Origin of the sequence: Bacillus sp. EKM206B (assembly GCF_011066015.1) — a bacterium.
Classification (GTDB): domain Bacteria; phylum Bacillota; class Bacilli; order Bacillales; family Bacillaceae; genus Bacillus; species Bacillus velezensis.
This window is the reverse complement of the sequence record NZ_JAAMNL010000002.1, coordinates 1-115,343: the sequence shown is the minus strand read 5'-3', so window position 1 is coordinate 115,343 and position 115,343 is coordinate 1. Positions and strand designations below refer to the sequence as shown.

Below are 115,343 nucleotides of genomic sequence, written 5' to 3'. Positions count from 1 at the left end.
GAATATTGTCTTTTCGTTCATATAATTGCTGAACATGATTGTCAATTTGCTCATCTCCGTAAAATACAGTAAATTGCGAAAAACCGGAGGACAATGCGACTGCAAGCGCTTCTTTACCTTCCTCTTTTTCTAAAGGATAAAAACCCGCCTTTTTCATTGTCTCTACCGTGCGCTCATCCACTTGCATGCCGACTTCTTTCCACAGCGGCCAGTTCAGAGAGAGAGAAATCGTATCAGAATCCTGGGCAGAACGCATATTCATGAAATGATCCATATAACTGTTTCCGAACGCGTAATCAGATTGCCCGACATTTCCCAACACTGCGGAAGTAGAGGAGAAGCAAATGAAAAAGTCAGGATTTTCTTTCTCAACAGCATCATTCAGCCACATCGTACCCAATACTTTCGGTCTGATTACCTGATCGAATTCCTCTCGTGACTTGTTAAGAAGGAATGAGTCACGGATGATTCCCGCGCCCTGAATGACCCCGTTTACTTTTCCATAAGAAGTTTTGGCTTTTTTGACTACATATTCGGCTTCTTCCTTATTGGTAATATCAGCCTGAACATAAACAGCTGAAGAACCGGCATCCTCTAATCGTCTCAGCTGTTTTCTTATATGATCTGAAAGCGGAGATCTCCCCGTTAAAACAAGGCAGCATTTTGTTTGAAAAGCCAAATATTCTGCAAAGGTAAATCCTAATCCGCCCGCGCCTCCTGCGATAATATATACTCCATTTTCTCTCAGCGGCACATCTCCGCTTCCGGAATTTTTTTCGGGTTCATACGTTTTGAGCTGTTTAACATAACGCTGCATGTCTTTATAACGTATCTCTACATCTGAAGGCTGGAAATCACTCAGCTCATTGCGTATGATATCAGCTGCGTGAACAGCTGCTATTGACTGCTCCATCTCAATGCTTTTTGCTGAGATTAACGGATTTTCCAGCTGCAATGTCCGTAAAAATCCGCTTGCCGCCGCGTAAAGAGGCTGTTCTCCAGAAAGATGCGAAAAATATCCATATAACAGTTTGATCGGTTTGCGGCAGTTATTTTTGAAGAGCGCCTGTTGTAATAAAAACAAAGAATAGACTCCGCTGTCGCATTGTTCACGAATCGCTCTCTCTGTCTTTTCAAACGGCATGTCTGACCACAAATGCACCGCTTCCCGTATATCTGACTTCTCTTCTTCTATAAGCCATCCTAACAGGTTTATGTAATCTCTTTCAGAGCGGGGGTCGATTTCAAATACACCGTCCCCGGTTTTTCGAAACTCTTTCCCCGGCTTAACCAAAATAACCCTTGTATCATGCAATGCAGCAAGTTCTTTACTCACATCTTCATTTTTATCAAATAATAAAAGGCTGCCCTCACGTCGGCCGCCTTTTACATGAATGCTGAGATCTGTCCGCTGCCAGACCGTCTGATAATATATCGCCTGTCCGTTATCCCCTGCGGAATGAGAACCAAGCTGCTGTATCCGCTTTACTCCTTCTTCCAAAGAAATGATGCCGCTTTCTATGTCAGAAAGTACTTTTTTTCTAATATGACGGGCTTCTTTCATAAAAATCTTCATCCCCTTTACAAATGGCGCTTCCGCAAAATGATAAACTAATCCTGCATACGCTCCAGCGCATAATCTGCTTCCTCCGCAGTCAGTTCGCCCGCTTTTAATTGTCTGAGGAGCTCTTTTACTCTCTCGTTCTTTCCATTGGAATCCGCTGTTGCACGAGTCTGTGCCTCCGCGGAAAACGTTTCTTTTTTACGAATGGTTACATCCTTCAAACCTGCAAGTCTTTCTCCTTGTTCATTAAGCAGCTGAATATCGTAAATAAGCTCGGATTGACCTTTTTGGCCTGTTTTACGCGCATAAGCCCAGCATTCTGCTGAAACTTTTTTCCGAATCGTAATCTCTCCTATTGAAAAAGGAACATAAACAGATGCCTCTTCTCTTCCGTCCGTAATTCCGAACAAAGATTGCAGAGCCCCATCAATTAAAGACGGATGCAATGTATAATGTTCAAGAGCATATGCGGCTTCTTTTGGCAGCAATAACTGTGCAACCGCTTCCGTTTTTCCGCCCCATAAACGTTGAATCGGCTGAAAAGCGCGCCCATACAGGAACCCGTTTTCCCGAAAATACTCGTAACATTCATCTTGTTCACGGACAAAAGCACTTCTGTTTATCATCTCTTGTCTGTCGATGTTCTCTATATCATCATCACTGTAATGATGATCATAATCTAATTCCCCCGTCACAAATCCAGTCCTTACAGCAGCATCCTCGTCAGGTGACATGTTAAATAATATGCTGCCGTCTTTTACGGAAATGTGAGTGTAAATGGTCAGACTCTCTTGCAAAAGCATGGCCGGTCTGGCAAATATCACGTTTTTTAAACGAGTGACCTTTTTCTTTCGATATGACCGCGTTCCCGCTGCGCATGCCATTTCAAGAAAAGCAGCTGCCGGGAGAATGCTCTTGTTTTTTACGATGTGGTCTTTTAACCAAATCTCTTTTTCTCTTAATGTCGTTTTAAAAAACTGCTGTTCCAGAGTAGATTCATTCGAATCCAGAAGCGGGTGCAGTGAAGACTGCCGCGGCAATATTTCCGGAAATGTTGCACTTTGGTTTCGAGGCACCCAGTAAGACTCCTCAGCAAATGGATATAAAGGAAGCTTGACCTTTTGCGGGGTATATTCTTCATATAACTCTCTCCAATGAATATCAGCTCCGAAAGACCATAATTTTGCAAGAAGATTCAAGTCCTTTGTCTCCATCATCACCTCGAGGAATTTATCTTTCATCTTTTGATCATGAAAGATAAAGACTTTATCAAAATCTTTCGTAACATTCCCTTTGTATACGCCCTCTCCAATTGTTCCTTCAGTACAGAAAGTTCTCAGCTTCTCCTTAAGTTCCGGCAAATCGGAAGCTACAACAGCAAGTCTGTCTTCCATCGGTTCCCTGCATGTCTGCAATGTAAAAGCGATATCAGCTGCCGAGGCCTTTGTCTCCCGCTCTGTGAATTGCAGAAGGCGCCGAGCGTATTCTTTCAGCCTGTCTTCATTTTTGGCAGAGAGAACTGCGGCAAACGGACCGCTTATTGTTTGTGTGTCCGCATGGTTTTGATATTCTTCCACAATGACATGGGCATTTGCTCCGCCCGCTCCGAACGAACTGATTGCTGCTCTCCTGCGGGAGGCGCCTGATTCTTTCCGCCACTCTTCTTCTTTCTGCTGAACGTAAAAAGGCGTCTTTTCAAATCGGATATTTTGGTTCAGCTGTTCCGAGTGAATGGATGGCGCCAATTTCTGATGCTTAAATTGTAAAAGAACTTTTGTAAGGGCTGCTATACCTGCGGCAGACTCCAGATGTCCGATATTAGACTTCACTGAACCTATGGCACAAAATTGTTTATCGTCCGTAAATTTCTCAAACGCTTTTGTCAATCCTGCGATCTCAATCGGATCTCCGAGCGAGGTCCCCGTTCCGTGTGCTTCCAAGTAGCTGACGGAACGCGGACTGATGCCCGATTTCTTGAAATTTTCAGCAATCAGCTCAGCTTGTGCATTCGGATTCGGAACCGTAAATCCATTGGTTTTTCCGCCATGATTTACAGATGTTCCTTTAATCACTCCGTATATATGATCCTGATCAGCAATTGCTTTTTCCAGAGGTTTCAACAGGACGGCTCCCGAACCTTCTCCCGGGACATAGCCGTCTCCGCCCTCTCCGAAACTTCTGCACAATCCTTCGGTGGAAACAAAATTACCTTGACTCAGCCAAAGGTATTTGCTGGGATGTATGGACACATTAACGCCGCCCGCAAGTGCAATTTCACTTTCCCCTCTTTTAATGCTCTCACATGCCAAGTGAATGGCCGTCAGCGATGATGAACACATCGTATCCAGTGCAATGCTCGGGCCGGAGAGATTAAAAAAGTATGAAACCCTGTTCGCAATAGATGAAAAGAAGGAACTGAGCGCAATCGGATTGCCCCGCGCAGTTTCTTCTGCGCCGAATAATTGATATTGTCCGTACATGGCTCCGACAAACACACCGGCTTTCATACCGTTAAGCTTCTCTTTTGTATATCCTGAATCTTCAAACGTATGCCAGGAGGTTTCGAGAAAAATTCGCTCCTGAGGGTCCATCAGCTCAGCTTCTTTATGAGAAATGTGGAAAAACAGCGGATCGAATTGATCAACACCGCTGATAAAACCGCCCCACTTACTGTTGATTTTCCCCTTCTCCATTCTGTCGGGACTGTAATTCGATCTGAAATCCCAACGTTCCTCGGGGATTTCAATAATACAGTTTTTCCCTCCGGCAATGTTTTCCCAGAACTCTTCAAGAGTATCGGAATTCGGATATCTTCCGCTCACACCGATAATGGCAATATCCTCACCCGGCTGAACCATGCTCGGTGCAGGTGTATCCTTCTGCTGCCGGTGCTGTTTTTTACTCGGATTTTCTCTTTTCTTCTGCACTCTTGTTACCGGAGCTGCTCCTGCGGCCTTAAGCACTTTTTCTTTAAAAGATGTTAGGAAGAAGTTTGAAAGCTCTTCAATGTTCTGATATTCAAAAAAGATTGTTTTCGGAAGATCCCCGAAAGTATCTTCAAGCTTTGAAATAAGTGACATGATCATAAGTGAGTTGATTCCGAACTTCTCAAAAGAGTCTTTCGCATTTATTTTATGAGCTTGGATTTTCAAGACACCGCTGATGATCTTGATTAAATAGTCATTGACTTTTTCTTTCGCAGCATATTCCTCTTCTTCATCGTATTCCGCCGTGAGTGTATCTTGATCTGCTGCAGCTGTATTTCTTTGAATCGAAAGCGCTTTTATCATTTTATCCCGCTCTCCTTCTGCAGGCATTAAGCTGGTAAATGAAGACCCCAGTATTTTCAGAAACGCTTCCAGAACAGAGGAAGTTCGCATCGGAGTCATTCCGTATTTTTCTTTTATTTGAATGATTCCATTGCTGTCGAGACTCATTCCGCCATCTTTCAATAACGGCCAATTGATTGATAGTGTTTTTCCGTTTCGGGAGAGCTGGGATCGAAGCATTGCAAAACTGTCCATAAAATGATTTGCGTACGCATAGTCACTTTGGCCGGCATTTCCGTAAGCGGCAAAAGAAGAAAAGAGAACAAAAAAATCAAGATCTTCGTCTTTTGTCAGCTCATCCAGCCAGATTGTCCCGTAAACTTTCGGTTTCAGTACGTCCGTAAAATCACTGAGACTTTTATTTACAAGAAATGAGTCACGAAGGATGCCGGCAGCATGGATGATCCCGTTTATGCTGCCGTACCGCTGTTTAACGCCGAAAATGAATCGCTCTGCCTCTGTTCGATCTGTTATGTCCGTCCGCTGATATTCAACAATAGAGCCGCTCTCATTAAGCTTACTGATCCGTTCTTTTTGATCAGCTGTTAAAAAAGAACGGCCTGTAAGTATAATCACGGCTTGGTTTTCATTAGCGATGTGTTCCGCAAACAGCAGCCCGAGTTTTCCGGCTCCTCCGGTAATGATATATATGCCGCCTTTTTGATACGTTACAGATCCGTGACCGTGTTCCGGAATATCAATAGGCTGCAGCCCTTTCACAAAACGGGTATGTGAGTCTATTAAAATCTCACATTCATCCGTTTGAATGCGCTGCATTTCACTGATTGCAGCATCCCACATCTCGGAAACCGGAGGATTTATGTCAGAATCCTCGTGGCGTATCTGTATGGTTTTCGCTTTAAGCTTGGAGCTTTCCATGTTTACCGTTTTCATGAACCCCCCGACAGCTTCATGAAACGGCTGATTCAGACCGCTTGTCCAATAAATATGCAATAACGTAACAGGTTCGTTTCTTCGCATTAAAGCTTTTGATAATAAAAAGAGCGAGTTTATCCCTCTGCGAAGAGTTTCATTAACGGATTCTTCAGTGAATTCTCTGATTTCTCCGTCCCATAAATAAAGCACGACATCAGGTGTAAATCCGTTTTCAGCCAAATCAGACAGCAGCATTTCGACATGATTTTCATCAGAAGGATTGATTGTGCATCTTTTCCGTTCAATTCTGTAATCAGAATCGGGCGTTACGAGAATGACACGGTTATGTTCTCCATTCATCATCTCGGCATGCTGAAAGAGACGGTTATCCTGATCAAAAATCAGCATATTCCCCGGTGCCTGTTGATTCGGCATATCAATGTGATTTGTCCTTACCCAATCGGTCTTAAAAAAAATGGTTGGGGACGGAGCTTGTGATTCCGGCTCCGCCTTTTTTTCCATTTGTTGTTTTCTGTAAGTACGAATTAGCTCCAGTCCTGCATCAGGAGACATTTGCTGTTCTTCAATTAAGGAAAGTATTTGTTTGATCTGCACTATTTTCCCTCCAGCAGCTGATAAACTTGGTCAGCAGAAAGTTCACCGTTTTTCAATTGTTCCAATAAGAAGAGAATTTCCTGATCTTCATTTTTATGACATGCGGTTAATTCTCCCCCGGTCACTTTTCTGACAGAAAAGTCTTTCATGCTCACGGCTATTTCGCCGCTCTCGTTAATAAAATCAATGTTATACGTATAAAAACCGGTTTCTCTCACCGAAACATGGCAACGGGCAGTAAGCGCCCTCTTAATGTGAAGCTCTCTAAGTGAATAAGGAACAAATAAGCCGTCTTTCTCATTTTCTCTTAACAAAAATGCCGCCGCTTGAAAACCGCCGTCAATTAATGAAGGATGGAGTGTAAAATGTGAAAACCCGTTCGCTAAATGATCCGGAAGCTCCAATTCTGCCATTAACTTCATATCACCGCGATATACGGCTTTCAACGTTTGAAAACCGCTCTGATATGTCAGGCCCATACGACTGAAGCGATGATAACACTCTTCCCGGCTTATGACCGTTTTACTGCTGCGTATGAACTTATCAATATCGACATACTCATGATTGCTGTTTATGTCTCCGAATACTGTTTCACATTGTGTGCAGATTTGCTGCACGCCATCCGGGCCCTCTTTACATATCGTTACGTTCAACTTATCTTGTTTCATTTTCAAGCCGGTATAAATGTGCAGCGTTTTTCCTTTATATAATATAGGTCTGTTCCACATCACGTCTTTTATTTTATATACTTTACTTTCTCCGCTTATTTCCGCACAAACAAGAGCCATTTCAAGCGAAGCGGCTCCCGGCAACACACAGTCTCCTGAAACAAGGTGATCAGTGACGAAAAATTCAGTTCCGGAAATAACAGTTTTAAATGCTTGTTTCTTTAATGTTGAAACATTCTCGCTGATTAATGGATGAAGACTTTTGCTATTAACCTCGCTTTTGTTCTTTTTCGGAGTAAACCAATAACTCTCTTTTGCAAACGGATAAGTCGGCAGCGGCACTCTATTCAATTTCTTATTGCCGATGGTCTTCCATTCAAACTCAGCTCCATTGGCCCAACATTGCGCGAGAAGCTCCTCTTTTCCGCTTTGAAGAGCCTCCTGAATCATATATTCAGAGACAGCTGCGCGCTCTACAGTGTTTTCGCTTATAAATACGCCATTTTGCACCTTGCTTTTATCAAGAAAGCTGACGTATTTATCTCTCAGCTCAGTCAGACTCACTGCACATACGGCAATTCTCTCGTTCATTGCTTCCCGGCCGTTTTGCAATGTAAATTCCATGTCACTGGCATTAACCGTCATGTCACCGGCAATCACGCGATCCAAGTACTGAACCATAAGCCGGATATACTCAAGTAATTGATCTTTGGTTTTCGCAGATAAAACAAAAATGTGTGTTTTACCGTTGTTTTCCGGTACTTCTTTTTGAGGTTCCCTATATTCCTCTAAAACAATATGCGCGTTCACACCGCCGAATCCGAATGAGCTGACACCTGCTCTCCTCGGCAGATCGTTGTTCTCTTCATCTTTTATCGGATTCCACTTTTGAGCGGTTTCTGTGATATAAAATGGCGTATTTTCCAGTTTAATGTATGGATTGAGTTCTGAAAAATGGGCGAGTCCCGGAAGTTTGCGATATTTAAAAGCCAGTAACACTTTCAGCACTCCGGCTATTCCGGCAGCGGTTTCGAGATGGCCGATGTTTGTTTTCACAGACCCGATTCCGCAGCTTTTCTGTTTCTCAAAAGGAATGTCCCATTCTTGATATAACGTTTTAAATGCCTTTATGATGCTGTTTACTTCAATCGGATCGCCAAGACTTGTCCCTGTGCCATGCGCTTCTATATATCCCGCAGTGGCGGGACTGGCCCCCGCCTTCCGCCAAGCTTCGGTTAATAAGTCCGCCTGTGCGTTCGGATTCGGAGCTGTCAAAGAATTGGCGCGGCCGCCGTGATTTACAGCTGACCCTTTAATCAAACCATAAATATGATCACCGTCTGCCTGTGCTTTGCTGAGCGGCTTAAGCAATACTGCAGCCGCCCCTTCACTCCTTACATAGCCGTCAGCGCTTTTATCAAACGTTTTGCACTTTCCGTCTTTAGAAAGCATACCTGCTTTATCAAAAGCTATAAACAGAGTAGGGCTTGTCATAATATGCACTCCGCCTGCAATCGCCATTTCAAAATCGCCTCTTTGAATCCCCTCAGCCGCACGATGGAGTGCAACTAACGAACTTGAACAGGCAGTATCAATCGGTTCACTCGGACCCGTCAGGTTCAGCTGGTAAGAAATACGATTAGCCAATATACAATGATTTAAACCGGTTGCGGTCTGCGCCTGAACAGAGACGCCATTTTCATTGAGACGTTCCGCATAGTCCGTTGTGGCGACCCCTGCAAACACCGCGGTTTTCGTCCCTGCCAAATCAGACGGCTTATAGCCCGCATCTTCTATTGTTTTCCATACAGTCTCCATAAAAATTCTTTGCTGGGGATCCATTAATTCTGCTTCGGCGGGAGAAATCCCGAAAAACAACGGATCAAAACTGTCCGCGCCTTTGATAAACCCGCCTTTTTTTATTTTTGTTCTATTGACGTCCCTGATCGGATCGCCGTCAAACTCTTTCCAGTCCCAACGGTCATCAGGAATGTCTGTAATCATATCCCGCCCTTTTTCAATTCCTTCCCAAAAGTCTTCCAGCGTATCTGTTTGGGGGAAACGGCCGCTTATTCCCACTATTGCAACCGGCTCATTCATATGTCTTTCCTCTTGCCTGGTTTTGTTTTCAGGCTCAGGGGAATGTTCATAGGATTCGGGCGGAGGCGTGCTGTACAATGTTTTTTCGTCTGCTGCAGAAAAAGGTTCTGTCTCAGCAAAAAGGATTTCTCCGTATTGCTCGATTACATAATCAGTCAGTTCAGCCAGTGAATTGCATTCAAAGAAAATGGACGGCAATAATTCCGTACCATATTGTTGATTGATTTCATTTCCGAGTCTGGTAAACGTAATAGAATCAAATCCGTACTCGCCGAATGAAGTCTCTTCTTCTATTTCCTTTCTGTCAATCTTTAAAATACTTGACATCATCTTTGCGATGCCCTCAATCAGATTTTCTCTTCTGTCTTTCGCCGCAGATTCATCTGAAGAAAAAGACCCGCAGAGATGAAGCTCTTCGGAATACTCACTCTTTAAAAACTCAAGAAGTTCATTAAAATCAGTAAGACCGAAAAAATCTGACGGCATCATTGATATTCCTAATGTTTCGTTTAATTCGTTGCCCAGCATTGTAAACATAATTGAATCAAATCCGTATTCACTTATCGGCAGTTCAAAATCAAATTCCCGTTCTTCAATTTTTAATACGCCGGTGATGATGCGCGTCAAAGTGCTTTTTAAAGATTCAGTTATTGACAGCTCTTTCGGTTCGTGATTTTCGTCGGCGATTGCCGGGTCACTTTTTCCGCTGTCAATCGTTATCATTCGTTCCAGCTTTAATTCATTACCGCTAAATACCATTATTTGATGTTCACACCCTGTCATTGCTTGATCAAATGCTGCAAGGCCTTCCCGTTTTTCCAGAGGCAGCATTCCGAAACGGTCATAAAGGAACTTCTCTGAATGAATGTCAATTTGCATACCGCCTTCTTTCCATAAAGGCCAATTAATCGAGACTGTTTTTCCAGGTTTATTTTCCGCCGCTCTCATTTCCGCAAAATAATCCATAAACCGGTTTGCATAAGCATAATCAGTTTGTCCGGCATTCCCGATTATTGCGCTGATAGATGAAAACATAACAAAAAAGTCCAGAGGTTCTCTGTCTGTATACCGGTCAAGCCATATCGTTCCGTAAACCTTGCTGGCCAGGACTGAATCGAGATCCTCTTCACGCTTATTGATGAGTAATGAATCTTTTATCACACCGGCGCTGTGAATAATTCCTTTAACAGGACCTAATTTGTTTTTGACGAGTTTTATCAGGTTGTTGACATTTTCCTTATCAGAAATATCGGTTCTTACATAAAAAACCTCTGATCCGTTTTTTTCGAGCTCTTTTACATTGCTTACGGCTTCCTCAGAAAGCTCTGACCTGCCGATAAGCACAAGTTTTATTCTCCCTTTTCGCACAAGATGTCTGGCGAAAATCAGGCCCAGACCGCCTGTTCCTCCTGTAATGAGGTAAACTCCCCCTTCTTTTACTTCCATCTTTTTGAGGGGCTCTGCACTTTCAATTTCTGCAGAGTGTTTCACCTGCCTGATTCCATCTCTGTATCTGATTTCTGAAGCATCATCGCTGATGACTGTTTCTTTCACAAGGTTTTTTAATTCAGGCAGACCGGTGTTCAGCTGTAACTGAATTTCATCGCTGTGTATTTCAATATTTTTACCGGACAACATTGGATGTTCTAAATGAAGCGACCTAAAAAAGCCGCTCATTGCCATTTGATAAGGTAAGATTTGATTGTTCCTTGTGAAAAATACATGTGATATCAGGATTTTATGTCTTGGGATTGTTGCTAACAGAGCTTTCGTTACATTGAAAACCGGCAAAACAGCCTTTTCCAGCTTTTCATGAATGTTATGCTCAATTCCCGTTTCAGGGCTCATCCCGATTAAAATGACGCGGTCAATTGTCACTTGTCTTTCTTTAAAAATCGCCAGCAATTTCTTATAGCCTTCAAGTTTGACGCTGTTCAATTCAAAGGAATCAGCTTCTTTTTCTTGAAAACTGCCGCCATGGCGGACAAAGATCATGTTCAGGCCGATATCTTTATATGCCTTGCGGATCAGCGGTTCTGATATATCCTGACGGAGTGAAATCACAAGGCAGCTGTTTAAACCGCTGGCTTCAGGCTGATGAAGCATAGGGGCCCGCTTCCACATATCAGTGTAATACTTAGCTGAATGCCGCTCATTTTGAGTCTGCGGTGCAGCCCTTAATGCCTTCAACGCTAAGTTTTTTATTTTAAGACTTACAGATCCGTTTTCATCCATAAATAGTATATGAAACCTTTTGACATCATCATGTTGTCTTTCATCTGCAGCAGTAATGTAAGCATAGCCGTTTGCTGAAGGTGGGTGAAGAATCTCCAGCTCACCTAATTCAAAAGGCAAATATGCGGTGTGATCGTCTTCCTGAGTAGACGTAAACCCGGTTGTGGATTGAAAAATGCCATCCAATAAACACGGTTCCAGCAGCGCGCCGGATTTTTTATGAATGCTCTCAGGAAGTGATATTCGTGCAAGAACAGCATTTTCATGGATAAACAGCTGTTTTATTACCTGAAAGCCGGCTCCATAGTCCAAACCGCTCTGCCGGAAGTTCCTATAACACTCAGCGCCGCTGATTAATCTTTTCTGTCCGGTTAACCAGCTGTCCAATTTAAAATGCTCTGTATGAGAGGCATCTTTATCTCCGCATGTGATAATGTTTCCTTGGCAATGAACTGCCGCTTCAGGCTGCATATCGGTTTTCACCACAAATCTGCCGTCTTTTTGATTCGGCAGCAGATCTATCATTATCGTCTTTTCTTTTTCAACGGTTATCGGAACCGCCCATACAACCTGACTCAGTTTTATGACTGATTTTCCGTACAGCCTCTCTCCCGCTTCTCTGGCCGCTTCGATGATTGCCGCTCCGGGCAGAACCATATTCCCATGCACAACATGGTCTTTTACATAATATTCAGAATCTGAAAGCGTTTTATAAAATCGGCACTCACCTGCAGAAAAATCAAATAAAGGAGCTGTACCGGCTGCTGATGTTGTTTGCGCCTTATTTGACACCCACAGTCTGTTTTTTAAGAAAGGGTAAGTCGGCAGCGCAATTTTTGCCGGTTTTCTGCCGGTGCGGAAATCTTCCCAGCTTAAATTCCCTCCCGATACCCAGAATTCAGCCATTTCGGCTAATGTGGTTCTGCCGGATTTGAGCGGAAGATCTGATTGCCGCTGTCCGCGTTTATGATTCGGTTTTTTCCCTCTGAATATTTCGTGATCGTCAATTCCATTATAAAAGTGATTTAATTTCAACATCAGATCATCGATATTATTTGAAATGACAGCAAGCCTTTCCGGCATGGCTTCACGCCCTTCAAGAAGGGTATACGCAATATCAGAAAGGTGAAGCGGCTTATTTGTTCCCGCCGGCTGTAAACACTCGCCCTGCTTATGACGAGCCTTTTGCAGATATTCCTCCAGCTGTTTTGCTGATTCCCGTAAACTCAGTGAATGCTTGGCTGAGAGTACGATAAGTTCCTCACTTTCCTCACAATCCGTTTGACAGTCAGCAGCAGACTCATACTCTTCCACAAGGATATGAGCATTTGCCCCGCCCGCTCCGAAAGAACTTAATCCCGCACGCCGCGGATATTTGCTGTCAGAATGTTTTTCATTCGCGGGTTTTATCCAGTCGGCGGTTTCCTGCTGGAGACAAAAAGGTGTCTCTTCCAGATAAAGATCCGGATGAACCCGTTCAGCATGCAGTGTTGCGGCTATTTTTTTATACTTCATTTGTAAAATAATCTTTGTCAGGCCGGCAATACCCGCGGCCGCTTCGAGATGACCGATGTTAGATTTAATCGATCCGAGAGAACAATATGAAACATCTTCGGTATAAGCTCTGAACGCCTTGGTCAGACCTCGGACTTCAATCGGGTCACCCAGCGGCGTTCCCGTGCCGTGGGCTTCAATAAAGCTGACACTTCTGGCGCTCCAACCGGCCGCTTTAAGAGCTCCTTGAATTAAATCCGCCTGTGCGGCAGGATTAGGCACCGTATAGCCATTCGTCTTTCCGCCATGGTTAATTGCCGTTCCTTTTATGACGGCGTACACAGTATCATTATCACGTATGGCATCTTTAAGCGGTTTAAGAATAACGGCCCCGACACCTTCCCCGGGCACGAAACCGTCGCCGCCTTCTGCAAAACTTCTGCATTTTCCCGATTTTGAAAGCATTCCCATCTGACACCGGTATAAATAGTCAGAAGGATGAAGATACAAATTTACTCCTCCCGCAACCGCAACCGAGCACTCACCTTTTTTTAAACTTTGGCAAGCCATGTGAATTGCCGTTAAGGATGAAGAGCAAGCCGTATCTACAGGGACACTGGGACCTGTAAAGTCAAATGTGTAAGACACTCTGTTCGCGAGAGACCATGGGAACGAATTTGGAAGTACATCGTTTTTGTCCGTCGGTATTCTTTCACCGAGCAGCTTGTAAGAATTGGTCGTCACTCCCGCAAATACACCGACATGTTTTTCGGTCTGCTTTCTCAACCCTTCAATGGTATATCCCGAATCTTCAAATGCTTTCCATACGGTTTCGAGAAATATTCGTTCCTGAGGATCCATCGCTTCTGCTTCTCTTGGCGATATTTGGAAAAACAAAGAATCAAATGATTCAGCATTCTTTAAAAATCCGCCCCATTTGCAATAAATTTTCCCCTCATGCGCTTTAGCGGGGTCTGGATCATAGTAGGTCTCATAATTCCAACGTTCTTTCGGAATTTCCGTGATTGCGGTTCTCTCTTTTGATAGAAGTTCCCACAATTCTTCGATATTTTCAGCCCCGGGATAACGGCCGCTGATACCGATTACCGCTATCCCGTCAAGATGTTCTTTTTCCTCCGCCGCAGGTGCAGTGATGTTTTGTTCCGGCCTGGCGGGGGTAATGCTCTGAATCTGTTTTCCTTTTTCCTCCCGTGAAAATAAACGCCCCAGCCGATCCGGATATTCCTTTACAAGATGATCTGCTAAATCTCTGATTGTATGAAATTCAAATAAAAGCGTTTTCGAAATTGCTCCCAGTGACTGCTCCAGCTTTGTGTTGCATTGATGAATCATAACCGAATCCATTCCATATTCAGCCAGATGCACATCTTGATCGATCTCTTCCCGTTCTGCACCGACCTCAGAGGAGATGATATTGGTTAAAAACAAAACTGTCTGATCCAAAATATCGCCTTGAGCCAAAGGGATGGCACTGCCTGTCTCTGTTTCGTCCGTCAAAAATCTCTGCCGCATAAATTGTTCAAAGCGCTCATGATCACCGCAGACTGCAATATTATGCAGCTGACCCGAAGTTACAATCCGCGAAAACCATTGCGTTCCGTCTTCAGCAGGAAGTTCTTCGAGCCCGGAACCATGAAAAAGAGACGTCCGCCCTTGACCTGACAGGTTCGCTCCCATTCCGATGTCTTTCCATAAAGGCCAATTGATTGTCAGCGTGCGGCCGCTGCGCAGAGAATTTTGCCGTTTCCATTCCCGATATTCGGCAAAATGATCTAAAAAACCGTTTGCATATGCATAATCACACTGGCCTTCGTTCCCTGCAATAGAGACGACTGAAGAAAAAACGGCGAAAAAATCCAATTCCAGCGACTTCGTTGCATGATCAAGATTCAATGCACCATGAACTTTTGGAGCAATCACCTCTGAAAGTTCCTGCTTTGTTTTTTGAAAAAGCAGCGAGTCTCTGATAACTCCTGCGCAATGAATGACGCCATGAAGACCTGCATGCTGATCGGTAATACCGTCAATCATTGTTTTTACCGCTTCTTTATCGGATATATTCGCCTGTATATAATAAACCTTGGCTTTAAAGCTGTTCAGGTATTCTAAATGTTTCTGCTTATCTCCGTTTAAAGCAGATCGCCCCGATAGAATAATGGTGGATCTTTCAGTTTTCGCGCAATATTCAGCGACTTTACTGCCAATCCCCCCAAATCCCCCTGTAATTAAATATACTTTATCTTTTTCAGGGTATTGAATGGCCTTTCTGTTTGTTTCTCCCTGCTTTTCTAACATCCGTGCATATCTTAAGCAGCCTCTGTAAGTGATATGAATATGCCGATCAGGTGCTGTGTTTATTTCTTTATAAAGAATGGCAGCCTTCTCTGAAAATGAAACGGCTGCAGAATCATGTTCAAAGCAAACCGTCTTACAATGCAGCTGCGGATATTCTTGTTTTACCGATTTTAAAAAACCGTTCACACCTTCAAAATACGGCAATTTTTCTTTTTGATCTGCGCTGAATGTATAAATGAACGTTACTTTGTTTATAAGGTTCTCGCTGATTAAAGCCTTAGTCAGATAAAACACGGAATAAATTCCTGATTCGAGTGTTTCTTCCAGTTCAGGCTGTTTTTCAGACCACGTATGCAAAATTGCATCGGGCGCTGCGCCTTTTTCCTTTAACAGACGAATGACACCTTGATAATCTTCGGGACGCTGCCTGTTGATCGTGAAAACACTGTCGCTTATCTGCTCTAAACGCTCACCGGGCATAATAAGATATGCGGACGTATTCTCTCTTTTTTTCAGCTCTTCAAAATAGTCTTTATTCCCGGAGAACAACAAAATAGTACAGGCTTGTCGGCTGCCCGCTTCATTCTCAAGTGCGGTTTCTTTCCATACCGGCGTATAAAGTGCCTGATTCTTCTTTTCTGAAAAAGCCGCGTCTGATTTTACCGGCTGAGGGTTTAAAGAAAATTGAGAGCGCTCAAACGGATAAGGCGGAAGCGGTGCTTTTCTTTTATGATCATCACCTAGTTTCGCCCATTCAATCTCTTCTCCTGAAAGCCACATTTGCATAAATGAATGATATAGAGCCTCATCGGCTGGTTTGTCCGCTTCAAAAGCAGCCGCTTTGTTAAGTTTTGCTGATGGAGGGAGCGATCCGAATTGAAAAACTGAAAAATCAGAAATATTCACATCCGGCTCCGTTCCCTTTTCTTCCGTGTGAAGCGGCATATGGTCAGCTATCTCCTGAGACACGGTATCCATTTGATTGTATTCTGTCATCAACGGAAAACGAGTTTTATCATAAAAACCTGCCGGCTGCTCATTAATACAAGCAACAGCCTGTTTAATTCCGTCTTGCTTTTTCAATAACATGCTCAGAAAAAGTTCTTTAGACAAGATTCCTTCATCCAGTAAATTTAATATTTCCAGAACATAATCATTATTAAAGAATCCATCATAATCTGTTAAATCCCATCTCTTATACAGTCTTCTCATAGAGGCAAGGATAGCCATGATCACCGCTTCCTCATCAGCCGGCAATGCGTTTCTTTTATCCGCCGTGCGATTCACAATATAAGATAAAATCTCGATTTCCTGAGTCTTTCCCGCTTTATCCCACTCTTCTAAAAACCCTTTAAACGTATATTGGTGCTCAAGAAGCAGCCGTGTTTTCCCGTACAGGCGGTCTGCAAAATCAGCCGGGAAGCTCAGACCGTTCAGCAGCATCCTTACATATTCTTCATTTAATCGAACCGGCGGGTACGTTTTTGAAGTGTACGGATTGACAAATGGAATGGACGGCGGCTCACAGGATATGTGCGAAAGTTTTTCAGCGCCTGTGATTACAGAAATGGCCTTTTCAATTTTGATGATATCCGCTGCTGCAAGAGCGACGTAATATCCGTCTCCGGCGCCTGTAATGAGGCTTGGCTTAAAACCGGATGCCAGGATACTTTTTATGATTTCCGTATTGATAACTAAAGAATACAAGCGGATTTTCTCAGGCGCCCATTTTCTTTTAAATGAACTGTGCAATGTTGGTATACCCTTCAGCACCGGCCTTACGTTCTTTTCTAAATCAGGGAACACCCGTTTCAAAACGGCAAATTGTTTATAACTTTCCCATTTGAAGTCACCGATGGCAAGCGCCCATTCAGAATCTTGTTTCCTCCGAAAACTCAATCCCTCTTTAAGCTGATTTTTAAATTCCTCCTTGCTGCCTGCCAATAAACCAGCCCTGTAATCAAACGATGTCCTTGTTAAAAGGGTGCTGCTGATCACTTCATTTGATATTTTGCAAAATTCCTCAGAATCGTCAGCAAAGGTTCTCCAATGATGTATCATTTGTTTCATGCTTTCTTCACTTTTAGCGGAAAAAAGGAAGGGTACCCTTCCTTTCCTGTCAGATTCGTCTTTTGTATGTATAAATTCTTCGATGATGACGTGAGAGTTGACACCCCCAAAACCGAAGGAGCTGATTCCCGCCCTGAGCGGAGCCCCGTCTGCCGCCTTCCAATCACTTGAATCAAGCGCCGGCCTAAACGGTGTTTTTTCAAACTGTATAATTGGGTTTACCGTATGTACATTCAGGCTTTTCGGCACCCTCCGGTGTTTCATCATCATTAGAACTTTTATCAATCCGGCCATTCCCGCCGCTGCTTCTGTATGACCGATATTTGTTTTCACACTTCCGATCCTGCAATATTGAGTATCCTCAGTATATTGCCGATACGCTTTTGTCAATGCTTCTATTTCTATCGGATCGCCCAGAGATGTACCTGTGCCATGTGCTTCTACATAAGAAACCGTCGCAGCATCGACAGCAGCGTTGTGTAAAGCTTCTGAGATGACCCGGCACTGCGCTTCCGCTCTGGGGGCGGTGATGGAACGGGATTTACCGCCATGATTAACAGCTGTCCCTTTTATGATCCCGTATATATGGTGACCGGCTTTTACTGCATCACCAAGGCGCTGCAGCAATACAACGCCTGCCCCTTCTCCGGGAACATACCCATTCGCTGCTGCGTCAAAGGTTTTACATTTGCCGTCAGGACTCAGCATTCTGGCTTTGGAAAAAGAAATATATTTTCCGGGTTGGAAATTCAAGTTTACTCCCGATGCGATTGCATAATCGCTTTCTTTTGTCCGCAATGACTTAACCGCTTCATGTAAAGCAACAAGCGATGATGCACAAGCGGCATTTACAGACATGCTTTTTCCGGTCAAACCGAATGTATATGAAAGCCGGTTGGAAAGCATAGCTTCGAAACTTCCTAAGCAGGCATAACTGTCGATTTCCGATTCAGCATGACCTGTCTGCCGGTAGTCAGAATTCATAATACCCGCAAAAACAGAAGTGGTTTTACGCTGGAGATCCTGCAAAGAAACCCCGGAATCTTCGATGCACCGCCAAGTTTCTTCTAAAAGGATTCTTTGCTCAGGATCCATGTTTTTCGCTTCCCGGGGAGAGATATTAAAAAACTTATGGTCGAAATGGTCAGCTTTATGAATAAAACCTCCCCACTTGCTGATTGTTTTGTTCGGTATACTGATATCAGCTGAATAATAAAGATCGGGATCCCACCGTTCAATCGGCACTTCCCGGATGGAATCTTTGCCGCTATTTATGTTTTCCCAGAATTCATGATAATGATCTGCATCGGGGAATCTGCAAGCAACCCCGATTATCGCGATATCCGCACTCTGTTTATTCAAATGAACCATTGGCCTCCACCCGCCCCTTCTTTAGTGTAGAAATAACGTATCCAATCTGTGCCTTATCAGACTTTCGGTCTCATTCATCAATTTTTCACCAATGTCATCGACATGTCTGTTTCTCCATGATTCCAAATCCGTGCCCTTTACCCAATGATTAAAAGCGCCTAAAGACGGGCCGCAATGAACTTGGAAATTCACCTTTTGTTCTTCCTGCCCTTCCAAAGCAAGCAGACATCCTCTCTGCAAATACCACTTAAATAGTAACAGCATCTTATATTTTTGATTGCGCTCAGCTTTTTGGGCCAGGTTCGGCTGTTTTTCTATTATGCTTTCGTAGATTTCTTCAAAAGTCTTGTTAAAATAATCATTTTCGAGCTGAATTTTTGTCTTTTCATCTATCTCACTCAAAGACTCATATTGTTGGTAGATTTGAAATAATTTATTTGCCCTGACCGGAAACAGCGTGCCCTTTTTCAGCACCTGAACCTTTGTTCCGAACTCAAACAGAGTCTCCGAAGGCGCATAAGCAGTATCGCATATTCCTGTCTCACTCAGCATTTCTTTAACAAAACCGCTTGTTTCGGCTTCAACTGTACATTGATTAATGGATCCCGTCATAATAAAATCAGCGCCCATTAAAAAAGCAGACGCGGCAGACTCGGGAGTCCCGATTCCTCCCGCAGCCCCGATCCTTATCTTCCTTGCGTATTTGTGTGTTTCCATCATTTCATCCCGCAGGTTAACAAAAAACGGCAGCATCGCTGTCAATGAGCCCTGCTCAGTATTACTTCCGCAATCTGCTTCAATAATGATATCGTCTGCTGCCGGAATACGGCTGAGCCACTCCGCCTGCTCTTCCGTCAGCATACCGTGCTGACACATTCTCTTTACGATACTTTGAGGAGGCGGACTCAGAAATGCGGCCGCAACTTCCGGCCGTGAAACTTTGGCAATGATCCGATTATGAGGTATGACCCTGCCGCTTTTGTCTATCTTCAACTGATGCGCTTTGTAATAAATTAATGGTGCGCTGACAGAAAGATACGAAGACGCTTCTATTACTCGTACGTCATGCTTGATATATAAATCTATCAATTCCTTTTCTCTATCTTGATGATCCGGCTCAAATCGCAGATTCATTCCGTAGGGCTGGCCATTTTTGAGTGTCTTCTTAATAGAAATAAGGGCCTGTTCAATTTCCCTTATAGGTAAACCCGCTGTGCCAAAGAACCCCAGCATTCCTTTCTTCCCGAGGCGGATCAGCATTTCAGCGGAAGAGATCCCCCTATGCATCGCACCTGCCAAATACGCGTATGTCAAACCGTAATCTTCTTTGAAAGATTGATCACCCAATCGGGACACCGGTGAAGCTGCACCGCTCTCTATATTTTCGGCCAAGAGGCTATGCTCTTTCCCGCTTTCCGAATTGTCCGTGTTCCCTTCAGGAAAAAAGAGACTGTCTTCCGGCGCGCTGATAGTAAGCGGTTCCTCATCTCTTTGTATGGTTTGAATTAATTTAGTCAGAATGTTTCCAGGACCGATCTCTTCAAACACAGTTACGCCTTGTCCCATTAGATACCTGATGCTTTCAGTCCATTTTACCGAGTTTGTTATTTGTTCAATTAAATTCCGTTTGATATCTTCTTGTTTATAAGGTCTTGCCGTATAGTTAGAAATGACCGGGAAATTCAATTCAGAAAAATGAAACTCCTCGATAAATTCCGCAAATTCACGCTGTGCACTTTCCATGAAACGAGAATGAAAAGCTCCGCCGACTTGCAATACGATATAAGCTTTCGCCCCTTCTTTTTCAAAAAAAGAGGCTGCCCGCTTTATCTCTTCTGAAGCCCCTGCTATCACAATTTGTGAAGATGTATTGTAATTGGCGATATCTATTTGGCCGAGTTCATACTTTTGAAGTATTTTTTTTATGTGATGCTCATCCAGTCCGATCACGGCAGCCATTCCGCCTTCGGAAGCCTCACTCATTAACTCGCCTCTTTTAGCAACCAGCCGGAGACCTGTTTCAAAATTAAAAACGCCGGCCGCAAAAAGCGCAGTATATTCACCAAGACTATGTCCTGCAACAGCATCAGGGCGGGTATGACCTTCTTTTAAACCCTTTAAATATTGCAGTGCGCTCACTGTATAAATTGCAGGCTGTGTATACTTCGTATCAGTCAGCCTCTCTTTTTCATCTGAAAGGCATAACTCCTTTATGGAGTATCCTAAAATATGATCTGCCTTTTTAATGAGCTCACTGAATTCATCGAATAAGTCTCTGCCCATTCCTTTAAACTGCGCTCCCTGTCCGGGAAAGACGTAAGCAAGCATTTGTTTTCCTCCTGTTCCGTATTTCTGCCGTTTCTTTTCGTTCCGATTTTGATTAACGTTTTTCACTTCAATTTTAAAAATTGTCGTTTACTCTCAGCACCCTTACTTAATAAGCATTACGAAGCAAAATAAAAAAACCTTTATGCCGGATAAAGGTTTAAAAGCAAAAAGCATGTACAAATATCATATCGCCGTAAATATAAATAGATAGAATTTTCTGATAATTAAAATCACATTTTCATTCTGTTTTATATATATCAATATAATAAAAACATTCCAACGTGCCGAAACAACGATTGGTTTTATGTGAATATTTCCCTAAATAAATACTATACCATGATTTACTTGTTGTCAATGGGAAACACACGTATATACCAATTCTTCAGCCGCCTTTTTACAGGCGGCTGAACTCGGTTGTTATCAGTTCATCAGCCCATGCCGATATGCCTTCACTATACTATTTGCGGAATAATAGTTCTTTCTCTTTGTTGTAGTCTTTAGTAAATTGATTGAACTCATCTGCTTGTTTATGCACCTTTTCGTAAACTGAGTTTACTTTGCTGATTTGCTCTTCCAGCTGCGCTAATGTGAGCTTTTTATCTTTAATCAGTTTATAAAGGTCCTTATCAAGTGAAATGGCTTTTTCGTACTTTTTGTACAAAAGATCATAAGATGCATACCTTTTCTCCATTAAAGCGACAGCATGCCCGGCTTTTTCTTTTACTTTCTTATCCTTTATTTCTTGAGAAGTTTTTTTTGCGGATTCAAACGCTTTTTTTGAATCATCAATACTGTCTTTTTCTGCTTTCAGATGTTTTTTTCGCTGATTTGCATTGCTCAGAGCCTGATCAGACAGTGTGACAATTTTCTGGTAATCATCCATATTCAGTTTAACCGCGCTGTCGTATAGCTTATGCTCTTTTTTCTCCAATTTTTCTAATGTTTTCTGCTCTTTTTGAAACGGTTTTTCCGCTTGAACGGCTTTTTCCATCGAGTCATGAAGCGATTCAACCGGATCTTTTCCCCCGCAGCCGGCAAGCAGCATACTTGCGACGCCGAGCGCTCCGATTCCTGCTAATACCTTTTTTTGAATCATATTCACTTAAAATCCCCCAATCTTGACAATTTCCACTATAGAAGCCCGAACGCTTTTTGACAATAGCTGAGCTGTAATTGGCATGACCGTGTAAAGACGCTTACGGTGCTTTCAAAGAATACTTGCGTAAAAAATTGAGAAAACAGGGCGGATGACCATACATCTTTTTGGCTTTTACATAGTTTATAGTAGACGCCGGCCCTGCTGACAGAGGGTCAGCGTAATTAAAAGAGGAGGTTTTTTTATGTACGGATATGGATTTGGCGGCGGATTTGGCGGCGGTTGTTGCGGCGGCGGATATGGTTATGGCGGCGGTTACGGTTACGGCTGCGGCGGCGGATACGGCCGCACATTCGCATTAATCGTCGTATTGTTTATCTTATTAATCATCGTCGGTGCCGCTTATTTAGGCTGCGGCTGCTGACATTATACACCATGAACATCGGCCGGCCTGCTATGGCCGGCCAATTGTTTCGTTGCGCCGCGATAAAGAAATTCGCTATAATTTACATATTAAGCTTTAGGAGTGAAGTTTCTTGATTACTATGGAAAATATTGTACGCGACGGACATCCCGCGCTCAGAGAGATCGCTGAAGAGGTTCAGCTTCCCGCTTCTGACGAAGAAAAACAGCATCTTGCTGATATGATTGAGTTTGTGAAAAACAGCCAAAATCCTGAATTAGCCGAGAAATACAAGCTTCGTCCGGGCGTCGGTCTTGCCGCTCCCCAAACAGACGTAAAAAAACGGATGATCGCCGTCCATGCAGAAGATGCGAAAGGCACTTTATACAGCTATGCTCTTTTTAACCCTAAGATCGTCAGCCACTCGGTGGAAAAAAGCTACTTGACGAGCGGAGAAGGCTGCCTGTCGGTAGACGAACCCATTCCCGGCTATGTGCCGCGCTACGCCCGCATCCGCGTAAAGGCGGTGACGCTTGAAGGAGAACAGATTGACATCCGCCTCAAAGGTTTTCCGGCCATCGTGTTTCAGCACGAAATCGATCATCTGAACGGCGTGATGTTTTACGACCATATTGATAAAGAAAATCCGTTCAAAGAACCTGAAAACGCCATTGCCATTGACCGTTAAAAATAACCGGCACTTCCCAAAGTGCCGGTTTTCTTTATTTCAAAAGGCCCAGTTCTTTGACGGCCCAGCTGATTCCTTCCTCATCCACCGGCTTTGTGACGAAATCAGCGGCAGCTTTTAATTCCGGAACCGCATTTCCCATCGCCACCCCGGTGCCGACAAAACGGATCATCTCAAGATCATTTAGTCCGTCGCCGAATGCATAAGTGTCACTTACGCCGTACGGAAGCCGCTCAAGCACTCTTTTAATGCCTTCCGCTTTTGAACCGCCTTTCGGGAGCACATCCGTTGACAATTCATGCCAGCGGACGTAATCAAACTCCGGAAAAGCGGCATATGCTTTTTCTTCATGTCCGCGGCAGAATAAAAGCAGCTGATAAATTTCTTTTCCTTTATAAAATGTTTCATCAACTTCGGGATAAGGCGCTTTCAGACTGCCGATTCCTTCCGAGACGTGCGGATGTCCGGGGACGGTCGTTTTCATCGTATCTTCCGCCATAAATACGACGGGGTGCTCCCCTTCTGCCGCCTGCTTTAATAAACGCGCAACCGCATCTTCAGGAAGCGGATTTTTATAAATGACCTTACCTTCAAATACGACATACTGGCCGTTGTATGAAATAAATGATTCAATCTCAAGCTCTTCCAGAATCGGTTTTACCATAAACGGGGACCTTCCGCTGGCGATAAAAACGTGATGGCCAGCCTCTTTAAGCGCCTTCACGGCGTTTCTTGCGCTATCGGGAATATGTTTATCATGGTCATAGATCGTGCCGTCAATATCAAAAAAGATCAATTTTGGTTTCATGTCAATTTCTCCTTTTTCCCGTTTATCAGTCGTGTCTTTTTCAATATCATCATACAGAAAGTTTTTCTTCCGGAAAACCGCCTTGATGAAATTCCAGTTTTACCCACGAAAACAAATTCATTTTTTCCGCATACTACTGCTATAAAGGGCTTTAAAGGAGGTATACGATGCTGCGCCGATTACGGAAGAAACTCAGAAGACAGTGGGGCGGAATGCTCCGAAAAAAAGTCATCGCGTAGAAGGGATCTTTCGGTTTTTGAAAGTCCCTTTTTTGCTCGAGACTTTCCTTATAATCCGTTTTCGAATATAATAGAATAAGCGAGTCTAACATACGGCATTTAAGGAGAGATTTGGATGATTTATAAGGTATTTTATCAAGAGAAGGCTGACGAAGTACCTGTTCGGGAAAAAACAGATTCACTTTACATTGAGGGCGTTTCAGAACGGGACGTCAGAACGAAACTGAAAGATCAGAAATACAACATTGAATTTGTTCAGCCTGTGGACGGTGCTTTTTTAGAATATGAGAAGCAGAGCGAAAATTTTAAAGTATTGGAGTTATGAGCGGAATGAAATTTGTAAAAAATGACCAGACTGCCGTTTTCGCCCTCGGCGGATTGGGCGAGATCGGGAAAAATACGTACGGGGTGCAGTTTCAGGATGAAATTGTACTGATTGATGCGGGAATCAAGTTCCCGGAAGATGAACTTCTCGGCATTGATTACGTAATCCCCGATTACACGTATTTAGTAAAAAATGAAGATAAAATTAAAGGTCTGTTTATCACCCACGGTCACGAAGACCATATCGGCGGTATTCCGTACCTGCTCAGACAAGTAAATATTCCCGTTTACGGCGGTAAACTCGCGATCGGCTTACTTCGGAATAAACTTGAAGAGCACGGGCTGTTAAGACAGACCAAATTAAACATCATCGGTGAAGACGACATCGTGAAGTTCCGCAAGACGTCTGTATCCTTCTTCAGAACGACACACAGCATTCCGGATTCATACGGAATCGTCGTCAAAACACCGCCGGGCAATATCGTACATACCGGGGACTTTAAGTTCGATTTCACACCGGTAGGCGAACCGGCAAACTTGACAAAGATGGCTGAAATCGGGAAAGAAGGCGTTCTGTGCCTGCTTTCTGACAGTACAAACAGTGAGGTTCCTGATTTCACCATGTCAGAACGCCGCGTAGGCGAAAGCATTCACGATATTTTCCGAAAAGTGGACGGCAGAATTATATTTGCGACATTCGCTTCGAATATACACCGTCTTCAGCAGGTGATTGAAGCAGCCGTTTTAAACGGCAGAAAAGTTGCCGTATTCGGACGCAGTATGGAATCGGCTATTGAAATCGGACAAAATCTCGGTTACATTACCTGTCCTAAAAATACGTTTATTGAGCATAACGAAATCAATCGTTTGCCTGCCAATAAGGTAACGATTTTATGTACGGGAAGCCAAGGTGAACCGATGGCGGCGTTATCACGCATCGCTAACGGGACGCACCGGCAGATTTCCATTAATCCCGGAGATACGGTCGTCTTTTCTTCCTCTCCGATTCCCGGAAACACAATCAGCGTAAGCCGCACCATCAACCAGCTGTACCGTGCGGGCGCAGAAGTCATTCACGGTTCATTGAATGACATTCATACATCCGGACACGGCGGACAGGAAGAGCAGAAATTAATGCTCCGCCTGATCAAACCGAAGTTCTTTATGCCGATTCACGGTGAGTACAGAATGCAGAAAATGCACGTCAAACTCGCGACTGATTGCGGCATACCTGAAGAAAACTGCTTTATCATGGATAATGGCGAAGTGCTGGCCCTCAAAGGCGAAGAAGCCGCTGTGGCAGGCAAAATTCCGTCCGGCTCCGTTTACATTGACGGAAGCGGAATCGGTGATATCGGCAATATCGTGCTCCGCGACCGCCGCATTCTTTCAGAAGAAGGCCTTGTTATCGTTGTTGTCAGCATCAATATGGACGACTTTAAGGTTTCGGCGGGGCCTGATTTAATCTCAAGAGGTTTTGTATACATGAGAGAATCCGGTGATTTGATCAATGACGCGCAGCAGCTGATTTCGAACCATCTGGAGAAAGTAATGGATCGGAAAACAACGCAGTGGTCCGAAATTAAAAACGAAATTACCGATACACTTGCTCCGTTCCTATACGAAAAAACAAAACGCCGCCCGATGATCCTTCCGATCATTATGGAGGTCTAAAAAAAACTGCACTCGTAATGAGTGCAGTTTTTTTATTGCAGCGGAATATGCTGAAAGGCTTTGACATCAAACAGACCGGCTGCTGTCATTTTAATATCCGGGATCACCGGAAGCGCTAAAAACGATAATGTGAGAAACGGATTGAAATCACCGGTGAATCCGAGCAGAGGAAGCTTTTCATGAAGCACGCCCAAACTGTCATTGACCCATTCCGCCGACTTATCAGACAAAAGCCCGGCGATCGGAAGCGGAACGGAGTGAAGCAATTCTCCGTTTTTCACGGCTGTTAATCCTCCTCCGGTGTCACGGAGCCTGTTGATTGCTTTTGCCAAATCGGCATCGTTTGTACCGACGGCGATGATATTATGGGAATCGTGAGAAATGGTTGTGGCGATGGCGCCTTCTTTTAACCCGAACCCTTGTACAATCCCGAGTCCTATCATTTTTTCGCCGCTGTGCCGCTCTGTGACGGCGATTTTTAATAAATCATTTTCTGTATCAGGACAAAACGCGTCAGCAGACGGTGCAGGCACTTCTTTTTTTCTCGTCTCCAAATGATTCGGTATCATTTCGATTACATTCATTTTCTTGCCCTCTTGAATCGGTATATGAAAATCCGATTCAGTCAGCGGCGCTTTCAGCCGCACTGTATCCAACAGCGCCTGGTCCGGCGAATAGGAACCGACAGACTGTTCATAAACCGTGCGTCCATTCTCGGCAACGGTCCGGCCGGCGACCATGGTCTTCGTGACGGCAGCCTCCCGTACATCTGAAATAAACAGCAGATCTGCGTCAAAACCCGGCGCTACCGCCCCTTTTGTTTCAAGACCGTAGCACTCAGCCGCATTTAAACTGGCGAGCTGATACGCAAGGAATGGATCAAGTCCCGCCTTTATCGCCATTTTGACTTGGTGGTTCACACTTCCTTCTGAAAGCAGATCATCTACATGCTTATCATCCGTGCAAAAGAAAAAGCGACGCGCGTTTTTTTCATTCACCGCCGGCAGCACATTGAGCGTATTTTTTGCCACCGATCCTTCGCGCAGCATGACATACATTCCCCGTCTGATTCTGTCCAGCGCTTCTTCTTTTGTCGTCACTTCATGATCATTTGACACCATTGCGGTTCTGTATATATTGATGATATCTGAAGACAGTCCGGCTAAATGCCCGTCGATCCGTTTTCCGTGACGCTTGGCATCAAGCAGTTTCTGGAGCATATCCTCTTCACCTTCCGCAACAGACACATAATCCATTACTTCCGCAAGCCCGAGCACCTCTTTCTCCTGATAAAAAGGCTTTAAATCCTCGGCTTTTAATACGGCTCCTGAGCGTTCAAAGCTAGCGGCGGGAACACAGGAAGGAAGCATGAAACGGATGTTCAGCGGCGCCTTTTTCGCCTGCTCTATCATAAAAGAAATGCCTTTTGCTCCGGAAACGTTCGCAATTTCGTGAGGATCAGTAATGACAGTAGTCACTCCGTGTGGGAGGACGGCTTTAGCAAATTCAATCGGAGTAACCATAGAGGACTCGATATGAACATGTCCGTCAATAAAGCCCGGAACGATCATTTGACCTTCTGCATCAATGACTTCTTCCCCTTCATATTCGCCCAGCCCGACGATCACTCCGCCCGTAATGGCGATATCTGCAGAAATCCATTCCTGGTTAAATACATCCATGATTTTTCCGTTTTTAATGACGGTATCGGCTTTTTGTCTGCCGGCTGATGCATTCAGCCGTTCAGCCAGTGTTTCTTTGTTCAAAATGAGGCCTCCTCTTTTTCTTTATATGGTACAATATGCTATCGGATCGCCTGATCATAGTCAATAAAAATTGCAGAAAATACCGCTTACACGATAAATGTCTTTCTATTCTGACATAATAAAAGACCGTCCTTTTACGGACGGCTTTTCACTTTGTGTGAAGCACTCTTTTTTCAAATCGGGAAATGTCCGTAAGAGAGCCGATAACGATGAGAATATCTTCTTTTTGGATCATTTCAGTCGCCAGCGGAGATACGATCACTTCTTTTTCTCTCTTGATGGCCACGATATTAATGCCGTACTTCGCCCGGATGTCCAGATCAAGCAGTGTGTTGCCCGCAAGCCTGCTGTTGGCCACGATCTCCACAATGCTGTGTTCGTCGGACAGCTCCAAATAATCAAGCACATTATTTGATACGATGTTGTGGGCGATGCGTTTTGCCATGTCACGTTCAGGGTGGACGATGTGGTCGGCCCCGATTTTCGCAAGCACTTTCTCATGATAATCGTTCTGCGCTTTAACCGTGATCGTGTTCACGCCGAGTTCCTTTAAGATCAGCGTCGTTAAAATGCTCGCCTGTATATTTTCGCCGATTGCCACAATGACGTGGTCAAAGTTGCGCAGCCCTAAGTTTTTCAGCACTGATTCATCGGTTGAATCGCCGATGACCGCGTGTGATGCGATTTTGGCGTATTCATTTACTTTATCTTCATCAATATCCATCGCCATGACCTCAAGGCCTTCTTCACTTAATGCTTTGCAAATACTTCCGCCGAAGCGTCCGAGACCGATAACGGCAAACTCTTTTCTCATAACAGTACTCCTTTAAACAATATCTCTAATAGGAATAGTATCACATTTTCGGCAATGAGTTCATATAGCGTTTAAGCTTTTCTGAAAAGGCGGGCGATAAATACAGGTCCGCTCCGCGTTCGATTTCTTCCTGATAGTGACCCGGAGGCGCAATTTCCTCAGCTTTATCAAGAACGAGAAACGTCAGGACGCCTCTGTATACACGGCCGCCGGCACACACTTCTATGAATGCGGGACGGTATGTGTGGTTATCAACACCTTCTCTTTTGTACAGATAGGTTGCCGCTTCAAACGGGAGCTTGTACAGCACGCCTTCAGTTCGTCCCCCGTCTTCAACAAGATCGGCTCTGGAACCGTCAGGACGCCTTAACGTGAATCTCGTCGAATACCCTTCAACAACCGCCCCTCCGACCGGCTCGACAAAAAAGTGGTCGACCCCCGCCTGTTTAAACCGGGCATTGTCCATACAGGAGCCGTAAGCGAAATAATAAACCGGACTGTCATCCTCCCGTTTCATAAAACGGTATTCTTTCCAGTCTCCGCTTTTGATACGGCTGAATGAAGCACACTGGTCGGGCTTTACGACATATGCGAAGGCGGTTTTATTCCCGGCATCCGTCGTCACGGCAACCTCTTTTCGATCAAAATCAGCATAATACGCATCCAGCTTACGGATCATCTGATGATCTGTTTCATACAATTCCCCGTACACAAAAGCTGTTTCTGCTAAAGACGCCGCAGGCTGACCTTTATCCGTTTCGTACAGCACGCCGTTTATCGCAGCCTGCTCGCACACACACGGAGCGCCTTTCAGCAGTTCATGGTTTTCTTCACGCTTCCGTAACAAACCGTATACAAAAAGAAGCAAGTTATTTTTCCTCCTTTTGGACAGCAGCCGCTTCTAACGGCAGAATCACCTGAAACGTACTGCCTTCTCCATTTTTGCTCTTAATGTTAAGTTTACCATTATGCTCCTTCAGAATTCGTAAACAAATCGGAAGACCGAGACCCGTTCCCTGATCTTTTGTTGAGAAAAACGGTTTCCCGATGTTTTCAAGCTTTTCTTTCGACATGCCGTTTCCTTCATCCTGTATGCTGATCACCGCGTATTCTTCATCCCGTTTTGTATAAATATGAATATTCCCGCCGTCAGGCATCGCTTCAATCGCATTTTTAATAATATTGATAAATACCTGTTTCAGCTGGTTTTCGTCACCGTTGACCATACAGGACTCAGTCTGCCTGAAATCCTTCTCAATTACAGTGTTCGACAGCACCGCGTTCGTGTCAAGAAGCGTTGCCACCTGCCGTAAAATATGGTTGAGATGATGAGCGGTAAACGTCACGGTCTGCGGCTTGGCGAGCAGAAGGAGCTCCCCCAGCACAAGGTCAATCCTTTTAATCTCCGAAAAAATAATATCAAAATAATCCGTTCTTTCCGGATACTGGGCTTTCATCAGCTGGAGAAAGCCGCTGACTGACGTTAAAGGATTTCTTACTTCATGGGCGATTCCTGCCGCAAGCTCCCCGGCAATGGCCAGCTTTTGAGATTGCATGGCAAGGCGTTCGTTCGTTTCCAGAAGCTCGTCGACCGCTTTTTTCCGTTCACTGATATCAGACATCGTCCCCAGGCTTCCGACAAATTTCTGTCTGCGGTCATAATACAGCTTATAATGGACTTCTCCCCAAAAGATCGAGCCGTCTCTTTTAATATATTTGGCCGTAAACATTCCTGACGGGGACTGCTGCTTGATTTGGGAGATAATATAATCAATGATATGTTTTTCTTTTATAAAATAATCATTATACATCGTGCCCATACATTCGCTGATGGAGTGGCCCGTAATCGCCGTCCAGGCCTGATTCAAATATGTAATATTCCCTTGTGCATCCGTCTGAAAAACGATTTCCTGCAGATTGTCCATGATCCGGTTTTTCTCATCTGAAAGCGCCTTTGCTTTCTGCTCGCTGTCCTTAAGCTCCGCCAGCAGCTGCTTTTTATTATCCACATAATAAGCCAGCAGCCAGACGCTGATTAATGTGACGGCGGTAAAGGTGATGTCAACGGGCCAATTAATCGGATTCCGTTCAATCATATAAAATAAATAATCCCAAAACATAATAAAAATCATTGCCAAGATTAAGGAAATGATACGCGCTTGATATTTTCCCATAGTCCCACCTGCCGCTAGCATTTCTACATATATTGTAACATTGTTGACTGCATTATTGACTAAAAAATGATAACTATTCCCAATTAATTGAGCAGGTTCGCTTACTTTTCCCGTGAGTTTTTGCACAAGTTCATAATAAAAGGACGGAATGATGCTCCGCCCTTTTTGCTGATTATGATCTATCTTTTAACGCTTCCTCGATTTCCTCAAGCAGCATTTTCGCTCCTTCAGGACTTAAAATAATTTTGCCGTTGCCGTACTCCTGATTTTCGGGAGTAATTTCCCCCGTCATTAAGCAAATGCCGTGCGGCTTGTATTTTTTCAAGACAATTTTGTCTCCGTCAACGAAAAATTCAATACTATCTTTAATAGCGATATCCAATGCTCTTCTCAATTCAATCGGCATGACAATACGCCCGAGTTCGTCTACTTTTCTTACTACACCAATCGATTTCATAGAAATCCCCTACTTCCTTTAATGTCTCTTCTTTATGTCCAAGGAAAATCCTTCATAAACGTAGACGAAAGGAACGGAGCAAAAGTTTCTCAGCATCCGGAACTGAATGTTTTTTTACAAAAGAAAATCCTTTTGAAATATGGGATACAGACTTTCCCTCCTTTTTTACAAAAACATTTCATTCCCGGCGGAAACCCCCAAAAATCGTGGTTTTTCTCAGAAACTTTAAATGTAGAATCAATTAAATCAGGATAGGGATTGGGTGAAAACATGTTTCAATCAACTGAGATCGGAATCGACTTAGGAACCGCTAATATACTTGTTTACAGTAAAAATAAAGGAATTATTTTAAACGAGCCTTCCGTTGTCGCTGTAGATACAACAACGAAAGCGGTGCTTGCCATCGGAACGGATGCCAAAAGCATGATAGGAAAGACGCCGGGGAAAATCGTCGCCGTTCGGCCGATGAAAGACGGTGTCATTGCTGATTATGATATGACAACTGACTTATTAAAACACATTATGAAAAAAGCCGGAAAAAAAATCGGAATGACTTTCCGCAAACCCAATGTCGTCGTCTGCACGCCTTCAGGCTCAACAGCCGTTGAACGACGCGCCATCAGTGACGCTGTCAAAAACTGCGGAGCGAAAAACGTTCACTTGATTGAAGAACCCGTAGCCGCTGCAATCGGGGCCGACCTCCCTGTTGACGAGCCGGTCGCAAACGTCGTCGTAGATATCGGCGGCGGTACGACTGAAGTCGCCATCATCTCATTCGGGGGCGTCGTATCCTGCCATTCGATCAGAATCGGTGGCGACCAGCTTGATGAAGATATCGCCTCGTTCGTCAGAAAAAAATACAACCTGCTGATCGGGGAACGTACGGCAGAACAAGTGAAAATGGAAATCGGTTTTGCATTGATCGAACATGTGCCGGAAACGATGGAAATCCGCGGGCGTGACCTTGTAACCGGTCTGCCGAAGACAATCAGACTGCAATCTAATGAAATTCAGCACGCGATGCGTGAGTCGCTCCTGCATATTCTTGAAGCGATCAGAGCGACACTTGAAGATTGTCCGCCGGAGCTCAGCGGTGATATCGTTGACCGCGGCGTCGTGTTAACCGGCGGAGGCTCCCTTTTAAACGGGATGAAAGAATGGCTGACAGATGAAATCGTCGTTCCCGTTCATTTGGCGGCAAATCCGCTTGAATCAGTGGCTATCGGCACGGGACGTTCATTAGACGTCATCGACAAGCTGCAAAAAGCGATTAAATAATAAGATTGTGCTTCTTTTTTCTCCGGCCGGCTCATATTGTGAGAACTGGAGAAACATTAAGGAGGAAGCATATGCTTAGAGATGTGGGAAGACGCGTAGCAGTAGCCGTCATTTTAAGCGGAATTATTCTGGGGGGTATGAGCATTTCACTGGCCAATATGCCCCATTCTCCGGCCGGCGGCCCCGTAAAACTGAATCATCCGTAAAGACGCAGCAAAAGCTGTGTCTTTTTCGTTTGTGCTCCTTTCTTTCCTTTATGAGGCGATATTTGATATGATGAGAAAAACCGATGAGGAGGAATGAACGATGAGTTCGTTTACTGAAAAGTTACATACATATGCTCAGCTGGCGGTAGAAGTCGGCGTCAATGTCCAAAAAGGACAGCATGTCGTAATCAATGCCTCAACTGATGTCCGGGAACTTGTCAGACTGCTTGCCAAACATTCTTATGAAAAAGGCGCTAAAAACGTCACCGTAAATTGGCAGGACGATGAACTGTCCAGATTAAAATACGAGATGGCACCTTTTGAAGCGTTTGAAGAGTATCCTGAATGGGAAGCAAAAGGAAAAGAAGAGCTCGCGAAAAAAGGGGCTGCGTTTATTTCTGTCGTCTCATCCGACCCCGACCTGTTAAAAGGCACTGACGGCAAACGGATTGCAGCGTTCCAAAAAGCCGCCGGAAAAGCATTGCATACATACAGACAATATATTCAATCAGATAAGGTCAGCTGGACGGTGATCGGAGCGGCTTCAACAGGCTGGGCGAAAAAAGTGTTCCCGGATCAGCCGGAAGAAACAGCCGTTCAGCTTTTATGGGAAGAAATTTTCAAAACGACCCGCGTAAATGAAGAAAACCCTGTGGAAGCATGGAAAAAACATGATCAAAACCTTCATGAAAAAGTGGAACACTTAAACAAAAAACATTACAGCGCCCTGCATTATCAGGCTGAAGGAACAGACTTAACCATTGAACTGCCGAAAAAACATGTATGGGCAGGCGCGGGAAGCGTGAATGAGAGCGGGCACGAATTCATGGCCAACATGCCGACAGAAGAGGTTTTCACCCTCCCGCAGCGTGACGGGGTGAACGGCACGGTTTCCAGCACGAAACCGCTGAGCTACGGCGGCAACATTATTGATAACTTCACTCTTACCTTTGAAAACGGCCGCATTGTCGATGTGAAAGCTGAAAAAGGCGAGGAGATTTTAAAAGGCATCGTCGAAACCGATGAAGGCTCACACTATCTCGGTGAAGTGGCCTTAGTGCCGTACGATTCACCGATTTCACAATCAAATATTTTATTTTACAACACACTGTACGATGAAAACGCCTCTAACCACTTGGCGATCGGCAGTGCGTATGCCTTTAATATTGAGGGCGGCAAACAAATGACACGGGAAGAGCTTGTCAAAGAGGGCTTAAATGAAAGCATTACACACGTAGATTTTATGGTCGGTTCCAAAGATATGAATATCGACGGCATTACTGCGGACGGCAAAAGAGAACCGATCTTCAGAAACGGAAACTGGGCATTTTAATAAAAAAAGGAGGCGCTCAGGCCTCCTTTTTTTATTTCGCTTCATACATTTGCAAGTTGGCGCAGACGGTTTCCAAAACAGGTGCATCAACTGACAAGCCTTTCGCTTTCTCAAGCAAAAATCCGTGTAAATGATCACCTTCCGTCACCCTGCCCTTTTCCATATCTCTCAGCATCGACGATTTCATATGGTAAGACATGCTTGTCAATGTGCGATAACTCTCTTCTTCCAGACCAGGATCTTTCGGGATGCCGGCAGCCTTGAAAATGGCGCCGATTTCAGCAAAGAGGCGCTTTGCCGTGTTGCGGCCGCCTTCTGTTTCTAAAATCGGTCCGACCGGCTGTTGAAACAGAGTGGTCACTCCCGCCTGCGCGGCAATAAACATATATTTTTTCCAAATGTCCTTTTCAATATCCCGGCTGATGATGACATCCGCTTTCACATCTGCAAATGCGTTTTCCAGCTCATTCATACGTTCCGTGCGTTCCCCGTTCCATTCACCGAAAACAAAGCGGTGGGCAGCGCTCGTATGAAGAATGTCCCCTTTGTCGTTAAGGGCGCTCTCAATAAAGCAGAGGCCGCCCAGCACCTGCCGTTTTGAAAAAGCTTCAAACAGCTGGTTATAGTGCCTGTATCCGTTTAAAAAAGGAATAATGACCGACGAAGGTTTGACAAACGGTTTGACATCCCGAATGACGTCCTGCAAAGAATACGCTTTTGATGCGATGATAACCGCGTCAAATGCTCCTTCTTCGCCCGCCATGATTAATTTCGGCTTGATTGAAACATCACCTTTTTCACTTTTGACGGTCAATCCCGTCTCTTGTAATTGCTCCGCCCGTTTCTTGCGGACGAGAAACGTCACGTCATTTCCCTTTTCTGCAAGACGCGCGCCGATATATCCGCCCACTCCCCCAGCTCCGACAACTAAAAACTTCATGATGCATTCCTCCGTCTCTTTTCAAGTTATGTATTCATTTATTGTAACGGGAAGTCAGAAGATTGAAAACTTTTTTCATAAATAAAAAAGCAGAGTCTCCCCTGCTTCTTTATTACGCGTATAGCTCTTCAAGCTTTTTCTGTACATCCGCGTTTTCAAGAAATTCGTCATAAGACATTTGTTTGTCAACAATGCCTTTAGGCGTTAATTCAATGATGCGGTTGGCAATTGTCTGTACAAACTGATGGTCATGAGATGAAAACAGCATAGCGCCTTTAAAGCTGATTAAGCCGTTGTTAAGCGCCGTAATGGATTCCAAATCTAAGTGGTTTGTCGGTTCATCCAGAATTAAAATGTTCGCGCCGGAAAGCATCGCTTTTGAAAGCATGCAGCGCACTTTTTCTCCTCCGGAAAGGACGTTTGATTTTTTGTTGACTTCTTCTCCTGAGAACAGCATGCGTCCTAAGAAGCCGCGCAGAAAGCTTTCGCTTTGGTCATGCGGCGAGTATTGGCGGAGCCAGTCAACAAGGTTCGCGTCGCTGCCGTCAAAATATTCGCTGTTGTCTTTAGGGAAGTACGCCTGAGAAGTGGTCACGCCCCATTTAAATGTGCCGCTGTCTGCTTCCATTTCCCCGGAAATGATTTTAAACAATGTCGTAACGGCAAGTTCGTTGCGGCCCGTAAAAGCGATTTTATCTTCTCTGTTCATAATAAAGCTGACGTTATCAAGCACCTTAACCCCGTCAATCGTTTTTGTTAAGCCTTCAACCCGCAGCACGTCATTTCCGATCTCACGTTCCGGCGTGAAATTGACATAAGGATAACGGCGTGATGACGGTTTGATATCATCAAGCGTGATTTTATCAAGGAGTTTCTTTCTTGATGTCGCCTGCTTTGATTTAGAGGCGTTGGCGCTGAATCTGGCCACGAACTCCTGAAGCTGTTTAATCTGCTCTTCTTTTTTCTTGTTGGCTTCCTGAGAAAGCTTTAAAGCAAGCTGGCTTGATTCATACCAGAAATCATAGTTGCCGACGTACACTTGAATTTTATTAAAATCAAGATCGGCGATGTGCGTGCACACTTTATTTAAAAAGTGACGGTCATGGGATACGACGATGACTGTGTTCTCAAAGTTGATTAAAAACTCTTCCAGCCACTGAATCGCTTTCAGATCCAAGTGGTTGGTCGGTTCATCAAGCAGCAGAACGTCCGGCTTGCCGAACAGCGCCTGTGCCAAAAGCACTTTCACCTTTTCTGAACCGCCTAAGTCAGCCATTTTCTTCGTATGCAGGTCTTCAGAGATGCCCAGGCCCTTTAACAAAATAGCGGCTTCACTTTCAGCTTCCCATCCGTTTAATTCCGCAAACTCTCCTTCAAGCTCAGCGGCGCGGATGCCGTCTTCATCTGAAAAATCAGGCTTCATATAAATCGCGTCTTTTTCCTGCATGACTTCGTATAAACGTTTATGTCCCATAATGACAACTTTCAGCACTTCGAAGTCTTCATATTCAAAGTGGTTCTGCTTCAGAATGGCAAGACGTTCACCCGGGCTCATATGGACATCGCCGGTCTGCGGCTCCAGCTCACCGGATAAAATTTTCAAAAATGTTGATTTTCCGGCACCGTTTGCGCCTATTAATCCGTAGCAGTTGCCCGGCGTAAATTTAATATTGACATCTTCAAATAACTTGCGATCCGCAAAACGCAAGCTCACATTATTTACAGCAATCATTTAGAATCCTCCATCGTGTCTATCATCATTAAAAGTATACCATGAATAAAGGGGAAGAGAAATGTTTCCCTGCGAATATACGGGTTTGAAAAGATGCAGGCAAACCCGGAGCGCTGTGATACAATAGATATATATACATATTCATCACGGGGGAACAAGTTGAAGCTTTTAACACTCACAGAATATTGTCTTATGATTTTCTTTACCGGGGCTTTTCTGGCCGTCACAGGCTTTACGGCCCGTGACATCGGCTTGTACGTCGGAATCGCCCTCATTTATACGTTTTCGCATCTCTTTTCAAAACGGATGCTTGAAAAACGCGGCAAAGAGAAGCAGCAGGTGAATCTTTTTTTCAGCGTTCTGGCCATTGTCGGATCAGTGCTGGCCACGGTAATGTTCATCGCCATCGCCGCCTCGTTTGCCAAATAAAAAACGCCTGCTGTCCAAATCGGGCAGCGCGGCGTTTTTATTTTGTCTGACGCATATCATGAAACGGGAAGAACACAAACTTCGAGGTGCCGACGATCCGGTTTTCGGCAATTAAACCGAGTCCGTTCCGGCTGTCCATTGAGTTCAGCCGATTGTCGCCCATGACGAAGTATTTGCCTTTCGGAACCTTTACGGGGCCGAAATCTCCCGTCAGGTTGACTCCCAGTTTTTTCGCTTCTTTTTTATTGCTCGCGAGGTACGGTTCTGCGATTTTTTTGCCGTTTATATAAAGCGTGTCATTTTTCATTTCCACCGTTTCTCCCGGTTTTCCGATGAGCCGCTTTACATAATGGACTTTCGATGTATCGCCGTTAATAATGACGATGTCCCCCCGCTCGATTTCTCCGATATAATTGACGCTTTTGTTGACAAACAGCCTTTCACCGTCATGTAATGTCGGGTACATTGATGATCCTTCCACTAAGTACGGTTCAAACAGGAAATGGCGGATTAACAGCGCAAGTGCAACCGCTATAATGATGGCCTTTCCCCATTCCCAATATGTGTTGGATTTTCTTTTTACCGATTTTTCAGAAGTAGGTTTTTGTTCTTCAGTCAACGTGGTTCCTCCTAGACGATCACTGTTTCGGTTCATGTACCATCTTTACTTTATCATAACTCATCATAAAATACATAACGCTTCTATGCGCACATGATTGAAAAAAGCGCCCGTAATGGACGCTTTTTGCTTATTTCTCTGCAACCGGTTTTTTGACGATTCCCAAGATAACCGCCGTTACAATCGCTCCGATCACGATGCTCATTAAGTAAAGCAGCGGATGGTTCGTAATGAATGCAACGAATATTCCTCCGTGCGGTGCAGGAAGCGTTACCCGGAAAAACTCTGTCAGTCCGCCCGCTACCGCAGAACCGACAACGGCTGCAGGGATGACGCGAAGCGGATCAGCCGCTGCAAACGGGATGGCGCCTTCTGTAACGAAAGCTGCTCCCATGAAGTAGCACGTAATACCGGCTTCACGGTCACGTTTAGAGAATTTGTGTTTAAAGAATGTTGTCGCCAGTGCGATTCCAAGCGGCGGAGCCATTCCGCCCGCCATGATGGCCGCATGCGGCGCATAGTTTCCGGCATCGATCATCGCAATTCCGAAAGTGAACGCCGCTTTATTGAGCGGGCCGCCCATGTCGATAGCCATCATACCGCCTAAAATAATACCCATTAAGACAAGGTTTCCAGTTCCAAGGCTTTCAAGCCAATTTGTTAAGAAATTCATGAACGCTGCGACAGGTGTGTTTATGACAAACTGCATCAGGACACCGGTGATAAAAATACCGAGCAGCGGATAAATCAATACAGGTTTTAATCCGTCAAGAGTCTGAGGAATAAAGACAAACAGCTTTTTCAAAAGGACTACGACATAACCTGCTAAGAATCCGGCAATCAGTCCGCCCAAGAATCCGGCATTCGCCTGCGTAGCCATAAATCCGCCGACCATACCCGGCGCAAATCCCGGACGGTCCGCAATACTCATTGCGATGAATCCGGCAAGAACTGCAACAATCAGCTTTAACGCATTATCGCCGCCGATAAAGTTCAGCGCTGCGGCAAACGTGTTGTATGTCGGGTCTTTCGGATCAGCTGAATGAATTCCCCAGAAGAATGAAATCGCAACGAGAATTCCGCCGCCGACGACAAATGGCAGCATGTTGCTGACACCGCTCATTAAGTGTTTATAGAAAGTACTTCCGATGCTTGTGCCTGATTTCTGTTTCGGACCGTCTTCATTTGAAGCGGAAGACCCTCCGCCGCTGCCCTCGTAAATCGGCGCATCTTGGTTAACGGCTTTTTCAATCAGTTCCTGAGGACGTCTGATACCGGCCGTCACAGGCACTTGAAGAACATGTTTGCCTTTAAAGCGTTCCATTTCAACCTGTTTATCAGCCGCCACGATAATCGCAGGCGCGTCTTCAATTTCTTGAGCCGTCAGCTTATGTTTGATACCGCTTGAGCCGTTTGTCTCGACTTTAATGTCAACGCCGAGCTCTTTCGCTTTTTCCTTCAGTGCGTCAGCTGCCATGAACGTATGGGCAATACCTGTCGGACATGCCGTAACGGCAAGGATTTTGCCTTTTCCTGACGGCGCTGCCTGTTCTTCCTGCTCTTCTTCTTCCTCATCGTCATCTTTGTCATGCTGATTGATGATGTCAATGATCGCATCTTCTGATTCAGCTTCAAGAAGCTGTTTGCGGATTTCCTCACGCATGAGAAGCGTTGAAAGTCTTGATAATGCCTCAAGGTGCGTATTATTCGCTCCTTCGGTTGCCGCAATCATAAAGACCAGGTGTGCCGGCTGACCGTCTAATGATTCATAATCCACACCATCTTTTGAACGGCCGAATGCGATGGCCGGGTTAATGACGCTCGCCGTCTTCGCATGAGGGATGGCAATGCCTTCGCCGATTCCCGTCGAGCTTTGGCTTTCACGATTTAAAATGGCTGCTTTGTAAGCCTCTCTGTCATTTAATCTGCCGGCTTTGTCAAGCACTGTCACCATTTCATCGATAACGTTTTCTTTCTCTTTGCTTTCTATATTGAGATGAATTGTATCTCTTGTTAACAGCTCAGTTATCTTCACTTTTCTTTCCTCCTCTATAGACGTGTGACTTTAACTTCAGGAAGAAGCTGCTGTACAAACTCTTCAGTTCCGAGTTCTTCAGAAAATGCCGTCGCGCTTCCGGAAGCAACTCCTAAACGGAACGCATCTTCCAAAGGCAACTGTTTTGAAATTCCCGCAAGGAATCCCGCGACGACGGAATCACCCGCGCCTACCGAATTGACAAGCTTTCCTTTAGGAACATTGGCGAGGAAAACCGCCTCTTTCGTAAATAAAAGCGCACCGTCGCCAGCCATCGAAACAATCGCATGTTCAGCGCCTTGTTCAATCAATTTTTTACCGTAAGGAACGGCAGCTTCGGCTGAATCAATGACCGTATTGAACATTTCGCCAAGCTCATGATGATTCGGCTTCATCAAAAACGGTTTCATTTCTGTCGCTTTCATCAGCGCTTCACCGGAGATGTCCACCACTACCCGGGCATTCTGCTTTCTGCATGCCTCAGCAATTTTTTCATACGTGTTATGCGGCAGGGAAGAAGGAATGCTTCCCGCTAAAACGACGATGTCTCCCTCTTCCAGAGCGGAGAACTGTTCTAAAAAGGCATTGAACACTTCGTCTGAAATCGTCGGGCCCTGTCCGTTAATTTCCGTTTCATCGCCCGTTTTCAGTTTTACATTTATACGTGTGTCTTCATCTACCTCAGAAAAAGCCGTTTCCAGACCTTCCTGCTGCAAAAATGACGTGATATAATTTCCGGTAAATCCGCCGACAAACCCCAATGCTTTTGACGGCACATGGTGTCTTTTCAGTAATCTCGAAACGTTGATGCCTTTTCCCCCGGGATACTTCGTGTCATAGCTGGAACGGTTTAAACCGCCTACGGCAAAATCTTCAACGTGAACGATATAGTCAACAGACGGATTGAGGGTTACAGTGTAAATCATGGTTTCACTACCTTTACGACAGTTTTTTCTTGGTAATTATCGAATGCAAGTTCTTCAGCTTCAGTGGTAATGATAGCGGCATCGCCCAAGGCGGCGAACGCTGCGAAAGAAATCTCGCCGAATTTAGAAGGATCGGCTAAAACATACGCATTTTTCGCCTGTCTCACAGCCTTTGTCTTCAGAAGAGCCTCATCCGGATCGGGTGTTGTAAAGCCGGCTTCAATGTGCACGCCGTTCACCCCGAGGAAGCTTTTGTCAAAACGGTACTGGCTGACCGCCGTTAATGAGGCGCCGCCGATCATCGCACCTGTTCTATGCTTCACATATCCTCCGAGAAGATAAAAGGGGATCCCTTTCCTTATTAAAGCGTCGATATGCATAACTCCGTTCGTGACAACCACAATGTCCTTAGATGGATCTATAAAATCAATCATGTGCAATGTAGTTGTTCCCGCATCGAGATAAATACAGTCACCTTCTTCTAATAAAGATGCCGCTTCTTCTGCGATCTTCAGTTTATCCTGAAGGTTTTTGGAGGATTTTTCAAGCATATCGGGTTCTTGCCTGCTGTTGGAAAGTTTAGACGCCCCGCCGTGAACGCGCTTTAAAAATCCGCGCTCTTCGAGTGTTGATAAATCTCTTCTGATCGTTGATTCAGAAGCATTTGTCATGCTTATCAGCTCTTGAATCTTCACCACATCACGCTTTTCAATCTGATCCATAATCAGCTGATACCTTTCAGGAGTGAGCATATTCCGCCTCCTTTGGAAACGTATTCATTTCGGCTGCAAGATAATTGTAAACGCTTTTTTTACTTCTAGCAACTAAAATCACTCAAATTCATTCAATAACTATCAAAATCTTTCACATTTGTTCATATTAACGTATGTACATAGGGTTTGTAAACTGTAAATTCGACAAAAAGGGGGACAATTGTATGACATTTTCTTTTTATCATAAATGAAAAAAGTCTATTATATTCATTCAATCATTAAAACACAAAAAACCCCATGCAGACTGCATGGGGCGCCGATTATTCATACCGTAACGCTTCAATCGGATCTAAGCGAGATGCTTTGTTGGCGGGCAGCATGCCGAAAATGACACCGATCAGCATACTGAACAGCACACCGATACAAACCACCTGCCAGGAAACGAGCGACGGCCAGCCTGCGATAAGGGAAACGAGTGATGCTCCCCCGTAGCCGAGACAGATTCCGATTAAGCCGCCGATTAATGTAAGCACAACAGATTCAATTAAGAATTGTGTCAGAATCTGTCCTCTCGTGGCACCGAGCGATTTGCGGATGCCGATTTCTCTTGTCCGTTCCGTCACTGATACGAGCATAATATTCATGACCCCGATCCCGCCGACAACGAGAGAAATACCGGCGATCGAACCGATGATCGTCGTCATAACGGTCGTGACCTGGCCGATTCCCGCCGCGATTTCTTCCATATTCATGACTTGATAGGCCTCTTTTGTACCGTGATTGTCATTTAAGAGACGGGCCGCTTCTTTTCCTGTTGATTTGATTTGATCAGCGGACTCCGTCTGAACGGAAACGTTGCTGTAGTCGTTAGTACCGAAAGACGTTTTCAGCATGTTGAACGGCACATACATTTCACTGAGTCCTAACGATAAAAAGCCGCTCTCTTCTTTCAGTACGCCGATTACTTCAACGGGCTGTCCGCCGGCCCAGACGATTTTTCCGAGCGGAGACGTTTTCCCGAACAGCTTTTCAGCCATTTTTTTCGAGATGATTCCTGCTCTTTTCCCGGAAAGAAAATCATTATCCGTAAATGTCCGTCCATCTTGAACGTCCAGCTTTTTTACGTCCATGTAGCCGCTGTTAATGCCGTTCAGCGTAATATCCGTGTCTTCTTCATGGTAACGCGCCGTCATGGATTTTACCGCGGAAGCGACAACCTGCTTTACGCCGTCCACTCCTTTTAATCCATTAATATCTTCTTCTGTAAAACTCGCTTCCTGTAAGGCGTTCGGATTGGCTGTTAATTCTTCATCACTGGGCATGTAAAACAATTCAATCGTATTGCCCGGCCCGCTGATGGATTGCTTCAGCATTTGCTCTCCGCCCTGGCCGACAGCCACAACAACGATTACTGAACCGACGCCGATAATGATTCCGAGCATTGTCAGAATCGATCTCAGCTTGTGAGCTCTTACGGAACTGAGGGCCATCCGGAGATTTTCTGACAGGCTCATTCCCCCACTCTCCTCTGCTCAGCATCGCGGGAAACGATCATGCCGTCACGGACGAAAATCACTCTGTTTGTACAGTCCGCCACTTCAGGCTCATGAGTCACAAGCACCACGGTCACGCCCTCTGCATTAAGCTCTGTGAACTGCTCCATAATGGAAATGCTTGTTTTCGTATCCAGTGCGCCGGTCGGTTCATCAGCTAAAATGAGCTTCGGTTCGTTCACGATGGCTCTTGCAATCGCGACACGCTGCTTCTGGCCGCCCGACAGCTCATTCGGCATGTGACGCATCCGATCCGCCAAACCGACTTTTTCCAGCGCATGCTCAGCCCGTTCCTCACGCTCTTTTTTGCCGATACCGGCGTAGATCATGGGGAGTTCGACATTTTTTCTTGCATTCAATCGCGGCAGCAGCTGAAATTGCTGAAAGACAAATCCGATTGATTTGTTCCGGACCGCCGCAAGCTCTTTTTCGGTGCATGAAGAAACATCTTCGCCCGCAAGCCTGTAACTGCCGGACGTCGGTCTGTCCAGACAGCCGATGATATTCATGATCGTAGATTTTCCCGATCCCGACGGTCCCATAATTGACACATATTCTCCTTCTTCAATCGTCAAGTCGATTGAACGGAGAACATCAAACGTCTCCTTGCCGATCTGATAGCTTTTTTTCACCTTTGAAAGCTGAATCATCTATGCTTTCACATCCGTTCCGTCAGTCAAACCGTCAGCCGGATTCAGAATGACTTTATCATCCTTTGAAAGCCCCTCTTTTATCTCCGTAAGCTGATTTGCGGTATCGCCGACTTTAACTTTCACGCGTTTGGCCTTCCCGTCTTTTACCGTAAAGACCCAGTGCTCATCTCCGTCTTTTTTGACCGCGGAGGACGGCAGCGTATCGGCTTTCCGTTTGTCGGTTTCAATGTTCATAATTAATTTAAACCCCGGCTTGCCCTCCGGAAGGTTTCCGATCAGCTTAACCTGAAACGGATACTGCACAGCCTGTTCCGTGCTTTCCCCCGAAGCAGCGCTTGACTTTTGATCAGGAACGAGGCCGACAGCCGCCACTCTCCCTTTCCACGTTTTACCGGGGATGGCGTCTGAGGTAATCGTAACGCTTTGTCCCTTTTTCACTTTCAGCGTGTCGTATTCGGACAAATTGCCGGCAACGATCAGGTGTTCCGGGTCTCCTATATGTATAACCGGTTCTTGAATATCCGATTTTTTAGAAGCCGCTTCTTGATTTACCGAGATTACCGTCCCGTCCATCTCACTCTTAACATTGAGATTCGCCACCTGATTTTCAAGAGACTGCTTTTGCAAATCAGATTGCTTTAATTCGATTTCCGCTGTTTTTTGCTGAAGCTGCAGATCAGTCCGTTCGGATTCAATTTGTTTTTTGGCTTCCGCTTCTCCCACTTGTTTTGCCAGATCTTGTTCCTTGCTGTTTAATGCTCTGAGTTTTTCTTCAACTTGTTCGATTTGCATCCGTTTTGATTGTTCTGTCAACTCGTTTTGTTCTTTATCAAGATTGAGCTGCTCATTTGTATACGTGACTAACGACGATCCTTTTTTTACTTTGTCGCCTTCTTTTACTTTCACTTTATCAAGAGTTCCTTTATCCGCTTCATAAAAAACATACTGTTCTTTAGAGAATTTAAGTGTTCCCGGAACCATAACCGTAGAGGAGATTTCTCTATTTTCAATGGTTCCGGTTTCGATTTTTTTCCCGGCGCTGCCGCCCGCGGGAGCGGCAGACTTATAAATATTGATACCGATGAATACTGCAACAATTACGGCGATGCCGATTCCGATCCAAATTTTTTTCATGTTATACACCTGCTGTCACTGAACTTAACAGTCCTCCGACTGCTGAAACTAAAAGCATAATAACAAACAGGACAATCGCGGAAGTCCAGGCCGCTTTTTTCGAAATGCCGCCTGTATAGCGAAGTCCCAAAGCGAGCAGAATATAGCTCCAGATGCTGAAAATGTCGAACGCGCTTAAAAAGACCGCGACGCCGTCTCCGGCCGGTATGACACTCGCCAAAGATGTTACGGCATACAATGAGCCCGCACCGGTAAAATAAGTAACAAAACCGTTAATAACTAAGCCGATATTGGTAATAAATGCCGTAAACAGGCTGAGTGAGAGCATTTTTTTGTAAGTTGTCACACCGCCTGAAATTTTAACGCACAGCCAGTAAATGAGCGGAACGATAAACAGAGCGATAATGCCCCCGAAGATTCCTCCGAACATCGAGCCGAATTTAGCGAAGGTTTTGGTCATTTCAATCTGATCATCCGTCAAACCGTCAAGAGATGAGCTGTTCAGCACTTCTTCATAATTCATCCCAAGCCCGCGCAAAATACTGCCGGCCGCGATAAGAATGATGACAATCAGGAGAGGAATGCCGATGACCGGCTTTTCTTTTAATCTTTTAAACTGCACAACAGGACTTGTAATGACGCCGAAAATTGACGGCTTTTCCGTTACTGCCGTATTGCTTTTTTCCAGGTTTGGTTCCATATTGCTGATGCCTCCTATGTATTATTCTGTTTATACGTACGCTTTAGGCTGAGAGAAGTTTCAATTTTTTTGCCGTTTGCGTATTTATGCTAAATTGTAACACAAATTCTCAGCTTTACGTTCCATAATTATGTAAAAAAAAGCATTGTCAGACCGGTATGACGGGAGGCTCAAAGCCTTGTGAAGGCACTGTCTTCAGCCTATTCATGCAGTCAAAACCAGCTTAATCGCAAATTCCTTTAAATCCCATTTAGATATTCTCTGGAATTCAGCGCCTATATACAAAAAAGCCGGATGGCAATGATGCACATCCGGCTCTTTTTTCACCCTCCGCTTACAGGAGGGATAAAGGCAATGGTATCACCTTCTGTTACGATGCTGTTGTCTTTTACATATGTTTCATTGATTGCGATCATGGCATTGTCAATCGTCTGAAGGCCGTACCGTTCCTTTAGCAGCGTTTTTACAGCAGACGCCGCCGTCTCTTTTTCGTCAAGTTCAATGACCGGTGTTCCCGCCTGCTCCGCAAGCCCGGCAAACAATAATACTTTAATCATCGCGATTCCCCTTTATGCAAATCCGGTTTTCCGTTCGGATAGGGCGTTGTTTCCAGTTGATCGCCTATCCATTCTTCTCCGTCTTCCCAGATTTCTTTTTTCCATATCGGCACAATCTGTTTTATCCGTTCAATTGCATATTCATTCGCCTCATATGCCGCCTTTCTGTGCGGAGAAGACACGGCGATTACGACCGCTGCTTCTCCGATATCAAGGACGCCGACACGGTGAGTGATTGCAGCTTCGGCTCCTTCCCATTTCGCGCTGATTTCATCGCCGATTTGAGAAAGCATTTGAACAGCCATCGGTTCATACGCTTCATATTCGAGACGCACCGTCCGCCGTCCGGCAGTCCACTCTCTGACCGTGCCGATAAACGTTGTGATGGCGCCGGCTTCACGCTTTTCAACTTTTTTTACGATATTTTCGGCAATGATAGGTTCCCTTGTAATTTGAAAACGTTCCATTTATGCAGATTCCCCTTTCAGCTGCGAAAGCACAAACATCATGGCAGCCGGATCGTCCGCATGGAATACGGGCATGCCGGCATCTGCCGGCATATGCTCCGTATTTCTGCTGACAACCGCGATCACGCGCTCCAAATGCTTCAGCTTTTGCCAATCTTCGCTGTCTTTGATCATAATGATTTTCGGATGCGGCGCATGTTTAAATCCCTCTATGAGAAGACCGTCAATTCCCAGACATTCATACAGACTGATCAAACCCGCCAGATCCCATTTTTTTCGCGCCGTAAGCTGCAGGACGCCGTCCCCTTCTACTGCCGTAACCGCGGCCCCGGCTTTTGAAAAACGCTCCGAGTCTTTTCCGTCAGAAAAAGGTTCCGGCTCTCCGCCATGTCCGTGATGTTTTAAACATCCAATATCGCACTCTTTCGGCGCCGCTTTCAGCACACGTTCAATAAACGTTGTTTTACCGCTGTTTTGAAAACCTACGATCTGGACGATCGGGAAAGAATTGACCACGGCCATTCACTTCCATTCTCATCACGAATGAGGAGCGCGTGAACCGTACGGCCCGCTTCATACCCCCTCGTTCCTCCCGGCAGAAGGATAAACGCGTTTGCTTCGGCTAGAGATGTGACTGAGCTTGATTTGTCGAGACCGACCGGTGACGCCATCATCTTTCCGTCCTTATGATAAACAAACGCCCTCACAAATCTCGTAAACGGATTCGGCTTCGGAAAGTCGTTTGTTAACACGGCTTCCGCCCATCCGGAATGAGGTTTTTCATTCAGAAGCCACGTCTGAATCATCGGTTTGACAAACAGGGTGAATCCGACATAACATGCGGACGGATTGCCTGAAAGGCCGAACAGCAGCATGTCATCGGCCCGGGCGACAGTTGTCACGCTCCCCGGGCGCATTGCCACTTTGTTAAAAAGAACTTCCGCTCCGAGCTTATTATAAATGTCTGGAAGAAAATCAAAATCGCCGACTGACACGCCGCCGGTCGTGATCAGAAAATCAACTTTTTTCATAGCTTCCTTCACCGCATCATAGCTGTCATCAAAATCATCGGAAATTTTCCCTAAGTTCAGCGGTACCGCGCCCGCTTCAATGACCTGGGCATACACCATCGCAGCATTGCTGTTGCGGATTTTCCCCGGCTCAAGCGGATCGCTGACATGAAGAAGCTCGGTTCCCGTTGCGATAATGCCGACAACCGGCTTTCTGACCACGGGAACGGAAGCATAGCCGAAGGTTGCTAAAAGAGCGGTTACGCCCGGCGTGATTTTCGTCCCTTTTTTTAATAGCGGGCTGCCTTTTTTCGCATCTTCTCCTTGATATGAAATATTATCGCCCGCATGGAAAGGGCGTTTCACTGACATGTAATTCGTCCCGTTTTCAGAAAACGTTCTTGTCAGCTCAAGCATCACTACGGCATCCGCGCCTTTTGGAATCTGCGCCCCCGTCATAATGCGGACCGCTTCATAAGGCCCGAGTTCTTTTTCCGACACGGCGCCGGCTCCGATATGGTCAATGACTTCAAAGGTGACGGCATTGTCACGGGAAGCCGTTTTTGAATCGCTCGCCCTGATGGCAAACCCGTCATACGGGGAACGGTTAAAGGCCGGCACATCATGATCCGCCTTAACATCCTCCGCCAAATAGCGGTGGAGACTGTCCTCAAGCGCCACCCATTCGGTATTCCCCTGTTTTTTATACCGGCTCACCCGGCGGACTGCTTCGTCCACCTGAATCGGCGTTCTTTTTTCAAGCATAGCAATATCTCCCCTTCCTACAGTCCGATCACCCTGGCCAGAACTGAATTTGCTTCTTTTATATCGTTTGTACCGTGAATCAAAGCCCGTCCGTCCTGAAAAATAACGATTCTGAAGCGCTCATACGCCATGTGCAGCAGAAATTCATTTGCTTCCACTTTACCGATCTGCTTCAGACGTTTGAAAAGCTCTTCTTTATCCAGCCTCTTTAAGGCTTCCGATCTGATTTGAACGGTGTCTCTTCCGCACAGCACGCTTGCTTTCGGCCTGTTTTCAGGCTGCAGATACGGATATACGGGCTCCGCGCCGCAGGAAGGGCAATGATCCCGTTTGATCTGATCCACATTTATGCTCATATTGGTGTTATTCCACACGTCAAACGTGAAAAAGCGCCGATTTACCGCCGCATGATTTCCTGTCAGCAATTTCAGCGCCTCAGCCTGCTGATAAGCGGAGACGATATGAACCGCCGGAGGTATGATACCTGCTGTATCACATGTCGCTCCGCCCACGGGCATTTGCTCAAACAGGCAGGATAAACACGGCGTAACCCCCGGAATAATCGTCATGCACATTCCCTGACTGCTGACACAGGCACCGTAAATCCAAGGTGTTTTCATTTTCAGCGCCAGATCATTGATGACCATTCTCGTTTCAAAATTATCTGTCGCATCCACGATGCAATCCGCTTGTTCGATCAGCGGTTCGAGCGTTTCCGCCGTACCTTCCGCCGCGTAAGCATCGATATGTATATCACTGTTTACCGCCAAAAGACGCGCCTTAGCCGCCATTGCTTTCGGCAGGCGCTGTCTCGCGTCTTCTTCTGTATACAGCTGCTGTCTTTGTAAATTGCTCCATTCCACATAATCCCGGTCAATAATCGCCATACGGCCCGCTCCGGCTCTTGCCAGGCCCTCTGCCGCGGCTGTTCCGAGGGCTCCGGCTCCGACAATCAGGACACTGCTGTCAGCCAGCGCCTGCTGCCCTTTTTCCCCTATCGGCTTAAATCTTGTCTGCCGCGAATAGCGCTCTTCCATCTGTGTTGTCCCCTTGCATTTTTATTTCCATCATACCATGTTTCTTCCCGATCAGTCTTGATTTGAAGACTCGACATGCGCCAAAAGTCTGGTGTAATCGTCCTGTGTGTTGATATTAGCGAACTCCTCCGGCCCGGCGCCGATGTCTTCAGCCTGCACATAACAGACAGACAGCCGTTTCAGCGTGTCTGTCATTTTCAGTTTGTTTTGTGTCAGCTGATCAAAAAGCACATCCTGCACGCGTTTATGGTAAACCGCCAAGAGGGGATGCTCTCTGTTTTTACAAACCGGTATGACAGCGTCCAGGTTTCCGGTCAGCTTCATTTCAAGCGCCGCCATCGTTTTTCTTGTCACGAGCGGCGTGTCACAGGATATGACCGTATATATTTCGCCTTCCGTTTGTTTCATTGCCGTATAGATGCCGGCAAGCGGGCCCATTCCCCGAAACCGCGGCTCATCGGCCAAAACATGCCGCTCCCTGTTTGATAAGAACTTTTTTATATGCTCAGGGCGGCTGATAATTACCGTTTCTCCGCCGCCGAAGGCTTTTTTCGCCTGTTCATAAAACATGCCGCCCTTCCACTTTGCAAAAGCTTTCGGTTCTCCGAATCTTCGGGAAGCTCCCCCTGCTAATATTACATTCACCCGTTTCATGTCATCTCTCTCCCATTCTATATAAAAGCATAGCAAACGCCTCAGCCGAAATACAATATTACGGTGCTTGTCTGTTTAATTAAGAGGAATAGCCGTTGATCCTTTCCCATATTGTAGTGTTAACATCATGAGGGAGATGGTTCTTATGAAAATATCCGGTCCGTTTTTCCACGACACTTCTCAAGAGAACCTTTACTTGAAATCCGAACTTTCCAGATGCAGAAAATTAATTTCAGAATTTGAAGCAAGCTACTTCCATCAGAAAAATAATAAGCTTCAGGAGGAAAACGCCAATATTAAAGAGCGGCTTCACAAGCTTTCTGACGAATTGGAAGCCATGGCTCAAAAACACAAACAGACAAGTGACACGGAACGTTCTTTGCATGAAATCAGAGCCGGGCTGCTCGATAAAATCGTCATTCTGCAAGAACTGCTTCAGCAGGAAACGTTTCGGCGGAAAAATGAGATGGAAGAAAAGCACCGTCTGCATCTTACAAATGTAAAATTTGAAGAAGAAAATAAAAACTTACATACCCGCATCCGCTCACTTGAGACCGCCATTCAAACTGAACGGACTTCTCACGAAGATATGAAACAGCGTTATCATGCCGCTGCAGACGAAAATACCCGGCTCCAAACACAAATGATAGAAAAAGAATACCAGCTCAAACATATTAAAATAGAAATTAATCATATGAGAGATCGAATACTAGAAACAAAAGAACGGCTTGTAGAAATAGAAAAAACGAAAGAAAAGTTATTTCAAGAAACCATTCTTTCGTATAAACGGCAGCTGGACGAAAGTGATGCTTGGATTGCCGGCCATTTTGCTGATATTGACAGCCGCACGGCGGAACCGGCGGAACAAGCTCTGGAAATCCCTTCTGTTTCCAAAGAGACTGTTCAGGCAGAAGACTTGCTTAAAGCCGTTACCGAACAAGTCATCTCCCTGCAAAAACAATTTGTACAATCAGAGTCCCGCGATCAGTCGTTTGATGAAAAACTGGATGCGTTGAAAGAACGTGCTGACGGCGAAAAGCCTTTCCAAAAATATGTCGTCAAGCTTGAAAAAAAGCCTGGAAAAGAGGCGTCACTTCCGCAGAATAAGCGGGAAAACGCAAAAAAACTGCTTGAGTAACGCAAGCAGTTTTTACTGTTTTATTATTCAGCAGCCGTATCATTTGCCGTTTCTGCTGTTTCCTGAGAAATTTCTCCCTCAAGAATATATTGGCCGCGGTATGGTTTTTTCACTTCCGGATACATTTTAATTAAGCTTTGCATAAATGTTGTCATATTAGGAATTTCAAGGCCGCTTTCCTTTTCAATTTCCTTTTGCAGTTCGGAACTTTTAATCGCTGCATTGTGGCGTTTCAATGTTTTAATCGCTGCTTCGCGCAGTTTTGCCGCTTTTGATCCCGGTCTCGCCGTCCCTCTTCTTCTTCTTGTAGAACCGTCTGGAATGCCGGCGGGAAGAGACGTAATAGACTGCATCTGCGGCTGGGAGGATTGAGGCTGTGCCTGCGGCTTTTGATAGCTTCTCATTTCCTGTGCTGCAAGCTCTGCAAGCACCGGGAGAGAGTCACTTTTTTTCTCCGGACGAAACTCTTTTTTTGTATCGGACAGGCTGCCTGTATTGTCTAATTCTCTCAGTTTTGCATATATTTTATCACGTTCTATTTGATATTCACGAATGACTTTTACCTCTGCTTCGTTCAATTGTTCTAAACGTAAGCGCAGCGCTTCTCTTTCATTAAACATGTGTAAAACCCCCTGTCAAAAATTTAAACGCTTTTATTAAGATATTAGATTACAAAAGTAATTTTATCAACTATTATTTTATCATTTTACTATTTTATTTACCCTATGAAAAATTGCTTATTTTCTGAAAATGGTACTTTATATACAAAAATCCCTTATCATATAGGGGATTCTGGACAAAGTTCCAATTTATTCAACCATTTCAAAATATAACTTGAAATTACTTGTTTAATGAAAATTAGCGTGATATCTACAATTTTCGACTATAATATGTAAAAGATAATGATATCGATAAAACAAGCGGTACAGCGTGTTTACGGCTGTTTCTCTTATTTTTTAAGCCGCACATGTCATATTGGAATTTTTTATCCAATAGGCACAAAAAAACCCTGTTACCTAAACGGCAAAGAGTTTGCAGAACCGAGACAATAGTCCGACGGAGATTGTCCCGATTACTCAGAAGCCTGCTCCGTTTCTGAAAGTACTCGGCTGACGCGTTTTTCAAGCATTTTCATCCCGCTTCCTCCCGCTTGAAAATGGCGGAGCTGTCCGGTTTTATCGAAAAGGTAATAAGCCGGCACATATTCATTTTCAATTGCTTCAGTCAGCGTAAGATCGCTGTCGACGTAAATCGGCTGAGAGATATCGTGTTCAGCCGCTGTTTTCTTGATTTTCTCAAGATCAAGATCGTCTTCGGAACGGGGCATGTGAACGGCCACCACATTCAGCTGATCTTTATATTTATCACGAAATTCGTTCATCTCAGGCATCGCTTCTTTACACATGCGGCAGCTGGCGGACCAGAAGTGAATCAGTGCCGGCTTTCCGCCGACCAGCTGTTCCTTCGTGACTTCTCTGTTAATCCATGCTTTAGCGCCTGTCAATTCAGGCATTTGCTGACGTAATTTCATCTTATTTCCCTCCTTATGAAAAAGGTTTTTTGCCGGGGCTTTCAGTTCCGCCGGGCAACGTTCTCCTGTTTTCCCTCCAAAGGATATGATTTGGCTGAATCACCATGTTAAAATGAGTGTGGCGATTCCTTAGTTCATATCTTCACAAAAATGATGATATTGAAACCGGGCAATATGAACAAATCATAAATGAAATAACTGGTTTCTATTAAAAGGTTTATCTTATTTTAAAAACGGGTATATCACTTTTAGCTTTTTCCGCAAAAGACTTGAAAGGAAGACATCACTATGATTGATTTAAAACACTTTGACTGGGCCGGGCTTTTCACATCTGCCGGGATTTTCATCATAAAGCTGGCTCTCATTATTTTAGCGTACTTTATTTTCCGGGCGGCAGGAAAAAAGCTGATCAAGCATCTGTTTCAGAAATTCGAGCAACAAAACAACCTCTCCACAGGCCGCGCTTATACTTTGCGAAGCCTCGCGCTTAATGTATATGGATACATCTTGATTTTCGTTTTTATCGTAATGATTTTGGATTTATTTCACTACAATCCGAGCGCTCTCATTGCCGGCGCCGGCGTGGTCGGTCTCGCAGTCGGCTTCGGGGCTCAGGGGCTTGTCAGTGACATCGTCACCGGATTTTTTATCCTTTTGGAAAAACAGATCGACGTCGGCGATTATATTACGGTTGCCGGCTACAGCGGCATTGTCGAGCAGGTCGGTCTCCGTACGACGCAAATCCGGAGCTTTGACGGCACGCTTCACTATCTTCCCAACCGGGGCATTACGAATGTGAGCAACCATTCCCGCGGAACGATGCAGGCGCTTGTCGATATTAAAGTACCGCTTGAAAAAAATCTTGATGAAACCATTCAAATCCTGCAAACCGCGTGTGACAAAGCAGCCGCTGAGCTCCCGCAGATTAAGGAAGGGCCGGACGTCATCGGGGTTCAGGATTTAAGCTCGTCAGAAATGGTGATCAGAATCATTGCCAAAACAGAAAATATGGAGCAATGGCGGGTTGAACGCGTACTGCGGAGAGAAATGAAAATCGCGCTCGACCGTTTTAAAAACGCCGCTTCCGCCGAATAGAAAAACCGAAGCGTAAGCTTCGGTTTTTTCTTTTTAATGAAATTTTTTTTCCACTTCGCTGCAGATTTCGTCGGCGGTCATTCCGGAAGCCGTAATGACGGGAGCCTGAGTTGACGTATCGGCAATTCCTTGGACATTGCTGTCAAGTCCGGTTACGACACAGCAGTCACAATTCTTCGCATCCTCAGGAGTCTTCATCATCACTACGTCATATCCTTTTTGTTTTAACGCCTGTTCTACATCCGATAAAGATTGTTCAATTCCAATTTTTTTCGTCATATTGAACACCTCCGTTATGTAGAATGCTCAATTTTTGTTAGATTATTCTTCTTTTCGGATTTAATTGGCATACTTCGAAAAATATCCGACCATGACATTTACCGCGGTTTCCATCGCATCTTCATCCGGGTTCAGCTTGGCGTGATGAAGCCCGTGGGATGAATCGGCCCCCAGCCAGAACATAAAGCCGGGATATTTTTTCAGCATATATCCGAAATCTTCTCCGGTCATCGCTTCTTTCGCCGTTTTCACGTCAGCAAGCTGATGATCGCTGACAAATTGCATAAATTCTTCGGTCAGGCCGCTTGTATTATAAACTTGATGATAAACGGACGGATACGTGACTTTTCCTTTGCATCGGAAGCCGATTTCAATTCCTTTGACAAGCTCTTCAATCCGCTTTTTCACCATACGCATTGATTCCTCGGAAAGCGTCCGGATGGTTCCCTCCAGATGAGCATGCTCTGCGATGATATTTTGCGCCGTGCCCCCGGTAATCGTTCCGACAGTGATCACAGCGCTGTCAAGCGGATCTGTATTTCTGGATATGACCGTTTGCAGCTGCGTGACAAGCGTGCTCGCGGCAACGACCATGTCGTCTGCTGTATGCGGATATGCCGCATGCCCGCCTTTCCCCTCAAGATCGATGACGAGTTCGCTCGTATTAGCAAACAGCAATCCGCTTTTGGTGGAAATTGTGCCTACAGGAAGCTCAGGTGCTATATGGAGAGCGGTAATCAAATCCGGCGTCCATTTTTTCAGCACATCGCTTTCAAGCATCGGTTCCGCTCCGCCCGGTCCTTCTTCAGCCGGCTGGAATAAAAAGAGCAGATCATGTTTGACGGGATGATGGACAAAATGATCAATAATGCCGAGCGCGATGGTCATGTGCATATCGTGGCCGCATGCGTGCATAAAACCGGGGTGTTCAGATGCAAACGGAAGCCCCGTCTGCTCTTCAATCGACAGAGCGTCTATATCCGCTCTGTAGGCGAGCATTTTTTCCGGAGCCGTGCCGTTGACTTTGACAAAGATGCCGGTTCTCCAAGTTTCGATTTCAATTCTTTCCTCCGGATATTGGTTCAATAGATTCAGCAGGTACTGTTGGGTTTTATATTCCTGAAAGCCGATCTCCGGAATGCGGTGCAGATCTCTTCGGATGGCAATGAGCCGCTCTTTTTCCATATGTATTCCTCCTTGAGATAAGAATAAGGCGTGGATTTTATCATCCACGCCCATTCTATCAAACCATTCCTTACAGCTGGCGTAATTCCTGTTTGATTTCTGTTTTGCCTTTTGTTTTTTCATCGATATCTTTGATTTTTTTCGCAGGTGTTCCCGCTACAACGGTATATGGCTCGACGTCATTTACAACGATGGCTCCGGCAGCGACAACCGCGCCTTTACCGATTGTTACGCCTTCAAGCACAACCGCATTTGCGCCGATCACAACGTCGTCTTCCACGACAACAGGCTTAGCGCTAGGCGGCTCAATAACGCCCGCTAATACAGAACCCGCTCCGATGTGGCAGTTTTTTCCGACAGTCGCGCGTCCGCCGAGAACAACGTTCATATCAATCATCGTACCTTCGCCGATGACTGAACCGATATTAATAGATGCACCCATCATGATAACGGCATTGTCGCCGATTTCGACTTGGTCGCGGATAATAGCGCCGGGCTCGATTCTCGCTTTAACATCTTTTAAATCAAGCATCGGGATCGCAGAGTTGCGGCGGTCATTTTCAATGACGTAATCCTCAATTTTGTCTTTGTTTTCTTCGATTGCGCTTTTAATTTCAGCCCACTCGCCAAAAACGACGCCGGATTGGCCGTTCAGGAATGTTTTAGCGGAATCGCCAAAGCTGATTCCTTCAAGATCGCCTTTTACATACACTTTTACAGGCGTTGATTTTGTACTATTTTGAATAAATGAAATAATTTCATTTGCATCCATCATTTTCATATGTATTGTCCTCCTCTGATTTTCTACCTCATTACTGTAACAAAGGAAGGATACAAAGACAAGAAAAAAAGGAACAAGCCTTTATTCTGCCGGCTGGCTGCACAGCGCGGCAAACTGTCTTCCGAATTCCCGGAGCTCTTCTTCCTCACTGCCCTCAGGGTTGTTTTCAATTTTGACCGACGGCAGCACCACCCGCCCGCCGCGGGCCGTGATTACTTTTTCCAATTCGTCAACCGCCCCGCAAAAAAACTCATAGGACGTATCTCCGGAACCGAACAAAGCAAATGTTTTTCCCGTAAACTCCAGGTTTTCCATATCTTCAGCAATATCGAGCATTTCATCAGGAAGATCCCCGTCTCCCCACGTATATGTGCCTAATAAAATATACTTGTAATCATTAAAAAGTTCGGCATGAATATCCATCGCTTCATATCTGTCTACGGATGCTTGTGCTTCGGTCAGCCCTTTTTCAATTAAATCCGCCATCGCCTCGGTGTTTCCTGACATTGTGGCGTAAACAAGCAATACATTCCCCATCTTCGTCTCTCCTTTATGCATAAAAACTAATGTGCGAGCCGAACCGACTCATACGGTCTGACAAACTTACTTTCGTAAAGGCCCGCGCAAAAAAAATTTTCTTCCCGGTTGGCCACCCGCCATCCGTGACCGCGGATCGTATCAAACCACTTTAATTCACCGGCGGCGAGATCAGCTTGATAAATACGCGAAAATCCGTTTTCGTCCTGTGACGATGTGACATAAATAATCCCGTTATCCTCAGAAACGTCGAGAAATGATTTTTCCCGTACGGCGGGTCCAGCTGAAATGGCAAACTCCTCTTGCGTCCGCACGTTTCGGACGGCAACCTCCCCCCGTTCTCCCTTTGCCGCGCCCTTTGCTGCAATGAGCCAGTCATTCTGATACATCATCATTGAAGCCGTCATGCGCTGCCTTTCGCGGCTTATACGCCGGATGCGTTCTTCCGTCAGATCATACGCCCAAATGCCGCCATGATTCATATGAATCCGGGTGCCGATATAAATCGTCTGACCGTGTAAACAAAGCGAACGGATGACAGGCGGCTCCTTTAATTGTGAAAAGGGCTTAGCCACATGCCAAGTAACGCCGAAATCATCAGATAAGTAGAGGCAGTATGTGCCGTGCGCACAGACAAACCCGTCATTCCGCCCGGCAACTGCCCATACGGAGGCGCTGGTCGGAAACCGGGAGGCCGTCCAGGTCTTTCCCTGATCGGCTGATCTGAGGACGGCGCCTTTTTCTCCAGCCGCGAATATGTAGGGCCCTATGTAAGTCAGCACATGAATTCTGCTTTTCACTCGGAACAGTCTTTTCCAGCCTTCTTCCGCCGAAAAATGAAAAATACCTTCGCCTTTCACAGCCACAAAAAATCCCGAAGATACTGATGCCATGACAGCCGTCGCGCCTTTATGAAACATGGCACTTGTCTCCGTGGTGAGCGGCCCATGCAAGAAAACCGCGGACAAATTCTTTGCAGCATTCCTGATCCTCAGCCGTCTCGGGCGCCAGCTCAATTTTCAGCGTTTCCGGATATAAATTGGCTCCGGCCTGTTCAAACGCATCGCAAAACAGCGTGACCGCTTCGCAAAACTTCGGGTAGGCGTGATCGCCTGAACCGAAACAGGCCGTTTTCAGTCCGTTGAGCTGGCTGTGCAGAATATCTTCGTAAAAATCTTCCGCTTCGTAAGGAAGATCACCGTCCCCCCATGTGTACGTGCCGACAAAAACATAATCATATGCTTCGAGAGAATCCGCATCTGCTTCGTCCATGTCAAGACAGTCAACTGCTATCTGATGCCCGCTCAGTGTTTCTTTTATAATGCCGGCAATATCCTCTGTATTCCCCGACATGCTTGCGTATATCATTAATGCTTTCTGCATATGACCACCTCGTAATTGATAATGATTTTCATTAACATATATAACACTTTAAATGATAATGATTTTCATTGTCAATAAAAAATAAAAAAAAGACAGCATGATTGCTGTCTTTCTAAAATGGGCGTTCCTGCTTCAGCATATCTTTAATGACAGAAACAAAAGCCTGCACCTGTTTTAATTCAAATGCCGGCTCATAACCGAGCAGCCATGTGTCACGGCCGATCGGATGATCTTTTGTATCAAGCAGGGGCATTTTATTTACTTTGTCTTCCTCTTCTAAGGTGACTGACGGCAGAATGGCATATCCGATCCCGTGCAGCGCCATCTGCTTGCACGTTTCAATCTGATCGACAAGGATGGTCTGTTTCGGCGAGGTTTTGAATTTTTGATGCCACCAATGCTGAATTTCCTGAAAATATGTACTGTCACTTTTGAATTGGATGAACGGCCGGTCGGTATGGGCAATATCATCAATACAGGAAATTTCCGTATCGACCAAATATAAATGATCGGTCATTAAATAATCTTTCCGGCCTTTCCATTCCGGATTTCCCCGGATAATGCCGATATGTACCTGATCTTCATACAGACTTTTCAGCATTTCGCTGCTCCACCCTGTAATGAGAGAGACCTTTGCATTCGGATATCGTTCCACATATGTTTTTAACACTTTCGGAAGCCAGTGCTGCCCGATAATCGAGGCGACGGCAAGCTTTAATGTGCCGTGAATCTCACCCTCAAGTTCATCAATGTTTTCTCTGATTCTTTCTTGCCGATCCGTGACGTCATTTGCAAATTGTATGATTTTTTCTCCTGCCGGCGTTACCGTAAGTCCTTTTTGAGATCTAAGAAAGATCTTTGTTCCCCAGGCTTTTTCAATGGTCTGCAATCGCTGGGACAGAGCCGGCTGTGACACGAATAACCGTTCGGCAGCCTTCCTCATGTTTAATTCCTCAGCTAAAACTACGAGCATATGAAGCTCTTGAAGCTGCATGTCGTCCTCCTTTTCAATGCCTTTTCGTATTTCTTATCTACCATTCTAATAAAATAAAGGCTGCCGAGGCAAGCGCCACTCATATGTATGCGTTTTCTTTTTCCGGCATGCAAAAGAACAAATAGGCTGATCGTGCGAGCCTACTTATTCAATGATCTGATATGGCTGCTCAACTGCTTTAATACGACTCTTCTCGTGAAAATGCCTTCAAAGACGCCTTCATCATTTTCAACGCAGACAAAGCCGTTGTTAATGACCATGCTGAACCCTTTGATAATCGGATCATTGATGTGGAGACGGGGAATGTCTTTCAGCATGACTTCCTCAACCGTAATTTGATCCAGCTTCTCAAACTCGATCCGTTCAAGTCCGAAAATGCTGTTCATAATCATATTTGTCCCGATCAAACCGTGCAGACGGTACGAAGCGTCGAGGACGGGAATGGCGGTATAGCCGGTTTTCGTCAGCACTAATAGAGCATGTTCAAGGTTGTTTCCGACTTGAACGTGCGCCACTTTATCCGCCTCGATCATAAATTGTCCGACTGTTGCATCAAGAAGCTGATCTGATTGTAAGCTAATCATGTCACTTCGACCCCTTTACATTTTTCATCAAAGCATGTATTCCCTATATTGCAATAATATAAACATTATCATTTTTTGTCGAAAAGTTTCCGTCAATAAAAAAGATACTCTTTGCAATCGAGTATCAATTTATAGGCCGCTGATTAATTTTCATTCCGAAAACGGTCATAGAGCGTTACGAGTTTTTTATAAGTGGTTCCATCGACGCTTTTTGACCCTGCTTCTATATCGTTGATTTCGCTGGTCAAAAGCTCAATGGCATATTCTTGATTGATCAGGATATTCAGCAGAAGTTTCTGTTCTTCTTCCGTAAATCGTTCACCGATAAGACTCATACGTAATCAGGCCCCCTATTTTTAACTGAATACCTCCGAAAGCAACGTGAAATTTGCTTTCAGCTCTACCGCTAGAATAAGTAAACAGAAAAAAATCGTCAACCGCATAATTCGACATTTTGCGGATTCTGTATGAAATATTATTTTGTGTAACGATTGGCATAACTGAATGCTGTGCAGGAATCGGGCTTGATTTTCGCTTCAATGCCCATCGAGGTAATGCGGCCGGTCATTTCTTGTATCAATTCTTTTGTCAGCCCTTTTTGACCGATATCCAGATGCACTTCAAATGAAAGATCCGCCCCTTCATCCGCAAAAGGCAAGAGCAAATCTGTCAGTTCCATAAGACGGCCGTCGAGGATATGCGCAGCCATCTCCTGGCTGAACGCGGTTTCCAGCGAAATTTTTTCGCGAAGGCTATGTATCGGTCTTGCAAGATCGTGATTTTTCAAACAGCCCCAAGCTCCCTTGCCTGTACGGTGCAAGTGTATAGCCGTAATAAACTTTGTGAAGTCGCGGTAAACTTGTGAATCAGTCCCTACAGACAGCACGTATGCTGAACGGGGGTCTTTATTGACAAAGCGTTTCAGCCGCTCCGTCACGTCTTGAAAGGTCATCTGTGCCTCAGAAAGATTATAAAACAGAAAAGAATCAGCCATGTACGGACACTCCTCTTTCCAGAGTCTACAACCAAACGAACAAGCACGTTCCTTTGCATAATTTAATAAAGCTCCGCTTGCGGAAGACCGGAAGCTTGGTCAGCCTGAAAAATCAAATCAAATTACTGAAGGAGCTCAAAAATTTCAATAGAAATCATGTCAATGTTATCAAACGGATATGTGTTAGGTTTTTCACCTTTTTGGAAAACCGTCAGTTCAAACGTTTGATTTTTTTCGAAATATTTAACACTGCAAATTTTTTCGCCGTTAACTTCAAAATAACGCTGCATCGGCTCGTTAGCCGCTTCCGCTGTTTCTTGCAGACTTTGCAGCCGCGTGATGATACCCATTAATTGTGACATTCTAAAAAAAGACTCCTTTCAAAAAACAACTTCAAATCAACAAGTATTTATTATAATACAAGTTCTACAGAGCATCATACCATAAAGTAGACCGGGATGGCATTTTCCCGCTGGATTTTCAAAAAGAAATAAACGGGAAAAACCGTGTTTTCGAATAGTTTGAAGCTTTTTTCGGAATGTCATACACCTTTCAAAAATAATTTTTCGCTTTTTGAGCCGCCATTATCAGATGTATGTAAGGAGTAGCCCTTTTATGAGGAGACAGCATAAAAAAACTTGGCGGGGGTAGCGCCAAGTTTTTTCGGATCTTGATCTGATAGAGGGGTTGGGGAACAGAGAGTAACTTCTCTCTATAACTAAATGATAATGATTATCAGTATCATTGTCAATCGTTTTTTAAAACTTTTTTCAAATGAACAAAAAAAGCGGCATACAGCCAGCCGCTTTAAAGTAACCCGTCCTGTTCATATAAATAAGAGTAAGGCAGATCGATAAATAAATACATATTGTCATCCATCGGGTATGAAAAGGTTCTGATCATCTCACCTGTCTCAATATCACTGTACAGGTCACTGAAAAAGCCTTTTCTTGAATTCCGCATCTTCATGATGTTTTCTAAAAAGTACGGACGCCAGCTCCAGTTTTTCTCCATGTATTCAGGCTGATAAAGCCATTCGCCGGACTGCTTGAACACATTTCCCGTCAGCTGATAGCCTTCTTCATCACACATATAAATTCTGAAACAGCAGTCGGTCAGGTTTTCCGCCAGTTTTTTAATAAACTCATCGTCCGCCTGATGGGTTTTCTTCAGCTCGGAAACTGCCTGATTGACCCGCTTATAAAAATTCTCAGAGTGTTCATAGACCGTTTCCAGCTTCTTTTTTTCTCTCGTGATAAATTGCTGAAACTCCGTTTTCAAGCGTGCTTTTAACAGGCTCCGGTCTATAAAATCGCCGCTCGGCGCCTGCAGATAATAGCCTTGAAAAAATCGGCCTCCGTTTCTCCATGCGTACTGGAGCTGGAAATCAGCTTCTATATCTTCATACAGCAGCGCGGCGCCGATTTTTCTCGCCAGCAATGAAATGCTGTACAGCACATGCTCATATGATGGTGACGGCTGAGATACCTTCAGCGCCTGCAAATCTATTTTCAGAAGGTCCGGTGAAAGGAGCGCGATTCTGTCCAGATTGCTGCTCTCCTTACCTATATTGTCCACCGCGATTTTAATGCCGTATGTACGATAGTAGGCAAGCATATGGTACAGCTGTTCAATGTCGCCTTCGAAATTGTGCTCGGTGATCTCAAGCACAATACGGTTCAATTCAATGCCCTGCTCTTCGTATTCTTTCAAAAGCTCAAGAAAACTTTCGCCGTGGTCAAGCATCAATACATTCGCATCCTGATTGATAAAAATCAACAGATCACGATCAGCTTCTTTAAACCTCTCCAGCGCCTGCCTGATGACTCTGTCATCGACCTCAAGCTTATATTCTTCCGGAATGCCGGAATCTAAGAAAAACGGCCCAAGGCTCTCAATCTCCGCATCTGCCAAAATCCGGCCAAGCACTTCGTAGCCTACGACTCTTTGTTCCTCAGCGTTAAAAATCGCTTGGTAATACGGAATGACATCATCAATATTCGTCAGTATATCAAGTGGGTCCAACATGTTATCACCTGCTTCTCTATCTTTGTCTGATTATACACAATTATATCAGCACCACAAATGTTTAGATTAGGGGAAAAGGAGGCAGTATGGCAGCAGCTTAAAATAAAAGGGGAACATTTTTAAGATCACTCTTTAGACCGGTTAATTAAGGACGTTGTTCATTTGTTTCGCAATCACAAATAAAAGGATAAATATAAGAGCATTATAACCGGCAGCTGTCCAAAAATAATGGCTCCAATCAGTGCTGTTATATATCCAATCATCCTCATGTTCCAACTGAAAGAAAGTTCCTTTTTTATCTAAAGTGCCACATGTAAGAGTTGTTAACCCGCCAACACTCTTGGAAACGTCAACTCCATACATTGAACCGGCATGATCAGTATGATTTATTGGCATATACGTATAATCAGATAAAATCTTTCCGCCAGCTTGGTTGGCAGAGACACATATAATACAGCCGATGTATCGCCTCCGAGCCCACTCAAATACTCCCTGGCTTTAATAAATTTCGTTTCATCAGGAAAATCTATGTGAAATAGCTTTTCAAATCTGATTATTTCATCAGATGTAAGATTGGTATTTTGATAATACTCCGGAGTAAAAGCACAAATAATAAAGTACCAAATATTAAAGATGATAACGAAACTGCTTACAAATAGTACAACGAACCATTTTCATAATTTCTTCAATTAATCGCCCCTTAATCTTTCAAAATTATATCATAATTTTGAATAGAAAATAAAACAAGCGAACGGCGGCTTTAACGTTCGCTTGTTTTGCAAAATAATCAATATATGAAAAATTAAAACGGATAAGGATTCAGCCATTGCCCTCCGTCCATTGTGATACAATCCCCGTTTATGTAGGACGCTTCATCAGATAGCAAAAACGCTGCCAACGCGGCGATTTCTTCCGGTGTGCCCAGCCGGCCGAGCGGCACACTGTTCATAGTGCGGGACACCGCTTTTTCCGATTCAAACAGCTTCTCCGCACCGCCTGTCCGTTCAATAGGGCCGGGGGCTATCGCGTTTGTGCGGATGCCGTATTTGCTCCCCCATTCAACGGCCAGCGTTCTTGTCAGTGACAATACCCCCGCTTTGGCTGCAGCGGAATGAACGACACCCGATCCCGCTCCCCATGCGTATGTTGCGGCCATATTTAAGATGACGCCCTTCTGCTCCTGCTCGATCCAATGCCTTGCCGCTGCTTGGCTGCAGAAAAATGTGCCGTTTAAAACAATCTCAATAACAGCTTTCCATCCATTAGGCGTCAGCTTCTCTGCCGGGCAAATAAAGTTGCCGGCCGCATTGTTAATCAGCGCATCGAGCCGGCCAAAGACTTTTTTCGCTTCTGTAATCATGTCTGAAGCGGCGGAATCAGAACGGACATCCATTTGAAAACAGGCGACCTGCCCCTCAAAGGTCTCAATTTCTTTTTTTGTTTCCTCAAGTGCTTCATGGTTCCTCCCTGTCACCATGACGTGCCATCCTAATTCAGCCTGTTTCTTCGCCATTGCTTTTCCCATGCCGCTTGATCCGCCTGTAATGATTACCGCTTTCTTATCCATAACAAACCCACCCCTTTTTATTGAATGAATAATCATTCATAATTTTATCACAGATGTCTATCCGCGTCATTACATGCTGAGAAGGGATTTTTCAGCCAAGCTGATGATATAATAGAACAACTCTGACAAAGGTTGGTTTTACATATGGAGAAAATGACCAGAAGAACATTTTTAAAAAGAGGATTCGGCATTTTGGGTGCAGCTCTCGCAATGGCTTGCGGAGGTTACGGCTATGCCCGGTATATTGAACCGCGCATGATTGAGATCACCCGGCATACAATCACCAGCCGCCTGATCCCCCGCAGCTTTGACAATTTTAAAATCGTTCAATTCAGCGATACGCATCTCAGTGATGTGTTTACATCCGGTGACTTGAATAAAGCAGCGGAAAAGATCAATCAGCTGAAACCCGATCTGCTCATCTTTACGGGAGATTTAATTGATAAGCCGCATTTATTTAATAATCACCAGCATGCACTCGCCGTGCTGCAAAATCTTGAAGCTCCCTTCGGCAAACTTTGTGTTTACGGAAACCATGACCACGGCGGCTACGGTACGAACACGTACAAGGCTCTGATGGAAGCGGCGGATTTTCAAGTGTTTCGAAACGGCTATCGTCAGGTGCAGCTGACAGACGGAAGCCGGATTGAACTCGCGTTTTTGGATGATGTAATGCTCGGAAAACCCGATTATGAAGCCACCCTGTCCCGCCTTTCCGAAGATGCGTTTTCCATTTTAATCGTCCACGAGCCTGATGCCGCTCTCAAGATAGGCGGATATCCCGTAAACCTCCAGCTGTCGGGACACACTCACGGCGGCCAGGTCCAGCTCCCGTTTTTCGGCCCTCTCATTACGCCTCCTTACGGAAAAACGTATACCGACGGCATGTATACGCTGCATGACACAGCCGTTTACGTCAATCGCGGGCTCGGTACGACAAGACTGCCGTATCGATTTTTAGCCAGACCGGAAATCACGCTGTTCACATTGAAAACCGAGCAAAAATAAGACTTTTATCCTGATGCACAGACACCCCCTCCGTAATATGTATATGGAAAAGAGCAAAAAGGAGGGTGATGAAACTGCTGACATATCAAGTGAAACAAGGAGAAACCATCTCAAGCATTGCGCAAGACTTCAGAATAAGCACTGCTGCTCTCCTTCAGGCAAATCCCTCAATCCAATCGGTCATATACGCGGGACAACATATTATCATACCGAATCTTCCCGACCCATCCACCATTCCCTACTCCATCATCGTGTATATCGGAGCGAAGAAACTGGAGTTATACCGCCTTGGCAGGCTCATCCGTACGTATCCCATCGCAGTCGGAAAAATATTGACGACCACGCCGACCGGAGAATTTTACATCGTGAACCGCCAGCCTAAGCCCGGCGGCCCGTTCGGCGCTTATTGGCTCAGCCTCTCTAAAATTCATTACGGCATTCACGGAACAAATAATCCTTCCTCCATCGGCAAAGCGGTATCAAAAGGATGCATCCGGATGTATAATCAGGACGTCACTGAACTTGCCGCTACCGTTCCTAATGGAACAAGGGTGACTATTATAAGATAGAAAGATCTTATTTGTTAATGGAACGAGCTGATGATAATATATTACAGTGGGACCTCTAGGGTAAGGAGCGTGTTTATGGATATATTTAAAAATCGCAATTTTGTCCGTCTCTTTTTCGCAGCACTCGCTTCTCAAATGGGAACGACTGTAGGTAATATGGCTTTCGCTTTTTACTTGCTGGACCATTTTTCAAACCAGCCGGCATACACGACTTTGGCTGAGCTGATGTATTCACTGCCGACAGTTTTCGTATTTCTGATTGTCGGTGTCGCAGCTGACCGGCTTGACAGGAAAAAGGTCGCAGAGAATTGTGACTGGATCAGAGCCGGACTGACGATCGTATTGTTTGCCGCATTATACACCGGGAGCATCCCTCTCGTGTTCTGTATTTTGTTCATCAGAAGCGCCGTGACCAAGTTCTTTTTCCCGGCGGAAGCCAGCCTTGTACAAGCTATTCTGCCTAAGGAGCATTACGCGAAAGCGGCGGGACTTAACCAGATTCTGTTCAGCATCTTCATGGTATTCGGCGTCGGTATAGGCGCGTTTATGTATAAAACGATCGGTATTCACGGAGCCATTATCCTTGATTTTGTCAGCTTTATTGTATCAGGCTTTCTGATCCGCGCGTGCCGCATTCCGAAAGAAGCCCGTCAGCCGAACGGCCCTTTTAAATGGGGAGATTCGTTTCTGAAAGACTCGGTCGCTGATTTTAAGGAAGGGATCGTATATATTGTTAAAAACAAATTGCTTGCTTCCCTTATTTTCGGCTTTTTTATCTTTGGTTTTGTCAACGGCGGCTTTGCCGTACTGCCGATGTTTACGATGAAATACGGACTTGCGCCTGATCATTACGAATCACATACTTCCATCTTCACCGTCGCACTCGGCTTCGGCCTGCTTGCAGGAAGTGTGATCGGAACGATGATCGCAAAAAAAGTCAAACCGCATCATTTGATGTCGATTCCTATTTTGGCAGCCGGACTGCTCATTTTTGTCCTCGGCTATACGGATAAGCTGTGGATTTATTATGCGGCGGCTTTCGTCCTCGGCATGTGCATCGGCCCTGTCAATATCGCCATCGGCGGCTGGATGCCGAAAATCGTTCATCCGAAAATAATGGGCCGGGTCAGCGGCTGGCAGGATCCTTTTATGATGTTTGCCCAATCGATTACACTCGGACTGGTCGCCCTGTTATTTCCGAAATTCGTTACCAATATTGATTACCTTTATTACGGCATGGGAATCGTGATTTTAGCGGTATTTGTGTTCTATTTTATCGCTCTTCCGAAATACAGCGCCGAGGCAGCAGAGATCGATGTGCAGCAATCATTAAAGGCTGATTCTGAAAAACATGCGAAACCTGTCTAATAAAGGAAAAAGATGCGCCCTTTTCATCAGAAAAAGGCGTATTTTTATAATCAATATTTGCATTTCAACGCTAAAAAAGTATAATCTATATATGAACTTGATCAATGCAAAGGAGAGAAATAATGGACGACCACGCTTATTCGAAAGAGCTGCAGCCAACCATCGAGAATCTTTCAAAAGCTGTTTATACTGTGAACCGCCATGCAAAAACCGCCCCCAACCCTAAATACCTTTATCTGCTGAAAAAACGGGCATTACAAAAGCTTGTGAAAGAAGGCAAAGGGAAAAAAATAGGGCTTCACTTTTCAAATAATCCCAGGTTTAGCCAACAGCAGTCAGACGTACTTATCTCTATCGGAGACTACTATTTTCACATGCCTCCAACAAAAGAAGACTTCCAGCATCTTCCGCATTTAGGTACGTTAAATCAGTCGTACCGCAATCCTAAAGCACAAATGTCTTTGACAAAAGCGAAAAACGTATTGCAAAAATATGTGGGCTTAAAGGAAAAACCGCTTGCCGCCAACAGGCAGCAGCCCGCTTATCATAAACCCGTATTTAAAAAACTTGGTGAGAGTTATTTTTAATTCCGCCGCAAAAAAAGCCGATGCGTCATGCATCGGCTTTTTCTATTCAATCACGTACGTATCCACTTTTTTAATGAGCTCGCTGATTTCAGGCTTGCTGATCTGTTCATCCGCTCCGACGACTTCGCCCCGGTGGCGCAGGTCGTCCGTAATCAGGGACGAGAAAATCATAATCGGCACATCAGAGCTTTGCGGGTTATCCTTAAGGAGCTTCGTCAAACGATGCCCGTCCATTTTCGGCATTTCAATGTCACTGATAATCATGTCAATATGGTCTGACAGGTTTGCTCCGTTATCCGTCAGTTCCACGACGTAATCATACGCTTCTTTTCCGTTTTCAAACGTAACGATTTCACTGTACCCCGCCTCAGTCAGCTCATCCGTCAAAAGACGCATCAGAAGCGGCGAATCTTCAACGATGATCAGTTTTTTACCCGCCCGTCTTTCATCAAATCCTTCCTGATGGACATGATAAGTTTCAACTCCGGATGCCGATTCAATATCATAAATGATCTTTTCATAATCAGGCAGAAAGATCATCGTGTCTTCCAGTTTGATGATTCCCGTTAAGTGCCGCTCCATGCCCTGGTTCAGGGAAGTCGGCTTTTCAATCGCCTCCCAGGACACCCTGTGGATTTGTGAAACGGAACCGACGTGAAAGACGATTTTCCGCTTGTTGAATTCCGTTACGATATATTTATCGTCTTTTGCTCCTTCGGCATCAACGCCGAAAAAGGTATACAGACTGATGACGGGAAGAATTTCGCCTCTCAGCTTAATCATCCCTTCTACGTCTTTATGAGACTGAGGCACAGATGTGACATCTACCGGCTGAATGATTTCCCGGACTTTCATCACATTTATGCCAAATGTATTGACACCTACTTCAAATTTGACGATTTCTAATTCGTTTGTGCCTGAATCCAATAAAATATCGTATTGTTGTAAAGACAATTCAATCCCTCGCTATCCGCATTCAGTATTGTACTGTATATATCGGCTGTAAACAGAAAAAGTGAATGTATTCGGTCCAACTGGCCATGAACTCTTTATAAAAAAGTGCTTTTTTCTGATATCCCATTGACTTTTTGATATCGAGTGGTAAAATAGTCAAGGATTTTTCAGGAAGAAGGGTGTAATAAATGGGTACAGTAGTCATATTCGACCAAGATCAAATGACGGTGTTAGAAGATATCAGCAAAACGGCTTACCTGCAAATGAAAAAAGAGGCGAAAGAGCGTCCCGACAAGCCCGCTCCATACATCTTATGGCGGGAAGACGTCAGCTTTGAATACGGGTATTAATGACATTCGCCACATATCACAATAGATAGATCATGATACAATGAAGACAATCATTTCAGCTGGTTGTCTTATTTTTTTCTGAAAGAAGGTATGTTTTCACATATCGGACATATACTCGGGATAGTTCAATAAAAAGATGACAAATGCTCAGCTAGTGGTAAAATAGGAGAAACTCAATATATAGTATAAGGTGATGAATTATGGAACATTTGCTTAATCCGAATGTAAAAGAAATTGAAATTTCAGGAATTCGCAAATTCTCAAATCTTGTAGCTCAGCACGACAATGTCATTTCGCTTACGATCGGTCAGCCGGATTTCTTCACGCCGCACCATGTCAAAGCGGCTGCCAAAAAGGCAATCGACGAGAACGCAACGGCATATACTCCGAATGCGGGCGGCCTTGAGCTGAGACAGGCCGTACAGCTTTATATGAAGAAAAAAGCTGATTTGAATTATGAAGCTGAAACTGAAATCATCGTCACAACCGGGGCAAGCCAAGCGATTGACGCGTCTTTGCGGACGATTTTATCTCCGGGCGATGAAGTTATTCTCCCCGGACCGATATATCCGGGCTACGAACCGATCATCCGCATGTCGGGCGCCGTTCCGGTCCATGTGGATACGACGACACACGGATTTAAGCTGACGGCGCGGCTCATTGAAGAATCGCTGACACCAAAAACAAAATGCGTCATTCTTCCTTATCCGTCAAATCCGACCGGAGTGACATTGTCTGAGGAAGAGCTGCAAAACATCGCAGCCGTCCTGAAGGGCAGAAATGTTTTTGTCCTGTCTGATGAGATATACAGCGAATTAACCTATGACAGACCGCATTATTCGATCGCGTCTTATTTGAGAGACCAGACGATCGTCATCAACGGCCTGTCAAAATCACACAGCATGACGGGCTGGAGAATCGGTTTCATTTTCGCACCGAAAGAAATTGCCAAGCACATCTTAAAAGTTCACCAATACAGTGTGACATGCGCGTCTTCAATCTCTCAGAAAGCGGCTCTTGAAGCGGTGACAAACGGTGTTGATGATGCGCTTATTATGAGAGAACAGTATAAAAAGCGGCTTGACTATGTATATGACCGTCTTGTCTCAATGGGGCTTGACGTCGTAAAGCCGTCAGGCGCATTTTATATCTTCCCTTCCATTAAGTCATTCGGAATGTCATCGTTTGATTTTAGTATGGCTCTTTTAGAGGATGCAGGTGTGGCTCTTGTGCCCGGCAGCTCGTTTTCAAAGTTGGGTGAAGGGTATGTGAGGCTGTCATTCGCATATTCACTGGATACATTGAGAGAAGGCTTGGACCGGCTGGAAGCATTTATTTTAAAAACGAGAGAATCCATGCAGACTATTTAAACAACGGCATAACGCCGTTGTTTTTTATTGTTTCGGGAATGTAATGTGAAAGGCCGTGCCTCTATCCGGTTTGCTGTCTACTTGGATAGCTCCCTGGTGGTTTTTAATAAGGTTGAATGTGACCATCAGCCCCAGGCCGGTTCCTTTTTCTTTCGTTGTCAAAAACGGTTCGCCTATTCGTTTCAGCACGTTTTCCGGTATCCCGTCACCCTCGTCTTTCACCGTCACATTAACGGAATAATCATCTTCTGTCATAAGAATGTGAACCGTTCCCCCATCCGGCATCGACTCAACGGCATTTTTAATCAGATTGATAAACACCTGTTTCAGCTGATTTTGATCACCGTTAATATACATGCTGTCATGTTCATAATCCGTTTTGATAAAAATCCCTTTAAGATTTGCCTGCGTCTCTAAAAGAGCGGTCACTTCACTTATAATTTTCTTTAAGTTTACACGCTCTTTCACGGCGTTTTGCTGAGGTTTGGCAAGCATTAAAAGCTCACTTAAAATTAATTCGATTCTGCTCAGTTCAGAAAACACAATTTCAAAGTAATGTTCGTTTTCCTCCATCGTCGGCTTCATGAGCTGTAAAAATCCTTTGATCGCCGTCAGCGGATTGCGGATTTCGTGAGCGATTCCCGCCGCCAGCTGCCCTGCGATAGACAGCTTCTCCGACTTCAGCATTAATTCCTCCGTCTGCTTCCGCTCAGAAATATCACGCAGAATGACCTGCACGGCCGTTTCTCCGAAAAACGTCGTCGGAATGCAGACCATTTCCGTGTAGATCAGCCGGTTTTTAAAGGTAAACCACGATTGCTTAATAATTTCTGACTCGGTCTTTCGGTTGATAATATTTTGGATCCGCTGTTTCACGCCGTCATGATCACAGGGATGAAGCTGATCATAGACGTTTTTCCCGATTAAATCTTCATATGTTTCAGCCTCAAACAGCGAAATGCCCGACTCATTCATGAATACCCATTTATCATTGTGAATCACGGCGATCGTGTCAATTGAATTCTGAATGAGGAGCTGATAACGCTCTCTGCTTTTTTGCAGAATCGTTTGGAATTTTTTCCGTGAAGAAATATCAATCAGAAGCAGCAATTCCGCCCGCTGATTTTTATATGTCGTCGGTGCCGCCTTCACTTCTAAGTGAACGGGCGTGCCGTCGAGCCTTCTCCACGTCTGTTCGATCATTCCGACTTCCATTCCTTTTTGCATCCGCACAATTCGGTTTTTCACAATGTCGTGGTACTCTTCTTCAATAAACTCATAAGAGCGCCTGCCGATTACCTCGTCTTTGCTTTCGGCTCCCAGCATGGCAAGCATCGCGTTGTTGGCGTAGGCGATTGTGCCGTTGATGCTGACATATAAAGGATTCGGCAGCATTTCGACAAGACGCTCGAATTCGCCGTTTCCAGCCGCATCTTCAGACTGTTGTTCTGCCTTTTGCTTCTTTTGTTCATACATATAAGGCCGGCGGGGCGTCTTCTCCTCAAGCACCTTGATTTTGAGGATGATTTCCCGATCCGTCCCCTCCATTTGCGGTGTGACAATTTCCACACCCGCTTCAAGCCATACGATGGTATGATCTTTTTTAATAAGACGAAAGGTGCAAGGCATCAAATGATGCTCATTATAGAAGTAACTTTCAACCAAAAATTGATCTTCTTCATGCAGGAACGTTTTGAGAAATGACCCGATCATCTCTTCCTGAGAATAACTGAAATACGATTTGCAGTTTGCAGAAATATACATAATACGCCCGTTAGACGTCAAAACGGCATGAAGATCGGTTTTCGATAGAAACTGTTTGACATGCTGAGTATCCTGTTCCACAGAATCCCTCCTTTGCATTATACTCGCACTGCAGGCTGGACACGGACTGATATAAAAAGAAATTCCACTAGATTGATTCGCTAAAAAATGAGCATTCTCCTTCTATTCTTATTGTGAACGTCAATTTTCCTGAATGAAAGAAAGGGCGCACGATATGTTCGGCCGCCCTTTCATTTGTTATTTTTTATTGTATTTCTTTTCAAGTTCTTTGTAAGCGTCAACTGCTCCTTTGGCAATGTTTTTACTGATATGATCTTTATCATCTCGAACAGACGGAACGACGACGCTGAATGCCACTCGTGGATGTTCTGACGGATAATAGCCGACAAAGGTCAGGTTATACGTCTCTTGCCCCCACCAGTTTTTGTTCGTGCCGTAATAGTGCGTCTGCGCGGTTCCCGTTTTTCCGGAAACATCGGCGCCGGAACCTTGGAATGTTGAATAAGCCGTTCCTTGAGGTGAGCTTGTGACCAACTTCATTCCTTTATGAACTTGGTCAAAATCGCTCGGGCTGTTATTTACTTTGTTCAAAATTTTAATATCGCGCTGTTCAATCGCTTTTCCAATCTTGTTTTTGCTGTCCGGTTCATGAATGCTTGTGACGATCCGCGGCTGGACGCGATACCCGCCGTTTGCGATGGCTGAAATATATTGAGCCATTTGAAGCGGCGTATACGTATCAAACTGTCCGATCGCAAAGTCAAGCAGCAATCCCCCGACCATTTGCGGATTTGACTGCATGCCCGCTGATTCCTGCGGAAGATCAATCCCGGTCTTCACACCCAAACCGAATTGAGCGTAGTAGTTGCGCATTTTTTTAATATCGTCTAATCCGGCCGGCAGCGTGCCGTGCGGAACGTAAGTAATGCCCGCTATATGCATGGCCACATGAAACATATATATGTTTGAACTTCTTTGCAGCGCGGTCAGCTCAGTAATGGTCCCCATTTGTGTCCACGAGCGCTTTTCCGTGCCGTCTTTAAACTTAAGCGGTGCATCGACAAACGTTTTATAATGCGGGAGGCCGCTTTGGTAACCCGCAAGAACAGTCGCTCCTTTGACAGCAGAGCCCATCTCATATTGGGTCGTAAATGCTCCGATCGCAAAATCCTGTGTTTTATTCGTTTCGAGATCGATGCGTTTCCCCGCCATTGAGAGAATATCCCCGTTGTTCGGGTCCATCATGACGGCAAATCCTCTGTCAACCATATAGTTGCCTGCAGCGCGGCTTCTTCTCAGCTCTTTTTCAATGACTTTTTCGACTTTCGACTGTAATTCCATATCGAGCGAGAGCTGCAGATCGTAGCCTCTGCTGCCTTCATCGACGGGCTTTTGGCTGACGACTTCACCTTTGCTGTTTTCCACATACTCTACTTTTTCTTTATGTGCGTTTAAATAGTCTTCATACTGATATTCAATGTAGCTTTTACCCACCCGGTCATTCAGTGAGTAGCCTCTTGTGACATAGTAATCTTTCCGTTCGCCCAACAATCCCTGTTCCGGTGTCGTCACACCGCCGAACAGAGAGTACAGTGTTTTGTCGTACGGATATTTCCGCGTCCAGTCATTGATTACGTCAATGCCGGGGAGCTCTTTCAGGTGCTCGGATACGACAGAAACTTCTTCATATGTCAGGTCGCTTTTCGGTTTCTGTTTGTTGTTTTCATGTTCGTCAAGCAGTGACCCGCTGTTTCCGTTTCCGTTCAGCTTATTCGGGTCCATTGATTTGACGACTTGCGGCTGATAGGCGTTGCCGCTTGAAAAACGCGTATAAATCGCCGCGATTTCCAGCTCTTTTTTATTTTGTTTGATCGCATCAATCTCCTGCTTTGGGACGCGTTCAATCTGGCGTTTGTACACTTCTTGCGGCTTCAGGCTGTTTTCTGAATCCTTCATAAGCTTTTCCGCCTTCTTCGGATGTGCGGCAAGCCAGTAATCAATGATATTTCGATCCTTCATAAATTCAGTATCAATATGAATCAGTGCGGCGAGATTTTTTGCCGTTTTCAATTTGTCCTTTGCCGAGGTTTTTGAGGTGGATACATATACAATTTCAGGCACAGCCTGGTTATCAACCGCCACCCTGTTCCGCTTGTCATACATCTTTCCCCGCGGTGTCGGATAATAGGCGGTTTTTGCATTTGCCTTCTCCGCATCCTGGCGGTGTTTATCCCCTTCGACAATCTGGACGATGCCGAGTTTAAAAATCAGTGCCGTAAAGAGAAGAAAAACAATCAAAAAATAGAGATTCATTCTCAGCGCTCTGTAACGTTTCGTTTTTTTCTTTGGTTCGCGCGCAACTTCAGCCACTTTCTGTTACACCTCTCAAATCATTGAATATATTTACATAAACAGATTTTAATTGTAACATTTTTGTAAAAGTTGTTACAGCGAAAACGGGTAAAAAAAACTGTCAAGATCAAATTATCTTAAAATATATCTAACACTTCAAATAATTTGAAGAGATGTAACGGATTTTAAAAAATAAATACAGATCGTTTTTCCCGGTATAGAGCCATTTTTCTGCGCTCAATTACAATTATGACAAGAGTTTGTTGTCAAAGGAAATGGCTGGCTGCATTATGACAAAAAAGCTGTGATAAGATTTTTCATGTAGAAAAAAACTTCTCTGGGAGGCTATTAACTATGAAAAAAGCATTTCTCTTATCTGCCGCCGCGGCAGTCAGTTTGATTACATTCGGAGGCATTCAGCAGGCATCTGCCAAAGAGCTGTCATGCCAGCACGTCGTTACCGTGAAAAAAGGAAACACTGTACAGCATCTGACTCTTCAAGAGGCTGTTGAAAAACTACATATGAAAACGAGCGTGAAAAAGCTGAACGTTAAAAATGAGAAAGAACTGACTCAGCTGCTGCAAAAACACGCAAAGCATTCTGATATGACAGTTAAAGACGTTCAAAAAGAAACACCGGCAAAAACGGCCCCGACAGCTGCCGAAAAACCGAAAGCCGATCAAAACCAGACGGCTGACAATGCAAAGCAGACAGATAACACAAACAACAGCAGCGAGAAAACTCCTTCATCAGTCAGTGCGTATGAAAAGAAAGTCGTTGAATTGACAAATGCAGAGAGACAAAAGCAAGGCTTAAAACCTCTGCAGATTGATGAAAAATTAAGCAAATCAGCTCACGCAAAATCACAAGATATGAAAGACAAAAACTATTTCGATCACCAAAGTCCTACTTACGGCTCACCTTTCGATATGATGAAGTCTTTCGGAATCACTTATAAAACCGCCGGTGAAAATATCGCCAAAGGACAGCCGACTCCTGAAGCTGTCGTTAAAGCTTGGATGAACAGTGAAGGACACAGAAAGAACATCATGAATCCTGAGTTCACTCAAATCGGTGTCGGTTACGTAGAATCAGGAAACATCTGGACACAGCAATTCATCGGAAAATAAACAAAAAAAGATTGCCCCGGCGGGCAATCTTTTGTCTGTCGAAAAAGTGGCTGAGACGGCGCAAAAAGTGCTCAAAACCCGTGAACCCGGTGACGGCAAAATCTTAATTTTCGAAGTTCCCAATACAATCAACATCCGTACGGGCGAAGAAGGGCCTGACACTTTATAAATTTATAAATTTTGAAGCTCCCGGCACATAAGTGCTGGGAGCTTTTTTGTAAAATCTTAAACGTGATGATTAAATTGGTTTTGTTAGCCTTTGCTTCTTTAGTAATACTTTATTTAATAAAAAGTAGAATTTACCTATTTTCTGTTGAATATTTTTTCAAAATTTAGTAATATATTGAATGGGTTTCTAAATAAATGGAGAAAGGAAGTTTAAATTGAAAAAAATTGTAATGACACTATTCACAGTTGCTCTATTGACATTCGGGATTTTCTCAAACAGTTCAGAAGCGTTAGCCATGACTTCAAAAGGAGCAATTAAATTCCAAACAGATGCTAATACTTACTCAAAACACGCTACTTCTATTGTCGTAACAGGTACTGTGCCTTCAAAATATGAGGTAAACTGGGGTGTTACAGTTTTTCTTGAAAATAAAAAAGGAGATATAGTCAAATATATAGTTGTTAATAGACATAATGTTCGCAATTTTAAAGTAAGCTTTTTGACGAAAAATATTCCAGCAGGCAAGTATGATGTGCAAGTAGCATTGACCTGGGGAACTCAAACCCATATAGGAGAACTGAAACACTATATTACTGTACAACATTAAAATTTATATTGCTAACAAATGGATTTAACGTTGATTTTATCTGGAATTCTCAAAAAACAACATGTAATGATAAAATCTCTGGATCGAGGATGTTTTCGTAAATCTCTTGGATTTTTTACGATACATCCTCTTTTATTTTTCAGTTTTTCTAGAAAGCTAATCTGTAGAGTTTCGGATGCCGAATTATTAGGTTTTAATTGCGGGAATCAACTCGATTTATTGCTATGTACATTTGGGTTACTCGAATTCATAGTTGAATCAAACATGATACATCCTACTTTTGGAAAGTTGTATTAATCCTAATCATTATTCGGAAATCCCCCTTTTGATTTATAATAGACAGTCTGCATCAAACAAACGAGGGGGATTCCAAACAGTAGAATATTATAAACGGATACACATTAATACATTATCCTGCCAAGTTCCTGTCTTCATTAAGGCCCTAAGAATACAAGATTTGCAGATCATTGTTTATAAAACACTACCAACAATACCGTAAGTATTCGCTTCCTCAGCATCCATAAAATAGTCGCGTTCGGGCAATCTTTTTTATTTCACCCAAAGCTTATAAATACTTTGAGTTCCGCTGTTTTCTTCACCTTGCGCGGAAAGCTTGTCGTATAATGATTTGGCGAGCGCCAATCCGGGCATCTCTTCTCCCATGAGCTCCGCTTCTTCAAGGGCGATGCCCATGTCTTTAATAAAGTGTTTCACGTAGAATCCTGGTGCAAAATCGCCTTTCAGCATACGGGGAGCGAGATTTGACAATGACCAGCTGCCAGCCGCTCCGGTTGTAATGCTTTTCAGCACTTGTTCCGGGTTCAGACCGGATTTTTCAGCGTAAGCCATCGCTTCAGCCACTCCGACCATTCCCGCTGCAATCGCGATCTGATTGCACATTTTCGTATGCTGGCCGCTGCCGGCCGGCCCTTGATACTGAATGTTTTCCCCCATAACGGAGAAAAGCGGCAGGCATGCTTCAAACGCTTCTTTTTCTCCTCCGGCCATAATGGCAAGCGTTCCGTTCCTGGCGCCGATGTCTCCGCCGGAAACGGGTGCATCCAAGGCGTGAATGGACTTTTCTTTGGCCTGCTCCGCAATCTTTTTCGCCAGAGACGGTTTTGATGTCGTCATATCAATGACAAACGTCCCTTCTTTTGCGTGCCGGAGAATGCCGTTTTCGCCGAGATAGATTTCCTCGACATCACTCGGATAGCCGACCATGGTAATAATGATGTCTGCTTTCTCTGAAAGGTCTTTGACCGTCTCCTGCCAGACCGCTCCCTTATTCAGAATCTCTTCCGCTTTTTGTTTCGTCCGCGTGTAGACTAAAACAGGATAGCCCGCTTCTAAAATGTGCGATGCCATACTGTTTCCCATGACGCCCAAACCGATAAATCCGACCGTTTTGTTCACTGCGCTTTCCTCCCCTGATGCGATTCATATATCACTCTTTCATGTCTATATTACCATATTATAGGCTGATAGAGTCCGCGTTATAAGGTGAATTTAGAAATGGCGCTGATCAGATCTTCGCTCGCGCTCTTTAACATGTCAGTCGATTGCTTTACTTTTTCAAGCGTAACGAGCTGTTCATCAGTAGAAGCATTCACTTCTTCCGCCGCTGCCGCAGATTCTTGAGAAATGGCGGAGATGCTTTGAATCGCTTCTTGAATCGCGGCTTGTTCTTCACTCATTTTTTGAATGTCATTGTAAATATGATCTATACCTTGAACGAGAGACTGCATTTCCGTCGTAATCAGATTGAGAACCTCACCCGTTTCATGAATGGCGCTGTTTTGTTCATCATTCATTCTGCTTGCCTCGATCATCGCGTGTGACGCTTCTTTTGTCTCTGATTGAATCAGCCGGACCGTCTCACTGATATGGCCGGAAGAAAGAGCTGATTGTTCAGCAAGCTTGCGGACTTCTTCCGCGACGACGGCAAAGCCCCGGCCGCTTTCTCCCGCTCTTGCGGCTTCAATGCTCGCATTCAGCGCCAAGAGGTTCGTCTGGTCTGAAATGGCGGATATTGCCGTCACGACTTCTTCTATGTTTTTCGTTTGTTCTTCCAGGTCATTCAGCATTGCCTCTACTTTTTTCGTTTCTGAATTGGCTTCGTTTGACTTCATCAGCAGCTGCCCGAGCGCGTCCAATCCTTTGTAGCTGGCATCCTCTGAAGATTTTGAGAGTTGTTTTATGCTGCCCGCGCGATCTGCGATTCCTTTTATTTTGACTGAGAGATTTTCTGATTTTTCATTGATCGTCTCAACCTCTGACGCTTGCTCTGTCGCTCCGGCGGCGACTTCCTCTATCGCTTTTGCGATTTGTCCGCTCGTTTCATTTGTTTCTTGTGAAATGACGGTTAGCTGGTCAGATGTATCAGACACATTTTCTGAGGAGGCCTTAACCTGTTCGACCATCTCTTTCATATTTTCAACCATTTGGTTAAAGTCTTTTGTTAACTCGCCTACTTCATCTTTTGATTTCGTCTGGGCGCGGACGGTTAAATCTCCCGCTGAGACCGAGTTTGTTTTGGCGATCAGCTGCTGAATCGGCCCGGTTATCGTTTTTGCTAGGAAATAGCTGAGTCCGATCGTAATCACAAGGGCGATCAGTGACATAAAAATGCTCACCGTGTTCATTTTATCGGCTACTCCCATCAGCTGATCTTTTTCAAACTGCGTTCCGACTTTCCACCCTGTTTCTTTTACCGTTTGGTAGACGACCATGTTCCCCTGCAGCTCTTTGACACCTTCTTTATCCGTGGTGATGTCTTTTAACGTCTGATCTTCCGAAATATTTTTTCCCTGTTTTTCCGGATGCGCCAGAAGAGAGCCGTTTTCATCCGCCAAAAACGCAAATCCTTTATACGGTACCTTTTGCTCGTTGACCATGCTCTGAATGGAGGACAGCTTCAGATCTAAGCTCGCCACTCCGACGACGGTTCCGCTGTTTTGAATGGCTTTTGACGCCGTCACGATCATGTCTCCCGTCACTGCATCTTTATAAGGGTCAGTCCAGACAACCTTATCGGGTTTTTCAGCCGCCATCTTATACCACGTTCTATTTGTCGGATCATAGTCTTTGGCAAAGTCGGCCTTTGGATATGTAAACATTTGTTTGTTTGCGGTTCCGACGTACGCAAGCGCGACATATTTGTCATTCTGTCCGATCTGTTTTAACTCATCGTTAAAAAGCCGCGCGGTTTCTTTCTTCCCATCTGATAGAAAAGACCGGGACAATTCACCGCCTGCTAATCTCATTAATACGGTCTCATCATTTTTCAGCTGAAGCTCAATGTTCTGACCGAGTGAATTGGTGACATTCTCTGTCGTACGTTTTGCTTCCTCCGTCATCATCGGCTTTAATGTCAAATATGAAGAAACCGTTAAAAAAACAACCGTTACGATAAGCATTGCCGATACAAACACAGCAATTTTGATGTGCATTTTTTTAAACATAACCATCCCCTCCTGAGAGTTATATCGGTCTTTCGGCCAAGAAAATGAATAAATCTTGAAATAAATATCAAAAATTTCCGCCATTTGGCGCAGCAAAAAAAGAGCCGTCGTACCGACAGCTCCGCCTTACGTAAAATATTCGATTTTCGCTTTCGGAAAATAGGTTTCGATATAAGATTCGAGTGTTTCCCTTAAGTCATGCTCTTCGTCTTTTTGGTATATATACTTGCCGATTCCGTAGCGTCCCCATTTGTATCTGCGCTTTTCTTCATCCAGCTCAAGCTTTGTTTTCGGATAGTTCTTCTCAATCACCCGTTTGGCCGGTTTTGTAAAACGGTGCTGAATCAGTTCAAATGTGATGTCATGCCGAACGTCTTCATCAAGCGCCGCATCAAGTTTCTCAAACAGTTCCTTATAGCCTTCCTCCCAGCCATCGTGAATATAAATCGGCGCCACGATGAAACCGAGCGGATAGCCCGCTTTAGCGACTTTGACGGCGGCTTCTATCCGTTTGTCGAGCGGAGAAGTTCCCGGTTCAAAGTTTTTAATGACATAATCCGCATTGATGCTGAATCTGAACCTAGTCTTTCCGTTATGTTTTGCATCAAGCAAATGATCGACGTGGTGAAATTTAGTCACGAATCTGAGCTGTCCCAATTCGCTTTGTCCGAAATGTTCAATGGCTCTTTTTAATGTATGTGTCAGATGATCGATTCCTACGATATCAGACGTACAAGAGGCTTCAAATCTTGTAAATTCCGGCGCCCGTTCTTTCATATACTCATCAGCCTGATCCAGAATCTCTTCCACATTGACATATGTCCGGATGTAAGGCTTTGATCCCATCGTCGTCTGCAGGTAGCAATAGTGGCAATGCCCCATACAGCCCGTCGCAAATGGAATGGCATATTCGGCGGACGGCTTTGAAGAATCGAATTTCAGTGTTTTCCGGACGCCGATTACCAATGTTGATTTCGCGTTCCGGTATTGCTGCAAGTGATTTTTTCCCGGAATATTCCGGACTTGATTATGCGATGTCGTTTCTCTGATCTCAAGCCCCATGTTTTCAAACTTATTTTTCAGCTCTTGTCCTAACGGGTATTCGAGCGCTCTCGGTTCTATATAAACAAGCTGGGGAACAAACGGCTTCAGCATAGACAGACACTCCCTTTACATATTCTCATGTTGTTACTTTCCGTCCAAAAGAGAGTGAATATGCGTTGTAAACATTTCCTTTGATCAATGATACCGGTCTTCTTCAAAAAGCTCGCTGTAAAGCGCTTCCGCTTCCTCATATGTCGAAAAGACCGCGTCATCTTCGGCCAGCGGATGATAGGTTTCGTATAAAAACAGAGAAAGTTCTCCCTCATGATACGGGTGATGGACGATTTCCGCCTCTTTAATATGGGCAACATTGGCGGCATGCGGATTGCGGTAAATCACATACACCGTATCCCCCGCTGCAAATGATTTTGTCATAATAATCCCTCCTGTTGAAAGTTATTGTTCCCCCCTTTTTTCCGAATATGAAAAAAACCAGACGGCTTACACCGTCTGGCTTTTGTATTACTTATTGAATGTTTCTTTAACGAATGCGACAACCTCTTCTGTCGTGCTCATAGACAAGATTGTTTCTTTGAATGATTCAGCTTCTTTTTTAGAAAGCTTGCTGATCTGCGTTCTTGCCGGAAGGATGGATGTAGCGCTCATTGAGAACTCATCTAAGCCTAAGCCGAGAAGAATCGGAATCGCAATTTCGTCTCCCGCCATTTCTCCGCACATGCCGACCCATTTGCCCTCTTTGTGAGCGGCTTCAATAACAAGGGTGATCAGACGAAGAATCGCCGGATTGTATGGCTGATACAGATAAGCTACGCGCTCGTTCATGCGGTCAGCAGCCATCGTGTATTGGATTAAGTCATTTGTTCCGATACTGAAGAAGTCAACTTCTGTGGCAAACTGATCTGCGATAACGGCTGTAGACGGAATCTCTACCATCATACCGACTTCAATATCGTCAGAAACCGCTACGCCGGCTTCGACGAGTTTTTCTTTTTCTTCGAGAAGAATCGCTTTCGCCTGTTTAAACTCGTTTACTGTCGCAATCATCGGGAACATGATTTTTAAGTTTCCGTATGTACTTGCACGAAGCAGCGCACGAAGCTGAGTTCTGAAGATTTCTTGCTCTTCAAGGCAAAGGCGGATGGCTCTGTAGCCTAAGAACGGGTTCATTTCTTTAGGGAGCTGCAGGTAAGGAAGCTCTTTGTCGCCGCCGATATCCAATGTCCGCACGACAACTGATTTTCCTTCCATACGCTCAAGAACCGTTTTATAAGCGTCAAACTGCTCGTCTTCCGTCGGAAGCTGGTCGCGTCCCATGTAAAGGAATTCCGTACGGTAAAGCCCTACAGCTTCTCCTCCGTTTTCAAGAACGCCTTTTACATCATCCGGGGTGCCGATGTTTGCGGCAAGCTCTACATGATGGCCGTCTTTAGAAACAGTCGGTTCATTGACGAGCTTCGCCCACTCAGCTTTTTGCGCCAGGTAAGCACTGTGCTTTTCTTCATATTTCTTTAACGTTTCACTGGAAGGATCGATGATCACATCACCATCGATGCCGTCTACGATTACCGTAACACCGTTTTCAATTGTCCCTGTAGCCGCTTTTGTGCCGACAACAGCCGGAATTTCAAGCGAACGGGCCATGATCGCGGAGTGTGAAGTGCGTCCGCCGATATCAGTTGTAAAACCTTTTACAAACTGGCGGTTTAATTGCGCCGTATCAGACGGTGTTAAATCTTCAGCCACGATAACAACCTCTTCTGAGATCATGCTCGGGTTCGGAATTTCCACGCCCAGCAGGTGCCCCGTCACACGTTTTGTTACGTCACGGATATCCGCCGCACGCTCTTTCATGTACTCGTTATCCATTGATTCAAACATAGTAACGAACATGGAAGCTGTTTCTTTCAGAGCGAATTCAGCATTGACTGAATCTGTGCTGATTTTCTCCTTTACCGGGTTCAACAGCTCAGGATCACTCAGGACTAAAAGGTGCGCGGAGAAAATGTCAGCTTTGTCTTGTCCCAGTTCTTTTAAAGCATGCTCTTTAATTTTTTCAAGCTCTTCTTTAGAACGTACAATCGCTTCATCAAAACGGCTTACTTCAGCCGCAGCATCAGCAATGTTTTTCTTTTCAACCGTTAAGTCCGGCTCTTCAAGCCGGTATGCTTTCGCAATCGCAATTCCGGCTGAAGCGCCTATTCCTTTTAATTCTTGCATTACTCGCCGAGTCCTTCGCTTTTCATTGTTTCTTCTAAAGCGTTAAGAGCATCGTTTTCGTCAGCGCCTGAAGCGGAAATTGTGATTTCAGCGCCTTTAGCGATACCTAGAGACATAACGCCCATGATTGACTTAAGGTTTACTGTTTTGCCGTTATATTCTAAGTTTACGTCAGCATCGTATTTGCTTGCAGTCTGTACAAGAACTGTCGCAGGACGAGCGTGGATTCCGGAATCTGCTGTTACTTTAAATGTTTTTTGTGCCATGATTATCATTCTCCTTTAAATTAAAGCTATTTTACTACACAATATTATATCATACAGCCGTACTTGTCATCTGACAAGCACGGCGTATTTATATGCTTATTTTCCGATTTTCACAATATCTTTTTGTTCCCGTTTTACGGTACCTTCGGCCGAAAGGGAAATCGCTTCACCCTCGGCAAGATTTGTAAAGACAATCGGTGTCATTAATGAAGGAACATGAGGTTTAACCGCTTCAAGATCAACTTCAAGCAGTTTTTGCCCCGGTTCAACCCGGTCACCCTCAGAAACAAAAGAAGTGAATCCTTCACCTTTCAGGCTGACTGTGTCGATTCCGAAATGAATCAGGATCTCTCTTCCGCCGTCAGACTGAAGGCCGATCGCATGTTTTGTCGGGAAAACATTCAGCACTTTTCCGCGGACAGGCGATACGACGATTCCTTCTTCAGGAAGAATCGCAAAACCGTCACCCATCATTTTTCCTGAGAACACCTGGTCAGGCACATCAGTAATCGGATGGATTTCGCCGGTGATCGGAGAAGCGAACACTTCTTCACCCTGCTCGTTTCGGAGCGGATCTGCGATAACCTCTTCAACCTGCTGGCTGACTTCTTCTTGCGCGGATACTTTCGGTTCAGGGCGCGGCGTGCGTCCGGCAATAATATCCTGCATCTGTGTTTTTAAACCGTCAGAACGCGGGCCGAAAATGGCCTGAATGTTGTTTCCGACTTCAAGAACGCCTGAGGCGCCAAGCTGTTTCAGACGGGCCTTATCCACTTTCTTCTGGTCGTTGACCGTAACGCGGAGTCTCGTGATACAAGCGTCAAGGTGCTTAATGTTTTCCTGATCACCCATTGCCTGCAGGATTTCATAAGGAAGGTCGCCGGCTTCGCCTGAGGCGCCCGCACCTTCATCCGCAGCCTCTTCTTCACGGCCCGGCGTTTTCAGATTGAACTTTCTGATCGCAAACCGGAAACCGAAGTAGTAAATGACGGCTAATCCTAAGCCGACCGGAATGACAAGCCACCAAGCCGTCCGGTTAGGCAGAATTCCGAACAGGAAGTAGTCAATCAGACCGCCTGAGAAGGTCATACCGATTTTTACATGCAGCAGCTGCATGACCATAAAGGAAAGCCCCGCGAATACGCAGTGAATCGCAAACAGGATAGGAGCCACAAACAAGAATGAGAATTCAAGCGGCTCGGTAATTCCCGTTAAGAAACTTGTCAGAGCGGCAGAACCCATGATTCCGGCTACAAGTTTTTTCTTTTCAGGCTTCGCTTCATGATAGATTGCAAGCGCTGCCGCCGGAAGACCGAACATCATAAACGGATATTTCCCCGTCATAAATGTTCCCGCCGTCAGCTGCACGCCGTCTTTGATCTGCTCCATGAAAATCCGCTGATCTCCGCGGATGATGTCTCCGGCGGCATTTTTATAGCTGAAAAATTCATACCAGAACGGCGAGTAGAAAATGTGATGAAGTCCGAACGGAATCAATGACCGCTCAATCATCCCGAAAATAAAGGCCGCCAAGGTTGGATTCGCTTCCACAAGACCCGTGGAGAAGGAATTCAGACCGTGCTGGATCGGAGGCCAGATCACTAACATAATAAGACCGAGAATTAATGCGGAAATTGATGTGATAATCGGGACGAACCGCTTACCCGCAAAGAATCCGAGGTACTGCGGAAGTTCAATTTTATAAAACTTGTTGAACAATAACGCGGCCAAAACCCCGACGATAATACCGCCGAACACGCCCGTCGCCAAAGTAGGTATCCCCAGCATGTTAATATAGGCCGGATGGTTTTCCGCAAAAAACTTTGCCCGTTCAATTTTGTCAGACGGAATACTGCCGTTTGCCATAAGCACGGCGCTCATGGATACGTTCATGACCAAGTATCCGATAATAGCCGCGATTCCGGCAACACCGTCTCCGTTGGCAAGACCGATCGCAACCCCTACTGCAAAAAGAAGCGGCAGGTTGTCAAATACGATTTGGCCGGCGCTTTCCATGACGTTCGCCACAAGCTGAACGTTATCATTGCTTAAGAAATGCATGACTTGAATCATATCTTTGTTCTGCATGGCATTCCCTAACGCAAGCAAGATCCCTGCAGCCGGTAAAATCGCAACCGGAAGCATAAGAGCACGGCCGATTTTCTGGAGAACGCCGAATAATGCTTTAAACATAAAAGATGTACCTCCTCTGTTAGCTAGTGTGACCTTACAGCGAAAATTCATGACAACGAATTCACTGGCGCAAGTCTTCAGTTTAACCGTTTACATTTGCCCTTTTACACAACAAAAAAGGCATGAGTAAAAAGGGTGTGCAAAATAACGGGATCGTTCTTCCCGTTTTTTTACCCTCAATCACTCATGCCTGATCGAATCAGTGACACGTTTTTAAGGTTTCAACTGAAATTATGAAATTTTATTGGTTAATCGGTACAAATGAAGCGTGAGATAAACCGCTTCCGCCTCATGAACTGGTTTTTTCAGTATTTGCTGCAAGATTTTTATCAGTTTCCAAGCAGTATTGTAGCATAGCGGGTATTCATTTTTCAATAATAACATTAACTTTTCTGGTTCTTTTGTCTGCTCTTCCCGATTAATCCTGTCTATGGTAAATCTGATATGCCGGATCAGCCGCAAATAGTGGACGCTTTCTTTATTCACTTTCATCTGGAAAGATTCCTCAATCACCTGAACGAGGCGGGACATCAGCTGTGAATGCTGATTGACCTCTGAAAGGGGCCGATTCGTCAGGGCGGAATGGATATGCAGAGCGATAAAGCCGATCTCTCCTTCCGGAAGGCAGATTCCCGTCTTTTCATTAATCATGCCGACGACTTCACGGGCAATTTGGAATTCTTCCGGATAAAGCGTTTCGGTTTCCATAAGAAACGGGTTTTTAATGTCAAAGCCCTGCTGCAGCCGCTTTACCGCAAAGGCGATATGGTCAGTCAGCGCAATATGGATATGCTCATTTAACGGTTGGCTTGTCCGCTTCTTGATATGATAAATGACGTCATTGGAGATGTCGACAAGTGTCTCGTCCACATAACCGAGGAGCTTTTTAAATTGTTTTTGTTCTTTTTCATCCTTTAAGATGAACATCTTGTCATACCCTTTATCTTCAATGACATCCGCTTGTTTTTTTCCAAAGCCGATCCCTTTTCCGATTAAGACGACCTCACTGTATCTATCATGTGTTGCGATGAGCACATTGTTATTTAATACCTTTTCAACTGTAAAGGACCCCTTCATGATCCTCAGCTCCTTTGTCATTCAATACCTCATATCGTACAAAACGAACGGAAAGCGCGTCAATTCTTTTTTTAGACGGTTGATCGTTCAATAAGGCGGTAATCAAGAACTTTCCTTGCCGGAGGCCCGCCGCTGATCCTGTTCTCAAGCATGTGAAAAGCCTGCTTTCCCATTTCTTTTGTTTGTATATCTATTGTGGAAATACCTAACATCTTGCTGATATCATGATTGTCGATGCTCAAAATCGCAAGCTCTTCCGGGATGCGTGTCCCGTTTGCCTTGGCTTCAAGGTAAAGACCTGCGGATACTTGATCATTCGCTGCAAACAGCGCAGTCGGTTTGTCATCCCAGCTCTTCCATCTATGAAAAAGGGCTTTCCCGTCAAGCAGCGTCAGCGCCTTTTCCACAACCAGCTCTTCCCTGTAAGGCTGCCCGATCTTCTTCAGCGCCTCTTTGTATGCGGCAATGCGTACTTGACTGTTTTTTCCCTTTTTTCTGGCCAGGCTGATCGCTATTTTCCGGTGTCCCTTTTCTATCAGATAATCCAGACCGTGCCGAAATGCTTCCCGATGCGGATTACTGATGGAGGAAAGCCCCGCCGCATCAGTGTACTGGCAGAGGATGAGCGGTTCTTTCACGGTAAGCAGATGCTCATCAGGAATTGCTTTGGAGCAGATAATCAGGCCGTCCACTTGGCGCTCCTGTAATTGTGATAAGGCAAAACGTTCTTTTTGCTGCTGATAATCTGTCTGGTATAAAGAAAGATGCACGCCTGACGCTTCGGCAGCCTCGGCAATACCTGCAACAAGATCTGCAAAATACGGAAGATTCACCGACGGAAGCACAACGCCGATCATATCGGAAAAACCTTTGGATAAATGCACAGCATGAATGTTGCGCGTATATCCGAGCGATTGCATCGCTTTTTTCACTCTTTCTCTTTTGTCCTTACTTACATAAGGATGATCGTTTAATACTCTTGATACCGTGGTAACGGAAACCCCGGCAGCGCCGGCAATGTCTCTGATCGTAGCCATGGCGTCCCCCCTTTCTTTTTTTCCCTTGATCTGGAATGCGTTTCATACAGTAAGCTAGAAACAGATACAGCCTATTCGTTTGAAAGGAGAAGAACAGCGATGGGGATTCTTTGCTTAATCGGTTTGTGTCTGGCCATAGTCGGCGGCAGTTACCTTGCCATGCGGCCCCTGAATGAAAAGCATGACATCAAACCATTTCAGCATTTTGATGATTTTTTCATTTAAAAGGTGATAAAAAAGGACGCTGCGTTCCAGAACCGTCCTTTTTTATCCCAAAGCTTTCTATTTCAGAATCGTTAATTCTTTCGGATACTGCGTTAATGCTTCGGCGCCGTCTTTTGTGACGAACACATCGTCTTCAATGCGCACGCCGCCGACATCCGGCACGTAAATCCCCGGTTCTATCGTGTATACCATGCCTTCTTTGAGGAGTGTGTCGTTCGCGCTGCTCATTGATGGATATTCGTGAACCGAAATCCCGAGTCCGTGGCCGAGGCGGTGCGGGAAATAGTCTCCGTATCCGGCTTTTTCAATAATGCCGCGGGCTTTTAAATCGAGATCGCCGATTCTGACGCCTGGTTTGCTTAATTGAAGCGCCGCCTGTTCAGCTTTAAGCACCGTTTCGTAAATCTCTTCCTGTTTCGGGCTGATTGATTGGTATGCGAATGTTCTCGTAATGTCTGAACAGTAGCCGTCAAGAATAACGCCCAGATCAAACAGAACGAAATCGCCTTTTTTCAACCGGTCTGCACCCGGATTCCCATGGGGCTGGCCTGATTTTTCCCCGAACAGCACCATCGTTGAAAATGACATGCCCTGCACGCCTTTTTTCTTCAGCTCAAACTCAATCTGCGCGAGTACTTCGGTTTCACTCACACCCTCTTTGAGCGCCGCAACACCGACTTCAACTCCGTAATCTGCGAGCTTTGCCGCTTCCCTGAGAATGCTGATTTCCTTCTCATCTTTCACGAGACGGAATTGGTTGAGCGTTTCTTCTGCCGAAACAAATGCCGCGCCCCCTGAAGCTTGTTTGAGCTGTTCTGAGCGGGAAAGAGAGATCGAATCCTTTTCAACCGCGATGGAATCAAGCCGCACATTTCGTTTTGTGAGCTCGGCTTTGATCAACTCCCACGGATCTTCGTGATCGCCGTAGCCGATAATACCATGCTCCCACCCGGCGCTGCGGGCTTGTCCGACTTCCATTCCCGGACAAACGAAAAACGGCTCCTGTTCCTGAAACAGGAACAATCCCATTAACCGCTCATGCGGATCCGTGTAAAAATCAGTTAAATAAAATACGTTTTCCTTTGTATGTATAAACGCCGCATCATGTCCTTCTTTTTTCAGCCAAGATGAAACACGTTCTAATCTGTTCATTTTTTGCTTTTCCTCCTTACCAAAGTGACTCTTTATTCATTCTATCAGTTTTCCAGCGTTTATGCTGTGAACGAACATTAAAAAAACAGCCGCCCGATGTGCGGCTGTCATGTTTATTTTAATAATCTCAGTCCGTTCAGAATGACCAGAATCGTGCTCCCCTCATGCCCGATCACGCCAAACGGCAGTTCCATCACCTGCAGAAAGTTAGCGCAGATCAAAAGGCAGATGACCGAGAGCGAGAAAACAATATTCTGCTTAATAATCCGGTTCATTTTCCTTGAGAGTCTGCACATTTTCACAAGCTTGTGAAGATCATTTTTCATAAGGACTAAGTCAGCCGTTTCAAGGGCCACGTCCGTTCCCCCGCCCATCGCAATACCGACGTCAGCGGTTTTCAGAGCGGGCGCGTCATTAATGCCGTCCCCCACCATGGCGATTGTGCCGTACGTTTCTTTCAGCTTCTTCACTTCTTTTGCCTTTTGGTCCGGCAGACAATCGGCAACAACCGTCGTCATGCCCGCCTCTTTTGCAATGGCAGCCGCAGTTTCAGACTGATCGCCGGTGAGCATGGCTGTTTTAATGCCCAGTGATTCAAGCTCAGCCATCACGGCTTTGGCTTCAGGTCGGATTTGATCCTTTAAGGCAAAGCAGCCCGCAATCCGGTCATCTTTTTTAACAAAGACCAGTGTAAAACCTTTATCCTTTAATTCTTTTCCCGATGTTTGCAAAAAAGCATCTGCCGCATCTTCACCTGCAAACCCCGCTTTTCCGACCATCCATTTGACGCCTTCTATTTCAGCCTGAACACCGAATCCGGACGTCTCGTCAATCGATAGATGTCCTGCGGGCGCGGCGCCCCGGCTTTCGGCAAATTCAGCTATCGCTTTTGCAAGCGGGTGGCTTGATTGCTTTTCCATCGCATACACCGCCTGCATGATCTCATCTTCACTCACATGTTCCGCAGCTTGAAATGCCGCGACTGCCGGCTGTCCCTTTGTGACCGTGCCGGTTTTGTCAAATGCGATCATCCGTACGCTTCCCAGCTGCTCTAAAAACACACTTCCTTTAACCAATAATCCGTTGCGGGCACCATTTGAGATAAGGGAAAGCGCAGCGGGCATAATAGAAGCGACAAGTGCGCACGGGGAGGCGACCACCATAAACACCATCGCCCGGTAAAAGGTTTCACTCCAGCTCCAGCCTAAAGCGAAATGAGGAATGAATAAAAGCAAAGCCACGGCTAACAGCACGCCTTTGACATAGACACTTTCGAACCGCTCAATAAATGCCTGAGCCGGTGACACGCTGTTTTGGGCTGATTCCACCAGCCGGATGATTTTTCTGAATAAAGACTGTTCATTTGTTTTCGTCACACGAACCGTTAAGGAGCCGTTTCCGTTTACCGTTCCTGTAAACACAGAATCTCCGGCTGTTTTTTCCGCCGGCATCGCTTCACCCGTAAGCGCCGATTCATCGAGGCTCGTCACGCCAGACTCAATGATCCCGTCTGCTGCTACGCGTTCGCCCGGCTTAATGACGATCATGTCACCGATCTTAAGTTCAGCAGCCGGCACCCGCTTTTCTCGTCCGTCCGCAAGCAGTGTCGCTTCCTCCGGTTCCAGTTTCATTAAAGATGTTAAATCACGGCTGCTTTTATTCATCGTATATGTTTCGAGCGCGCCGCTTAACGAAAAAATAAAGATAAGAACAGCGCCTTCAGCCCAATAACCGATCAGGGCGGAGCCGACAGCCGCAAAAATCATCAGCAGTTCCACATTTAACGCCTTCGTCTCAATGGTATCCTCAATTCCCTCTTTCGCTTTTGCAAATCCCCCGATCAGGAAGGCAAGGATATACAAAGTGACGGACAGGCCTTTTGTTTCGGTAAAAAACCAGGCCGCAAGAATAAGGACGCCGGATACGAGCGCCGCAATGAGTTCTGCATGCTGGAGCCACTTTTTTCCGGCCCGCTCTTCTTGTATGTGCTGTTGTGAATGGGTTTGTGTCATCACTTGTTCATTCATTATGAATTCTCCTCTCTAATTGAGAACGCAAATCATCTTCAATTCCCCGATAAAAGCAAAACAGCCGCCTGACAGGCAGCATTTTCACAGGGTTATCGCAGTGTTTTCTTTATTATAGCATGCCGGCGGAAGATTTCAATTATAATTGTTTTAATTTCTTTTTGATAATAATTATCATTAGTGTTTCTTCAGCTGTTCATTATATGCAAAAAAGGTGCGGGAGGAATTCCTCCGCACCTTTTTATTTCTCTGACCATTCTTTTAATTGTGAGGCGGTCATCGGACCGACGATCTTTTTTTCGATTTCTCCTTTTTCATTCAGCAGAAATGACGTGGGAATCGTCATGACATCGTATTCCTTCATAAGCTCGCCTTTCGTGTCAAGAACAATCGGGAAAGTGAGATGGTGCTGACTGACAAAGTTTTGAACGGTATTTTTGTTTCGCTCGGCATTCATCAAATTTACCGTTACAAGGCTTACATCATCGGACTGATGCTGTTCATAATACGTTTGGAACTGAGGCAGTTCTTTTTTGCACGGCGGACACCACGATGTCCAAAAATGCAAAATCGTTTTCTGCCCTTTATTCGGAATCGATATCTCGTCTCCTTCAATCGTCTTCATCAGAAACACGGCGGGAACTGCCTGTTTTTCTGATGAGGCTTTTGCTTCAGGCATCCAGACGGCGGCAGCTATCAAAAGGACTGCACATACAATTAGGCGGTTTTTATGCATATGATCTTCCTTTCACGCGTTTCGGATAGCTTGCCCTTCCTTATTGAAATGTATCAGCCTTTTCAGCTTTCGATCCGGGGCGCTGTTCTTCCGCCGCCCGTCAAAAACACGGAGACACCGAGGTCTTTGCAGATCGTCGCGTAATGTAAACTTGTCAGAAGAATCATGCCGGTATTCATGCCGAGTATAATGCCGAGCATTTGCAATTCCGGCATAGAACCGAGCACATACATCATCGAAAGCCCTACAATGCTGCTCCATACGTTATGATAAAACGCCGTTTTCACGTGGCCGATACCGATCAGACAGGCCTGAAGCGGCATCACAAACAGATGAAAAAGAAAAAACGGCCACAAAAGCTGCAAATAATACTGCGCTTCCGGAGACTGAAAAAACAAATGGGTCAGCGGGCCCGCGAACTGAAACATGACCCAGACTGCCGGAATGCCGTAGCCGAATGTAATAAAAATCGCTTGTCTCAGCCGTTTCAGCACAATATCATATTGGGACAGCGCATACGCTTCTGAAATGCTGGGAATCATGACGACCATCAGCGAATGGGCGATAAATGCGGGAAACGAACCGATTGTCATCGCTACACCGGCAAGCATGCCGTATTGATCAATTGCGGCTGTCCCGGCTGCCCCGGACGCCAGCAGCGCTCCTTTCACTAAAAAGGGTTCAATGGCGTTTGTCACGGCATGAAATATACGAAGTCCCGTTGTCGGGATGGATACGGCCAGGAGGCGTTTCCGCACGTCTTTCCCGCGAAGATGAATGTGCTGATGGCCGGAAAGCGCCCTCCGCGCCAAAATAAACTGCGTATACAAGTAAACGAACACCACGACATCGCTTGCGACCAGCACAAATAATGAAATGAGCACGGCCATATCAATTTCAAAAGAGTACCATTGAAAAAAGATAAACAGACAAAGCACTTGAATGATTTTTTTCATGACATTCGCAACCGCGATTTTTCCCATTTGCTGCACACCCATAAAATAACCTCTGGCGATGGATGTAAAAGCGACGACTGGAATCAGCCCGATGACAATCCCTTTAATAAACGGGTGATACGTATCGAATACAGGAATGAACGGCAGCGCGATGCTTGCGGCCGCGGTTGAAAACGCGGTAAAAACGGCGGTCATTCTGAAGGCATGCCGGAGCATGCTTTCATGCAGCTTCTGATTGGATTCCGCGATGAATTTTGAAATGGAGATCGGAAGCTCCAGACTGGCGATGACGATAATTAAAAAAATGGTGGGCAGAATGCTCATGTAAAGTCCCATCCCATGCTCGCCAAGCTCCCGCGCCAGTATCATATTCACGACAAATTCCAGACATTCCGCGAAAAAGGCGGCGATGGATAAAAGAATGATCCCTTTCACAAATCGATTCATGGTGTCTCTCCTTGTCTCTCGTTCTTCCATCATCATATGAGACAAGTTCTGAAAATATTTTCGATTTCTCAAAATTGAAAAAAGCATAGCCGGGATATTTTTGATCCCGCTATGCTTACATCGCAAATACGTGTCTGCCGATCCGTTCGATAATTTTTCGGGAACGGATCCAGTGGTCAGATGCCGTTTTCGGATTGTAGAAAAACAACGCGTTCGTTTCTCTGCCCGGATGGTCAAGCGCCTCATTTGCGGCGGCGATGGAATCCTTATCGGGCTTTTGATTAATGCTTCCGTTTGCTACCGGTTCAAATGCATTCCTTTGATAGATCACGCCCCGAATGGTATCCGGGAAGCCGTTTTTTTCAGTCCGGTTCAGCACTACGCTGGCTACCGCAACCTTCCCTTTATAAGATTCACCTTTCGCTTCTGCGTGAACGAGACGTGACAGAAGTTGTCTGTCAGCGCGGGAATACGTTTTTTTCGGCGGCTGATAAGCCGTCTCTTCCGGTTTTGCTTTCTTCTCTTGGTGAGATGACAGCTTTATCGGTTGGATAGAATGCTTATGATCCGTTTTTGAAAGCTTCGGAACCGAGCTTTTTTTATTTAAATCAGCAACCAGTGTGCTGGGTTCTTGCTTTGGCTTCTTCGCAAAAGTAAACAGAGCTTCTGTATGTTCAATTTTTGATGCAGGCATAAAACATAGAAAAAAGACAGCCAAGGCAGCAAATTTTGTCGTCATACGATTTCCTCCTTAAATACTTCACTACCTTAACAAGAGCTGTGCGCAAATTCACGGTTAAAGATTTTCCAGTGCTCCCAATCAGCTTTTATGATGGAAGAAGTTCGTTAACAGCCTTGTTATTGGCAGGAAAACAGCCGTCATTTTCACAACATTAACCAAATAGCAGTAAAAGTATCCATCGGAGGGATTTTACATTTTGTTTACATCTGTTACAGCAAGATGAAATGAGAAACCAAGAAACAAAAAAAGACTCCTCAAGTGCGAGGAGCCGTCAGCTTCTTGGCTGTTCTAAATACTGGAAAACAACATCTCCGCCCTGCTGTGCAATACCGCGGAAATGCTTAAAATCTTCCTGCTTCGATAAAACTGCTCGAAATGCAAGAAAATGTTCTTTCTGCACCCTGAATTCTTTGATTTCCCCGGTGCGCATTTGGTTGATACATTCTGAAATTTCCTCAGGCAGCAACGAACACAGCCTCCTTTTCTCGGCTTTTTCCCGAAAATCAATATATCATCTTTCCCCCGCCGGGACAATGATTGAGCGGGCTGATACCCATATCGCTTTACTTCTTAAAGAAAATACTGCAAAATATTTTCAAACAGGATTTATGATAAAGGAGAGGAAGCTCGTGAAAATTGCTAAGGTTGGAAACGTCATTGAATTTAAAAACGGATTAACCGGTATTGTTGAAAAAGTAAATGAAAACTCCGTCATCGTTGATGTAACCATCATGGATAATTATCGTGACCTTGAATTAGATTCCCTCACTGTCGTCAATCATAAGAATTATAAAATCATCAGAGACTCCTATTAAACCCCCCGAACAATCCGAACCATTTACATATCCCGCACAAAAGCTGCCGCCCGGCAGCTTTTTCAAATGAATTCAGATCTCGGTCATTTCTACAAAAAAATCACCTGTCTCATCTTTATTGTAAAGATTAGTGACGGATGTATGGTAGTTGGTTATTTTACCGCGGAATTCAAGTCCACGCTCGGGCGCCTTGATGTCAAATGTTTTTTCATACAAAAGGACGGCAATATCATGATACGTTTCAGATGTCACCTTCAATACGAATGAAATCATGCGGCCGTTTTTGCCCGCACTTTCTTTACAATCATACATTTTCAGCCTTACACCGTTTAACTCTAACGGCTCCATAACGAACACTCCTTCTTTTTACAGGACATGCTATCATGCTGACCATTCCTTTACAATTGATCCGCTCCGAATGAGAAAAAACTGCGCAGGCCTTTACAAACGTATGTTCCCTATTTTATAATGAAACAGACGAGCTGCCATCCAGCACCCGTCACGTATTGAAGCGGCGAGTACACTCCCCCCGGGTTTACTCGTCTTTTTCTTTTCTCTTTTCCTTATAGAAGTTCTGTGCAAATATCATGCACCTTTTTGGCGGCGCGGCCCAGACGAAAAAAACCCCCGCTTAAAAGGCGGGGGTATTTAGGTTATATTCCGAGACCGTACCCCGTCTGAAAATTAACGGTTGACAATCGTCTCCGGATACATATCATGATTCATCATCCGATGTTCGGCCATTTTTTCATATTTTGTTCCCGGTCTGCCGTAGTTTGTATACGGGTCAATGGAAATTCCGCCTCTTGGCGTGAATTTGCCCCATACTTCGATGTAGCGCGGGTCCATTAACTCAATCAAGTCATTCATGATGATATTCATGCAGTCCTCGTGGAAGAAAAGGCAGGTCAAAGTCTTGTCCCATAAGTACTTGCTCTAGACATTAATCATGAAGTCACACTAATTTCACACCTTACCAAACGATTGATTTTAACCTTTTTTGGGGACTATTTGTAATCTCTGCGCAGTGAAATTATACCTGTGCTAGCCCGCCATCTACGAACAATTCAACACCCGTCAAGTAACTGCTTTCATCTGAAGCAAGGAAAGATACAGCGTTTGCTACTTCTTCAGGTGTCCCAACTTTTCCAGCTGGAACAGTATTTCTGGTATTTTCCATTGCTCCTTCAAGTGCATCACCAAAAAGCTCATCGTATGCAGGTGTAAGAATAGCTCCTGGACTAACCACATTTACACGGATTTCAGTACCTTTTAGGTCAAGAATCCAGTTGCGAACTAGTGCTCTTAATGCTGCTTTAGATGCTCCATATACACTAAACGCTGGGTTGCCAATTGATCCAGCAGTAGAGCCCGTTACAATAATAGAACCTACTTTGTCCGGGAATAGTGATAACGCTTTTTGAACAGTAAAGATGGTTCCTTTAACGTTAATGTCGAACGTTCTATCAACCTGCTCTTCAGTAATTTCACCTAATGGAAGGAAGTTGCCGGTGCCTGCATTAGCAAAAAGAATGTCCAACTTACCTTTTTCCTGCTTTATCATGTCATATAGTTTATCTAAGTCTTCAAGCTTAGAAATATCACCTTGAACACCGGTTACGTTCTTGCCAATTTGGTTAACAGCTTTATCAAGTTCGTTTTGTCTACGTCCCGTGATATAAACATATGCACCTTCGTTTACAAACTTTTGTGCTGTAGCAAGACCAATTCCACTTGTTCCACCCGTTACAAGCGCTATTTTACCTTCAAATTTACCCATACTTAACACTCCTTTAGAATTGATTTTATTTTATGTCTAGTACCTTTAAGTACTTGAAGAACAACTTATAAGATATAGTATCCTTCAGTAAGCACATTATCGGAAGTACCCACTTTTTTGTGATATAGTAACTAAAAAGTAATAAATGTGGAATGGAGAGCTTTAGACATGAAAAAATTTAGCTGTGGGTTTGAAGTGACAAAGGAAGTTATTGGCGGAAAATGGAAAGGCCTTGTATTATACTTTTTAATGAATGGACCAAAGAGAACGAGTGAATTAAAGCGCATGATCCCAAATATAACTCAGAAAATGCTGATTCAAACACTTAGAGAGCTTGAAGCCAGTGGACTTGTGAGCAGAAAGATGTATAATCAAGTACCGCCGAAGGTTGAATATTCATCCACTGAACTTGGAGAATCTCTTAAACCTATCTTGCAGGAGCTCTGTCAATGGGGAAGCCATTATGCGGAGCAAGAGTATGCAGAAGGTGAATATGAAATTGTACAACCAGAACAACTAAAGTGAGGATTGATGCAGCTGCTGAAGTAAATGCTAAACAACTTCAATACCATCACCTAACAGATGAAGAACAGTCAGAAATAAATGAGATATTCAATTTTGAAAGTGAAGTTCTAATAAGAAGTGTCACGGACTATATTCAGGAAAACTTTGATGAAATTCAAAAAAGAGCTGTTTCAAATGTTAAAGAGAAGGTTCAGAAACTTAGCCAAAAAATAAATGAAGATATTGATAATAATATTTAATGCCTATGATCTCTAGATAGGCATTTTTTCTTTCGGATAAAAAAGAAAAGACGTACAAATTGTACGCCTTAATCTGCTTCTGTACTATCAATTTTTCACTGCATAAAAGTCACAGTTCAGGTTGCACCTCAGGTCACACTTTTTAATACAATTCCCATGAGTAGAGCCATTTTCAGGTGTGACTTTTCCCACTTTTAGTGTGACCGGGTCACACTTTTATTGAGCTTAGTGCGGGTCACACTTCGCTGTGACTCGGTCACAATTCCGCTGAAAATCAGCACTGAATGTTCGGATTTTACTGTGACTCCACTTCGGGTCACACTCCGTATCACACAACGGAATAATTACCGATTATCAATCGTCTCCGGGTACATATCATGATTCATCATCCGATGTTCGGCCATTTTTTCATATTTTGTTCCCGGTCGGCCGTAGTTTGTATACGGGTCAATCGAGATTCCGCCTCTAGGCGTGAATTTGCCCCATACTTCAATGTAGCGGGGGTCCATTAATTCGATCAAATCATTCATGATGATGTTCATGCAGTCCTCGTGGAAATCTCCGTGGTTGCGGAAGCTGAAAAGATACAGCTTCAGCGATTTGCTTTCCACCATTTTTTCGTCCGGAATATAGCTGATGTAGATGGTTGCAAAATCCGGCTGTCCCGTTTTGGGGCAAAGCGACGTAAATTCCGGGCAGTTGAATTTAACGAAATAATCACGGTTCACGTGTTTATTCGGAAATGATTCCAAAACCTCCGGCGCATATTCAAATAAATAATTTGTCCCTTGATTCCCCAGGAGCGTAACTCCTTCTAATTCTGATTCTTTTCTTGTCATCTAAATCTCCCTTTCTATTAAACTCCCCGTTTATTGCCCCAAAGCAATGTATGCAGCTGAGGCAGGACTCTGACGAGATTCAGATCCGAATCGGCTGAAACCTTATCAACGAGTGTTTCGTATTTTCCGAGCAGATGTGCGATCAATGCCCGGTCGTCCGTCGTATGGACGTTATCGTTTCCGACCTGAAGATAAAACGGGATATTCGGATACCGCTTATGCACGGTTTTCGCGAATTGCAGATCTTCATCATTAAAAATGACGACCTTTAAGCTGACCGCGTTAAGCCTTTCTGCCGCATCAAGCGAAGACACAATGTGATCGAGCTTTGCAAAATCGGTTGTCATCCCCGAACTTGGCGGCTTCGGTGAAATCGTCAGGTCGTTAATCATTGTGAACCAATCCTGATAGACCGTTCCCTGCGTTTCTAAAGCGGCGCGCACCCCGTTCTCTTTCAGCAGCAGAATCAGCGCGTCAAGCTGCTTTAACAGCGCCGGGTTTCCTCCTGAGATGGTGACATGGGAAAAGGCGTCTCCGCCGATTTCTCTCAGCTCGCGGTAAATGTCTTCCGCCGTCATCCAGCGGATATCTTTTTTGGCTGAGCCGTCCCATGTAAAAGCGGAGTCGCACCAGCTGCAGGAGTAGTCGCAGCCCGCCGTGCGGACGAACATGGTTTTCTGGCCGATAACCATGCCCTCCCCTTGTATCGTCGGTCCGAAAATTTCTAATACCGGAATTCCTTTAGCCATTCCTATCACCTTTTTTCGGGCGGTATACGCAATAGCTTGTCGGGGTTTCCCTGACAAAAATCTGCACGCAGACCGGCTGATTCTCCAATGTTTCGAGGTAGGACTGCACCTTATCGTAAATCGTTTTGGCCACGACCTCGGTCGTCGGCAGTGAATATCTGTCATCATCAGCAGAAAACTCGTCATGGTCATTCAGCAATGTATGGTCATAAGCGCCGTGCACCAATTTCTTCAGCACGCTGAAATTCACGAGAAAGCCTGAATCGTCCAGTTCATCCCCCGCAACTGTAATATTTACTGTATACGTGTGCCCGTGGACTCTGCTGCACGCTCCGGCGCTTTCGCGGGGAATAAAGTGCGCGGCTGAGATGTGCATGTCCTTATTCAACTCAAACGAATAAGGATGCTGAACCTGCGGGTAAATTTGAGAAAGCAATTAGTTCCGCTCTCCTTTCATTTTCATATATTCATCATATCCTTTATTGCGGAGCAGGCATGCCGGGCATTCGCCGCATCCGTCCGCAATGATGCCGTTATAGCAAGTCAGTGTGTTATTCTTTACAAAATCAAGCGCGCCGAGCTCATCCGCAAGTTTCCACGTTTCCGCTTTGTTCAGCCACATAAGCGGCGTATGAATGACGAACGGCTTTTCCATCGCCAGGTTGACGGTGACATTGCAGGATTTGACGAACTCGTCACGGCAGTCCGGGTAGCCGCTGAAATCAGTCTCGCAAACACCGGTGATAATATGGCGCGCGCCGATTTGATATGCAAGAATCGATGCAAAGGATAAAAATACAAGGTTGCGTCCCGGTACAAAGGTTGTCGGCAGTTCCCCGTCCTTCGCTTCAATTTCGATATCATCTCTTGTCAGCGCATTCGGCGCGAGCTGATTTAAAAGAGACATATCAAGCAAGTGATTTTTGACACCGAGCTTTTCGGCAATCGATTTTGCCACATCGATTTCTTCTTGGTGACGCTGATTATAATGGAATGTAACGGTTTCCACTTCTTCAAAGTTTTGCAAAGCCCATAATAAACAAGTCGTGCTGTCTTGGCCTCCGCTGAACACCACAACTGCTTTTTCTTTTTTCATGTCTTTCTCTCCCTTATCTATCATTCCATAAAAAAAGCGCCTTTTTCGGAGAAGGCGCCCTAAAAAACATAAAAAAACCGTATCCAAGGATACAGCTCGTCCTTAGTTTTTTATAGAGGGTGTAGCTAGAACCTCTCCCGCATCAATACGGATTTTCTTCTTTTTTCACTTTTGCTATCATACCATAATGTTGTTTCCCGTGACAATAAAAAAACAGCCTGAACCCTGTGTCAGGCTGCAAAAGCGGGTTTAAGCCCCGCGTTTTTTCCCCGGAAATACCATCAGCGCAATCCCGATCAGAACAAATAAAGCAGGCCAGAAAACAGAAACCGGAATGATCGGCTGATTCGTCATCATAAAGCAAAGTGCTGTCAAGGTCAGCACCGCAACCGGGATGAGCAGCGCCTTCTGTTTCCCGCCGAACAGCCACAGCTCAAATAAACCGAATGCCGTTGCCAACAGGTAAACAGGCCATGTCACACCGGAGTAGGACCAATTGGTTGCCGTTTCAAAGACAAACAAGATCCCCGTAATCAATAAGATGCCGCCCGGTACAAGAAGTCCCGCGTTTTTGACAGGTTTCGGGCCGAAAATCGGAATGTGAAAAGCGGCGCCCAGCAAAAGAATGAGAGCGGGCCAGCCGCTTTCGCTGATGACTTCATTTGCATTGGTGAATATGCCGAAAATGCCCGCGGCGCACAGAACCGCCGCAGCAGTCAAAAGCCCTCTTTGCCTTCTGCCGAACAGCCAGGCTTCAAACAGGCCGAACGCAACGGCAAAGAGGTAGACAGGCGATGTCACATTTGCGTATGTCCAATCCGTCAGCGTTTCAAACCATAACAAGCAACCCGTCACAAGCAAAATGCCGCCCGGAATAAGAAGGCCCGATCTTTTTTTCGGCTGCATAAAGGCAACGGCGTGAAACAAAAGCGCGGCTGCGATGATCAAAAGCGGCCACAGCCCCGGCATCAGCATACCGGCAAAGCATAGTGCTCCCACGGCTGTCAGGATGAAAGCAGGAATCAATACACCTAACTTCCTCCCGCCGAAATACCACAGCTCAAACAGACCGAGAGCAGGCGCCCATATATAAACAGGCCACGTCACGTCTGAATACGTCCATCCCGTTGCCGTTTCAAAACAAAACAGGCAGCCCAGCACAAAAAACATACCGCCCGGAACGAGCAGTTCCGCCTGTTCAGGCGTTTTTTTCGCAAAAATAAATCCGGCGTGAAACCCTGCGGACATTATAATGAAAAGAAACGGCCACGCCGAACCTGCGGATATATGAATAACTCCCGCCCTCTGTAAAAAAAACGCAATGCCGATACAAATAAAAATAAATCCCAATAATACACGTCGAGCTTTCATCTCTTACTCCTCCCCATCATTTCCCAATTCATTATACAGAAATGTCAGGAAAAAAGAAGGGGAATTCCCAAAAAATACAGACATTTTCCTTATATCCTTATTTTTCTTTCGGGATTTTTTTGCAAATCAATGCGCCGATGAAAGCGAGGCTCACATACCCAAACACCGGATAAACGGTGGAAATCAGCTGTCCGTAGCCGATTTGGCTGATAATGAAAGCAAACGCCAAAATGCCGCCGTAAATATATGTACTTTTTATATGAAGAAAACTGTTTAATTGTTTTTCCAATCCGTATAAATTGCCGATGACCGACGTAAACACTTCCCCGAAAATAATAAACAAATAAATGATATGAAGCGAACGCGAATACGAATAGACAACTTGAGCCATCGGAATGTCAAACTCCAGCACATCCGGCAGCACCGATAATGATAAAAAGCTCGCGGCAAGCACCAGTGTCAACAGAACGCCGCCAAAATAAGCCCCCCTTCTGATCACCTTCTCTGAAGACATTTCATTCGCAAGCGGCACAAGGACGGCTTGGGCGAGCGATAAATTTAACGCGCCGTAAGAGACGGCGGACAAAAGCCAATTCCACTTGACAGGCCATACCCATTCGTCCGCGTTTCTCGTGCTTGTAAATACAAATGAATCTGCTGTCACGATAAAAGAGAAGGAAATTAAAAGCGGCACAACCAATATATTGACGCCGAACACACCTTTAACGCCGCTTGTCATGACGGCAAAGCTCAGTACGATCGTCAAAAGGATCCCCGCTTGTGCGGACCAGCCAAGCTGTTCATGAAACAGCGCTCCCGCTCCGGACAGCATGACAGAGGTCACTCCCAGCAATATAAACATCATAAACATATTAACGGCGCGGCCGATGGACTTGCCAAATAAATATGTGTTCAATTCCTGATAAGATGCTGCATGAATCCGTTTGGAAATGATCATGATTTTGGCGCCTAAATATGTAAACATCAGACCGCTTACCACGATACCGAACAGACCGATCCAGCCAAACTTCAGAAAAAACTCAACGATTTCTCGTCCCGTGGCAAAACCGGCTCCTACAACCGTGCCTACGTATACAAATGCAAGCTGACTTGCAGAACCTTTTGTTTGTCCCATTTCACCCTCCGGCTAAGCGCAGATTTGTCCAGGCCTTTATATATGCTTATGAGACAAGTCGCCCGAAAAGACGAACAAATCGTCCTTCCCCGGAGAAAACAGATTCAGCTCTCTCCTCTAAGCAAAAATATTGAAAGAAAAAAAGGGCCGGCGTATACTCTTCATCAAGAAAGGTCAAAGCATTTCATTTCCTTTCTGACTATATTGGTCAAAAATAATCAAACCTCACAAATATCACTTATCATGCTGTAAACATTTATTTTTCGGGGTTTGAAACAAAACACTTGAAAGTCAAAGAAGGTCAGAGTATACTATTAATCAAAGAAGGTCAAAGTTAAGACCTTATTTTCTAATCCATTTGGTCAAAGATGATCAAACATTTTTCGAGGAGGTTTTGGCAAATGCGTTGTCAACATTGTCAGAAAAACGAGGCGACGATTCGCCTGAACATGCAAGTCAATTCCATTCAAAAACAATTCGTTTTATGTGAAACATGTTATACAGAATTAACCCGAAAACCGTCTATGAGCATGGGGCCGCAATCATTCGGATTCCCGTTTGAGAAAGGTTTCGCTCCCAATCAAAATAAACAGCAGGCCGGCTCTGAAAAAGGCCTGCTCGACGAGCTCGCTCAAAACGTCACAAACGGCGCAAAAGCAGGTCTGATTGACCCTGTGATCGGCCGCGATCATGAAGTGGCGCGCGTAATTGAAATTTTGAACCGCCGGAATAAAAACAATCCGGTGCTGATCGGTGAGCCGGGCGTCGGTAAAACGGCTATTGCAGAAGGCCTCGCGCTTAAAATCGCTGAAGGCGATGTGCCGAACAAATTGAAAAACAAAGAGCTTTACCTGCTTGACGTCGCTTCTCTCGTCGCCAATACAGGGATCAGAGGCCAGTTTGAAGAAAGAATGAAACAATTAATGAACGAATTAAAAGAACGGAAAAACGTCATCTTGTTCATTGACGAGATTCACCTTCTTGTAGGCGCCGGCTCTGCCGAGGGATCAATGGATGCCGGGAACATCCTGAAACCGGCGCTTGCCAGAGGCGAGCTGCAGGTCATCGGGGCGACAACGCTGAAAGAGTACCGTCAGATTGAAAAAGATGCGGCGCTTGAAAGACGCTTCCAGCCTGTCATGGTTCACGAGCCTACAATAGAACAAGCCATCAGCATTCTGGAAGGCATTAAAGATAAATATGAGAAATACCACGGCGTCACATTCAGCAATGAAGCGATAAACGCCTGTGTTGCGCTTTCATCCCGTTACATTCAGGACCGCCACCTGCCGGATAAAGCGATCGACTTATTAGATGAAGCCGGCTCTAAGGCGAACCTGGAGCTTGATACCGTAAATGAAGAAGATGCGGCTGAGAGACTCAAAGCAATTGACGCGGAGAAAACAAAAGCGCTTCATGAAGAAAATTATGAGCTTGCCGCGAAACTGCGTGATGAAGAAGCGGCGTTGGAAAAGCAGCTGGCACAAGAAGCTCCGGCCTCTTCACCTGAAATCGGGGCGGAGCATATTCAAGCCATCATTGAACAGAAAACAGGCATTCCGGTCGGAAAACTCCAGGCTGATGAACAAGTCAAAATGAAGGAACTTGAAGAGCATCTTCATCAGCGCGTCATCGGTCAGGAAAAAGCCGTGAAAAAAGTGGCGAAAGCGGTCAGACGAAGCCGCGCCGGCTTAAAATCCAAAAACAGACCTGTCGGCTCCTTCCTCTTTGTCGGACCGACCGGAGTCGGAAAAACCGAGTTATCAAAGACACTCGCAGATGAACTGTTCGGTACAAAAGATTCCATTATCCGTCTCGATATGAGTGAATACATGGAAAAACACGCCGTATCAAAAATCATCGGTTCACCGCCGGGATATGTCGGACACGATGAAGCCGGTCAATTAACGGAAAAAGTGCGCCGCAATCCGTACAGCATCGTGCTGCTCGATGAGATTGAAAAAGCCCACCCTGATGTCCAGCATATGTTTCTGCAGATTATGGAGGACGGCCGTCTGACAGACAGCCAGGGCAGAACGGTCAGCTTCAAAGATACCGTTTTGATTATGACAAGCAACGCTGGAACCGGCGAAAAACAGGTGAAAGTCGGATTCCAATCTGAAGAGAGCGTCCTGGAAGAACAAACGCTGATTGATTCACTGAGCGCGTTCTTCAAACCGGAGTTTTTAAACCGGTTTGACAGCATTATTGAATTCCAATCCCTGAAAAAAGAACATCTCGTGAAAATCGTCAGCCTGCTTCTCACAGAGCTTGAAGACACATTAAAAGAGCGCGGCATCAGCCTTAGTGTAACGGACGAAGCGAAAGAAAAAATCGCTGAAATCGGCTACCACCCAGCTTTCGGAGCACGCCCGCTCAGAAGAACCATCCAAGAATTGATCGAGGACGAAATGACAGATCTCTTATTGGATGACAACGAAATAAAAGCCTTCCATGTCGTAATGGAAGAGGACGGCATCAAAGTCCGGGCACAATAAGAAAAAAGCGGTTCCCTCCTCGCGGGGAGCCGCTTTTTTGTTTCTTTCTCCATGCCGGAAGGGAGAAACTGTGAAGAATTCGGGAACAATTTCTCAATCACCCTAAAGTTCCATGCACTGCCACCGATATTAACCATAGAAAGCTAGTATAAAGGATTTGGTGAAAACTATGGATAAAACATCGATTATCGGTATCATCCTCGCCTTGATTGCTTTAAGCGTGGGCATGGTGCTGAAAGGGGTCAGCTTAAGCGCACTCGCTAACCCGGCAGCTATTCTGATTATTTTGTTCGGTACGATTTCTGCGGTGATCATCGCATTCCCCGGAAAAGAAATCAAAAAAGTGCCTGCCCTTTTTAAAGTGCTGTTTAAAGAAAACAAACAGCTGACAATTGCGCAATTAATTCCTATGTTCTCTCAATGGGCGCAAATCGCCAGACGTGAAGGTCTGCTCGCATTGGAAGCAAGCATTGAAGACGTGGATGACGCATTTTTGAAAAACGGCCTGAGTATGGCGGTTGACGGACAAAGCGCAGAATTTATCAGAGATATTATGACTGAGGAAGTTGAAGCGATGGAAGACAGACACCAGGCCGGCGCAGCCATCTTTACACAAGCCGGCACATATGCGCCGACACTCGGCGTTTTGGGTGCGGTCATCGGCCTTATCGCCGCTCTTTCCAACATGAACAATACCGAGGCGCTCGGACATGCCATCAGTGCGGCGTTTGTCGCCACCCTTCTCGGGATTTTCACAGGATATGTGCTATGGCATCCCTTCGCCAACAAACTGAAACGCAAATCAAAGCAGGAAGTCAAACTGCGTGAAATCATGATCGAAGGCGTGCTGTCAGTGCTTGAAGGACAGGCCCCGAAAGTGATCGAACAAAAACTTCTCATGTATCTTCCTGCGAATGAACGCGCAAAAGTCGCTGAACAAGAAGGAGAGACAAACAATGGCGAGAAAAAAGAAGAAGAAGCATGATGACGAGCATGTGGATGAGTCTTGGCTGATCCCGTACGCGGATTTGCTCACCCTTCTTTTGGCTCTGTTCATTGTATTGTTCGCCATGAGCTCGGTCGATGCGGCGAAATTCCAAATGCTGTCTAAATCATTTAACGCCGTGTTTACCGGAGGCACGGGTGTTCTTGAATATTCAAGCGTCACCCCTCCTGAAAACGAAAAAGACGGCGTTGATCAGTTAAAAAAAGACAAGGAAAAAGATAAAGAACAGAAAAAGAAAGAAAGAGAAGCAGCCGACCGCGAAGAACTTGAAGGCGTGCAAAAGCAAGTCAATCAATTTATAAAAAATAAAAAGCTTGAAACTCAGCTGGAAACAAAGCTGACTAAAGAAGGACTCTTAATTACCATTAAAGACAGTATCTTTTTTGATTCCGGACGGGCGGATATCCGTCAGGAAGATATTCCGCTTGCCAAGGAAATCTCGAATCTCCTTGTGCTGAATCCGCCGAGGAACATTATTATCAGCGGACATACGGACAATGTACCGATTAAAAACTCACAATATCAATCTAACTGGCATTTAAGCGTCATGCGGGCCGTCAACTTCATGGCTATTCTGACAGAAAACCCGAAACTTGACGCAAAAGTATTCAGCGCCAAAGGTTTCGGGGAGTATAAACCGGCCGTGTCGAACAAAACCGCTGAAGGGCGCAGCAAAAACAGGCGCGTCGAGGTATTGATACAGCCTAGAAACGCCGCGACTGACCAAAATCAGTAATATAAAAAAGGAAGCCTTTCAAATGGCTTCCTTTTTTATTTCTGATGAAAATGTTTAGCGTTTAACCCCACTCTTTTCAGCATTTCCGTACACATTTCTATCTCTTCATCACTCAGCACACTGATCATTTCTTTAATTTCGTCAGCATGATCAGGGAAAATATCGTCCAAAAGACGGATTCCCTTTTCGGAAATCTGTGCGAAAGTCACTCTTCTGTCAGTCGGCGAGGCTTTTCTGATGAGAAGTTCTTTTTTCTCTAATTTGTCAACAACGTATGTAATACTTCCGCTCGCTAATAAAATTTTGTCGCCGATCTGCTGAAGCGGCTGGTTGCCTTTGTGGTACAGCAGCTCAAGCACCGCAAATTCCGTCGGGTTCAGGCCGTGCTTATGAATATGTTTATTCATATGGTCGTTAATAGATCGGTACGCACGTGACAGTACAATAAATAATTTCAATGAGTTTTCTGTTTTATCCGTCATACATTCAATCATCCTTTTACAAAAGAAACCGTTACAGAGAAACATTAATAAACAAAATGAAAAATGTCAACAAAAATGTTTCCAAAATTTCTCTTCTTTTTGTCAGACCTTAATAAAATAATTTGTTTTTCTATCATTTTGGTTATTTTTTCTTATTAAAGAAGTATAAAAATGATATAATACCTCTATTCAAGTGTAATGTTGGAGCGATGCAGAGTGAATACATTTAAAGGTGCCCGGGGAAAGATCAAGCTTTATCTCATATTGGTGATCATCCCGGCACTTATTATCAGCTTTTTCATTTATGAAAAAGAAAAGCAGAAAATAGCCGATAAACACATACAGGAAGCCAGTATGATGCTCAACCTTCACCGCAATAAGCTCAATTATTTAATCGGTGAAACAAAAGCCCGGATGAAAACACTTGCGATCGCCGTCGATAAGCCTGTCAATGAAGAAAAGATCATTGACATTCTCGATCAGGCTTTTGAGGATGAACCCAGATTCAGCGGTCTGTATATGCTGAATTCCAAAGGTGATGTCATCGCAAGCACGACTGATCTGAAATCAAAGGTGAATTTGGCCGACAGACCGTATTTTACGAAGGCGAAAAAGACGAAAAAAACGGTCATCACAAATGACTACTCCAGCAGAATTACAGGCCAGCGCATCTTCACGATCTGCGTGCCGGTGTTAGACGCAAAACGGGAAGTCACGGATTATTTAGTAGCCGCCATACAAGTCGATTATTTGAGAAATATGATCAATATGCTGAGCCCTGACGTTTATGTCAAGGCAACCAATCAGAATAAAGTGATATTTGCCAGCGGACGGGCTGATCAATCAGAAGGTGTGAAACCGGTCAGCGGCTATCTGGATGATATTAATTGGAATATCAATGTTTATCCGAAACCGGTTGAGCTGAATGAGCTGACCAAAAGCGTGCTGCTGCCGATGTCCAGTATTGCCGTGCTGCTGAATATTCTGTTCATCCTCGTTCAATATTATTTGCTTAAGCGCAAGACCCAGCTGGAGCGCGCTCAAAATGAAGCGCAGAAATTGGAGCTGATCGGAACGCTTGCCGCCAGCACCGCCCATGAAATCCGCAACCCGCTTACAGGGATCAGCGGCTTCATTCAGCTTTTGCAGAAAAAATACAAATCGGAGGAAGATCAGCTGTATTTCTCAATTATTGAGCAGGAGATTAAACGGATCAATCAGATTGTCAGTGAGTTTTTAGTGCTTGGAAAACCCACTGCTGAACGGTTGGAAGTGAACTCGCTGCAGGATATTCTTGATGAGATTATGCCGATTATTTATTCTGAAGGGAATCTATACAATGTGGAAGTGAATGTGGAGATTCTCGTCAATCGGCCGCTCAAGGTCAACTGCACGAAAGACCATATTAAACAGGTGATTTTAAATGTCGCGAAAAACGCGCTGGAATCCATGCAGGAAGGCGGCCGGCTGTCCATCTATTTAGAAGCCCGCGATCATAAAGCAGTCATTAAGGTGGCCGACAACGGAATGGGCATTTCTGAAGATATGCTTGAGCACATTTTTCTTCCGTTTGTAACGTCAAAGGAAAAAGGCACCGGCCTCGGCCTTGTCGTATGTAAACGAATCATGCTGATGTACGGCGGTTCGATTGACATTCAAAGCGAAGTCGATAAGGGCACAGAGGTCACCATTACCCTCCCTGCCGCTTCTCGATGAAAAAAACACCCTGATCGGGGTGTTTTTTATTTAAAGAAGAGTATGTGTAAGAGGATATACCAGAGGAACGGCATCATAGCCGGCAGATAGTACGAGGCGCTTCGTGAGCCGTGCCAGCGGAAAAATGTGCTGACTGTACGCGGTCATCTTTCGGATGCAGCGCTTGATCATGAAGCGCATTCAGTCTTCGTTATCTGTTTTATCATCAATCATTTGTTTGCTTCATATGCAGGCATGACGTCACCGCGGGAGAACAAGCCTATTTTCTTCACAAGGCCCTGTATTCCTTGGTGATGTGTACGATCACGGTTTACCAGCTGCTGATACGCGTTCATCAGACAGTCCAGTTCCTGGCTGTGCCTGATCGTGTCATATCCTGTAAACCCTTGCCTGTTAGCCGCATCTATCATCATTTTTCTTTTTTTATCAATAGATACAAGCAATTTTTCTTGTTCAGAATAACTGCCCATTCACTTCACCCCTCACCGCTAAAAGAATAGGAAACAAGTTTGATTGGGTTATTGAGCATTATTACAGATTATACTTTATTTGTAAACATTTTTTTACTAAATAACTTATTTTTTCATTTCATATTGGAATCTTTAGCATGAATACGAGAATAATACCCATTCGGGTAATGATATAAACAGAATGCGGCATATTCAAGATTTAAAAAACAGCCACAGCTGACTTTATATTACAATAAAAAACCTCTCATGCCGGTGGGTGCATGAGAGGTTCGGGCGTCTATCAGTTTTGCACACTTTCATTTTCGTAAATCGGCACCCAGCCCTCAGTCGTCACGAAGATTCGGATTGCGACGACCCGGCGGTCTTCCTGAAGCGTAAAGTAGTGGCGGATGTTCTCCGGAACTGAAATCAAATCTCCTGGATTTAAACGGACGTCGAAAAATGTGCCGTCTTTGCCTTGAATGACGAAGATGCCGTGTCCGCTGACGATAAAGCGGACTTCATCATCCGTGTGGTGATGTTCTCTTTGGAAATTTTTTAATAATTCATCAAGATTCGGCGTGGTATCTGATAAAGAAATGACATCCTGAGACTGATATCCGCGCCGGGCTGAAATGTCCTGAATCTCCGTGTCAAACACCGCGAGAATCCGTTCTTTTTCATCTTCGGTTAGGTCGTATTTTTCCGAAAGCTCAGACGGAAGCTTTTCAATGTTCCACTGCTCATAGATCACCTCTTGTTCGTCTAAGAAGCGCGCTACTTCTTCCTGATGTTCAATGAGCGTATTTTTTTCGTCATGAATTCTGATGGTCGCCATTTTCTATTCCTCCTTTTATTTTACCAGCTGCGGCCGAAGTGACAGAAGCTTGAGGTGACAGCTGAATAAAAATTCATAGGCTTCCAGCACCCTTTTCGCTTCAAAAGCGGTCCGCCCCCATGCCGTAATGCCGTGATTGCGGATTAACACCGCGCCTGAGCCGGCGTCCGCATGGTGCGCGAAGTTTTCGGCCAATGCCGGGATGTGCGCCGGATTGTCAATGATCGGAACGGTCACGGACGCGTTTTCCTCCCATAATCCGAGCGCCTTAATCATCTCCTGCCCCTGAAAAGTGATTTGTTTTTCATCCCCGTAAAGCTCTGATATGACATTATTATTGACAGTATGGACATGCAGACAGCAGCCCGCGTCTGTCTTTTGGTATAAGTAAGTATGGAGAAGCGTTTCCGCTGAAGGTTTTAAAGAATGGCCGGTCTCAGCGGGCTTCCCGTACTCATCGATTAAGAGAAAATCTTCGTCTGTTTCTTTTCGTTTGTCTTTTCCGCTCGCCGTAACGAGAAAAGTCAGCGGCCCGTCGGATACTTTGATGGAAAGATTCCCGCTCGTTGCCGGGAACCAGTCTCTTTCGGCCAGCTCGCGCTTTACCTCGGCAAGTTCGCGCCAGCGTTCTTCTTTTGCAGCCATGCCTGCACCTCCCCGATGTTTTCAATGCCTGTTTTCACCTCATGAAAATCTTGAAAAGGCAGATGCCGGAGGCCGAGTTCTTTGCATTCAGTCAAAAGATAATCTCTCGCAAAGCACATATCGGACAACTTTGCAGCCTCGACATCCGTGACCGAATCACCGATCATAATGAGAAATTTCTGCTGATCGGATAGCTTACGGATGACTGACGGTTTGCAGCAGCCGCATTGATTGGTACAGTCTCCGTCACAGGCGTGCGGCCAGTCTATATGAATATATTCATTGTCAAAGGATGCATGATTGCAGAAAATCCGCTCCTTTTCTACGATCCCTTCCAAAAGCGGATGCACAAAAAAGTCCATTCCCCCGCTTACGATATAAAACGGGAGGCCGTTTGACCGGACAAACGAGACAAAATCCAAAAAGCCGTCCCGTATTTTCGCATCCTTAAGGATAAAGCCGGTCAGTTCTTCTTTTAAGCTGCTCGGCAGCAGTCCGAACATCCGTCCGACTCCTTCTTGGATTGATATGCTTTTGGACAGAACACCATCTTTTAATTCAAGCCACTCAGGAGGCGCGAATTCTTTCATCATGCTGACAATGTTGTCGTTCATAGTGACCGTTCCGTCAAAATCACAAATAATCAGCGGTGTGCGGGTCATACGGCTTCCACCCTTCCCCATTTGTCTAACGCGAGCTGAAGATCTTTGCACGACGCGGCTTTTTCTTCAATCGGCTGCGCTTCAAGCACCGCATCAATGATGGCGCGGAACGCTTTTCCCCCGCCCTCGGCTCCTTTCGGATGGCCGTGAATGCCTCCGCCGGCATTGATGATATGATCGATGCCGAAATCGCGCATCAATAATGGCACCATACCGGGGTGAATGCCTGCTGACGGGACGGCAAACGACGGATGAAAGACATCGTCTTTTACACATTCATCATGGATTGCAAGTGCGGACTCCTTCGGAAGAGCAACGGATCCGTAAGGTGACGGAAATAAACTGAAATCAGCCCCGCAATAGCGGTTCAGCTTGCCGAGCAAAAGCGCATGCGACAAGCCGTAAACGGGAGATGATGTGAACGCGCCGCTGACTGCCGGATGCGCCATGATCGGAAGCGGGATTTCCCTGTCTTCAGCAAGGCTCTGCATCACATCTAAACCGTAAGCGAACACATTCAATAAAAGCGCGTCCGCCCCGAGTTCTGCCGCGCGCCTCGCTTTATCCCGCAATTCAGCGGTCCTTCCCGTAAGGTTTACGGCATACAGCGTTTTATGCCCCGTCTCCTCCCGGGTTTCCTTCAGGACTTGTTTTCCTTCGATAATGCGGGTTTCAAACGGAGCCAGTTCATTTTCAAAGAAAATTTCGTCATCTTTAATAAGATCCACGCCGCCGAGCGCCTGCTGTCTGAGCTGTTCTTTAATGTCGGCGAGATCCCGTCCGATCACGCCTTTAAATATGCTCATCAGAAGCGGTCTTTCAAATTCGCCCAGCAGTTTGCGGATGCCGTATATACCGAATTTCGGCCCGGGAAGGGAGCGTTTAAACCCTTCGGAAAATTCAAGATCAGTCAATTTTATTTTTCCGTCCAGTGACAGCTTTCCGAATACCGTCGTCAGGACGGCCGGAATATCTCTTGAAAAATTCGCCTCGGGATAGGCGATGGTGATGACGGATTGTGTTTCGTTTTCTGAGGTTCCTTCTTTCTCCTCAACTTTTACGACCCGCCCTTTATGTTTTCTGAGCTGTTCCTGCTTCACCAGGGGCAGGTCAGTCCAGGAGCCTACCGTCAGCCCCTCCGCAATCTGTTCCGCCCGCTTTTCACTGTCCGTTGTGTCTGTCAGAAGATATGTTGCCAATACTTCGCTCATGCGTGAACGCCTCTCTTTCTTTCGCAAAACATAAAAAAACCTCTTCCGTATGAGCAGAAAGAGGCTTCGTGTTATGTCCGAATCTTATCTCTCAGCTCCTGCTGCAAGAATTAGCACCGTGCTTTATCAGTCGGTTGCCGGGCTTCATCGGGCTCGTCCCTCTGCCTGCTCTTGATAAGAATAATGATTTTATAAAGTATTTTGAATTATCGCATTGTTATTCTGATATGTCAATGCTTTTTCGGGTGAAAAGATTCAGTTTCCCGATCCGTTCCGCAGCTTCTTTAAGTCTTTCTTCACTTGTCAGAAGACCGACTCTTATATAGCCTTCCCCCCATTTTCCGAACCCGTTTCCGGCAGCGACCGCGACATCCGCTTTCTCGAGCAGCAGATCTGAAAACGACTGTGACGTATAACCGTCAGGCACAGGGAGCCATGCAAAAAAGGAGCCCGCCGGAGCCGTCACATCCCAGCCGATATTGCGGCAGGCTTTAATCCATGCATTGCGTCTCGATTCATATCTGTCATTTTGCGCTGCGACGCATGCCTGATCCGCTAAAAGTGCCGCTGCCGCCGCCTGCTGCGCCGCGGGAAACAGGCTGACAAACATATGATCCTGATAAAGGTTGATCGCTTCGATGACAGAAGCGTTTCCGACGGCAAATCCGACCCGCCAGCCCGCCATATTATACGTTTTGGACAAGGTATAGATTTCGATTCCCGTCTCTTTTGCGCCTTCGGTCTGCAAAAAGCTCAGCGGTTTATGCCCGTCAAAACCGACGGCTCCGTACGCGAAATCATGAACGACACAAATGCCGTTTTGCTCCGCAAAACCGACCGTCTCCTCGAAAAACGCCTCTGTCGCCACAGCGCCGGTCGGATTATTCGGATAATTGAGATACAGCAGCTTCGCCTCGCTCCGCACCTTTTCAGGAATTACGCTGTAATCAGGGAGAAACCCTCTTTCTTCCGTCAGCGGCATCATTTCCATTCTCGCTTTTGCAAGGGCGACGCCTGACCAGTAATCAGGATATCCGGGATCAGGCACCAGAATGGTATCTCCCGGGTTTAAAAGACATTGCGGAAGCTCAACAAGTCCCGCCTTGCCTCCGAACAGCACGGCGACTTCCGTTTCCGGATCAAGCGTGACCCCGTACTCCCTTTCATAAAATGCAGCGGCTGCTTTTTTGAAGCTGTAAGCGCCCCGGAATGATGAGTATTTATGATTTTCCGGCCTTTCGACGGCGCGCTTCATTTCTTCAACGATATGCTGAGGCGTCGGCTGATCAGGGTTTCCCTGCCCTAAATTGATGACGTCTCTGCCTTCTTTCAGCTTTTGATTCACTTTTTGCACCAATGATGCGAAAAATTGTTCCGGCAGCTGTTTGAGTACATCTGAGATTTCAAAGTTCATATTTTCACCTTCTAAAAATGTCTTGAAATGATAGTCCATCATCATATATGGTTAAATAAAAAAAGTAAAGAGAAACTTGAGGTGTTAAAAAATGAAATGGACCGTTTCCTGTTTGCAATTTGATATTTCATACGGAAATCCTTCAGAAAACTTTAAAAAAGCAGAATCTTTGATTGAGCAAGAAAGCCGCCATGCTGATGTAATCGTGCTTCCTGAGTTGTGGACGACCGGCTATGATCTCACACGGCTAGACCAGCTGGCGGATGAAAACGGCAAAGTTTCGGAACAATGGCTTAAAGAAACGGCAAAAACATACAACGTACACCTCGTTGCCGGATCTTTTGCGGTCAAAGAAGGCGAAAATGTCTATAACACCATGTACATCGCCGATAACAGCGGACAGATTGTGAAGCGGTATCAGAAAGCCCATCTGTTTCAGCTGATGGATGAACACCTTTACTTGTCAGCAGGAAACAGCGACGGTTCCTTTGAGCTTGACGGTGTCAAGTGCGCCGGGCTGATCTGCTATGATATCCGTTTCCCCGAATGGATCAGAAAGCATACGTCCCAGGGCGCGAATGTCCTGTTTATCTCTGCGGAATGGCCTCTGCCCCGCCTTGATCATTGGCGAAGCCTGCTTATCGCCAGAGCAATTGAAAACCAATGTTTTGTCGCAGCCTCTAACTGCACGGGGTCCAATCCCGATAATGAATTTGCCGGCCACAGCCTGATTATTGACCCGTGGGGCCGGATTTTAGCCGAAGGAGACCGGACGGAAGGCGCAGTCCGGGCGGAAATCGATGTGTCAGAAAGCGCGGACGTGCGGGGAACCATTCCGGTTTTCCAAGACTTGCGGCGTGATTTATATTAATTTTCAAAAAAACGTTGACAAGAATATCCGGCACCTGCTAATATTTTCATCAACTGATTAATCCGAATTGTGATACAAATCAATATATTTTTCTCTTATCGAGAGTTGGGCGAGGGATTGGCCTTTTGACCCCAACAGCAACCGACCGTAATTCCATTGTGAAATG

The 115,343-nt window shown here is 45.1% G+C and carries 102 protein-coding genes, 4 pseudogenes and 2 riboswitches (1 of these 108 running past the window's edge); of the genes and pseudogenes, 28 read left to right on the top strand and 78 right to left on the bottom strand.

All coding sequences use genetic code 11. From position 1 onward, the window contains the following. The 5 genes from G9F50_RS03835 to G9F50_RS03815 form a co-directional block, all read right to left on the bottom strand. Positions 1–1,564, bottom strand: the beginning of a protein-coding gene (locus G9F50_RS03835) for a type I polyketide synthase (RefSeq protein ID WP_060561739.1). The gene continues 7,145 nt to the left of window position 1, outside the view; 1,564 of the gene's 8,709 nt are visible here — the first part of the coding sequence; the start codon lies at positions 1,562–1,564; its stop codon lies off the left edge, out of view. A gap of 47 nt (positions 1,565–1,611) precedes the next feature. Continuing rightward, positions 1,612–6,384: a type I polyketide synthase gene (locus G9F50_RS03830; RefSeq protein ID WP_060561740.1), complete on the bottom strand. Its 4,773-nt coding sequence runs from the start codon at positions 6,382–6,384 to the stop codon at positions 1,612–1,614. After that, entirely contained in the window at positions 6,384–18,638 is a 12,255-nt protein-coding gene (locus G9F50_RS03825; protein ID WP_060561741.1) for an SDR family NAD(P)-dependent oxidoreductase, read from the bottom strand. The genes G9F50_RS03830 and G9F50_RS03825 overlap by 1 nt, the downstream gene beginning before the upstream one ends. A 21-nt stretch (positions 18,639–18,659) precedes the next feature. Next, positions 18,660–20,966: an ACP S-malonyltransferase gene (gene fabD / locus G9F50_RS03820; protein ID WP_165417690.1), complete on the bottom strand. Its 2,307-nt coding sequence runs from the start codon at positions 20,964–20,966 to the stop codon at positions 18,660–18,662. Between the two features lie 457 nt (positions 20,967–21,423). Then, the gene (locus G9F50_RS03815) at positions 21,424–22,062 is read right to left on the bottom strand and encodes a YkyA family protein (RefSeq protein WP_060561843.1); all 639 of its coding nucleotides are present in this window, start codon (positions 22,060–22,062) and stop codon (positions 21,424–21,426) included. Between the two features lie 244 nt (positions 22,063–22,306). On the opposite strand from G9F50_RS03815, the gene G9F50_RS03810 reads away from it, so the two are divergent. Together G9F50_RS03810 and def are read left to right on the top strand one after the other, a co-directional pair. Further along, positions 22,307–22,486: a YjcZ family sporulation protein gene (locus G9F50_RS03810; protein WP_007409651.1), complete on the top strand. Its 180-nt coding sequence runs from the start codon at positions 22,307–22,309 to the stop codon at positions 22,484–22,486. A 112-nt stretch (positions 22,487–22,598) separates the two neighbouring features. Continuing rightward, positions 22,599–23,153 carry a peptide deformylase gene (def, locus tag G9F50_RS03805; protein WP_003154544.1) on the top strand — a complete coding sequence of 185 codons (555 nt, stop codon included), beginning with the start codon at positions 22,599–22,601 and terminating at the stop codon, positions 23,151–23,153. Between the two features lie 34 nt (positions 23,154–23,187). Here def and G9F50_RS03800 read toward each other — a convergent pair whose 3' ends face one another. Next, the gene (locus G9F50_RS03800; protein ID WP_165417689.1) at positions 23,188–23,961 is read right to left on the bottom strand and encodes a Cof-type HAD-IIB family hydrolase; all 774 of its coding nucleotides are present in this window, start codon (positions 23,959–23,961) and stop codon (positions 23,188–23,190) included. Positions 23,962–24,315: 354 nt separating this feature from the next. Between G9F50_RS03800 and G9F50_RS03795 the strand changes: the two genes are divergently transcribed. Together G9F50_RS03795 and rnjA are read left to right on the top strand one after the other, a co-directional pair. Then, the gene (locus tag G9F50_RS03795; protein ID WP_003154548.1) at positions 24,316–24,525 is read left to right on the top strand and encodes a DNA-dependent RNA polymerase subunit epsilon; all 210 of its coding nucleotides are present in this window, start codon (positions 24,316–24,318) and stop codon (positions 24,523–24,525) included. A 5-nt stretch (positions 24,526–24,530) separates the two neighbouring features. Then, positions 24,531–26,198 carry a ribonuclease J1 gene (gene rnjA, locus G9F50_RS03790; protein WP_007409649.1) on the top strand — a complete coding sequence of 556 codons (1,668 nt, stop codon included), beginning with the start codon at positions 24,531–24,533 and terminating at the stop codon, positions 26,196–26,198. Positions 26,199–26,230: 32 nt separating this feature from the next. Here rnjA and ade read toward each other — a convergent pair whose 3' ends face one another. The 5 genes from ade to G9F50_RS03765 form a co-directional block, all read right to left on the bottom strand. Next, positions 26,231–27,964: an adenine deaminase gene (ade, locus tag G9F50_RS03785; protein WP_060561743.1), complete on the bottom strand. Its 1,734-nt coding sequence runs from the start codon at positions 27,962–27,964 to the stop codon at positions 26,231–26,233. Between the two features lie 148 nt (positions 27,965–28,112). After that, a complete protein-coding gene (ktrC, locus tag G9F50_RS03780; protein WP_003154554.1) occupies positions 28,113–28,778 on the bottom strand; it encodes a Ktr system potassium transporter KtrC in 666 nt (221 codons plus the stop codon). A 40-nt stretch (positions 28,779–28,818) separates the two neighbouring features. Further along, positions 28,819–29,646, bottom strand: coding sequence for a gamma-glutamylcyclotransferase family protein (locus G9F50_RS03775; RefSeq protein WP_060561744.1), 828 nt, complete (start codon positions 29,644–29,646; stop codon positions 28,819–28,821). A gap of 1 nt (position 29,647) precedes the next feature. Next, complete coding sequence (locus G9F50_RS03770) at positions 29,648–30,952, bottom strand: ATP-binding protein (RefSeq protein WP_007409646.1); 1,305 nt, start codon at positions 30,950–30,952, stop codon at positions 29,648–29,650. A gap of 172 nt (positions 30,953–31,124) precedes the next feature. After that, positions 31,125–31,409, bottom strand: a complete 285-nt coding sequence (locus G9F50_RS03765) for a transcriptional regulator AbhA (protein ID WP_003154557.1) — start codon at positions 31,407–31,409, stop codon at positions 31,125–31,127. 270 nt (positions 31,410–31,679) lie between these two features. Here G9F50_RS03765 and mreBH point away from each other — a divergent pair, with 270 nt between their 5' ends. The 3 genes from mreBH (at position 31,680) to G9F50_RS03750 (ending at position 34,226) form a co-directional block, all read left to right on the top strand. Further along, positions 31,680–32,687, top strand: coding sequence for a cell shape-determining protein MreBH (mreBH, locus tag G9F50_RS03760; RefSeq protein ID WP_003154558.1), 1,008 nt, complete (start codon positions 31,680–31,682; stop codon positions 32,685–32,687). Between the two features lie 71 nt (positions 32,688–32,758). After that, on the top strand, positions 32,759–32,893 hold the full coding sequence (locus G9F50_RS03755; protein ID WP_012117458.1) for a protein YkpC: 135 nt from the start codon (positions 32,759–32,761) through the stop codon (positions 32,891–32,893). Between the two features lie 100 nt (positions 32,894–32,993). Then, entirely contained in the window at positions 32,994–34,226 is a 1,233-nt protein-coding gene (locus G9F50_RS03750) for an aminopeptidase (protein WP_007409644.1), read from the top strand. 31 nt (positions 34,227–34,257) lie between these two features. Here the strand turns inward: G9F50_RS03750 and G9F50_RS03745 are convergent, their stop codons facing one another. After that, positions 34,258–35,166 (bottom strand): ketopantoate reductase family protein, encoded by a 909-nt coding sequence (locus G9F50_RS03745; protein ID WP_060561745.1) that lies wholly within the window; start codon positions 35,164–35,166, stop codon positions 34,258–34,260. A 112-nt stretch (positions 35,167–35,278) separates the two neighbouring features. Then, positions 35,279–36,898, bottom strand: coding sequence for an ABC-F family ATP-binding cassette domain-containing protein (locus G9F50_RS03740; protein ID WP_007409642.1), 1,620 nt, complete (start codon positions 36,896–36,898; stop codon positions 35,279–35,281). Between the two features lie 159 nt (positions 36,899–37,057). Here G9F50_RS03740 and G9F50_RS03735 point away from each other — a divergent pair, with 159 nt between their 5' ends. Beyond that, positions 37,058–37,327, top strand: a complete 270-nt coding sequence (locus G9F50_RS03735) for a hypothetical protein (protein WP_060561746.1) — start codon at positions 37,058–37,060, stop codon at positions 37,325–37,327. A gap of 37 nt (positions 37,328–37,364) precedes the next feature. On the opposite strand, the gene sipT is transcribed toward G9F50_RS03735, so the two are convergent. The 14 genes from sipT to G9F50_RS03665 all read right to left on the bottom strand — a co-directional run bounded on the left by sipT (position 37,365) and on the right by G9F50_RS03665 (position 50,150). Continuing rightward, a complete protein-coding gene (gene sipT, locus G9F50_RS03730) occupies positions 37,365–37,982 on the bottom strand; it encodes a signal peptidase I sipT (RefSeq protein ID WP_369719103.1) in 618 nt (205 codons plus the stop codon). Between the two features lie 94 nt (positions 37,983–38,076). Next, positions 38,077–39,981, bottom strand: coding sequence for a PTS fructose transporter subunit IIABC (locus G9F50_RS03725; RefSeq protein WP_025284667.1), 1,905 nt, complete (start codon positions 39,979–39,981; stop codon positions 38,077–38,079). 14 nt (positions 39,982–39,995) lie between these two features. Further along, positions 39,996–40,907 (bottom strand): 1-phosphofructokinase, encoded by a 912-nt coding sequence (gene pfkB / locus G9F50_RS03720; RefSeq protein WP_003154572.1) that lies wholly within the window; start codon positions 40,905–40,907, stop codon positions 39,996–39,998. Next, the gene (locus tag G9F50_RS03715) at positions 40,904–41,659 is read right to left on the bottom strand and encodes a DeoR/GlpR family DNA-binding transcription regulator (RefSeq protein WP_007409639.1); all 756 of its coding nucleotides are present in this window, start codon (positions 41,657–41,659) and stop codon (positions 40,904–40,906) included. Before G9F50_RS03715 ends, pfkB begins: the two co-directional genes overlap by 4 nt. Positions 41,660–41,940: 281 nt before the next feature. Then, a complete protein-coding gene (locus G9F50_RS03710; RefSeq protein ID WP_007409638.1) occupies positions 41,941–43,134 on the bottom strand; it encodes an ABC transporter permease in 1,194 nt (397 codons plus the stop codon). Beyond that, on the bottom strand, positions 43,131–43,823 hold the full coding sequence (locus tag G9F50_RS03705; protein ID WP_007409637.1) for an ABC transporter ATP-binding protein: 693 nt from the start codon (positions 43,821–43,823) through the stop codon (positions 43,131–43,133). Before G9F50_RS03705 ends, G9F50_RS03710 begins: the two co-directional genes overlap by 4 nt. Continuing rightward, complete coding sequence (locus G9F50_RS03700) at positions 43,824–44,960, bottom strand: efflux RND transporter periplasmic adaptor subunit (RefSeq protein ID WP_060561748.1); 1,137 nt, start codon at positions 44,958–44,960, stop codon at positions 43,824–43,826. Position 44,961: 1 nt separating this feature from the next. After that, complete coding sequence (gene yknW / locus G9F50_RS03695) at positions 44,962–45,660, bottom strand: YknW family membrane protein (protein WP_060561749.1); 699 nt, start codon at positions 45,658–45,660, stop codon at positions 44,962–44,964. Between the two features lie 323 nt (positions 45,661–45,983). Next, positions 45,984–46,217: a molybdopterin converting factor subunit 1 gene (gene moaD, locus G9F50_RS03690; protein ID WP_007409633.1), complete on the bottom strand. Its 234-nt coding sequence runs from the start codon at positions 46,215–46,217 to the stop codon at positions 45,984–45,986. Then, entirely contained in the window at positions 46,214–46,684 is a 471-nt protein-coding gene (locus tag G9F50_RS03685; protein ID WP_007409632.1) for a molybdenum cofactor biosynthesis protein MoaE, read from the bottom strand. Before G9F50_RS03685 ends, moaD begins: the two co-directional genes overlap by 4 nt. After that, complete coding sequence (mobB, locus tag G9F50_RS03680) at positions 46,685–47,206, bottom strand: molybdopterin-guanine dinucleotide biosynthesis protein B (protein ID WP_007409631.1); 522 nt, start codon at positions 47,204–47,206, stop codon at positions 46,685–46,687. It abuts the gene before it with no gap. Next, positions 47,167–48,459 (bottom strand): molybdopterin molybdotransferase MoeA, encoded by a 1,293-nt coding sequence (locus G9F50_RS03675; protein ID WP_060561750.1) that lies wholly within the window; start codon positions 48,457–48,459, stop codon positions 47,167–47,169. Before G9F50_RS03675 ends, mobB begins: the two co-directional genes overlap by 40 nt. 17 nt (positions 48,460–48,476) lie before the next feature. Continuing rightward, positions 48,477–49,496 (bottom strand): molybdopterin-synthase adenylyltransferase MoeB, encoded by a 1,020-nt coding sequence (locus G9F50_RS03670; RefSeq protein WP_060561751.1) that lies wholly within the window; start codon positions 49,494–49,496, stop codon positions 48,477–48,479. Between the two features lie 51 nt (positions 49,497–49,547). After that, positions 49,548–50,150 (bottom strand): molybdenum cofactor guanylyltransferase, encoded by a 603-nt coding sequence (locus G9F50_RS03665; RefSeq protein ID WP_020955749.1) that lies wholly within the window; start codon positions 50,148–50,150, stop codon positions 49,548–49,550. 145 nt (positions 50,151–50,295) lie between these two features. On the opposite strand from G9F50_RS03665, the gene G9F50_RS03660 reads away from it, so the two are divergent. Next, on the top strand, positions 50,296–51,288 hold the full coding sequence (locus G9F50_RS03660; RefSeq protein WP_043021218.1) for a coiled-coil domain-containing protein: 993 nt from the start codon (positions 50,296–50,298) through the stop codon (positions 51,286–51,288). 23 nt (positions 51,289–51,311) lie between these two features. On the opposite strand, the gene rok is transcribed toward G9F50_RS03660, so the two are convergent. Continuing rightward, positions 51,312–51,908: a transcriptional regulator Rok gene (gene rok, locus G9F50_RS03655; protein WP_012117447.1), complete on the bottom strand. Its 597-nt coding sequence runs from the start codon at positions 51,906–51,908 to the stop codon at positions 51,312–51,314. Between the two features lie 452 nt (positions 51,909–52,360). Next, positions 52,361–52,819: a TlpA disulfide reductase family protein gene (locus G9F50_RS03650; protein ID WP_060561752.1), complete on the bottom strand. Its 459-nt coding sequence runs from the start codon at positions 52,817–52,819 to the stop codon at positions 52,361–52,363. A gap of 288 nt (positions 52,820–53,107) precedes the next feature. Here G9F50_RS03650 and G9F50_RS03645 point away from each other — a divergent pair, with 288 nt between their 5' ends. Beyond that, positions 53,108–53,914 carry a mechanosensitive ion channel family protein gene (locus G9F50_RS03645; protein ID WP_060561753.1) on the top strand — a complete coding sequence of 269 codons (807 nt, stop codon included), beginning with the start codon at positions 53,108–53,110 and terminating at the stop codon, positions 53,912–53,914. 33 nt (positions 53,915–53,947) lie between these two features. Here the strand turns inward: G9F50_RS03645 and G9F50_RS03640 are convergent, their stop codons facing one another. The 14 genes and pseudogenes from G9F50_RS03640 to fadH form a co-directional block, all read right to left on the bottom strand. Next, positions 53,948–54,193 (bottom strand): YkuS family protein, encoded by a 246-nt coding sequence (locus tag G9F50_RS03640; protein ID WP_003154596.1) that lies wholly within the window; start codon positions 54,191–54,193, stop codon positions 53,948–53,950. 60 nt (positions 54,194–54,253) lie between these two features. Then, positions 54,254–55,378 carry an N-acetyldiaminopimelate deacetylase gene (locus G9F50_RS03635; RefSeq protein ID WP_017417680.1) on the bottom strand — a complete coding sequence of 375 codons (1,125 nt, stop codon included), beginning with the start codon at positions 55,376–55,378 and terminating at the stop codon, positions 54,254–54,256. 70 nt (positions 55,379–55,448) lie between these two features. Next, positions 55,449–56,159 carry a 2,3,4,5-tetrahydropyridine-2,6-dicarboxylate N-acetyltransferase gene (gene dapD / locus G9F50_RS03630; RefSeq protein ID WP_007409623.1) on the bottom strand — a complete coding sequence of 237 codons (711 nt, stop codon included), beginning with the start codon at positions 56,157–56,159 and terminating at the stop codon, positions 55,449–55,451. An 81-nt stretch (positions 56,160–56,240) separates the two neighbouring features. Beyond that, positions 56,241–56,696, bottom strand: a complete 456-nt coding sequence (locus tag G9F50_RS03625) for a flavodoxin (protein WP_060561754.1) — start codon at positions 56,694–56,696, stop codon at positions 56,241–56,243. A 26-nt stretch (positions 56,697–56,722) separates the two neighbouring features. Further along, positions 56,723–57,616, bottom strand: a complete 894-nt coding sequence (locus G9F50_RS03620; protein ID WP_060561755.1) for a WD40/YVTN/BNR-like repeat-containing protein — start codon at positions 57,614–57,616, stop codon at positions 56,723–56,725. Further along, positions 57,606–58,079 carry a flavodoxin gene (locus tag G9F50_RS03615; protein ID WP_025284659.1) on the bottom strand — a complete coding sequence of 158 codons (474 nt, stop codon included), beginning with the start codon at positions 58,077–58,079 and terminating at the stop codon, positions 57,606–57,608. The genes G9F50_RS03620 and G9F50_RS03615 overlap by 11 nt, the downstream gene beginning before the upstream one ends. A gap of 112 nt (positions 58,080–58,191) precedes the next feature. Further along, on the bottom strand, positions 58,192–59,073 hold the full coding sequence (gene ccpC / locus G9F50_RS03610) for a transcriptional regulator CcpC (protein WP_007611101.1): 882 nt from the start codon (positions 59,071–59,073) through the stop codon (positions 58,192–58,194). A 140-nt stretch (positions 59,074–59,213) separates the two neighbouring features. Next, a complete protein-coding gene (cbpB, locus tag G9F50_RS03605) occupies positions 59,214–59,657 on the bottom strand; it encodes a cyclic-di-AMP-binding protein CbpB (RefSeq protein WP_003154608.1) in 444 nt (147 codons plus the stop codon). Positions 59,658–59,800: 143 nt separating this feature from the next. Next, complete coding sequence (gene abbA, locus G9F50_RS03600) at positions 59,801–59,992, bottom strand: antirepressor AbbA (RefSeq protein ID WP_007409618.1); 192 nt, start codon at positions 59,990–59,992, stop codon at positions 59,801–59,803. A 140-nt stretch (positions 59,993–60,132) separates the two neighbouring features. After that, complete coding sequence (locus tag G9F50_RS03595) at positions 60,133–60,651, bottom strand: ribonuclease H-like YkuK family protein (RefSeq protein WP_020955744.1); 519 nt, start codon at positions 60,649–60,651, stop codon at positions 60,133–60,135. 122 nt (positions 60,652–60,773) lie between these two features. Then, positions 60,774–61,013: a YkuJ family protein gene (locus tag G9F50_RS03590; RefSeq protein ID WP_003154613.1), complete on the bottom strand. Its 240-nt coding sequence runs from the start codon at positions 61,011–61,013 to the stop codon at positions 60,774–60,776. Positions 61,014–61,458: 445 nt separating this feature from the next. Then, positions 61,459–62,679: an EAL domain-containing protein gene (locus G9F50_RS03585; RefSeq protein ID WP_007409615.1), complete on the bottom strand. Its 1,221-nt coding sequence runs from the start codon at positions 62,677–62,679 to the stop codon at positions 61,459–61,461. A gap of 141 nt (positions 62,680–62,820) precedes the next feature. Then, positions 62,821–63,317: pseudogene (locus G9F50_RS20530) on the bottom strand (hypothetical protein). Positions 63,318–63,481: 164 nt separating this feature from the next. After that, complete coding sequence (gene fadH, locus G9F50_RS03575) at positions 63,482–64,246, bottom strand: 2,4-dienoyl-CoA reductase (protein WP_060561756.1); 765 nt, start codon at positions 64,244–64,246, stop codon at positions 63,482–63,484. A gap of 144 nt (positions 64,247–64,390) precedes the next feature. On the opposite strand from fadH, the gene G9F50_RS03570 reads away from it, so the two are divergent. The 4 genes from G9F50_RS03570 (at position 64,391) to G9F50_RS03555 (ending at position 67,778) form a co-directional block, all read left to right on the top strand. Further along, positions 64,391–65,254 (top strand): metallophosphoesterase, encoded by an 864-nt coding sequence (locus G9F50_RS03570; protein WP_060561757.1) that lies wholly within the window; start codon positions 64,391–64,393, stop codon positions 65,252–65,254. A gap of 74 nt (positions 65,255–65,328) precedes the next feature. After that, a complete protein-coding gene (locus G9F50_RS03565) occupies positions 65,329–65,823 on the top strand; it encodes a L,D-transpeptidase family protein (protein WP_088462390.1) in 495 nt (164 codons plus the stop codon). A 75-nt stretch (positions 65,824–65,898) separates the two neighbouring features. Beyond that, positions 65,899–67,191: an MFS transporter gene (locus G9F50_RS03560; RefSeq protein ID WP_015239757.1), complete on the top strand. Its 1,293-nt coding sequence runs from the start codon at positions 65,899–65,901 to the stop codon at positions 67,189–67,191. 122 nt (positions 67,192–67,313) lie between these two features. Next, positions 67,314–67,778 (top strand): YkyB family protein, encoded by a 465-nt coding sequence (locus tag G9F50_RS03555; RefSeq protein ID WP_003154622.1) that lies wholly within the window; start codon positions 67,314–67,316, stop codon positions 67,776–67,778. Positions 67,779–67,820: 42 nt separating this feature from the next. Here G9F50_RS03555 and cheV read toward each other — a convergent pair whose 3' ends face one another. Beyond that, positions 67,821–68,732, bottom strand: a complete 912-nt coding sequence (gene cheV / locus G9F50_RS03550) for a chemotaxis protein CheV (protein ID WP_007409609.1) — start codon at positions 68,730–68,732, stop codon at positions 67,821–67,823. Between the two features lie 188 nt (positions 68,733–68,920). Here cheV and G9F50_RS03545 point away from each other — a divergent pair, with 188 nt between their 5' ends. Both G9F50_RS03545 and G9F50_RS03540 read left to right on the top strand, forming a co-directional pair. After that, positions 68,921–69,082: a hypothetical protein gene (locus tag G9F50_RS03545; RefSeq protein ID WP_007409608.1), complete on the top strand. Its 162-nt coding sequence runs from the start codon at positions 68,921–68,923 to the stop codon at positions 69,080–69,082. A 200-nt stretch (positions 69,083–69,282) separates the two neighbouring features. Beyond that, positions 69,283–70,496: pseudogene (locus G9F50_RS03540) on the top strand (aminotransferase A). Here the strand turns inward: G9F50_RS03540 and G9F50_RS03535 are convergent. Both G9F50_RS03535 and G9F50_RS03530 read right to left on the bottom strand, forming a co-directional pair. After that, a complete protein-coding gene (locus tag G9F50_RS03535; protein WP_060561758.1) occupies positions 70,477–72,297 on the bottom strand; it encodes a PAS domain-containing protein in 1,821 nt (606 codons plus the stop codon). The pseudogene G9F50_RS03540 and the gene G9F50_RS03535 overlap by 20 nt on opposite strands. A 177-nt stretch (positions 72,298–72,474) precedes the next feature. Further along, the gene (locus tag G9F50_RS03530; protein WP_060561759.1) at positions 72,475–74,607 is read right to left on the bottom strand and encodes a peptidoglycan D,D-transpeptidase FtsI family protein; all 2,133 of its coding nucleotides are present in this window, start codon (positions 74,605–74,607) and stop codon (positions 72,475–72,477) included. A gap of 336 nt (positions 74,608–74,943) precedes the next feature. On the opposite strand from G9F50_RS03530, the gene G9F50_RS03525 reads away from it, so the two are divergent. From G9F50_RS03525 to G9F50_RS03515, 3 genes and pseudogenes are all read left to right on the top strand, one after another. Then, on the top strand, positions 74,944–75,720 hold the full coding sequence (locus G9F50_RS03525; protein WP_017417671.1) for a CAP domain-containing protein: 777 nt from the start codon (positions 74,944–74,946) through the stop codon (positions 75,718–75,720). 43 nt (positions 75,721–75,763) lie between these two features. Further along, positions 75,764–75,889 (top strand): annotated as a pseudogene (locus G9F50_RS03520) (P-II family nitrogen regulator); the annotation flags it as partial. Between the two features lie 214 nt (positions 75,890–76,103). Further along, positions 76,104–76,496 carry a hypothetical protein gene (locus tag G9F50_RS03515; protein WP_079891065.1) on the top strand — a complete coding sequence of 131 codons (393 nt, stop codon included), beginning with the start codon at positions 76,104–76,106 and terminating at the stop codon, positions 76,494–76,496. Between the two features lie 471 nt (positions 76,497–76,967). Here G9F50_RS03515 and G9F50_RS20750 read toward each other — a convergent pair whose 3' ends face one another. From G9F50_RS20750 to G9F50_RS03465, 10 genes are all read right to left on the bottom strand, one after another. Next, positions 76,968–77,039, bottom strand: a complete 72-nt coding sequence (locus tag G9F50_RS20750; RefSeq protein WP_349816684.1) for an ATP-dependent Clp protease proteolytic subunit — start codon at positions 77,037–77,039, stop codon at positions 76,968–76,970. A 6-nt stretch (positions 77,040–77,045) separates the two neighbouring features. Continuing rightward, positions 77,046–77,912, bottom strand: coding sequence for an NAD(P)-dependent oxidoreductase (locus G9F50_RS03505; RefSeq protein WP_043021224.1), 867 nt, complete (start codon positions 77,910–77,912; stop codon positions 77,046–77,048). Positions 77,913–77,992: 80 nt separating this feature from the next. Continuing rightward, complete coding sequence (locus G9F50_RS03500; RefSeq protein WP_015239751.1) at positions 77,993–79,960, bottom strand: methyl-accepting chemotaxis protein; 1,968 nt, start codon at positions 79,958–79,960, stop codon at positions 77,993–77,995. Between the two features lie 126 nt (positions 79,961–80,086). Beyond that, entirely contained in the window at positions 80,087–81,115 is a 1,029-nt protein-coding gene (splB, locus tag G9F50_RS03495) for a spore photoproduct lyase (RefSeq protein ID WP_007611071.1), read from the bottom strand. A gap of 84 nt (positions 81,116–81,199) precedes the next feature. Next, positions 81,200–81,439, bottom strand: coding sequence for a splAB operon transcriptional regulator SplA (splA, locus tag G9F50_RS03490; RefSeq protein ID WP_003154646.1), 240 nt, complete (start codon positions 81,437–81,439; stop codon positions 81,200–81,202). An 87-nt stretch (positions 81,440–81,526) separates the two neighbouring features. Next, complete coding sequence (ptsP, locus tag G9F50_RS03485; protein ID WP_007409600.1) at positions 81,527–83,242, bottom strand: phosphoenolpyruvate--protein phosphotransferase; 1,716 nt, start codon at positions 83,240–83,242, stop codon at positions 81,527–81,529. Then, positions 83,242–83,508: a phosphocarrier protein HPr gene (locus G9F50_RS03480; protein ID WP_003154654.1), complete on the bottom strand. Its 267-nt coding sequence runs from the start codon at positions 83,506–83,508 to the stop codon at positions 83,242–83,244. Before G9F50_RS03480 ends, ptsP begins: the two co-directional genes overlap by 1 nt. Before the next feature lie 96 nt (positions 83,509–83,604). Further along, on the bottom strand, positions 83,605–85,701 hold the full coding sequence (gene ptsG / locus G9F50_RS03475; protein WP_021493766.1) for a glucose-specific PTS transporter subunit IIBC: 2,097 nt from the start codon (positions 85,699–85,701) through the stop codon (positions 83,605–83,607). Between the two features lie 231 nt (positions 85,702–85,932). Continuing rightward, positions 85,933–86,799 carry a glucose PTS transporter transcription antiterminator GlcT gene (gene glcT, locus G9F50_RS03470; RefSeq protein WP_012117426.1) on the bottom strand — a complete coding sequence of 289 codons (867 nt, stop codon included), beginning with the start codon at positions 86,797–86,799 and terminating at the stop codon, positions 85,933–85,935. Between the two features lie 50 nt (positions 86,800–86,849). Then, a complete protein-coding gene (locus tag G9F50_RS03465) occupies positions 86,850–87,815 on the bottom strand; it encodes a LacI family DNA-binding transcriptional regulator (protein WP_015417354.1) in 966 nt (321 codons plus the stop codon). Positions 87,816–87,914: 99 nt separating this feature from the next. Here G9F50_RS03465 and G9F50_RS20525 point away from each other — a divergent pair, with 99 nt between their 5' ends. Further along, positions 87,915–88,040 (top strand): hypothetical protein, encoded by a 126-nt coding sequence (locus tag G9F50_RS20525; protein WP_014721086.1) that lies wholly within the window; start codon positions 87,915–87,917, stop codon positions 88,038–88,040. A gap of 57 nt (positions 88,041–88,097) precedes the next feature. On the opposite strand, the gene G9F50_RS03460 is transcribed toward G9F50_RS20525, so the two are convergent. The 6 genes from G9F50_RS03460 to G9F50_RS03435 form a co-directional block, all read right to left on the bottom strand. Further along, on the bottom strand, positions 88,098–89,192 hold the full coding sequence (locus tag G9F50_RS03460) for a M24 family metallopeptidase (protein ID WP_060561760.1): 1,095 nt from the start codon (positions 89,190–89,192) through the stop codon (positions 88,098–88,100). A gap of 113 nt (positions 89,193–89,305) precedes the next feature. Next, positions 89,306–91,219 (bottom strand): heavy metal translocating P-type ATPase, encoded by a 1,914-nt coding sequence (locus G9F50_RS03455; RefSeq protein ID WP_007409595.1) that lies wholly within the window; start codon positions 91,217–91,219, stop codon positions 89,306–89,308. A gap of 241 nt (positions 91,220–91,460) precedes the next feature. Next, positions 91,461–91,955 carry an endospore biogenesis thiol-disulfide oxidoreductase StoA gene (gene stoA / locus G9F50_RS03450; RefSeq protein ID WP_007409594.1) on the bottom strand — a complete coding sequence of 165 codons (495 nt, stop codon included), beginning with the start codon at positions 91,953–91,955 and terminating at the stop codon, positions 91,461–91,463. A gap of 62 nt (positions 91,956–92,017) precedes the next feature. Further along, the gene (locus G9F50_RS03445; protein WP_007409593.1) at positions 92,018–93,358 is read right to left on the bottom strand and encodes a polysaccharide biosynthesis protein; all 1,341 of its coding nucleotides are present in this window, start codon (positions 93,356–93,358) and stop codon (positions 92,018–92,020) included. 115 nt (positions 93,359–93,473) lie between these two features. Next, positions 93,474–94,097 (bottom strand): cell wall hydrolase, encoded by a 624-nt coding sequence (locus tag G9F50_RS03440; protein ID WP_007409592.1) that lies wholly within the window; start codon positions 94,095–94,097, stop codon positions 93,474–93,476. Between the two features lie 274 nt (positions 94,098–94,371). Then, positions 94,372–94,566, bottom strand: a complete 195-nt coding sequence (locus G9F50_RS03435) for a hypothetical protein (RefSeq protein ID WP_007409591.1) — start codon at positions 94,564–94,566, stop codon at positions 94,372–94,374. 163 nt (positions 94,567–94,729) lie between these two features. On the opposite strand from G9F50_RS03435, the gene G9F50_RS03430 reads away from it, so the two are divergent. Then, positions 94,730–94,915 (top strand): YkvS family protein, encoded by a 186-nt coding sequence (locus G9F50_RS03430; RefSeq protein ID WP_003154669.1) that lies wholly within the window; start codon positions 94,730–94,732, stop codon positions 94,913–94,915. Between the two features lie 72 nt (positions 94,916–94,987). On the opposite strand, the gene G9F50_RS03425 is transcribed toward G9F50_RS03430, so the two are convergent. The 3 genes and pseudogenes from G9F50_RS03425 to G9F50_RS03415 form a co-directional block, all read right to left on the bottom strand. Next, a complete protein-coding gene (locus G9F50_RS03425) occupies positions 94,988–95,263 on the bottom strand; it encodes a DUF3219 family protein (RefSeq protein WP_060561761.1) in 276 nt (91 codons plus the stop codon). Between the two features lie 336 nt (positions 95,264–95,599). Next, a pseudogene (locus tag G9F50_RS03420) lies at positions 95,600–95,812 on the bottom strand (7-cyano-7-deazaguanine reductase); the annotation flags it as partial. 136 nt (positions 95,813–95,948) lie between these two features. Beyond that, positions 95,949–96,695: an SDR family NAD(P)-dependent oxidoreductase gene (locus tag G9F50_RS03415; protein WP_020955730.1), complete on the bottom strand. Its 747-nt coding sequence runs from the start codon at positions 96,693–96,695 to the stop codon at positions 95,949–95,951. Between the two features lie 168 nt (positions 96,696–96,863). Here G9F50_RS03415 and G9F50_RS03410 point away from each other — a divergent pair, with 168 nt between their 5' ends. Both G9F50_RS03410 and G9F50_RS03405 read left to right on the top strand, forming a co-directional pair. Further along, a complete protein-coding gene (locus G9F50_RS03410) occupies positions 96,864–97,220 on the top strand; it encodes a winged helix-turn-helix transcriptional regulator (protein WP_015417346.1) in 357 nt (118 codons plus the stop codon). Further along, positions 97,217–97,459, top strand: coding sequence for a hypothetical protein (locus G9F50_RS03405; protein WP_060561762.1), 243 nt, complete (start codon positions 97,217–97,219; stop codon positions 97,457–97,459). Before G9F50_RS03410 ends, G9F50_RS03405 begins: the two co-directional genes overlap by 4 nt. Before the next feature lie 344 nt (positions 97,460–97,803). Here G9F50_RS03405 and queF read toward each other — a convergent pair whose 3' ends face one another. The 6 genes from queF to G9F50_RS03375 all read right to left on the bottom strand — a co-directional run bounded on the left by queF (position 97,804) and on the right by G9F50_RS03375 (position 102,649). Beyond that, positions 97,804–98,298, bottom strand: a complete 495-nt coding sequence (gene queF, locus G9F50_RS03400) for a preQ(1) synthase (RefSeq protein ID WP_003154673.1) — start codon at positions 98,296–98,298, stop codon at positions 97,804–97,806. Positions 98,299–98,315: 17 nt separating this feature from the next. Beyond that, a complete protein-coding gene (gene queE, locus G9F50_RS03395) occupies positions 98,316–99,047 on the bottom strand; it encodes a 7-carboxy-7-deazaguanine synthase QueE (protein WP_015239741.1) in 732 nt (243 codons plus the stop codon). After that, entirely contained in the window at positions 99,040–99,483 is a 444-nt protein-coding gene (queD, locus tag G9F50_RS03390; RefSeq protein ID WP_007408455.1) for a 6-carboxytetrahydropterin synthase QueD, read from the bottom strand. The genes queE and queD overlap by 8 nt, the downstream gene beginning before the upstream one ends. Further along, positions 99,484–100,143, bottom strand: coding sequence for a 7-cyano-7-deazaguanine synthase QueC (queC, locus tag G9F50_RS03385; protein WP_003154679.1), 660 nt, complete (start codon positions 100,141–100,143; stop codon positions 99,484–99,486). Between the two features lie 96 nt (positions 100,144–100,239). Next, positions 100,240–100,284, bottom strand: a riboswitch (PreQ1 riboswitch). A gap of 108 nt (positions 100,285–100,392) precedes the next feature. Further along, positions 100,393–101,514 (bottom strand): hypothetical protein, encoded by a 1,122-nt coding sequence (locus G9F50_RS03380; protein WP_060561763.1) that lies wholly within the window; start codon positions 101,512–101,514, stop codon positions 100,393–100,395. Between the two features lie 97 nt (positions 101,515–101,611). Continuing rightward, complete coding sequence (locus tag G9F50_RS03375; protein ID WP_060561764.1) at positions 101,612–102,649, bottom strand: YkvI family membrane protein; 1,038 nt, start codon at positions 102,647–102,649, stop codon at positions 101,612–101,614. A 401-nt stretch (positions 102,650–103,050) separates the two neighbouring features. On the opposite strand from G9F50_RS03375, the gene clpE reads away from it, so the two are divergent. The 3 genes from clpE to motB all read left to right on the top strand — a co-directional run bounded on the left by clpE (position 103,051) and on the right by motB (position 106,889). Continuing rightward, a complete protein-coding gene (gene clpE, locus G9F50_RS03370; protein WP_060561765.1) occupies positions 103,051–105,147 on the top strand; it encodes an ATP-dependent protease ATP-binding subunit ClpE in 2,097 nt (698 codons plus the stop codon). Positions 105,148–105,316: 169 nt separating this feature from the next. Then, the gene (motA, locus tag G9F50_RS03365; protein ID WP_007610974.1) at positions 105,317–106,132 is read left to right on the top strand and encodes a flagellar motor stator protein MotA; all 816 of its coding nucleotides are present in this window, start codon (positions 105,317–105,319) and stop codon (positions 106,130–106,132) included. Beyond that, positions 106,104–106,889: a flagellar motor protein MotB gene (motB, locus tag G9F50_RS03360; RefSeq protein ID WP_003154685.1), complete on the top strand. Its 786-nt coding sequence runs from the start codon at positions 106,104–106,106 to the stop codon at positions 106,887–106,889. Before motA ends, motB begins: the two co-directional genes overlap by 29 nt. 35 nt (positions 106,890–106,924) lie before the next feature. Here the strand turns inward: motB and mhqR are convergent, their stop codons facing one another. Next, positions 106,925–107,371, bottom strand: coding sequence for a MarR family transcriptional regulator MhqR (gene mhqR, locus G9F50_RS03355; RefSeq protein ID WP_007408463.1), 447 nt, complete (start codon positions 107,369–107,371; stop codon positions 106,925–106,927). 198 nt (positions 107,372–107,569) lie between these two features. Between mhqR and G9F50_RS03350 the strand changes: the two genes are divergently transcribed. Beyond that, positions 107,570–109,087 (top strand): sporulation kinase KinD, encoded by a 1,518-nt coding sequence (locus G9F50_RS03350; RefSeq protein WP_060561766.1) that lies wholly within the window; start codon positions 107,570–107,572, stop codon positions 109,085–109,087. 209 nt (positions 109,088–109,296) lie between these two features. Here G9F50_RS03350 and spo0E read toward each other — a convergent pair whose 3' ends face one another. The 6 genes from spo0E to G9F50_RS03320 all read right to left on the bottom strand — a co-directional run bounded on the left by spo0E (position 109,297) and on the right by G9F50_RS03320 (position 114,306). Further along, a complete protein-coding gene (gene spo0E, locus G9F50_RS03345) occupies positions 109,297–109,557 on the bottom strand; it encodes an aspartyl-phosphate phosphatase Spo0E (RefSeq protein ID WP_003154690.1) in 261 nt (86 codons plus the stop codon). A gap of 280 nt (positions 109,558–109,837) precedes the next feature. Further along, a complete protein-coding gene (locus tag G9F50_RS03340) occupies positions 109,838–110,374 on the bottom strand; it encodes a 1,2-dihydroxy-3-keto-5-methylthiopentene dioxygenase (RefSeq protein WP_012117415.1) in 537 nt (178 codons plus the stop codon). 15 nt (positions 110,375–110,389) lie between these two features. Next, the gene (locus tag G9F50_RS03335; protein ID WP_014417578.1) at positions 110,390–111,019 is read right to left on the bottom strand and encodes a methylthioribulose 1-phosphate dehydratase; all 630 of its coding nucleotides are present in this window, start codon (positions 111,017–111,019) and stop codon (positions 110,390–110,392) included. Continuing rightward, positions 110,977–111,681, bottom strand: coding sequence for a 2-hydroxy-3-keto-5-methylthiopentenyl-1-phosphate phosphatase (gene mtnX, locus G9F50_RS03330; protein ID WP_060561767.1), 705 nt, complete (start codon positions 111,679–111,681; stop codon positions 110,977–110,979). The genes G9F50_RS03335 and mtnX overlap by 43 nt, the downstream gene beginning before the upstream one ends. Then, complete coding sequence (mtnW, locus tag G9F50_RS03325; RefSeq protein ID WP_060561768.1) at positions 111,678–112,892, bottom strand: 2,3-diketo-5-methylthiopentyl-1-phosphate enolase; 1,215 nt, start codon at positions 112,890–112,892, stop codon at positions 111,678–111,680. The genes mtnX and mtnW overlap by 4 nt, the downstream gene beginning before the upstream one ends. Before the next feature lie 81 nt (positions 112,893–112,973). Then, a riboswitch (SAM riboswitch) is annotated at positions 112,974–113,073 on the bottom strand. 36 nt (positions 113,074–113,109) lie between these two features. Then, complete coding sequence (locus tag G9F50_RS03320; RefSeq protein ID WP_060561769.1) at positions 113,110–114,306, bottom strand: pyridoxal phosphate-dependent aminotransferase; 1,197 nt, start codon at positions 114,304–114,306, stop codon at positions 113,110–113,112. A gap of 91 nt (positions 114,307–114,397) precedes the next feature. Here G9F50_RS03320 and G9F50_RS03315 point away from each other — a divergent pair, with 91 nt between their 5' ends. Further along, entirely contained in the window at positions 114,398–115,177 is a 780-nt protein-coding gene (locus G9F50_RS03315) for a carbon-nitrogen family hydrolase (protein ID WP_060561770.1), read from the top strand. Positions 115,178–115,343: the final 166 nt, after the last annotated feature.

Bases quoted from the DNA above. Each gene is read 5' to 3' on its own strand.
- G9F50_RS03650 (WP_060561752.1), bottom strand. From the start codon at position 52,819: ATGAAATTACGTCAGCAAATGCCTGAATTGACAGGCGCTAAAGCATGG.
- G9F50_RS03795 (WP_003154548.1), top strand. From the start codon at position 24,316: ATGATTTATAAGGTATTTTATCAAGAGAAGGCTGACGAAGTACCTGTT.
- G9F50_RS03425 (WP_060561761.1), bottom strand. From the start codon at position 95,263: ATGGAGCCGTTAGAGTTAAACGGTGTAAGGCTGAAAATGTATGATTGT.
- G9F50_RS03410 (WP_015417346.1), top strand. From the start codon at position 96,864: ATGAAAAAATTTAGCTGTGGGTTTGAAGTGACAAAGGAAGTTATTGGC.
- G9F50_RS03615 (WP_025284659.1), bottom strand. From the start codon at position 58,079: ATGCAGAAAGCATTAATGATATACGCAAGCATGTCGGGGAATACAGAG.
- G9F50_RS03545 (WP_007409608.1), top strand. From the start codon at position 68,921: ATGGGTACAGTAGTCATATTCGACCAAGATCAAATGACGGTGTTAGAA.
- mhqR (WP_007408463.1), bottom strand. From the start codon at position 107,371: ATGACGGATAAAACAGAAAACTCATTGAAATTATTTATTGTACTGTCA.
- G9F50_RS03670 (WP_060561751.1), bottom strand. From the start codon at position 49,496: ATGGAAGAGCGCTATTCGCGGCAGACAAGATTTAAGCCGATAGGGGAA.
- queE (WP_015239741.1), bottom strand. From the start codon at position 99,047: ATGGCTAAAGGAATTCCGGTATTAGAAATTTTCGGACCGACGATACAA.
- G9F50_RS03500 (WP_015239751.1), bottom strand. From the start codon at position 79,960: ATGTTTAAAAAAATGCACATCAAAATTGCTGTGTTTGTATCGGCAATG.
- mtnW (WP_060561768.1), bottom strand. From the start codon at position 112,892: ATGAGCGAAGTATTGGCAACATATCTTCTGACAGACACAACGGACAGT.
- dapD (WP_007409623.1), bottom strand. From the start codon at position 56,159: ATGAAAATGATGGATGCAAATGAAATTATTTCATTTATTCAAAATAGT.
- G9F50_RS03570 (WP_060561757.1), top strand. From the start codon at position 64,391: ATGGAGAAAATGACCAGAAGAACATTTTTAAAAAGAGGATTCGGCATT.
- G9F50_RS03445 (WP_007409593.1), bottom strand. From the start codon at position 93,358: ATGAATCGATTTGTGAAAGGGATCATTCTTTTATCCATCGCCGCCTTT.
- G9F50_RS03480 (WP_003154654.1), bottom strand. From the start codon at position 83,508: ATGGCACAAAAAACATTTAAAGTAACAGCAGATTCCGGAATCCACGCT.
- ptsG (WP_021493766.1), bottom strand. From the start codon at position 85,701: ATGTTTAAAGCATTATTCGGCGTTCTCCAGAAAATCGGCCGTGCTCTT.
- G9F50_RS03320 (WP_060561769.1), bottom strand. From the start codon at position 114,306: ATGAACTTTGAAATCTCAGATGTACTCAAACAGCTGCCGGAACAATTT.
- G9F50_RS03665 (WP_020955749.1), bottom strand. From the start codon at position 50,150: ATGAAACGGGTGAATGTAATATTAGCAGGGGGAGCTTCCCGAAGATTC.
- G9F50_RS03755 (WP_012117458.1), top strand. From the start codon at position 32,759: ATGCTTAGAGATGTGGGAAGACGCGTAGCAGTAGCCGTCATTTTAAGC.
- G9F50_RS03825 (WP_060561741.1), bottom strand. From the start codon at position 18,638: ATGGTTCATTTGAATAAACAGAGTGCGGATATCGCGATAATCGGGGTT.
- G9F50_RS03625 (WP_060561754.1), bottom strand. From the start codon at position 56,696: ATGGGGAATGTATTGCTTGTTTACGCCACAATGTCAGGAAACACCGAG.
- G9F50_RS03555 (WP_003154622.1), top strand. From the start codon at position 67,314: ATGGACGACCACGCTTATTCGAAAGAGCTGCAGCCAACCATCGAGAAT.
- G9F50_RS03700 (WP_060561748.1), bottom strand. From the start codon at position 44,960: ATGAAAAAAATTTGGATCGGAATCGGCATCGCCGTAATTGTTGCAGTA.
- G9F50_RS03440 (WP_007409592.1), bottom strand. From the start codon at position 94,097: ATGACGACAAAATTTGCTGCCTTGGCTGTCTTTTTTCTATGTTTTATG.
- G9F50_RS03715 (WP_007409639.1), bottom strand. From the start codon at position 41,659: ATGCTCACTCCTGAAAGGTATCAGCTGATTATGGATCAGATTGAAAAG.
- glcT (WP_012117426.1), bottom strand. From the start codon at position 86,799: ATGACAAAGGAGCTGAGGATCATGAAGGGGTCCTTTACAGTTGAAAAG.
- G9F50_RS03380 (WP_060561763.1), bottom strand. From the start codon at position 101,514: ATGAAAGCTCGACGTGTATTATTGGGATTTATTTTTATTTGTATCGGC.
- G9F50_RS03590 (WP_003154613.1), bottom strand. From the start codon at position 61,013: ATGTCACAATTAATGGGTATCATCACGCGGCTGCAAAGTCTGCAAGAA.
- cbpB (WP_003154608.1), bottom strand. From the start codon at position 59,657: ATGATTAGCTTACAATCAGATCAGCTTCTTGATGCAACAGTCGGACAA.
- G9F50_RS03645 (WP_060561753.1), top strand. From the start codon at position 53,108: ATGATTGATTTAAAACACTTTGACTGGGCCGGGCTTTTCACATCTGCC.
- G9F50_RS03460 (WP_060561760.1), bottom strand. From the start codon at position 89,192: ATGAACAGATTAGAACGTGTTTCATCTTGGCTGAAAAAAGAAGGACAT.
- G9F50_RS03375 (WP_060561764.1), bottom strand. From the start codon at position 102,649: ATGGGACAAACAAAAGGTTCTGCAAGTCAGCTTGCATTTGTATACGTA.
- G9F50_RS03705 (WP_007409637.1), bottom strand. From the start codon at position 43,823: ATGATTCAGCTTTCAAAGGTGAAAAAAAGCTATCAGATCGGCAAGGAG.
- G9F50_RS03745 (WP_060561745.1), bottom strand. From the start codon at position 35,166: ATGAAGTTTTTAGTTGTCGGAGCTGGGGGAGTGGGCGGATATATCGGC.
- G9F50_RS03815 (WP_060561843.1), bottom strand. From the start codon at position 22,062: ATGATTCAAAAAAAGGTATTAGCAGGAATCGGAGCGCTCGGCGTCGCA.
- ccpC (WP_007611101.1), bottom strand. From the start codon at position 59,073: ATGCAGCTTCAAGAGCTTCATATGCTCGTAGTTTTAGCTGAGGAATTA.
- rok (WP_012117447.1), bottom strand. From the start codon at position 51,908: ATGTTTAATGAAAGAGAAGCGCTGCGCTTACGTTTAGAACAATTGAAC.
- stoA (WP_007409594.1), bottom strand. From the start codon at position 91,955: ATGCATAAAAACCGCCTAATTGTATGTGCAGTCCTTTTGATAGCTGCC.
- queF (WP_003154673.1), bottom strand. From the start codon at position 98,298: ATGACAAGAAAAGAATCAGAATTAGAAGGAGTTACGCTCCTGGGGAAT.
- splB (WP_007611071.1), bottom strand. From the start codon at position 81,115: ATGCTGAAGCCGTTTGTTCCCCAGCTTGTTTATATAGAACCGAGAGCG.
- G9F50_RS03595 (WP_020955744.1), bottom strand. From the start codon at position 60,651: ATGGCTGATTCTTTTCTGTTTTATAATCTTTCTGAGGCACAGATGACC.
- G9F50_RS03800 (WP_165417689.1), bottom strand. From the start codon at position 23,961: ATGAAACCAAAATTGATCTTTTTTGATATTGACGGCACGATCTATGAC.
- fadH (WP_060561756.1), bottom strand. From the start codon at position 64,246: ATGGATAAGAAAGCGGTAATCATTACAGGCGGATCAAGCGGCATGGGA.
- motA (WP_007610974.1), top strand. From the start codon at position 105,317: ATGGATAAAACATCGATTATCGGTATCATCCTCGCCTTGATTGCTTTA.
- pfkB (WP_003154572.1), bottom strand. From the start codon at position 40,907: ATGATTTACACTGTAACCCTCAATCCGTCTGTTGACTATATCGTTCAC.
- ktrC (WP_003154554.1), bottom strand. From the start codon at position 28,778: ATGAGAAAAGAGTTTGCCGTTATCGGTCTCGGACGCTTCGGCGGAAGT.
- G9F50_RS03810 (WP_007409651.1), top strand. From the start codon at position 22,307: ATGTACGGATATGGATTTGGCGGCGGATTTGGCGGCGGTTGTTGCGGC.
- G9F50_RS03350 (WP_060561766.1), top strand. From the start codon at position 107,570: ATGTTGGAGCGATGCAGAGTGAATACATTTAAAGGTGCCCGGGGAAAG.
- G9F50_RS03750 (WP_007409644.1), top strand. From the start codon at position 32,994: ATGAGTTCGTTTACTGAAAAGTTACATACATATGCTCAGCTGGCGGTA.
- G9F50_RS03620 (WP_060561755.1), bottom strand. From the start codon at position 57,616: ATGTTTCATAAAGGCGCGACGGCTGTCATGGCATCAGTATCTTCGGGA.
- clpE (WP_060561765.1), top strand. From the start codon at position 103,051: ATGCGTTGTCAACATTGTCAGAAAAACGAGGCGACGATTCGCCTGAAC.
- G9F50_RS03740 (WP_007409642.1), bottom strand. From the start codon at position 36,898: ATGATTGCTGTAAATAATGTGAGCTTGCGTTTTGCGGATCGCAAGTTA.
- G9F50_RS03335 (WP_014417578.1), bottom strand. From the start codon at position 111,019: ATGGCTGCAAAAGAAGAACGCTGGCGCGAACTTGCCGAGGTAAAGCGC.
- G9F50_RS03340 (WP_012117415.1), bottom strand. From the start codon at position 110,374: ATGGCGACCATCAGAATTCATGACGAAAAAAATACGCTCATTGAACAT.
- G9F50_RS03455 (WP_007409595.1), bottom strand. From the start codon at position 91,219: ATGAATGAACAAGTGATGACACAAACCCATTCACAACAGCACATACAA.
- G9F50_RS03525 (WP_017417671.1), top strand. From the start codon at position 74,944: ATGAAAAAAGCATTTCTCTTATCTGCCGCCGCGGCAGTCAGTTTGATT.
- G9F50_RS03585 (WP_007409615.1), bottom strand. From the start codon at position 62,679: ATGTTGGACCCACTTGATATACTGACGAATATTGATGATGTCATTCCG.
- G9F50_RS03640 (WP_003154596.1), bottom strand. From the start codon at position 54,193: ATGACGAAAAAAATTGGAATTGAACAATCTTTATCGGATGTAGAACAG.
- splA (WP_003154646.1), bottom strand. From the start codon at position 81,439: ATGACAAAATCATTTGCAGCGGGGGATACGGTGTATGTGATTTACCGC.
- spo0E (WP_003154690.1), bottom strand. From the start codon at position 109,557: ATGGGCAGTTATTCTGAACAAGAAAAATTGCTTGTATCTATTGATAAA.
- G9F50_RS03765 (WP_003154557.1), bottom strand. From the start codon at position 31,409: ATGAAATCGATTGGTGTAGTAAGAAAAGTAGACGAACTCGGGCGTATT.
- G9F50_RS03415 (WP_020955730.1), bottom strand. From the start codon at position 96,695: ATGGGTAAATTTGAAGGTAAAATAGCGCTTGTAACGGGTGGAACAAGT.
- G9F50_RS03770 (WP_007409646.1), bottom strand. From the start codon at position 30,952: ATGGGAAAATATCAAGCGCGTATCATTTCCTTAATCTTGGCAATGATT.
- G9F50_RS03315 (WP_060561770.1), top strand. From the start codon at position 114,398: ATGAAATGGACCGTTTCCTGTTTGCAATTTGATATTTCATACGGAAAT.
- abbA (WP_007409618.1), bottom strand. From the start codon at position 59,992: ATGAGTCTTATCGGTGAACGATTTACGGAAGAAGAACAGAAACTTCTG.
- G9F50_RS03465 (WP_015417354.1), bottom strand. From the start codon at position 87,815: ATGGCTACGATCAGAGACATTGCCGGCGCTGCCGGGGTTTCCGTTACC.
- queC (WP_003154679.1), bottom strand. From the start codon at position 100,143: ATGAAAAAAGAAAAAGCAGTTGTGGTGTTCAGCGGAGGCCAAGACAGC.
- mtnX (WP_060561767.1), bottom strand. From the start codon at position 111,681: ATGACCCGCACACCGCTGATTATTTGTGATTTTGACGGAACGGTCACT.
- sipT (WP_369719103.1), bottom strand. From the start codon at position 37,982: ATGAACCGAAACAGTGATCGTCTAGGAGGAACCACGTTGACTGAAGAA.
- mobB (WP_007409631.1), bottom strand. From the start codon at position 47,206: ATGGCCGTGGTCAATTCTTTCCCGATCGTCCAGATCGTAGGTTTTCAA.
- motB (WP_003154685.1), top strand. From the start codon at position 106,104: ATGGCGAGAAAAAAGAAGAAGAAGCATGATGACGAGCATGTGGATGAG.
- ptsP (WP_007409600.1), bottom strand. From the start codon at position 83,242: ATGCAAGAATTAAAAGGAATAGGCGCTTCAGCCGGAATTGCGATTGCG.
- G9F50_RS03675 (WP_060561750.1), bottom strand. From the start codon at position 48,459: ATGCTTGAAAAAAGAACGCCGATTCAGGTGGACGAAGCAGTCCGCCGG.
- G9F50_RS03560 (WP_015239757.1), top strand. From the start codon at position 65,899: ATGGATATATTTAAAAATCGCAATTTTGTCCGTCTCTTTTTCGCAGCA.
- moaD (WP_007409633.1), bottom strand. From the start codon at position 46,217: ATGATTAAAGTATTATTGTTTGCCGGGCTTGCGGAGCAGGCGGGAACA.
- G9F50_RS03660 (WP_043021218.1), top strand. From the start codon at position 50,296: ATGAAAATATCCGGTCCGTTTTTCCACGACACTTCTCAAGAGAACCTT.
- G9F50_RS03635 (WP_017417680.1), bottom strand. From the start codon at position 55,378: ATGGAAAAAGAGCGGCTCATTGCCATCCGAAGAGATCTGCACCGCATT.
- G9F50_RS03710 (WP_007409638.1), bottom strand. From the start codon at position 43,134: ATGAGCCTGTCAGAAAATCTCCGGATGGCCCTCAGTTCCGTAAGAGCT.
- G9F50_RS20525 (WP_014721086.1), top strand. From the start codon at position 87,915: ATGGGGATTCTTTGCTTAATCGGTTTGTGTCTGGCCATAGTCGGCGGC.
- rnjA (WP_007409649.1), top strand. From the start codon at position 24,531: ATGAAATTTGTAAAAAATGACCAGACTGCCGTTTTCGCCCTCGGCGGA.
- fabD (WP_165417690.1), bottom strand. From the start codon at position 20,966: ATGCTTGCTTACGTCTTTCCCGGACAGGGAGCGCAGTTTAAAGGAATG.
- yknW (WP_060561749.1), bottom strand. From the start codon at position 45,660: ATGGAACCAAACCTGGAAAAAAGCAATACGGCAGTAACGGAAAAGCCG.
- mreBH (WP_003154558.1), top strand. From the start codon at position 31,680: ATGTTTCAATCAACTGAGATCGGAATCGACTTAGGAACCGCTAATATA.
- G9F50_RS03685 (WP_007409632.1), bottom strand. From the start codon at position 46,684: ATGGAACGTTTTCAAATTACAAGGGAACCTATCATTGCCGAAAATATC.